This is a genomic window from Saccharopolyspora sp. SCSIO 74807 (genome assembly GCF_037023755.1).
Lineage (GTDB): Bacteria > Actinomycetota > Actinomycetes > Mycobacteriales > Pseudonocardiaceae > Saccharopolyspora_C > Saccharopolyspora_C galaxeae.
This window is the reverse complement of sequence record NZ_CP146100.1, coordinates 1132977-1247884: the sequence shown is the minus strand read 5'-3', so window position 1 is coordinate 1247884 and position 114908 is coordinate 1132977. Positions and strand designations below refer to the sequence as shown.

101 protein-coding genes (2 of these 101 cut by a window edge) are annotated in these 114908 nt (G+C 71.1%); 63 read left to right on the top strand and 38 right to left on the bottom strand.

Annotation, left to right across the window (positions count from 1 at the left end):
* From V1457_RS05510 to V1457_RS05500, 3 genes are all read left to right on the top strand, one after another.
* Positions 1-1464 carry the 3' portion of a xanthine dehydrogenase family protein molybdopterin-binding subunit gene (locus V1457_RS05510; protein ID WP_338601029.1) on the top strand. Its footprint begins 978 nt before the window's first position, so only the last 1464 of its 2442 coding nucleotides appear in the window; its start codon lies off the left edge, out of view; it ends in the stop codon at positions 1462-1464.
* Entirely contained in the window at positions 1461-2315 is an 855-nt protein-coding gene (locus V1457_RS05505; protein WP_200068360.1) for a xanthine dehydrogenase family protein subunit M, read from the top strand. Before V1457_RS05510 ends, V1457_RS05505 begins: the two co-directional genes overlap by 4 nt.
* 337 nt (positions 2316-2652) lie before the next feature.
* Positions 2653-3531 carry an SRPBCC family protein gene (locus tag V1457_RS05500; RefSeq protein WP_200068361.1) on the top strand — a complete coding sequence of 293 codons (879 nt, stop codon included), beginning with the start codon at positions 2653-2655 and terminating at the stop codon, positions 3529-3531.
* A 19-nt stretch (positions 3532-3550) separates the two neighbouring features.
* Here the strand turns inward: V1457_RS05500 and V1457_RS05495 are convergent, their stop codons facing one another.
* From V1457_RS05495 to V1457_RS05475, 5 genes are all read right to left on the bottom strand, one after another.
* Positions 3551-3934 (bottom strand): PIN domain-containing protein, encoded by a 384-nt coding sequence (locus V1457_RS05495; protein ID WP_295142561.1) that lies wholly within the window; start codon positions 3932-3934, stop codon positions 3551-3553.
* Complete coding sequence (locus tag V1457_RS05490; protein WP_338601025.1) at positions 3931-4239, bottom strand: AbrB/MazE/SpoVT family DNA-binding domain-containing protein; 309 nt, start codon at positions 4237-4239, stop codon at positions 3931-3933. Before V1457_RS05490 ends, V1457_RS05495 begins: the two co-directional genes overlap by 4 nt.
* 26 nt (positions 4240-4265) lie before the next feature.
* A complete protein-coding gene (locus V1457_RS05485; RefSeq protein ID WP_200068364.1) occupies positions 4266-5252 on the bottom strand; it encodes an o-succinylbenzoate synthase in 987 nt (328 codons plus the stop codon).
* Positions 5253-5515: 263 nt separating this feature from the next.
* Positions 5516-6109 carry a suppressor of fused domain protein gene (locus V1457_RS05480; RefSeq protein ID WP_200068365.1) on the bottom strand — a complete coding sequence of 198 codons (594 nt, stop codon included), beginning with the start codon at positions 6107-6109 and terminating at the stop codon, positions 5516-5518.
* Between the two features lie 127 nt (positions 6110-6236).
* On the bottom strand, positions 6237-7898 hold the full coding sequence (locus V1457_RS05475; protein WP_200068366.1) for a DNA repair helicase XPB: 1662 nt from the start codon (positions 7896-7898) through the stop codon (positions 6237-6239).
* A gap of 221 nt (positions 7899-8119) precedes the next feature.
* Between V1457_RS05475 and mdlC (V1457_RS05470) the strand changes: the two genes are divergently transcribed.
* Positions 8120-9703 carry a benzoylformate decarboxylase gene (gene mdlC, locus V1457_RS05470; RefSeq protein ID WP_338601016.1) on the top strand — a complete coding sequence of 528 codons (1584 nt, stop codon included), beginning with the start codon at positions 8120-8122 and terminating at the stop codon, positions 9701-9703.
* Between the two features lie 207 nt (positions 9704-9910).
* Here the strand turns inward: mdlC (V1457_RS05470) and V1457_RS05465 are convergent, their stop codons facing one another.
* The gene (locus V1457_RS05465; protein ID WP_338601014.1) at positions 9911-10900 is read right to left on the bottom strand and encodes an ABC transporter substrate-binding protein; all 990 of its coding nucleotides are present in this window, start codon (positions 10898-10900) and stop codon (positions 9911-9913) included.
* Positions 10901-11228: 328 nt separating this feature from the next.
* On the opposite strand from V1457_RS05465, the gene mdlC (V1457_RS05460) reads away from it, so the two are divergent.
* Positions 11229-12821 (top strand): benzoylformate decarboxylase, encoded by a 1593-nt coding sequence (gene mdlC / locus V1457_RS05460; protein WP_338601008.1) that lies wholly within the window; start codon positions 11229-11231, stop codon positions 12819-12821.
* A gap of 181 nt (positions 12822-13002) precedes the next feature.
* Here the strand turns inward: mdlC (V1457_RS05460) and V1457_RS05455 are convergent, their stop codons facing one another.
* The 3 genes from V1457_RS05455 to V1457_RS05445 are packed head-to-tail and all read right to left on the bottom strand — an operon-like array spanning position 13003 to position 15343.
* Positions 13003-13773 (bottom strand): ABC transporter ATP-binding protein, encoded by a 771-nt coding sequence (locus V1457_RS05455; protein ID WP_200068370.1) that lies wholly within the window; start codon positions 13771-13773, stop codon positions 13003-13005.
* 2 nt (positions 13774-13775) lie between these two features.
* Complete coding sequence (locus V1457_RS05450; protein WP_295148058.1) at positions 13776-14579, bottom strand: ABC transporter permease; 804 nt, start codon at positions 14577-14579, stop codon at positions 13776-13778.
* A complete protein-coding gene (locus tag V1457_RS05445) occupies positions 14576-15343 on the bottom strand; it encodes an ABC transporter permease (RefSeq protein ID WP_200068372.1) in 768 nt (255 codons plus the stop codon). Before V1457_RS05445 ends, V1457_RS05450 begins: the two co-directional genes overlap by 4 nt.
* Positions 15344-16162: 819 nt before the next feature.
* On the opposite strand from V1457_RS05445, the gene V1457_RS05440 reads away from it, so the two are divergent.
* From V1457_RS05440 to V1457_RS05420, 5 genes are all read left to right on the top strand, one after another.
* Positions 16163-19609: a nitrate- and nitrite sensing domain-containing protein gene (locus V1457_RS05440; RefSeq protein ID WP_338601000.1), complete on the top strand. Its 3447-nt coding sequence runs from the start codon at positions 16163-16165 to the stop codon at positions 19607-19609.
* 20 nt (positions 19610-19629) lie between these two features.
* The gene (locus tag V1457_RS05435) at positions 19630-20037 is read left to right on the top strand and encodes a roadblock/LC7 domain-containing protein (RefSeq protein WP_200068700.1); all 408 of its coding nucleotides are present in this window, start codon (positions 19630-19632) and stop codon (positions 20035-20037) included.
* A 40-nt stretch (positions 20038-20077) separates the two neighbouring features.
* On the top strand, positions 20078-20893 hold the full coding sequence (locus V1457_RS05430) for a DUF742 domain-containing protein (RefSeq protein ID WP_200068374.1): 816 nt from the start codon (positions 20078-20080) through the stop codon (positions 20891-20893).
* Positions 20874-21509, top strand: coding sequence for an ATP/GTP-binding protein (locus V1457_RS05425; RefSeq protein WP_200068375.1), 636 nt, complete (start codon positions 20874-20876; stop codon positions 21507-21509). The genes V1457_RS05430 and V1457_RS05425 overlap by 20 nt, the downstream gene beginning before the upstream one ends.
* A 272-nt stretch (positions 21510-21781) precedes the next feature.
* Positions 21782-22768 (top strand): methyltransferase, encoded by a 987-nt coding sequence (locus V1457_RS05420; protein ID WP_338600994.1) that lies wholly within the window; start codon positions 21782-21784, stop codon positions 22766-22768.
* A 169-nt stretch (positions 22769-22937) separates the two neighbouring features.
* On the opposite strand, the gene V1457_RS05415 is transcribed toward V1457_RS05420, so the two are convergent.
* A complete protein-coding gene (locus V1457_RS05415; protein ID WP_338600991.1) occupies positions 22938-25199 on the bottom strand; it encodes a helicase-associated domain-containing protein in 2262 nt (753 codons plus the stop codon).
* A 179-nt stretch (positions 25200-25378) separates the two neighbouring features.
* On the opposite strand from V1457_RS05415, the gene V1457_RS05410 reads away from it, so the two are divergent.
* The 4 genes from V1457_RS05410 (at position 25379) to V1457_RS05395 (ending at position 29203) form a co-directional block, all read left to right on the top strand.
* The gene (locus V1457_RS05410; protein ID WP_200068378.1) at positions 25379-25555 is read left to right on the top strand and encodes a hypothetical protein; all 177 of its coding nucleotides are present in this window, start codon (positions 25379-25381) and stop codon (positions 25553-25555) included.
* Positions 25556-25836: 281 nt separating this feature from the next.
* Complete coding sequence (locus tag V1457_RS05405) at positions 25837-27291, top strand: NAD-dependent malic enzyme (RefSeq protein WP_200068379.1); 1455 nt, start codon at positions 25837-25839, stop codon at positions 27289-27291.
* Between the two features lie 191 nt (positions 27292-27482).
* Complete coding sequence (moaC, locus tag V1457_RS05400) at positions 27483-27962, top strand: cyclic pyranopterin monophosphate synthase MoaC (protein ID WP_338600986.1); 480 nt, start codon at positions 27483-27485, stop codon at positions 27960-27962.
* A gap of 293 nt (positions 27963-28255) precedes the next feature.
* The gene (locus V1457_RS05395) at positions 28256-29203 is read left to right on the top strand and encodes a molybdenum cofactor biosynthesis protein MoaE (RefSeq protein WP_338600983.1); all 948 of its coding nucleotides are present in this window, start codon (positions 28256-28258) and stop codon (positions 29201-29203) included.
* Between the two features lie 145 nt (positions 29204-29348).
* Here V1457_RS05395 and V1457_RS05390 read toward each other — a convergent pair whose 3' ends face one another.
* The 3 genes from V1457_RS05390 to moaA all read right to left on the bottom strand — a co-directional run bounded on the left by V1457_RS05390 (position 29349) and on the right by moaA (position 32148).
* The gene (locus V1457_RS05390) at positions 29349-29990 is read right to left on the bottom strand and encodes a transglycosylase family protein (protein ID WP_200068382.1); all 642 of its coding nucleotides are present in this window, start codon (positions 29988-29990) and stop codon (positions 29349-29351) included.
* A gap of 787 nt (positions 29991-30777) precedes the next feature.
* Positions 30778-31083 (bottom strand): MoaD/ThiS family protein, encoded by a 306-nt coding sequence (locus V1457_RS05385; RefSeq protein WP_295140989.1) that lies wholly within the window; start codon positions 31081-31083, stop codon positions 30778-30780.
* Positions 31084-31089: 6 nt separating this feature from the next.
* Complete coding sequence (gene moaA, locus V1457_RS05380) at positions 31090-32148, bottom strand: GTP 3',8-cyclase MoaA (protein ID WP_407074749.1); 1059 nt, start codon at positions 32146-32148, stop codon at positions 31090-31092.
* A 161-nt stretch (positions 32149-32309) separates the two neighbouring features.
* Between moaA and V1457_RS05375 the strand changes: the two genes are divergently transcribed.
* Genes V1457_RS05375 through V1457_RS05355 form a run of 5 tightly spaced genes read left to right on the top strand, consistent with a single transcriptional unit; the run spans position 32310 to position 36169 of the window.
* Complete coding sequence (locus V1457_RS05375) at positions 32310-32708, top strand: TOBE domain-containing protein (RefSeq protein WP_338600977.1); 399 nt, start codon at positions 32310-32312, stop codon at positions 32706-32708.
* A 2-nt stretch (positions 32709-32710) separates the two neighbouring features.
* Positions 32711-33484: a molybdate ABC transporter substrate-binding protein gene (gene modA / locus V1457_RS05370; RefSeq protein ID WP_338600974.1), complete on the top strand. Its 774-nt coding sequence runs from the start codon at positions 32711-32713 to the stop codon at positions 33482-33484.
* Positions 33485-33513: 29 nt separating this feature from the next.
* Positions 33514-34284, top strand: coding sequence for an ABC transporter permease (locus tag V1457_RS05365; protein WP_338600971.1), 771 nt, complete (start codon positions 33514-33516; stop codon positions 34282-34284).
* Complete coding sequence (locus tag V1457_RS05360; protein WP_200068386.1) at positions 34281-35378, top strand: sulfate/molybdate ABC transporter ATP-binding protein; 1098 nt, start codon at positions 34281-34283, stop codon at positions 35376-35378. The genes V1457_RS05365 and V1457_RS05360 overlap by 4 nt, the downstream gene beginning before the upstream one ends.
* A gap of 26 nt (positions 35379-35404) precedes the next feature.
* On the top strand, positions 35405-36169 hold the full coding sequence (locus V1457_RS05355) for an HAD-IIA family hydrolase (protein ID WP_200068703.1): 765 nt from the start codon (positions 35405-35407) through the stop codon (positions 36167-36169).
* Between the two features lie 105 nt (positions 36170-36274).
* Here the strand turns inward: V1457_RS05355 and V1457_RS05350 are convergent, their stop codons facing one another.
* Both V1457_RS05350 and V1457_RS05345 read right to left on the bottom strand, forming a co-directional pair.
* The gene (locus V1457_RS05350) at positions 36275-36673 is read right to left on the bottom strand and encodes a YccF domain-containing protein (RefSeq protein ID WP_200068387.1); all 399 of its coding nucleotides are present in this window, start codon (positions 36671-36673) and stop codon (positions 36275-36277) included.
* Between the two features lie 92 nt (positions 36674-36765).
* Complete coding sequence (locus tag V1457_RS05345) at positions 36766-37539, bottom strand: PhzF family phenazine biosynthesis protein (RefSeq protein ID WP_200068388.1); 774 nt, start codon at positions 37537-37539, stop codon at positions 36766-36768.
* 211 nt (positions 37540-37750) lie between these two features.
* Between V1457_RS05345 and V1457_RS05340 the strand changes: the two genes are divergently transcribed.
* Positions 37751-39400, top strand: coding sequence for an AMP-binding protein (locus tag V1457_RS05340; RefSeq protein WP_338600963.1), 1650 nt, complete (start codon positions 37751-37753; stop codon positions 39398-39400).
* Between the two features lie 54 nt (positions 39401-39454).
* Here V1457_RS05340 and V1457_RS05335 read toward each other — a convergent pair whose 3' ends face one another.
* Entirely contained in the window at positions 39455-40417 is a 963-nt protein-coding gene (locus tag V1457_RS05335) for a R2-like ligand-binding oxidase (protein WP_200068390.1), read from the bottom strand.
* Positions 40418-40548: 131 nt separating this feature from the next.
* Between V1457_RS05335 and V1457_RS05330 the strand changes: the two genes are divergently transcribed.
* Positions 40549-41151, top strand: a complete 603-nt coding sequence (locus V1457_RS05330; RefSeq protein WP_200068391.1) for an HAD family hydrolase — start codon at positions 40549-40551, stop codon at positions 41149-41151.
* Between the two features lie 3 nt (positions 41152-41154).
* Here the strand turns inward: V1457_RS05330 and V1457_RS05325 are convergent, their stop codons facing one another.
* Entirely contained in the window at positions 41155-41358 is a 204-nt protein-coding gene (locus V1457_RS05325; RefSeq protein ID WP_200068392.1) for a hypothetical protein, read from the bottom strand.
* Between the two features lie 293 nt (positions 41359-41651).
* On the opposite strand from V1457_RS05325, the gene V1457_RS05320 reads away from it, so the two are divergent.
* Complete coding sequence (locus V1457_RS05320; protein WP_200068704.1) at positions 41652-42044, top strand: cold-shock protein; 393 nt, start codon at positions 41652-41654, stop codon at positions 42042-42044.
* A gap of 229 nt (positions 42045-42273) precedes the next feature.
* Here the strand turns inward: V1457_RS05320 and V1457_RS05315 are convergent, their stop codons facing one another.
* The gene (locus V1457_RS05315) at positions 42274-43170 is read right to left on the bottom strand and encodes a type II CAAX endopeptidase family protein (RefSeq protein WP_338600957.1); all 897 of its coding nucleotides are present in this window, start codon (positions 43168-43170) and stop codon (positions 42274-42276) included.
* Positions 43171-43232: 62 nt separating this feature from the next.
* Here V1457_RS05315 and V1457_RS05310 point away from each other — a divergent pair, with 62 nt between their 5' ends.
* The gene (locus V1457_RS05310) at positions 43233-43925 is read left to right on the top strand and encodes a TetR/AcrR family transcriptional regulator (protein WP_200068394.1); all 693 of its coding nucleotides are present in this window, start codon (positions 43233-43235) and stop codon (positions 43923-43925) included.
* A 293-nt stretch (positions 43926-44218) separates the two neighbouring features.
* On the opposite strand, the gene V1457_RS05305 is transcribed toward V1457_RS05310, so the two are convergent.
* The 3 genes from V1457_RS05305 to V1457_RS05295 all read right to left on the bottom strand — a co-directional run bounded on the left by V1457_RS05305 (position 44219) and on the right by V1457_RS05295 (position 47258).
* Positions 44219-44722 (bottom strand): DUF2771 family protein, encoded by a 504-nt coding sequence (locus V1457_RS05305; protein WP_200068395.1) that lies wholly within the window; start codon positions 44720-44722, stop codon positions 44219-44221.
* Between the two features lie 9 nt (positions 44723-44731).
* Entirely contained in the window at positions 44732-46126 is a 1395-nt protein-coding gene (locus V1457_RS05300; RefSeq protein WP_407074748.1) for an MFS transporter, read from the bottom strand.
* A gap of 325 nt (positions 46127-46451) precedes the next feature.
* Positions 46452-47258, bottom strand: coding sequence for a glutaminyl-peptide cyclotransferase (locus V1457_RS05295; RefSeq protein WP_374220909.1), 807 nt, complete (start codon positions 47256-47258; stop codon positions 46452-46454).
* On the opposite strand from V1457_RS05295, the gene V1457_RS05290 reads away from it, so the two are divergent.
* The 3 genes from V1457_RS05290 to V1457_RS05280 all read left to right on the top strand — a co-directional run bounded on the left by V1457_RS05290 (position 47154) and on the right by V1457_RS05280 (position 52368).
* Positions 47154-48263: a DUF3027 domain-containing protein gene (locus tag V1457_RS05290; RefSeq protein ID WP_338600943.1), complete on the top strand. Its 1110-nt coding sequence runs from the start codon at positions 47154-47156 to the stop codon at positions 48261-48263. The two genes, V1457_RS05295 and V1457_RS05290, sit on opposite strands and share 105 nt — an antisense overlap.
* Positions 48260-51238, top strand: coding sequence for a sacsin N-terminal ATP-binding-like domain-containing protein (locus V1457_RS05285; RefSeq protein ID WP_338600940.1), 2979 nt, complete (start codon positions 48260-48262; stop codon positions 51236-51238). The genes V1457_RS05290 and V1457_RS05285 overlap by 4 nt, the downstream gene beginning before the upstream one ends.
* A 128-nt stretch (positions 51239-51366) precedes the next feature.
* Positions 51367-52368 (top strand): IS481 family transposase, encoded by a 1002-nt coding sequence (locus V1457_RS05280; RefSeq protein WP_338604824.1) that lies wholly within the window; start codon positions 51367-51369, stop codon positions 52366-52368.
* Here V1457_RS05280 and V1457_RS05275 read toward each other — a convergent pair.
* Positions 52365-52670, bottom strand: coding sequence for a DUF2530 domain-containing protein (locus tag V1457_RS05275; protein WP_307849870.1), 306 nt, complete (start codon positions 52668-52670; stop codon positions 52365-52367). The genes V1457_RS05280 and V1457_RS05275 overlap by 4 nt on opposite strands.
* A 46-nt stretch (positions 52671-52716) precedes the next feature.
* On the opposite strand from V1457_RS05275, the gene V1457_RS05270 reads away from it, so the two are divergent.
* The 3 genes from V1457_RS05270 to V1457_RS05260 all read left to right on the top strand — a co-directional run bounded on the left by V1457_RS05270 (position 52717) and on the right by V1457_RS05260 (position 56194).
* Positions 52717-54264 carry an NCS2 family permease gene (locus V1457_RS05270; protein WP_338600936.1) on the top strand — a complete coding sequence of 516 codons (1548 nt, stop codon included), beginning with the start codon at positions 52717-52719 and terminating at the stop codon, positions 54262-54264.
* 126 nt (positions 54265-54390) lie between these two features.
* Positions 54391-54825, top strand: coding sequence for a MarR family winged helix-turn-helix transcriptional regulator (locus V1457_RS05265; protein ID WP_200068400.1), 435 nt, complete (start codon positions 54391-54393; stop codon positions 54823-54825).
* A gap of 139 nt (positions 54826-54964) precedes the next feature.
* Positions 54965-56194, top strand: coding sequence for an MFS transporter (locus V1457_RS05260; RefSeq protein ID WP_200068401.1), 1230 nt, complete (start codon positions 54965-54967; stop codon positions 56192-56194).
* Between the two features lie 250 nt (positions 56195-56444).
* On the opposite strand, the gene V1457_RS05255 is transcribed toward V1457_RS05260, so the two are convergent.
* The 4 genes from V1457_RS05255 to V1457_RS05240 form a co-directional block, all read right to left on the bottom strand.
* The gene (locus tag V1457_RS05255; RefSeq protein WP_200068402.1) at positions 56445-57074 is read right to left on the bottom strand and encodes a superoxide dismutase; all 630 of its coding nucleotides are present in this window, start codon (positions 57072-57074) and stop codon (positions 56445-56447) included.
* A gap of 122 nt (positions 57075-57196) precedes the next feature.
* On the bottom strand, positions 57197-58693 hold the full coding sequence (locus tag V1457_RS05250; RefSeq protein WP_338600930.1) for a glutamate-cysteine ligase family protein: 1497 nt from the start codon (positions 58691-58693) through the stop codon (positions 57197-57199).
* Between the two features lie 159 nt (positions 58694-58852).
* Complete coding sequence (locus V1457_RS05245; RefSeq protein ID WP_338600927.1) at positions 58853-59788, bottom strand: aldo/keto reductase; 936 nt, start codon at positions 59786-59788, stop codon at positions 58853-58855.
* A 54-nt stretch (positions 59789-59842) separates the two neighbouring features.
* The gene (locus V1457_RS05240) at positions 59843-61177 is read right to left on the bottom strand and encodes a multidrug effflux MFS transporter (protein ID WP_338600924.1); all 1335 of its coding nucleotides are present in this window, start codon (positions 61175-61177) and stop codon (positions 59843-59845) included.
* 182 nt (positions 61178-61359) lie between these two features.
* On the opposite strand from V1457_RS05240, the gene V1457_RS05235 reads away from it, so the two are divergent.
* Together V1457_RS05235 and V1457_RS05230 are read left to right on the top strand one after the other, a co-directional pair.
* Positions 61360-62166 carry an RNA methyltransferase gene (locus tag V1457_RS05235; protein WP_338600921.1) on the top strand — a complete coding sequence of 269 codons (807 nt, stop codon included), beginning with the start codon at positions 61360-61362 and terminating at the stop codon, positions 62164-62166.
* The gene (locus V1457_RS05230; RefSeq protein WP_338600919.1) at positions 62163-62786 is read left to right on the top strand and encodes a DUF2537 domain-containing protein; all 624 of its coding nucleotides are present in this window, start codon (positions 62163-62165) and stop codon (positions 62784-62786) included. Before V1457_RS05235 ends, V1457_RS05230 begins: the two co-directional genes overlap by 4 nt.
* 122 nt (positions 62787-62908) lie before the next feature.
* On the opposite strand, the gene sepH is transcribed toward V1457_RS05230, so the two are convergent.
* The 3 genes from sepH to V1457_RS05215 form a co-directional block, all read right to left on the bottom strand.
* Complete coding sequence (gene sepH / locus V1457_RS05225) at positions 62909-63871, bottom strand: septation protein SepH (RefSeq protein ID WP_338600917.1); 963 nt, start codon at positions 63869-63871, stop codon at positions 62909-62911.
* A 266-nt stretch (positions 63872-64137) separates the two neighbouring features.
* Positions 64138-65277, bottom strand: coding sequence for a phosphoserine transaminase (gene serC, locus V1457_RS05220; RefSeq protein ID WP_338600915.1), 1140 nt, complete (start codon positions 65275-65277; stop codon positions 64138-64140).
* Between the two features lie 698 nt (positions 65278-65975).
* Positions 65976-67106, bottom strand: coding sequence for a citrate synthase 2 (locus V1457_RS05215; protein WP_200068409.1), 1131 nt, complete (start codon positions 67104-67106; stop codon positions 65976-65978).
* 649 nt (positions 67107-67755) lie between these two features.
* On the opposite strand from V1457_RS05215, the gene pdxH reads away from it, so the two are divergent.
* From pdxH to V1457_RS05185, 6 genes are all read left to right on the top strand, one after another.
* A complete protein-coding gene (pdxH, locus tag V1457_RS05210) occupies positions 67756-68424 on the top strand; it encodes a pyridoxamine 5'-phosphate oxidase (protein WP_200068410.1) in 669 nt (222 codons plus the stop codon).
* A gap of 293 nt (positions 68425-68717) precedes the next feature.
* The gene (locus tag V1457_RS05205) at positions 68718-70019 is read left to right on the top strand and encodes an MFS transporter (RefSeq protein ID WP_338600912.1); all 1302 of its coding nucleotides are present in this window, start codon (positions 68718-68720) and stop codon (positions 70017-70019) included.
* Between the two features lie 224 nt (positions 70020-70243).
* Complete coding sequence (locus V1457_RS05200) at positions 70244-71638, top strand: APC family permease (RefSeq protein ID WP_200068411.1); 1395 nt, start codon at positions 70244-70246, stop codon at positions 71636-71638.
* Positions 71639-71740: 102 nt separating this feature from the next.
* The gene (locus tag V1457_RS05195; RefSeq protein WP_338600907.1) at positions 71741-72667 is read left to right on the top strand and encodes an aldose 1-epimerase family protein; all 927 of its coding nucleotides are present in this window, start codon (positions 71741-71743) and stop codon (positions 72665-72667) included.
* Between the two features lie 275 nt (positions 72668-72942).
* Positions 72943-73305 (top strand): hypothetical protein, encoded by a 363-nt coding sequence (locus V1457_RS05190; protein WP_200068413.1) that lies wholly within the window; start codon positions 72943-72945, stop codon positions 73303-73305.
* Between the two features lie 9 nt (positions 73306-73314).
* Positions 73315-73617, top strand: coding sequence for a hypothetical protein (locus V1457_RS05185; protein ID WP_200068414.1), 303 nt, complete (start codon positions 73315-73317; stop codon positions 73615-73617).
* A gap of 69 nt (positions 73618-73686) precedes the next feature.
* Here the strand turns inward: V1457_RS05185 and V1457_RS05180 are convergent, their stop codons facing one another.
* Positions 73687-74832: an acyl-CoA dehydrogenase family protein gene (locus V1457_RS05180; protein ID WP_200068415.1), complete on the bottom strand. Its 1146-nt coding sequence runs from the start codon at positions 74830-74832 to the stop codon at positions 73687-73689.
* 186 nt (positions 74833-75018) lie between these two features.
* Between V1457_RS05180 and V1457_RS05175 the strand changes: the two genes are divergently transcribed.
* The 4 genes from V1457_RS05175 (at position 75019) to V1457_RS05160 (ending at position 79911) form a co-directional block, all read left to right on the top strand.
* Positions 75019-75693 carry a TetR/AcrR family transcriptional regulator gene (locus tag V1457_RS05175; RefSeq protein ID WP_200068416.1) on the top strand — a complete coding sequence of 225 codons (675 nt, stop codon included), beginning with the start codon at positions 75019-75021 and terminating at the stop codon, positions 75691-75693.
* A gap of 133 nt (positions 75694-75826) precedes the next feature.
* Positions 75827-76762, top strand: coding sequence for a carbohydrate kinase (locus tag V1457_RS05170; RefSeq protein ID WP_338600900.1), 936 nt, complete (start codon positions 75827-75829; stop codon positions 76760-76762).
* 377 nt (positions 76763-77139) lie between these two features.
* Positions 77140-78441 carry a citrate synthase gene (locus tag V1457_RS05165; protein WP_200068418.1) on the top strand — a complete coding sequence of 434 codons (1302 nt, stop codon included), beginning with the start codon at positions 77140-77142 and terminating at the stop codon, positions 78439-78441.
* 87 nt (positions 78442-78528) lie between these two features.
* Positions 78529-79911, top strand: a complete 1383-nt coding sequence (locus V1457_RS05160; RefSeq protein ID WP_200068419.1) for a deoxyribodipyrimidine photo-lyase — start codon at positions 78529-78531, stop codon at positions 79909-79911.
* A gap of 249 nt (positions 79912-80160) precedes the next feature.
* Here V1457_RS05160 and V1457_RS05155 read toward each other — a convergent pair whose 3' ends face one another.
* The gene (locus V1457_RS05155) at positions 80161-80898 is read right to left on the bottom strand and encodes a hypothetical protein (protein ID WP_200068420.1); all 738 of its coding nucleotides are present in this window, start codon (positions 80896-80898) and stop codon (positions 80161-80163) included.
* Positions 80895-82193 carry a type VII secretion protein EccE gene (eccE, locus tag V1457_RS05150; RefSeq protein ID WP_200068421.1) on the bottom strand — a complete coding sequence of 433 codons (1299 nt, stop codon included), beginning with the start codon at positions 82191-82193 and terminating at the stop codon, positions 80895-80897. The genes V1457_RS05155 and eccE overlap by 4 nt, the downstream gene beginning before the upstream one ends.
* 73 nt (positions 82194-82266) lie before the next feature.
* Here eccE and eccB point away from each other — a divergent pair, with 73 nt between their 5' ends.
* A complete protein-coding gene (gene eccB, locus V1457_RS05145) occupies positions 82267-83937 on the top strand; it encodes a type VII secretion protein EccB (RefSeq protein ID WP_338600893.1) in 1671 nt (556 codons plus the stop codon).
* A gap of 349 nt (positions 83938-84286) precedes the next feature.
* On the opposite strand, the gene mycP is transcribed toward eccB, so the two are convergent.
* Positions 84287-85678, bottom strand: a complete 1392-nt coding sequence (gene mycP, locus V1457_RS05140) for a type VII secretion-associated serine protease mycosin (RefSeq protein WP_200068423.1) — start codon at positions 85676-85678, stop codon at positions 84287-84289.
* Positions 85678-87096, bottom strand: a complete 1419-nt coding sequence (eccD, locus tag V1457_RS05135) for a type VII secretion integral membrane protein EccD (protein WP_200068424.1) — start codon at positions 87094-87096, stop codon at positions 85678-85680. Before eccD ends, mycP begins: the two co-directional genes overlap by 1 nt.
* 303 nt (positions 87097-87399) lie before the next feature.
* Between eccD and eccCa the strand changes: the two genes are divergently transcribed.
* The 13 genes from eccCa (at position 87400) to V1457_RS05070 (ending at position 101299) form a co-directional block, all read left to right on the top strand.
* Positions 87400-91509, top strand: a complete 4110-nt coding sequence (eccCa, locus tag V1457_RS05130) for a type VII secretion protein EccCa (protein ID WP_338600885.1) — start codon at positions 87400-87402, stop codon at positions 91507-91509.
* 140 nt (positions 91510-91649) lie between these two features.
* Positions 91650-92540 carry a helix-turn-helix transcriptional regulator gene (locus V1457_RS05125; protein WP_338600883.1) on the top strand — a complete coding sequence of 297 codons (891 nt, stop codon included), beginning with the start codon at positions 91650-91652 and terminating at the stop codon, positions 92538-92540.
* Positions 92541-92568: 28 nt separating this feature from the next.
* A complete protein-coding gene (locus V1457_RS05120) occupies positions 92569-92775 on the top strand; it encodes a DUF397 domain-containing protein (RefSeq protein WP_307849875.1) in 207 nt (68 codons plus the stop codon).
* A 198-nt stretch (positions 92776-92973) separates the two neighbouring features.
* Positions 92974-94881, top strand: coding sequence for a type VII secretion-associated protein (locus tag V1457_RS05115; RefSeq protein WP_200068428.1), 1908 nt, complete (start codon positions 92974-92976; stop codon positions 94879-94881).
* 269 nt (positions 94882-95150) lie between these two features.
* A complete protein-coding gene (locus V1457_RS05110) occupies positions 95151-95462 on the top strand; it encodes a WXG100 family type VII secretion target (protein ID WP_338600876.1) in 312 nt (103 codons plus the stop codon).
* Between the two features lie 56 nt (positions 95463-95518).
* Positions 95519-95797 (top strand): WXG100 family type VII secretion target, encoded by a 279-nt coding sequence (locus tag V1457_RS05105; RefSeq protein WP_200068430.1) that lies wholly within the window; start codon positions 95519-95521, stop codon positions 95795-95797.
* 478 nt (positions 95798-96275) lie between these two features.
* Complete coding sequence (rplM, locus tag V1457_RS05100; RefSeq protein ID WP_200068431.1) at positions 96276-96722, top strand: 50S ribosomal protein L13; 447 nt, start codon at positions 96276-96278, stop codon at positions 96720-96722.
* Between the two features lie 86 nt (positions 96723-96808).
* The gene (rpsI, locus tag V1457_RS05095) at positions 96809-97243 is read left to right on the top strand and encodes a 30S ribosomal protein S9 (RefSeq protein WP_295140260.1); all 435 of its coding nucleotides are present in this window, start codon (positions 96809-96811) and stop codon (positions 97241-97243) included.
* A 123-nt stretch (positions 97244-97366) separates the two neighbouring features.
* Positions 97367-98701 (top strand): phosphoglucosamine mutase, encoded by a 1335-nt coding sequence (gene glmM / locus V1457_RS05090; RefSeq protein WP_338600871.1) that lies wholly within the window; start codon positions 97367-97369, stop codon positions 98699-98701.
* Between the two features lie 51 nt (positions 98702-98752).
* Positions 98753-98914, top strand: a complete 162-nt coding sequence (locus V1457_RS05085) for a hypothetical protein (protein ID WP_200068433.1) — start codon at positions 98753-98755, stop codon at positions 98912-98914.
* Between the two features lie 291 nt (positions 98915-99205).
* On the top strand, positions 99206-99511 hold the full coding sequence (locus V1457_RS05080) for a type VII secretion target (RefSeq protein WP_338600867.1): 306 nt from the start codon (positions 99206-99208) through the stop codon (positions 99509-99511).
* The gene (locus V1457_RS05075) at positions 99508-101001 is read left to right on the top strand and encodes a hypothetical protein (protein WP_338600864.1); all 1494 of its coding nucleotides are present in this window, start codon (positions 99508-99510) and stop codon (positions 100999-101001) included. The genes V1457_RS05080 and V1457_RS05075 overlap by 4 nt, the downstream gene beginning before the upstream one ends.
* Positions 101002-101008: 7 nt before the next feature.
* Entirely contained in the window at positions 101009-101299 is a 291-nt protein-coding gene (locus V1457_RS05070; RefSeq protein ID WP_338600862.1) for a hypothetical protein, read from the top strand.
* 33 nt (positions 101300-101332) lie between these two features.
* Here the strand turns inward: V1457_RS05070 and V1457_RS05065 are convergent, their stop codons facing one another.
* Entirely contained in the window at positions 101333-102160 is an 828-nt protein-coding gene (locus V1457_RS05065) for a dienelactone hydrolase family protein (protein WP_200068437.1), read from the bottom strand.
* A gap of 110 nt (positions 102161-102270) precedes the next feature.
* Between V1457_RS05065 and glmS the strand changes: the two genes are divergently transcribed.
* The 5 genes from glmS to tsaE all read left to right on the top strand — a co-directional run bounded on the left by glmS (position 102271) and on the right by tsaE (position 108918).
* Positions 102271-104133: a glutamine--fructose-6-phosphate transaminase (isomerizing) gene (gene glmS / locus V1457_RS05060; protein ID WP_338600859.1), complete on the top strand. Its 1863-nt coding sequence runs from the start codon at positions 102271-102273 to the stop codon at positions 104131-104133.
* Positions 104134-104399: 266 nt separating this feature from the next.
* Positions 104400-105914: an NAD(P)H-hydrate dehydratase gene (locus tag V1457_RS05055; RefSeq protein WP_338600857.1), complete on the top strand. Its 1515-nt coding sequence runs from the start codon at positions 104400-104402 to the stop codon at positions 105912-105914.
* A 291-nt stretch (positions 105915-106205) separates the two neighbouring features.
* Positions 106206-107354: an alanine racemase gene (alr, locus tag V1457_RS05050; protein ID WP_338600854.1), complete on the top strand. Its 1149-nt coding sequence runs from the start codon at positions 106206-106208 to the stop codon at positions 107352-107354.
* On the top strand, positions 107351-108445 hold the full coding sequence (locus V1457_RS05045; RefSeq protein ID WP_295144292.1) for an alpha/beta fold hydrolase: 1095 nt from the start codon (positions 107351-107353) through the stop codon (positions 108443-108445). Before alr ends, V1457_RS05045 begins: the two co-directional genes overlap by 4 nt.
* The gene (tsaE, locus tag V1457_RS05040) at positions 108442-108918 is read left to right on the top strand and encodes a tRNA (adenosine(37)-N6)-threonylcarbamoyltransferase complex ATPase subunit type 1 TsaE (protein ID WP_338600848.1); all 477 of its coding nucleotides are present in this window, start codon (positions 108442-108444) and stop codon (positions 108916-108918) included. The genes V1457_RS05045 and tsaE overlap by 4 nt, the downstream gene beginning before the upstream one ends.
* A 92-nt stretch (positions 108919-109010) precedes the next feature.
* Here tsaE and V1457_RS05035 read toward each other — a convergent pair whose 3' ends face one another.
* Positions 109011-109787 carry an IclR family transcriptional regulator gene (locus V1457_RS05035; protein ID WP_200068443.1) on the bottom strand — a complete coding sequence of 259 codons (777 nt, stop codon included), beginning with the start codon at positions 109785-109787 and terminating at the stop codon, positions 109011-109013.
* Between the two features lie 235 nt (positions 109788-110022).
* On the opposite strand from V1457_RS05035, the gene aceB reads away from it, so the two are divergent.
* Together aceB and V1457_RS05025 are read left to right on the top strand one after the other, a co-directional pair.
* A complete protein-coding gene (aceB, locus tag V1457_RS05030; protein WP_200068444.1) occupies positions 110023-111618 on the top strand; it encodes a malate synthase A in 1596 nt (531 codons plus the stop codon).
* A gap of 83 nt (positions 111619-111701) precedes the next feature.
* Complete coding sequence (locus tag V1457_RS05025) at positions 111702-112955, top strand: DUF6986 family protein (RefSeq protein WP_338600841.1); 1254 nt, start codon at positions 111702-111704, stop codon at positions 112953-112955.
* A gap of 89 nt (positions 112956-113044) precedes the next feature.
* Here V1457_RS05025 and V1457_RS05020 read toward each other — a convergent pair whose 3' ends face one another.
* Positions 113045-113434, bottom strand: a complete 390-nt coding sequence (locus V1457_RS05020; protein WP_200068445.1) for a hypothetical protein — start codon at positions 113432-113434, stop codon at positions 113045-113047.
* 521 nt (positions 113435-113955) lie between these two features.
* Here V1457_RS05020 and V1457_RS05015 point away from each other — a divergent pair.
* A complete protein-coding gene (locus V1457_RS05015; RefSeq protein WP_338600836.1) occupies positions 113956-114291 on the top strand; it encodes a hypothetical protein in 336 nt (111 codons plus the stop codon).
* A gap of 68 nt (positions 114292-114359) precedes the next feature.
* Here the strand turns inward: V1457_RS05015 and V1457_RS05010 are convergent, their stop codons facing one another.
* Positions 114360-114908, bottom strand: partial view of a serine hydrolase gene (locus V1457_RS05010; protein WP_338600833.1) — the 3' portion only. 351 nt of this gene lie beyond the right edge of the window; only the last 549 of its 900 coding nucleotides appear in the window; its start codon lies off the right edge, out of view; the stop codon is at positions 114360-114362.

Below are 114908 nucleotides of genomic sequence, written 5' to 3'. Positions count from 1 at the left end.
TACCTGCGGCTGGTCACGCCGGGCGTGCCGATCCTGGGCGCGTTCATGTTCAACGCGATCTACAAGTTCCCGGCGTACCACTTCAGCTGCACGAACGTGTTCACGAACAAGACCCCGACGGACGCCTACCGAGGTGCCGGGCGGCCGGAGGCCACCTTCGGCATCGAGCGGATGATGGACGAGCTCGCCGCCGAGCTGGGCATGGATCCGATGGAGGTCCGGCGCAAGAACTGGATCGGCCGCGACGAGTTCCCGTACGACACGGTCGCCGGGCTGACCTACGACTCGGGCGACTACGAGGCCGCGACCGACCGGGCGATGGAACTGCTGGGCTACGACTCGCTGCGGCAGGAGCAGGCCGAGCGCAGGCGGCGCGGGGACACCGTGCAGCTGGGCATCGGGATCTCCACGTTCACCGAGATGTGCGGGCTGGCGCCGTCGCGGGTGCTGGGTTCGCTGTCCTACGGCGCGGGCGGCTGGGAACACGCCGCGATCCGGGTGCTGCCCACCGGCAAGGTCGAGGTCGTCACCGGCGTCTCGCCGCACGGGCAGGGCCACGAGACGGCGTGGAGCCAGATCGTCGCCGACCGGCTGGGCGTGCCGTTCGAGGACGTGGAGATCCTGCACGGCGACACCCAGTCCTCGCCGAAGGGCCTGGACACCTACGGTTCGCGCTCGCTGGCGGTCGGCGGCATGGCGGTGGTCAGCGCCGCGGACAAGGTGATCGACAAGGCCCGCACGATCGCCGCGCACATGATGGAGTGCGCCGAGGACGACGTGGAGTTCACCGCGGGCAGCTTCGGCGTGCGCGGCACCGACCGGGCCACCGCGCTCGGCGAGGTGGCGCTGGCCGCGTTCGCCGCGCACGACCTGCCGGAAGGGGTGGAGCCGAGCCTGGACGCGGACGCCACGTTCGACCCGGAGAACTTCTCCTTCCCGCACGGCACGCACCTGTGCGCGACCGAAGTGGACACCGCGACCGGGCGGGTGCGCATCCGCGACTACGTCTGCGTGGACGACGTGGGCACCGTGGTCAACCCGCTGATCGTGGAAGGCCAGGTGCACGGCGGGCTCGCGCAGGGCATCGCGCAGGCGCTGTTCGAGGAGGCCGTGCACGACGAGTCCGGCACGCTGACCACGGCCACGCTGGCGGACTACCTGGTGCCGTCGGCTGCGGACCTGCCGGAGTACGTCACCGACCGCACCGAGACCCGCGCGACGTCGAACGCGCTGGGCGTGAAGGGCGTCGGGGAAGCAGGCACGATCGCCTCCACCCCGGCGGTGGTCAACGCGGTCGTGGACGCGATCCGGCACTTCGGCGTCGACGACGTGGAGATGCCGTGCTCGCCGCAGCGCGTGTGGCGGGCGATCACCGGGGCGCGAGCTTCCGGGCAGACCGCGCCGGAATCCGGTGGCGGCATGGGTTCGATGGAAGGTTCCGGCTCGCGAGGAGGTAACCGGTGATCCCCGCATCGTTCGACTACATCGCACCGTCCACAGTGGATGAGGCGGTGACCGCGCTGCAGCAGGCGGGCGACGAGGCCAAGGTGCTCGGCGGCGGGCAGAGCCTGCTGCCGGTGCTGCGGATGCGGCTGGCCGACCCGCGGGTGGTCGTCGACCTCGGCCGCATCCCGCAGCTGCGCGGCGTCCGCGAGGACGGCGACCGGCTGGTGATCGGCGCGATGACCACGCACCACGAGATCGCCCGCGACCCGCTCGTCCGCGAGCACGCCGAGCTGATCGCGCTGGCCACCCGCACCGTGGCGGACCCGCAGGTGCGCCACCGCGGCACGTTCGGCGGATCGCTGGCGCACGCCGACCCGGCCGGGGATCTGCCCGCTCCGGCACTCGTGCTGGACGCCGAGATGGTCATCGCCGGTCCGGGCGGGCAGCGGACGGTGCCCGCGGCGGAGTTCTTCGCGGACTTCTTCACCACCGCGCTGGAGGCCGACGAGGTGCTGGTCGAGATCCGGATGCCGAAGTGGACCGGCTGGTCGGCGCACTACGAGAAGTTCAACCGCGTCGCGCAGGCGTGGTCCATGGTCGGGGTGGCCGCCGCCGTGCTCGTGCGGGACGGCGCGATCGCCGAGGCCCGCGTGGGGCTGACGAACATGGGCGCCACGCCGATCCGGGCGCGCGGGGTGGAAGGGGCGCTGCTCGGCGCCCCGGCCACCGCTGAGGCGATCACCGCGGCGGCCCGGCACGCGGCGGAGGGCACCAGTGCCACCGCCGATGCCAGCGCCGATGTGGACTACCGGGAACATCTCGCCGAAGTGCTCACCGGCCGGGCGGTCGCCACGGCGGTCGGCGTGTAGTAATGGAGTGGTCGGCGCGTTCGCGCGCCGGAGTCGTCCGTTCGCCCCGGCCGGGCTCGGCTCGGCTGGTCGGCACCGCCGGGCTCGGCTCGGCTGGTCGGCACCGCCGGGCTCGGCTCGGCTGGTCGGCACAGTCGGGCTCGGCTCGGCCGGTGGCACAGTCCGGCCCGGTAGGGCTCGTCCGGCACCGCCGGGAGCTACCGCACGTCGGGGCGAACGGGCAGACTCGAACGGGGTGGTTCGCGCCGGGGCCGGGCCGCCCGCCCGGGCCGCACCCGCGGACCGGAACTCGCCCCGCGCCGAGCCCAAGCGGCGATGGACCAGGAGGATTTCTCCCGTGCAGATGCAACACCACTTCACCGTCCCGGTCCCGGTCGACGTGGCGTGGCCGGCGATGATCGACCCGGAGCAGGTGGCCCCCTGCATGCCCGGCGCGACGCTCAGCAGCGCCGACGGCAACGAGTTCGCCGGTTCGGTGAAGGTGAAGCTCGGCCCGATCTCCTTGCTGTACAAGGGGAAGGGCTCGTTCGAAGAGGTCGACGAAGCGGCTCGCAAGGTCGTCATCGACGCCAGCGGCAAGGACTCGCGGGGCAACGGCACCGCTGCCGCCACCGTCACGCTCACCCTCACGCCCGAAGGCGGCAGCACCTCCGCGCAGGTGGACACCGACCTGAAGGTCACCGGCAAGCCCGCGCAGCTCGGGCGGGGCCTGATGACCGAGGTCGGCAGCAAGATCCTGAACCAGTTCGCGGCGAACCTGGCCGAGAAGCTCGCCGGTGAGGCGGCCGCCGCCGAGGGCGCGGGCGCGGCTTCGGCGGGTGGCTCCGGCAAGACCGAGTCGGACAAGGTGGCCGAAGCCGCGCAGGCGGCCGAGGACTCCGCGGGCGAGCAGCGCACCACCGCCGCGGCGGCGGCTGCGCAGGGCGCGGAAGCAGCGCGCAGCCGCACCCCGGCGTGGCGGGTCACGCCACCGGCGGGGGAGCAGGCGGCAGGGGAGCAGCCGGACACCGTCGGCTCGTCGAGCGCCGCCAGGCACGCCCGGTCCGATCGCGCGGACACGGTCGTCACCGGCGGCCCGATGCCGACCGACGAGGCGATCGACCTGCTCGGCACCGCGGGCACGCCGGTGCTCAAGCGGGTGCTGCCCGCGGTGGCGGTGCTGGCCGCCGGTGCGCTGCTGTTCCGCTGGCTCCGCCGCCGCAAGCACCGCCGCTGACGCGGCAGCTCGAAGCCGCTCAGCGGATCAGCCGGATGTCCGCATCGGTGTCGAGCCGTTTCCAAGCTTGGTCCGAAGTGAGCACTGGCGCGGCGAGGCGCCGCGCCAGTGCCAGGCATGCTCGGTCCCCGAGCGACAGGCCGGCCTCCCGGGTCGTCGGCCAAAGCGCGGCCGTCGCTAGCGAGTCGTCTCGACCGAAAGCGATCACTTCCACGCCCAGAGCTTCGATCTGCAGGCCGAGAAGGTCGGCGTCGCCGCCATTCGCAGCGATCTTCTGCAAGACCTCTGACCAGTTCACCGCACTGATCAGCGCCCCGTCGAGATGCTCGGCGACCGCTTCTTGTCCCGATTCCGCATATACCCACGCCAGGACTGCCGAAGCGTCGAGGACGACCATGCTCATGACTCCGTCTCGGCGGTTTCGCGTGCTGCTGCGGCACGTCGGTCTGCGAGCAGCTCGTCGACTGGTGATCCAGCTGTCGCCCGGCTGTTGAGCGCCGTCTGCTGGATGCGCCGCATCAGGTGTTCCCGTTCTTCGAACACCACTCGTCCGTCTTCGACATAGCTGACCAGGTCGGTGTCCGGTGTGAGCCCCAGTTCATGCCGGAAAGGCGCCGGTATCGAGACCCGGCCCTGCGGATTCATCTTCACAGCAGCGCTTGTCATGCCTTCACTGTATATGTCACGAAAATACATGTCATGCACCAATTGTCCACCATTGTGCATGTGTGCGATCAAGCTGGCAGCAGCTGGTGGACGCGGGTGAGGCGGTCGAGCCAGCGGCGCTGGTCCTCGGCGGACGGGGTGGCGGCCGCGACGCGGGCCGGGTCCGGCAGCGGAGCGCTCCGCGGCACCGGGAGATGACCGCCGCGCGGCACGAACGACTCGGCCACCAGGTCGCCGTCCAGCAGCGACGTCGTGCCCAGCCCGCAGGCGAACGGCAGCTCCGGCAGCGCCCCGGCGAGCGCGAGCTGCGCGGCCAGGCCGACGCTGCTCTCCACCGCCGAGGACACCACGCACGGCAGCCCGCACGCTTCGGCGACCTGCAACGCCCGGCGCACCCCGCCCAGCGGCGCGGCCTTGAGCACCGCCACGTCCGCCGCTTCGGCGACCGCGACCCGCAGCGGGTCCTCGGCGCGGCGGATCGATTCGTCCGCCGCGATCCGGACCGCCACCTTGCGCCGCACGGCGGCGAGCTCTTCGACGCTCGGGCAGGGCTGCTCGACGTACTCCAGACCACCCGCGGCGCGGTCCAGCTCCGCGATCCGGGCGACCGCGGTGTCCACGTCCCAGGCCGCGTTCGCGTCCACCCGGATCGCGCCCGCCGGGCCGAGGGCGTCGCGCACCGCGGCCACCCGCTCGACGTCGTCGGCGGCGAACTGCGACGACTCGGCCACCTTCACCTTCGCCGTGCTGCAGCCCGAGGCGGACACGATCTCGTGCGCCTGCTCGCCGTCCACCGCCGGAACCGTGCAGTTCACCGGCACGGTGTCGCGCACCGCCGCAGGCCAATCCCCGGCGCACGCCTCCAAGGCCGCCAGCAGCCACGGCACGGACTGCGCGTCGTCGTAGTCCTCGAACGGGCAGAACTCGCCCCAGCCGCCGGGACCGCCGAGCAGCACCCCCTGCCTGCGGGTGATCCCGCGGAACCGGGTGCGCATCGGCAGGCCGTACACCCGCACGGAATCCAACTCGGCCAAGCTGATCGTCGCCCCGCTCATGATCCGTCCCTTCCAGCTCGCCCGGTCCGGCACCTGTCCCCGCGTCCGGAGGCACCATCCTCGCCCGAGCATCGGGCGCGCGTCAGCACGGCAGTTCGCGGAGAAACGTGCGTCGGCGCCCGGTGCACGGCGACGGGGCACACACCGGTGCCCGAGTGCGCCCCAAGGTCGATACGCGGGCGAGGCCCGTTCTGTTCCCGGGTGCGGAAGTGATCAGCCCGACGATCGGCCGCACCGCCGCGAGCGGTCAGGGCCGCGGAAGGTCAGGCCACGCTGGGGCGGCCCAGGTCGAACACGTCCACCTCGAACCGCGCCCACTGCTGGCGCAGCGCGGTTACCCCGCTGTCCAGGATGTAGTTCAGCTCCCCGAGGGTGACCGGCAGCAGCGTGAACACCTGCAGCTGCTCGGTGCCCTCCTGGTCGGTGAACCTGGTGAACTCGGGCGGGAACAGCGGATGCCCGCTGGCCAGCACGCCGAAGAACTCGGTGCCGGGCAGCAGCGGGCTCTCGTTCGGCACGATCTGGTCCGGCACCAGGTGCGTGCCGCTCTCCACCAGCAGCTCGCTGGTCACGTCCACCAGGTGCCGGGCCGCTTCGGCCTGCTCCTTGTACACCGTGCACGCGAGCTCCTGCGCCGGGTCGGCACCGAGCGGCTGGAACCGCAGGCCCGAGCTGATCACCGTGCTCAGGTGGTACTGGTCCAGGTGGAAGAACACCAGCCCGTACCCGCGGTTGTCGCCGCGGACGTTGGGCGGCTCGGCGGCAGTCGGCGTACCCGCGTGCCGTTCGAGGTTCTCCGCGAGCCCGATGAACCGGTGCGCACCACCCACCGCGGTGTTGTGCTTCTCGGTGTTCATCCGATCTCCACTGCTGCGTCTGTCTCGCAAACGGTAACCGGTGCCGTGCGTCGCACGGGCAGTTTCGCCAACGCCACCGAAAATACGACCCCGCCCGCAAGCCGCGGCGGCCGGGCGGCGGAACTGATCAACCCACGTCCGGCAACGCCGGTCCGAGCAGGTCATCGGCGTCCACGATGCGGTAGGCGTAGCCCTGTTCGGCCAGGAACCGCTGGCGGTGCGCGGCGTAGTCGGTGTCCAGGGTGTCCCGGGAGACCACCGAGTAGAAGTGCGCCTGCCTGCCCTCGGCCTTCGGGCGCAGCAACCGGCCGAGCCGCTGCGCCTCCTCCTGGCGGGAACCGAACGTGCCGGAGACCTGCACCGCCACCGAAGCCTCCGGCAAGTCGATGGAGAAGTTCGCCACTTTCGACACCACGAGCCGGTCGATCTCGCCGCGTCGGAACGCGTCGAAGAGCTTCTCCCGCTCCTTGTTCCGGGTGGAGCCCTCGACGATCGGCGCGTCCAGCGCCTCGCCGAGCTCGTGCAGCTGCTCCAGGTACGCGCCGATCACCAGCGCCGGCTCGCCCGGGTGCTGATCGAGGATCGCCCGCACGACCGGGGCCTTGGTGCGTGCCGTGGAGCAGACCTTGTAGCGCTCCTCGGCTTCCGAGGTGGCGTAGCGCAGCCGCTCGTCGTCGGTGAGGGTCACGCGCACTTCGACGCAGTCGGCCGGGGCGATCCAGCCCTGCGACTCGATGTCCTTCCACGGCGCGTCGAAGCGCTTCGGCCCGATCAGCGAGAACACGTCGCCTTCCCGGCCGTCCTCGCGCACCAGCGTCGCGGTCAGCCCGAGGCGCCGCCGCGACTGCAGGTCGGCGGTCATCCGGAACACCGGGGCGGGCAGCAGGTGCACCTCGTCGTAGACCACCAGTCCCCAGTCGCGGGAGTCGAACAGCTCCAGGTGCTTGTACTCGCCCTTCGACTTGCGGGTGATCACCTGGTAGGTGGCGATGGTGACCGGGCGGATCTCCTTCTTCTCGCCGGAGTACTCGCCGATCTCCTCCTCGGTCAGCGAGGTGCGCTCGACCAGCTCCCGCTTCCACTGCCTGCCCGCGACGGTGTTGGTGACCAGGATCAGCGTGGTCGCGCCCGCCTCGGCCATCGCGGCGGCGCCGACCAGCGTCTTGCCGGCGCCGCACGGCAGCACGACCACGCCGGAACCGCCCGACCAGAACGACTGCACCGCTTGGCGCTGGTAGTCCCGCAGGCTCCAGCCCTCTTCGCGGAGGCTGATCGGGTGCGCTTCGCCGTCGACGTAGCCCGCCAGGTCCTCGGCGGGCCAGCCGATCTTGAGCAGCAGCTGCTTGAGCCGCCCGCGCTCGCTGGGATGCACGGCCACGGTGTCGTCGTCGATGCGCTCGCCGAGCATCGGCTTGACCTTCTTGTGCCGCATCACCTCTTCCAGCACCGCGCGGTCCAGCGAGATCAGCACCAGCCCGTGCGCCGGGTCGTGCGCGAGCTGCAACCGGCCGAACCGGCCCATGGTCTCGGCGATGTCGACCAGCAGCGGCTGCGGAACGGGGTAGCGGGAGTACCGGACCAGGCCGTCGACCACCTGCTCCGCGTCGTGCCCCGCGGCGCGCGCGTTCCACAGCGCCAGCGGTGTGATCCGGTAGGTGTGCACGTGCTCGGGGGCGCGTTCCAGTTCCGCGAACGGGGCGATGGCGGTGCGCGCTTCGTCGGCCTGCTCGTGGTCGACTTCCAGCAGCAGGGTCTTGTCGGACTGGACGATCAGCGGTCCGTCGGTCACGGGTGCTGCTCCCTCGGCTGTTCGGGCGCTTTCGTGCGGGTGGGGGCTTTGCGCAGGTGATCGGCCACGCTGACAACGGCCGGACCGGTCTCCAGTATTCCACCGCCGCGACCGCGGCCGGGGTGCGCGGGGCCGAGGGCTTCCGCTCGCCGGATGGCGCGGTGTGCACTGAGCGGGTGCCGGTGTGCTGGGCTTGATCGGAGTCGTCGCGGGAGGCGGGCATGGGCGATCGGACGGTTCGGGACGTCACGCGGGATCTGCTGCGCAGGCTCGGGATGACCACCGTGTTCGGCAATCCGGGCACGACCGAGGTGCCGTTCCTGGCGGACTGGCCGGACGACTTCGGCTACGTGCTGGGCCTGCAGGAATCCGCGGTCGTCGCGATGGCCGACGGGTACGCCCAGGCGCGCCGGGCTCCGGCGCTGGTGAACCTGCATTCGGCGGGCGGCGTCGGGCACGGGCTCGGGTCGCTGTTCACCGCGTACCGCAACGGCACCCCGCTGGTCGTGACGGCCGGGCAGCAGACCCGGACGCTGCTGCTGGACGAGCCGTTCCTCGGCGCGACCGACGCGCCGCAGTTCCCCAAGCCGTACGTGAAGTTCAGCTGCGAACCGGTCAGTGCGGCCGACGTGCCCGCGGCGATCGCCCGCGCCCACCAGCTCGCGGTGACTCCGCCGCAGGGGCCGGTGTTCGTGTCGATCCCCGCCGACGACTGGGACCGGCCGGCCACCGAGGTCCCGGACCGGCCGGTCACGCCCGGCCCGGCCCCTGATCCGGCGGCGCTCGCGGGACTGGCGGAGGCGCTGGGCGGTGCCGAACGTCCCGCGTTCGTGGTCGGCCCGGCCGTCGATCACGAGGGAGTCGTGCCGGAGATGGTGGCGCTGGCCGAGCGCGCGAAGGCCGCGGTGTGGGCGAGCCCGCTGTCCCCGCGCTGCTCCTTCCCCGAGGACCACCCGCGGTTCGCGGGTTTCCTGCAGCCCGAGCGGAAGCTGCTGGCCGCCGAACTCGCCGCCTACGACCTGGTCGCGGTCTTCGGCGCTGCCGCGTTCACCTACCACGTCTACCGAGGTCCGGCGGCTGACGAGCTGCCGGAGCTGTTCCTCCTGCACGACGACCCGGACGTGCTCGCGCGCGCCCGCCGCGGCACCGGCCTGCTGGGGACGATGGCGCACTCGGTGCGCGGGCTCGGTGAGCTGGTGCGCGCGTCGGAGCGGCCGGAACCGGCGGCGTTGCAACGTCCGCCGCGTCCGCGGGCCGGGACGCCGATGAGCGCGAGCTACGTGCTCGCCGAGATCAATGCGGTGTTGCCCGCGGCGGCCGTCGTGGTCGAAGAAGCCCCGAGCCACCGCAACGACCTGCACGAGCACTTTCCGATCCGCTCGCGCGACGGCGGGTTCTTCGCGGCCGCCTCGGGCGCGCTCGGTTACGGCATCGGCGCCGCGGTGGGCGTGGCGATGGCCGACCCGCAGCGGCCGGTGCTGGCGCTGCTCGGCGACGGTTCCAGCATGTACGGGTTCCAGGCGGTGTGGACGGCGGTGCGCGAGCAGGCGCCGGTGACGTTCGTGATCCTGGACAACTCCCGGTACGCCGCGGTGGCCGTGCTCAGCGGTGGCGAGCAGAAGCTGCCCGGCGTCGAGCTGGGTGGCACGGACTTCGCGGGGCTGGCGCGCAGCCTCGGCTGTCCGGCGACGACGGTGCGCGAGCCCGGCGAGCTGGCCGCCGAACTCGCGGCCCTGCCCGGCCGCCCCTCCGGCCCGCGCCTGCTCCACGTGCACGTCGACCCGGCCCCGACACCCCTCTACTAGCCTCCGCGGGATGCACCAGTGAACGGACCGTTGGTCCCACTAGGTTGGTCAAACGGTCCGTTCGCTCATGATCGTCGGTGGGCCCGAGCCGGGATGCGCCGCGCTGATCGGGCGGACCGAGCCGAGTGAACGGACTGCTGGTCCCACTAGATTGGTCCAACAGGCCGTTCACTCGTGATCGTCGGTGGGACTCCGAGAGCGATCCGGTCAGCGGCCTGCGGGCTGGGCTTCCTCCAGCGGCGGCGGCTGCACCAGCATCTTGGACACGTCGACCTCCTTGCCGATCTGCCCGAAGCGCTTCATCAGCTCCGAGACCCGCTGCAACCGGGCGGCGTCCATCGAGGTCGGGATCTTGCCCAGCTCGACGATCGGCGCCAGCTCCGGGGTGATCTTGGCGAACTGCGGCAGCAGCGGCGTCACCTCGGCCCGGTTCTGCCCGGTCAACTGCGCCCGCTGGACCGCGCGCTGGAACGCCTGCAGCGTCTTCGGGTTCTCCTGCGCGAACTTCGCGGTGGTCGTCGCCCCGGCCACCGGGAAGTCCGAAGTGCCGCCGGAGAAGCAGTCCACCACCGTGGTCGCGCCCGCGTTCTTCGCGGCCTGGGTGATGAACGGCTCGGTCATCACCGCCGCGTCGACCTGCCCGTTCTGCAGCGCGGACAGCATGTCCGGGAAGCCGAACTTGACGAACTCGGCGTTGCGGATGTCCACTCCGCGTTCCTGCAGCGCGGCCTTGGCGCCGATGTCGGTGATCGCGCCCGGTGCGCTGATGGCGATCTTGGCGTTGGAGAGGTCCTCCGGCTTCTTCACCGAGGAGTTCGGCAACGTCATGATGTTCATGTTGTTCGGCACCGAGACCATCATCTCGCTGACGAACTTGAGGTCACCGGCGCCGGTGGCCTGCGCCTTGATCGGCGCGGTGTAGCTGCCCAGGCTGATGTCGTTCTGCCCGGACAGCAGCGAGGTCAGCGCGGCCGGTCCGTCGCCGACCGGCTGGACCTTGACGTTGAGGCCCTCGTCCTGGAAGTAGCCCTTCGCCTGCGCGAGCGCGACCGGGGCCTGGGACAGCGCGGGCAGCGAACCGATCACGATCGTCGGTTTCTCCAGCCCCGCGTCGCCGCCGGTGGCGTTGGAGCCGTCCGCGCCGCTGAGCAATCCGCACCCGCTCAGCGTGAAAGCGGTAGCGCCGATCGTGGCCACGGAAAGTAGTGCGCGGGTGAGGCGAAGCCGGGATCTGCGGCGTGCGGTCCCGATCGGTCTGCTCGGCATGTGGGGGGTGCCTCCTTGGGCGAGCGGTGCGGAAAGCGACACGGAGCTGGCCGTGCGGGGTGGCGCACCGGAAGCCCACGTCGTACCTGGCGTTACAGGCTGCAATAGGATTTGAATGCTATGTGCCCGAACGTGTCAAGATGATCTTCTTTTTGGTGACGAGGCGTGTCGAGTATTCGACATCGCGTAGCGTCGGCGGTTCGGGTGCCGGATTTTTCTCCCGCTGCGGGAAAAATGTGAATGGTTCGGGAGGAAGCTGATGGCCGACGCCGCCGTGCCGACCGTGCGCGACGTGACCCGCGGGTTGATGCGCGAGCTGGGACTCACCACGGTCTTCGGCAACCCGGGCACGACCGAGGTGCCGTTCCTGGACCAGTGGCCGGACGACTTCCGCTACGTGCTGGGGCTGCAGGAGTCGGTGGCCGCCGCGATGGCCGACGGCTACGCGCAGCAGACCGGCAACGCGGTGCTGGTCAACCTGCACTCCGCAGGTGGGGTGGGGCACGCGCTGGGCGCGGTGTTCGGCGCCTACCGCAACCGCACGCCGATGATCGTCCTCGCCGGTCAGCAGGTTCGGCGGTTGCTGCCGCACGATCCGTTCCTGGGCGCGACCGAGGCGCCGGAGTTCCCCAAGCCGTACGTGAAGTGGTCGCTGGAACCCGCCCGCGCCGCGGACGTTCCGCTGGCGCTGGCCCGCGCCTACCAGCTGGCGATGCAGGCGCCGCGCGGTCCGGTGTTCCTGTCCGTGCCCGCCGACGACTGGGACGAGCCCGGTGAGCCCGTCGAAGCACCCGCGCCGATCGCCCAGCCCGGCGCGGACCCGGCCGCGATCAGCGAGTTCGCCGACGCGCTGCGCTCGTGCCTGCGGCCCGCGCTCGTCGTCGGGCCCGCGGTGATCGAGGAGGGCGCGGTGCGCGAGATGGTCGAGCTGGCCGAGCGGACCCGCGCGGCGGTGTGGCTCTCGCCGATGGTCTCGCGCTCGTCGTTCCCGGAGACGCACCCGCAGTTCGCCGGATTCCTGCAACCCTCCGAGGCCGCGGTCGCCGCTGACCTTGCCGAGTACGACCTCGTCGGAGTCTTCGGGGCGCCCGCGTTCACCTACCACGTGTTCCGCGGCGCGGCCGAGCGCGAATGGCCGTCGAGCTTCTTGATCAGCGACGATCCGCAGATCCTCGCGCGTGCCCAGCACACCCGGGGCATCCGCGCGGCGCTGGGACCGGCGCTGCGCCAGCTGCTGCCGGAGCTGCCGCAATCCGAACGGCCGCTGCCCACCGGCAGGCAGCTTCCCGAACTGCCGCCGCTGACCAGCCCGCCACCGGCCGAGCACGTGCTCAGCGTGCTGCGCGAACAGCTGCCCGCGGACGCCGTGGTGGTCACCGAGGCGCCCACGCACAAGCAGACGATCCAGCGCTTCCTGCCGTTCGACTCCCCGGAGCAGGACTTCCACGCGGGTGCCAGCGGTGCGCTGGGCTACGGCATCTCCGCGGTGGTCGGGTCCGCGCTGGCCACCCGGCGCCCGGTGGTCGGCGTGCTCGGCGACGGCGCGAGCATGTACGGCATCCAGGCGTTGTGGACCGCGGCCCAGGAGCACGCGTCGCTGACGGTGCTGGTGCTGGACAACGAGGAGTACGCGGCGGTGCGGCTGCTCGGCGAGGTGGGCGAGGACGGCAAGATGCCCGGTGTGCGCCTCGGTGGCATCGACTTCGTGGCGCTGGCGCAGGGCATGGGCTGCGCGGCGCGGCGGGTGGACGACCTGACCGAATTCGATCGGGAACTGCGCGCGGCATTGGCCGAATCCGGCCCGACCGTGCTGCACGTTCCGGTCGCCCCGAGCGGGCGCCGGATGTATTGATCCGCGGTTCCGGGCGGCGCCGGGAAATGATCGGCGCGCCGGTCGGCGCATCGGGTCGAATGATTTCCCCAGAATTCGCGATTCGGCGCCCGCGCCGCCGCCCGGGTCATTCGCGGGCGAATGGCCCGAACTTCCCGGTATTTCCGGGAAGTGTGGGGAATTTCCCGGTTGCCGGGCTCGATCAGTTGGCTGCGGTCTCCGCGCGACCGGACTGCAACAGTTTCGCCACGTGACTACGGAGCGTGATGAACCCGTCGGATGCCCGGGTGCCGATCTGGTCGCGCTCGGAACCGAGGTCGACGTCCAGGTCGGCGACGACTTCCGCGGGCGAGCGGGACAGCACCAGCACCCGGTCGCCGAGGTAGACGCTCTCGTCGATGTCGTGCGTGACCAGCAGGATCGTGCTGCCGTACTGCTCGCGCACGGACAGCAGCAGGTCCTCCAGCTCGAACCGGGTCTGCGCGTCGACCGAGGCGAACGGTTCGTCCAGCAGCAGCAGCTCGGGCCGGGTCGCCAGCGCCCGCGCGATCGCCACCCGCTGCTGCATCCCGCCGGAGAGCTGCCACGGGTACTTCTTCGCCGCGTCGGCCAGACCCACCCAGGACAGCGCTTCCGCGGCCCGCTCGCGCCGCTTCACAGAGCGCGTGCGCAGCGGGAACTCCACGTTGCCGCGCACCGTCATCCACGGGAACAGCGAGCGGCCGTAGTCCTGGAAGACCACCGCGAGGTCCTCCGGCACGCCGTCGATCTGCTCGCCGCGCAGCGCCACGCGGCCGCTGGTGGGTCGTTGCAGGCCGCCGACCAGCCGCAGCAGCGTCGACTTGCCGCAGCCGGACGGACCGACGATGCAGGTCAGCTGCCCCTCCTCGACCGTGAAGCCCAGGTCGCGGATGGCGACGTGGCCGCCTTCGTAGGTGTGGCCGAGCCCGGCCACCTCCAGCATCGTGCGCACAGTCATCCTTTCGCTCGCGCGGGGTCGGCGGAGCCGTGTTGCCAGGTGAGCGCCCGCCGCTGCACCGCAAGCAGCGCGGTGTTGAGCAGGTAGCCCAGCAGGGCCAGCAGCACGATTCCCGCCCACAGGTCGGCGAACTCGAACTGCTGCTGGGCGTAGACGAGCTGGTAGCCGAGGCCGCTGCTGGCGCCGACCATCTCGGAGACCACCATCAGGATCAGCGCCTGCGACAGGCTGATCCGCAGCCCGGCGAAGATCTTCGGCGCGGCCGCGGGCAGCACGATCCGGCTCCACCAGTCCCACCGGCCGATCCGGAAAGCGCGGGCGGTGTGCTGCTTGACCGCGTCCACCGAGGCCGCGCCGTCGGCGGTGTTGAGCACCACGGTGAACACCGTGCCGAACACGATCGTCGCCAGCTGCATCGGCGTGCCCAGCGTGAACAGCACCAGGAACAGCGGCACCAGCGCCGGAGTGGGCACCGACCGGAAGAAGTCCAGCAGCGGCCCGAAGTAGTCGGTGGCCCGCCGGGAGCGGCCGAGCGCGACGCCGATGGCGACCCCGGCCGCACCGGAGATCAGCCAGCCGCCGAACAGCCTGCCCAGGCTCGGCAGCACGTCCCGGAACACCGCGTCGGTCAGCCACAGCTGCTCGGCGGGCCCGGTCAGCCACAGCTGCCATGCGTGCGCGGCGATCCGCGTCGGTGGCAGGAAGTACACGCTGCCCGCGGCGCGCGTGACGATCTCCCACGCCACCAGCAGGACCAGCAGCAGGCCCCACTTGCCCAGGAACTTCCGCAGCGACTTCACAGTTCCTCCCGGCTCGTGGCCCAGCCGAACAGCCTGCGCTGGAGCTGGTGCAGGCCGGTGTTGATCAGGTAGCCGAGCACGCCGACGATCACCGTGCCCGCCAGCACCAGGTCCATCCGCCCGCCGCCGGAGCTGGCCTCCAGGATGAAGGTGCCCACGCCGCGCGCCCCGCCCGCGATCAGCTCCACGACCACCACCACGACCAGCGCGATCGACGCGGAGACCCGGATGCCGGTGGCCACGAACGGCGCCGCGTGCGGCAGCGCGACCGTGCAGGCCGTGCGCAACCTGCTGAACCGGAAGGACCGGGCGATGTCGGTGTAGAGCGGGTCCATCTCGTCCAGCGCGTACATCGTGTTGAACAGGATCGGCCACACCGCCGCGTAGGTGGCCAGCGTGATCTTGGTTCCGGGTCCGCCGCCGAGCAGCAGCATCAGCAGCGGCAGCAGCGCCACCGCGGGCAGCGGGCGCAGGAATTCCACGACCGTCAGCATCGCCGTGCGCGCGGGCCGGACGCTGCCGAGCAGCAGTCCGAGCGGGATCGCGATCAGTGCGGCCAGTCCCACCGCGATCAGGAACGTCAGCACCGTCGCGACGCTGTCCAGCAGGAAGTCGGTGTCGCCGGCCAGCAGCTCGGCGGCTCGCGGCAGCACTGTCGACGGCGGCGGCAGGTAGCGGGCGTCGAGCAGGCCGATCGCGCAGGCCAGTTCCCAGACGGCGAGCAGGCCGGCCAGTCCGGCCAGGCCGCGGGCGAGCCGGGCCATGTCAGTCCCCACCCGGAAGCGCGGCGGCGCGGCGGCCGGGACTCGGTGCTGGGCTGCGCATCTCGGTCGTTTCTCCTCGGTCGGCGCGGGCTCCGCGGCGGTGCGGGCGCACTCGCAGCCGGTGCGGGGTCCGGCCGCCAGGGCGCGGGTGTTGATCTACTGTTGATCAACGTTCGGTTCGACGCTGATCACCTAGAGTGATAAGCGAGCCGTTTCGGGGAGCGTTGCGCTACCCGTTCGGCCGACCGGATCAGGTGTCGATGAACCGACGGCGAGGGGATCATGCCCGATGTTCATCGACTCGCCGAATCGACGGACACCTTAAGTGATAGGCCGAACGAGTGGCGGCATGGGCGTGACGAGCCAGAGCGACGGACTGAAAGCTACGCGTAGTGATCAGCGAGCCGAAGACGCACGTACACTCCTCTTTGGAGTGAACGTTATGCGGGTAGGTTACCTACCGTGTCCTTACCCACTTCCCCGTCGATGGTCCTCGCAAGTACCCTGTGCTGCGCTGGAACCCATGGCGTCCGGCGACCGTCCCAGACGGGAGCCGGTTCGCTGATCAGCCGAAGAAATGCCCGCTGAACTGCGGGTTCGTTCCTCGGTGTGATCGAAGTGTAGATTTTCGCAAGCGGTGCGAGCCTCCGCTGTTGTCGAAAGAGGAAGCCTGGAGTGGCCCGAGGAGACACAGGTCGCGAGCGCCTGAGCCGCACGGAACAGGCCGACGCCGATATCCACCACATGGGCGAGGCGCTCGGTACCGGAACTCAGTCGCTCGGCACCGGAGGTCGGAGCGATTCGCTCGGCCTCGGAACCGTGCAGCCGCGAACCGGTCAGGGGGACGGCGAGGGCGACTGGCGGCTGAGCAACTGGAGACTGCGCACCAAGCTGCTCGCGGTCCTGCTGATCCCGCTGCTCAGCGCAGTGGCGTTCGGCGGGCTGCACATCTGGGACGGGTTCGCGGAGTCCAACACCTACCAGCGCGCGCACGAGCAGGTGCGGCTGCAGAACGCCATGAACGGGCTGGTGCACCAGCTGCAGCGGGAACGCGACCTCTCGGTCTCCCGCGTCGCGGACGGCCGCTCGGCCGACCCGGCCGCGCTGAACCAGACCCGCTCGGCCGTCGATCAGGAACTCACCGGTCTGACCGGCCTGATCGACGCCTCCGACCCGGCGGTCAGCGACCAGTTCCGCACCGAAGCGCAGAACGTGCAGTCGCGGCTGAGCAGCCTGCGGCAGTCGGTCGACAGCACCAGCTACCCGGCCGAGGGGGTGCTGCGCAGCTACACCCAGAGCATCACCAGCCTGCTGAAGCTGAACCTGCAGGGCGTCACCGGCATCCGGGAACCGGAGCTGCAGCGGCTGGCCCTGGCCACGAACGCGATCGCGGACGCGCAGGAGGCCGCTTCGACGCGCGCCGCGCTGCTCAACGACGCGATCCGATCCGGGCAGTTCCGCACCGAGCAGGACCGCGAGCTGCTCTCGGCCGACGCCCGCTACGAGTCCGCGCTGAACTACTTCACCGCCGTGGCCAGCCCGGTCCAGGCGCAGCGCTACCAGGACACCGTGACCGGCGCCGAGGTCGACCGGGCGAACAGCATCGCGCAGACCGCGCTGGCGTACGACTCGGACAACCGCAACCTGCGTTCGCTGAACCCGCAGGAGTGGGACACCGTCGCGGACAAGCAGGTCAACCTGGTCAACCAGGTCGGCGACGAGCTGCGCGGCCAGCTGGAGCAGGCCAGCCAGCAAGCCGCGTCGAACGCGCAGCAGCGCACCATCCTCGCGACGGTCGCGACCCTGCTCGCGCTGATCGCCGCGCTGGTGGTGGCGTTCGTGGTGGCCCGCCAGCTGCTCGGTTCGCTGCGCACGCTGCGGCATTCCGCGTTGGACGTGGCCGACCGGCGGCTGCCGGACGCGGTCCAGTCGATCCTGAGCGAGGCGGGCCCCGGCGTCACGCACGTCGAGCCGATCCCGGTGCACAGCAACGAGGAGATCGGCAGGGTGGCCCGCTCGTTCGACGCGGTGCACTCGCAGGCGCTGCGGCTGGCCTCCGAGCAGGCGCTGCTGCGCAACAACGTCAACGACCTGTTCGTCAACCTGGCCCGCCGCAGTCAGACGCTGGTGCAGCGCCAGCTGTCCGTGATCGACCGGCTGGAGCAGGACGAGCAGGACCCGGACCAGCTCTCCAGCCTGTTCGAGCTGGACCACCTCGCGACCCGGATGCGCCGGAACAACGAGAACCTGCTGATCCTCGGCGGCACCGACCTGACCCGCCGGATGGTGCGGCCGGTGCCGCTGACCGAGGTCGTGGGTGCCGCGGTCTCCGAGGTGGAGCAGTACACCCGGGTCGCCGTCGCCGATTCGCCGGACCTGGCCATCCAGGGCCGGGTGGTCAACGACTTCGTGCACCTGGTGGCCGAGCTGCTGGAGAACGCGACGGTGTTCTCCAACCCGGACACCGAGGTCACCGTGCGCACCGCCTACCGCAGGCAGGAACTGGTGCTGGAGATCCGGGACCGCGGGGTGGGCATCGACTCCGCCGAGCTCAGCGAGATCAACGAGCGGCTGACCAGGCCGCCGGAGATCGACGTCGCGGTCTCCCGCCGGATGGGCCTGTACGTGGTCGGGCAGCTGGCCCAGCGCCACGACATCCGGGTGGACCTGCGCAACAACGGTGACCTGGAAGGCGGCGTGACCGCCAGCGTGCGGCTCTCCGGTGAGCTGGTCGTGCAGCTGACCCCGGACGGGCCGCGCCCGATGCCGGACGTGCAGCGGGTTTCCGCGGACGACCGGGAGACGGTGGACACCGGCTCGCACGCGGGCTTGGCCGCGGCGTTCGGCGGCGCCGCTTCCGGGCGCGACCCGGCGCAGCAGCTGCCGCCGGCCGAAGCGGAACCGCAGGCGAGCTTGTCCGGTGCCGCGCAGTTCGACCAATTCGATCAGCCCCGGACCGGCCCGGCGCCGTCGGCGCCCACCGGCAAGGGCGCGATCGAGAAGGTGTTCGTCTCGCCGGAGTGGGTCACCGAGGACGACGACCCCGCCGATCAGCTGGACTCCGCGCCGATCGAGCCGAGCCCGCAGGCCGCGCGGCAGGAACCCGCCGAGCGGGAATCCACGCGGCAGGAGCCCGTCCGCCGGGAGCCCGAACCGGAGCGGTCCGAAACCTCGCAGCCCGAGCAGCCGGCCGCCGAACCGAGCACCGACTACTCGGTCCGGCTCGCCGCCCGGAACGACTACGGAGTCAGCGACGTGCCTCGCTGGGACACCGCCGAGCGGCCCGCGATCCGGGACGAACCGCCGGAGCAGGCGACCACGGAACAGCCCGCGGCCGACGCGTGGCCCGCCGAGCAGGCCGCCGCCGACTTCGACGGCCAGTGCGGCACGCCGCCCGGCCTGGACGGCGTGCCCGAGCACGGCGGCCTGGACGACGAGACGACCACGTTCAGCCGCGTCGACGATGCGCGGGAAGACCTGTTCAACAGCCCGTTCGAGGCCGAGAAGACCCAGCAGTTCGCCCGCCCGTCGGCCGACTGGGAACCGGCTTGGCAGCCGGCCGACCCACCGGCGCCGAACGGTGCGGGCACCGAGCCACCGCCGCTGGGCATGGCTCACCAGCACCGCGAGGCCGACGACGCGCCGACCGAGCGGTTGCCGATCTACGAGGCGGTGCTCTCGCAGTGGTTCCGGGAGGAAGCCGCCGAAGCTCCCTCCTCGGGCTCCCCGGAGACGACCGGTTCGCAGTCGTTGAGCCGCGACCCGCTGGGCGGGTTGGCGAACGGCCGCAGCCGGTCGCGCACCGAACCGGACTCGTCCGCCGAATCCGATTCGCGGGCCGCCCAGCCCGCGGCCGGGCAGGCCGAGCAGCCGGTCGGCCCGGACCCGACGGCCGGCGCCGACGCGCTGGAAGCCCCGAGCGGGTTCACGGCCACGCAGTCGGCCAGCGCCGATTCCGCGGACCCCGGCTGGGGCTCGGCGGACGTCGGCTGGCAGGCGGCCGAGGCGCTGGTGGAACACGCCAGGGGAGAGCAGGAGACCACCTCGGCCGGGCTGCCCAAGCGGGTTCCGAAGTCGAACCTGGTGCCCGGTTCCGCAGCGCCGCGGTCCCAGTCCCCGAGCCCCGCCAAGCCTGCGGCGCCGCGTTCGGCCGAAGCCGTTCGCGGACGAATGTCCAACTTCCAGAGCGGCGTCCGCCGTGGTAGGCACGCCAAGGCAGAACCAGTCTCGACCGAACCGCCCCGCCGTCCCGAGGAGCAGGAGTGACCGGGTCCGTGCAGCAACCCATGAGCCAGAACAGCTTCAGTTGGCTGATCACCGATTTCGTGCGCCGGGTACCCGGCGTCGCGCACTCCGTGGTGGTCTCCGCGGACGGCCTGCTGCTGGCCGGTTCGCAGGGCCTGCCGCGGGATCGCGCCGAGCAGCTGTCCGCGGTCGCGTCCGGTCTGGTCAGCCTGACGCAGGGCGCGGCGCGCTGCTTCGAGGCCGGTGACGTCACGCAGACCGTGGTGGAGATGGAGCAGGGCTACCTGTTCCTGATGTCGATCAGCGACGGCTCCTGCCTGGCCGTGCTGGCCGCGCCGAACGCGGACATCGGACTGGTCGCCTACGAGATGACCTTGCTGGTGGAGCGCGTCGGCAAGCAGCTCACCCCGGAACTGCGAGCGCAGCTGCAGGGCATGAGCAGGCGATGAGCTTCGCCTGGGAACCGGCGTTGATCGAGGGGGACTCGGCATGACCTCCGGGGCCGATCCGAACTGGGACGGCGACCTGTTCCGCAACTACCACCGGCGTGGCGGTGCCGACTCCTGGCAGGACGACTTCGTGGACGATCCGCGCGGCGGGCAGCCGGACAACTGGCCGGGCACGACCGGCGGTTCGGATTACGGGCGCGCGTTGTTCGGCGGGCCGGGAGCCGACCTGTTCGGTTCGGGAGCGTCGTCCTCGTCGATGCCTTCGGTTTCCGGTTCGGTGCCCGGCACGTCCGGGCACGGGCCCTCGTTCGACATGCCGCACGCCCAGGGCGCGCATTCCCGGGACGGCAGGCAGCGCCCGGATCCGCAGAACTGGGGTGACGGCGGGCCGCCGTCGGGCTCGATGCCGTCGTTGTCGCAGTCGTTGCCGCCGGTGTCGCAGTCGTTGCCGTCGGTGTCGTCGGGTTCGCTGCCCGCGATGCCGAACGGAGCGCCGGACCACGGGGAAATGCAGGACACCGGCTCGCTCGTGCGACCCTATGCCCGGACGCGGGGCCGCACGCGCACCGATTATGATCTTGCTATCGAGACGTTGGTCTCCACCAGCGACCGGGGCCGATCGCAGGCCAATCCGGCCACGCCGGAGCACCGCTCGATCTGCGGGCTGTGCCTGGAGGCGCGCTCGGTCGCCGAGGTCTCGGCCCACCTGCGGCTTCCGTTGGGTGTGGTGCGGGTGTTGATCGGTGACATGGCCGGTCTCGGCCTGGTCTTGATTCACGACAGCGGTTTGGTCGTGGGTGACCGTCCGTCGATGGAATTCTTGGAGAGGGTGCTCAGTGGGCTACGAAAGCTCTGATCCTCGGGCGATCGTGAACAACCAAAGCAGCGGCAAGACCTCGACCAAGATCGTCGTCGCGGGTGGCTTCGGGGTCGGCAAGACGACCTTCGTGGGCTCGGTGTCCGAGATCATGCCGCTGACCACCGAGGCGGTGATGACCGAGGCGAGCGTGGGGGTCGACGACCTGACCGCGACGCCGGGCAAGGTCACCACCACGGTGGCGATGGACTTCGGTCGCGTTTCGCTGGACGAGGACTTGATCCTGTACCTGTTCGGCACGCCCGGCCAGCACCGGTTCTGGTTCATGTGGGACGACCTGGTGCGCGGCGCGATCGGCGCGATCGTGCTGGTCGACACCAGGCGGCTGGCGGACGCTTTCGCGTCGATCGACTTCTTCGACGACCGGCAGCTGCCGTACATCATCGCGGTGAACACCTTCGACGGGGTGCTGCACCACGAGATGGAGGACGTGCGCGAGGCGCTGACGATCGACAAGTCGGTGCCGATGATCTCCTGCGACGCCCGCAACCGGGAGTCCACCAAGCACGCCTTGATCACGCTGGTCCAGCACGCCATGCGCCGCCGCCTGGCGGAGCCCGCGCAGTCGTCGGCGTCCTCGCAGACCAACAGCTGACCGGTTTCCCGTCGCCCGTACGGTGCGGTACTTCGGCACGAGCGAGCGATTCTTCCTGCACGTGCAGAAGCATTCCGAGTTCGAGGCCGACGGCCGCGCCGGTGCGGAATCGGACGGGATCATTCCATTCGCTGGGGCGAGCTGACCGCGTTCTACATCTCCGGGCACTCGTCCATCTGGTCCTGGTGCGCAGCAATCGGGCCAGGCGTTCCGGTTCGTGCGGATAACCTCCGGCAATGGATCAACGGGCGGCAGCACCTTCGATTCGTGCCATGGCCGATCTGGCCACTCCGATGGCGATACGGGTGGCGGCGACGCTGAGCCTGGTGGAACGGGCGGGCGGCGCGGGAGCGACGGCGGAACGACTGGCCGCCGAGACCGGGACCTCCGAGCCTGCGCTGTGCCGGTTGCTCGACCACCTGGTCGCGATCGGCGTATTCGATTTCGACGCGGAGTCCGGCCGTTTCCGGCCCACGGACCTCGGTGCCGGGATGAGCGGCGAGACGGCGGACGGGGTCAAGCCGTTGCTCGACATCAACGCCTCGGGCGGCCGTGCCGACCTCGCCTTCGTCGAACTGCTCGGGACGGTCACCACCGGTGCTCCGGCCTACCAGAGCCGGTACGGGCGCGATTTCTGGACGGATCTCGACGCGCATCCGCAGCTGCGGCGCTCGTTCGACGCCCAGATGAATTGGCGGTTCCAGGTGCAGCCCGCGCAGATCGCCGAACACTTCGACTGGACCCGTTTCGGCGAGGTGCTCGACGTCGGTGGCGGCAACGGGGTCGTGCTCGCGGCCGTCCTGCGAGCTCATCCCGGCTTGCGCGGGCAGGTCCTGGAGCTGCCGCCGACCGCAGCCGCTGCTGCCGCGAGGTTCGCTGCGGCCGGGCTCGATGACCGAGCGGGCGCCGTCTCCGGCAGCTTCTTCGACCCGCTGCCCGCGAGCGCCGACGCCTACCTGCTGTCCGACGTCCTGCACGACTGGGACGACGAGCACGCCCGCAAGATCCTGGCCGGGTGCCGCCGGGCCGCCGCACCCGGCGGCACCGTGGTGGTGATCGAGCGGGTGCCCGACCGCGGAGTCGACACCGCGATGAACCTGTTCATGCTGATGTGCTTCGGCGGCCGCGAACGAACGATCACCGAGCTGGCCGAACTCGCCGCCGGCTGCGGACTCGTGCTGCGCAACCGGGCCCCAGTGGCCGAAGGACGAACGGCACTCGAGTTCGGAGTCGCACCGGCGCCCGATGCCTCGGAGTGAACGGACCGTTGGTCCCACTGGATTTGCCCAACGTAGGAGCATCGAACGGTCCGTTCGCTCATCGCGCTACCGCTCGTGAGCCCTGCTCGAAGCGCGCCGGCGCCTGTGATCGAGCAAGAACCGGGCCTGGACCCATCGCCTAACCGGCATCGCCTGGCGAACCACCGGCTCATTCCTCCACCACGGCCACCGAAGTGATCCGGTGCAGCGGGTAGCGGCCGGGTTCGCCGGTGCCGCGGTCGACGCCTTGCAGGACTCCGCCGCCGACGCTGACCGGCTGCACCACCACCTGGCTGGCCACGCCGTTGGAGCTGACGAAACCGAGCCACACGCTGCGGTCCTGGACCGCCGCGTCGCGCAGGAGTTGCAGCGTGGCCTCCGCGCTCGGCCTGCCGCGCTCCGGGTGCATCGCGCTGCCGCGCCGGGCGGTGCCCGCGCGGTCGCCGGAGCGCAGTTGCGCGACGAGTTCGGTCAGCTGCTCCTCGTCCGGTGCCGACGGGCCCGGGGACGGCGCGGGAGCGGTCCTGCCGCGACCGCGCACGCGATGGCCCTCGGAGCGCAGGTCCAGGACTTGGCCGTCCGGGCCTTCGGCGGCGGGCGCGAACCCGGCGGAACGCAGCGCGTCCACCACTTCCGCCAGCGGCAGCGGGCTCACCAGCACGGTCGGGGCGATGCGGCGCAGCTGCAGCTCACCGATGCTCGGATGCGCCAGCACTTCCTCGAGCAGCACGGAATCGTCGCAGCGCAGGAAGGCCGATGCGGTCCCTGCGCGGAGCCTGCCGTGCCTGCGGGCCACGTCGTCGATCAAGTACGTCAACGACTGCGGCAACGGCGTGCGGGAGCGGTCGCGGAACAGGGCGTGCAGCTCGTCGGCGGTACGGCCGGAGTCCAGGGCGCGGCGCACGCTGCTGTCGCTGACGCGGTAGACGGTGGCGCTGCCCGCGGATTCCACGTCGGCGACGAGTTCCATGTCCGCGGCCAGATCCGGCTCCAGCCGCCCCGGCGCCACCACGGTCAGGTCGGCCTGCACGAGCACGTGGTCCAGCGGTTCCGGCAGCGCTTCGCCGAGCAGCTTCGCGGCTTGCGAGGTGTCGCCGAACAGCGCGGCGCGGCCCGCGGTGGACAGCGCACCGAGCGCGACGACGCCCAGCGCGGTCGCCTCGGACAACGTCCAGCGCACCAGGTCGTCGCGCATCCGCCCGCCGCGGCGGGGAGCCCGCCAGGCCAGCACCGCGGCGGCGTCGTCGGGTTTGCGCACGCCGTGGCCGCCGGGGAGTTCGTCCAGCAGGCTCAGGATCCGCATCCGGTCGCGCGGCGCCAGCGGCCTGCGCAGGTCCTCGGAAAGCGGGCCGAGCAGCCGGTCCTTCTCGTCGCGGGCGCCGATCAGGCCGGGCAGCCGCGGCATGTCCAACCAGGTGCTGGCCAGCGGAGCCCAGCGTTGCTCCGGGCCCGCGGCCAGCCAGGTGTCCGCGCCGTAGGTGAGCATCCACTGCGGCTCGTTGCCTTCCGAGGACGCGATCAGGTTCGCCGCCACCGCCAGCTCGACAAGCAGCGAAACCCGCGACTCGTCGACCTCCAGGGCCTTGGCGGCGCGGCGGATCTCGCGGACGCCGACACCGCCGGAACGCAGTACGTCGGGCGGTTCCTCGCTCCACAGGTGCAGCAGCGATTCCAAGTGCCGCAGCAGTTCCAGCACCTCACCGGCCGCCGTGGAGTCCACAGTGGATTGGCCGAGGTCGGCGAGGTCGAGCAGCGGCTCCTCCGGCTCGACCGCGCCCATCGGGTGCGCACCGCGCACCGCGAAGGCGAGCTGGCGGGGCAGCTCCACGGTCGCCGCGTCCCGGCGCAGCAGCAGGCCCTTCGCCAGCAGCCGCTGCACCGGGGTCTGGGCATCGGCGAGGGTGAAGTTGCGGCCCGCGTCCTTCGTGCTGCCCACCGGCTGATCGCCCGCGAGCTTGCCGACCAGGTCCCGCTCCTGCTGGTCCAGTGCGGCCAGCGCGGTGTGCGCCGCCGCTTCGGTCATGTCCTCGGCCGGTCGGCCCAGCCCCGCCGGGAACGTCGGCAACGACTCCCGCACCGCGGGCACCACCGACAGCTCTTCGTCCGCGCCCCAGGCCAGCGCGCGCAGCCGCAGGTCGGCGACGGATCGGCGGGTCCGCTGCGGAGTGACCTCGGCGCCCAGCAACTCCGCGACCGCGTCCAGCGGCACCGGGGCCGCATCCGCGTCCAGCAGCACCAGTGCTTCCAGCGTGGACAACGTGAACGAGTCCAGGTCCTCGCACGCCCGCGCCACCGAAGAGCGCACGCCGGCCCGCGTCGCCAGCACCGACGTGTCCGCGGGCGGGGGAGTGGCCAGGTCCGGCCGGGCGCGCAGCAGCGCGACCAGTTCCTCGTCGCCGCGTGCGCGCAGCGAGTCCGCGAGTGCAGCCATCCCGGCCACGATACCGAGCCGGATGCGCGTGCCCACGCGGTTCGTCCGGTGTGACGCGTGCGGGGTGGGGTTCGCTCGGGCGGCCCGGTCGGGCAGACTTGCATGGGAAGGCCGGATGACCTGGCCAGCAGACCCCGGCAAGACGACCCCGGCAAGACGACACAGCGCGGAGGGTGACCGTGGCAGGCAAGGCGAAGAAGGACCGCATCGACCCCGCGTGGCCGCAGGATCCGCACGCGGTCAGCGAGCTGGTCGCCGACAAGCAGGGCGCGTTGTCCCCGTTCGGCGGCACCACGTTCCCGCTGGACGAGGAGACCGTCCCGTACGAGCACCCGGTCACCGAGATCAACAAGTAGGCTCTCGCCGGAGCCTCCGGGCCGCGCCCTGCACGGGCGCGGCCCGTTTTCGTGTCGCACCCTGTCCCCGTCCGCATCGCGCGCGGATCCCGTTCGTCCCGATTCCATCCGGAGGCAAGGGGGTTCCGGCGGAAAAGGTGTTGGTCGTTGGTCACAAAGCGGAAAGTTCTGGAGATTTTCTTTGTAGGGTGAAGCCCGACCGCTTTGGCGGCACGCAGGGCTTGCCCTCCGGCGAGTTCTGTGCAAGAGCTCGAAGCTTCTCGCGTAACAGGGGTGTGACCATGCCGGTTCCAGGTCCGGGGTACTCGATCACGGTCCGGGTGGAGGCGCCGCCGTCGGCCAGCGCCGCCGGTGACCTCACCACCGCCATCGGCCGGGCAGGCGGGGTGCTCACCGCCTTCGACGTGGTCGAGTCGCACGCCGACCGCATCGTCGTGGACATCACCTGCAACGCGCTGTCGGCCGATCACGCCAACGACATCACCGACCGGCTCGGCGAACTGCCCGGCGTGCAGGTGCGCAAGATCTCCGACCGGACCTTCCTGGTGCACCTCGGCGGGAAGATCGAGGTGAACTCCCGGGTCGCGTTGGCCAACCGCGATGACCTCTCGCGCGCCTACACGCCCGGTGTCGCGCGGGTGTGCACCGCCATCGCGGCGAACCCGGAGGACGCCCGCAGGCTGACCGTCAAGCGCAACTCGGTCGCCGTGGTCACCGACGGTTCCGCGGTGCTGGGGCTGGGCAACATCGGCCCGGCTGCGGCGCTTCCGGTGATGGAGGGCAAGGCCGCGCTGTTCAAGAAGTTCTCCGGCGTGAACGCCTGGCCGGTGTGCCTGGACACCCAGGACACCGAGGAGCTGATCCGCACGATCGAACTGCTCGCCCCGGTCTACGGCGGCATCAACCTGGAGGACATCGCCGCACCCCGGTGCTTCGAGATCGAGGCCCGGCTGCGCGAGAAGCTGGACATCCCGGTGTTCCACGACGACCAGCACGGCACCGCGATCGTGGTGCTCGGCGCGCTGCGCAACGCGCTGCGAGTCGTCGGCAAGAACATCGAGGACTGCCGCATCGTGGTCTGCGGAGTGGGCGCCGCCGGTTCGGCGATCATCCGGTTGCTGCAGCACAAGAAGCCGCGCGACATCATCGCGGCGGACATCGACGGCATCGTGCACAGCGGGCGCGGCGACACCGACCCCAACCTGCGATCGATCGCCGCGAGCACCAACGCCGACGGTCGCACCGGCACGCTCTCGGACGCGATGCCCGACGCGGACGTGTTCATCGGGGTGTCCGCGCCGAACCTGCTCGGCGAGTCCGACGTGGCCGCGATGAACTCCGATTCGATCGTGTTCGCGCTGGCCAACCCGGATCCGGAGATCGACCCGCTGGAAGCGCGCAAGCACGCGGCGGTGGTGGCCACCGGCCGCAGCGACTACCCGAACCAGATCAACAACGTGCTGGCCTTCCCCGGGTTCTTCCGCGGGCTGCTGGACGCGCACGCGCACGAGATCACCGACGACATGATGATCGCGGCGTCGAACGCGATCGCCGACGTCGTCGACGGGGAGGAGCGGGTGAACGCTTCGTTCATCGTGCCCAGCGTGTTCGACTCCAACGTGGCTCCCGCCGTGGCGGAGGCCGTCCGCAAGGCCGTGATCGCCGGCCGCTCCGAGCCGCCTTCCCCCGGCGGCACCTCCCTGCCCTGGTCCATGGCCGAGGACTTCGACTACTGACCCGCCCGACACGCCCGCCCAAGCCCGTGTCCGCCGGTAAGTGAACGGCCTGTTCGCCCGGCTAGATTGGTCGAACGGTCCGTTCGCTCACGTCGTTGTTGGTCGGAGCAAGTGATGTGCGGGCGTGTCGGCCATTGCCGCGGCATCCCGGCAGCCGTCGCTCGTTCGGCGCCGCGCTCTAAGGTGCGGGCATGGGGCACAACGAACTCACGCACACCGACGAGTCGGGCGCGGCACGCATGGTCGACGTCTCGGAGAAGCAGGCGAGTGCGCGCACCGCCGTGGCCACCGGCGTCGTGCGCACCACCGAGGAAGTCGTCGCGCTGGTGCACAGCAATGGCCTGCCGAAGGGCGACGCGCTGGCCACCGCCCGCATCGCGGGGATCATGGCCGCCAAGCGCACCCCGGACCTCGTGCCGCTGTGCCATCCCATCGCCTTGTCCGGCGTCGAGGTCCAGCTCGAGCCCGCCGACGCGGAAGTGCGGATCACCGCGACCGTGCGCACCACCGACCGCACCGGTGTGGAGATGGAAGCGCTGACCGCCGTGACCGGCGCGGGCCTGGCGCTGCACGACATGATCAAGGCGGTGGATCCCGCGGCGGTCTTGGACGGCGTGTGCGTGCAGCGCAAGGAAGGCGGCAAGACCGGGACCTGGACCCGCGAGGGCTGACGCGCCCCGGCAACCGGGCCGCACGATCGGAAACCGGGCCGCACGACCGGGATTCGGCGGCGGGACGGAAATCGGGCCGCGCCGCGCGATCGGGCTTCGGACGCACGACGGAACCTCCGCCACGACGGAACCCGGGGCTCCACGACGGATCGCGGCGCCGCCGCCCGCGGCCGGTGGCGAAGACTTCGCCGTCGAGATGGACACCGGGAATCAGCACGGCTCGCGAACCGCACCGCCGCCGCGCTCGTAGGCTGGAACCACCGCCGACCTCCCCGTCGCAAGGAGACCCGCAGATGCCTGCCCGCACCGCCCGCGTCGTGGCCGCCTCGAACCGCGCCGCCGCCGGGGTGTACGAGGACCGCACCGGCCCGGTGATCGTCGAATGGCTGCGCGCCCGCGGCTACGAGGTGCCCGAGCCGCTGGTAGTGCCGGACGGCGAGCCGGTCGGCAACGCGCTGCGCGGCGCGGTCGCCGACGAGGTCGCGGTGGTGCTCACGACCGGCGGCACCGGTATCAACCCGAACGACCGCACTCCCGAGGTCACCGCGGAGGTGCTGGACCACCCGGTCCCGGGCCTGGCGGACGCGATCCGCGCGGCGGGGCTTCCGCAGGTGCCGACCGCGGTGCTCTCCCGCGGCCTGGCCGGGGTGAGCGGGCGGACCTTGATCGTGAACCTGCCGGGCTCGCGCGGCGGAGTCGCGGACGGGCTCGGCGTGCTCGACGGGGTGCTCGAGCACGCGGTGGACCAGCTGCACGGCGGCGATCACGTCCAGGCGCCGGAAGCGCACGCACATCACCACGAGCCGGAGATCGTGCCCACCGATGTGCTGCAGGCCGAGGTGACCGCGGAGCCGCTGCGCGTCGAAGACCTGGCCGCACGGGTCGAGCACCGAGCCGCAGGTGCGGTCGTGACGTTCAGCGGTGTGGTGCGCGATCACGACGGCGGCCGCGGCGTCACCGAACTCGAATACGTCGGCCACCCCTCTGCCAACGACGTGATCCGCGAGGTCGCCGACGAACTGGCCGCGGGCCGCGCGGGCGTTCGCGCGCTGGCAGTGGCGCACCGCGTCGGCAGGCTCGGCATCGGGGACGTCGCGCTGGCCTGCGCGGTCTCCGCAGACCACCGCAAGGAGGCGTTCGAGGTGTGCGCCGAACTGGTCGACGAGGTCAAGCGCCGGCTGCCGATCTGGAAGCGCCAGGTGTTCCACGACGGCGCCGAGGAATGGGTCAACTGCCCCTGATTCTTTTCAGTTGGTGCGGGAACGAAACGGGACCCTGCCGCTGGGGGATGGCGGCAGGGTCCCGAGTGGAGGGGCCTGCCGGTCCGCACGGGGGAGCGGAGCCGGCCGACCTGCTCCGGATCGCCGGGCCGGGCCCGGCGGGTGATCACTTGATGTCGAGCTGCTGACCCGGGAAGATCATGTTCGGGTCCTGCAGCACGTTGCCGTTGCGCTCGAAGATGTCCTGGTAGTTCACGCCGTACTGCTTGGCGATCTTGCCCAGGGTGTCCCCGGTCTGCACGGTGTAGTCCGAGCCGCCGGACTTCACCGCGGACTTCTTGCTGCTCTTCGAGGAGCTGCTCTCGGACTTCTTGCTGCTCTTCGAGGAGCTGTCGTCCGAGGAGCTGCTGGCCTTGCTGGAGCTGCCACTGGTGCTGCCGCTGGTCCAGCTGGTCTTGGAAGTGCAGCCCGGCCAGGCGCCGGGGCCCTGCGCCTGCAGGACCTTCTCGGCCACCTGGATCTGCTCTTCGCGGCTGGCGTCCTTGGCGTTCGAGGCGTACTGCGAACCGCCGTAGGCCTTCCAGGTCGACGGAGTGAACTGCAGACCACCGGAGAACCCGTTGCCGGTGTTGGCGCTCCAGTTCCCGCTGCTCTCGCACTGCGCGAGCTTGTCCCAGTCGGCCGCGTTGGCGGGCGCTGCGATCGCGATCGGGGCTGCGACCACGGCGCCTGCGACGGCGATCCGGGCGGCGTTGCGGGTGACGCTGGAGGTCGAAGGTTTCCGGTGCTTACCTGCGTTGCGAGCCATGTCCCTCTCCTGCCGCGCCTGCGAGTTGAGCCATGTCGGGTTCGGGCTGCTGGCAGCCCGTCCCGGCTCGGGGAGCATCCGCACTCGTGGGCGTTCGGGGCGCCCGTGGTGCTTTCCCGCCCCTGTCCGGTGTGTTCGGTTTCGGGGGTTGGAAGCCCGCCGGACAGGGTTCGGCGCTGCGGACTTCCGGGTCCTTGCTGATCGGTTCGGGGCCGACCGGGGAGCGACACTACGTAACTGTTGGACGAAGCGGAAATCAGAGTTCACGTGACGGTCGTCACAGTAACGAGCGTTCGGGGCCTGTCGATCCCGATCATTTTCGCTGATCAGGGGGCCGTTATCGTCCCGTTTCCGGCCCGATATCGATCACCGTCAGTGAGGCGTGGCTCACCCCTTTAGCGGGCGGGAAACCTGCCCGTCGACGACTCGCAACCTTCCCCGGGCGCCTCGATCACGGTCCTGGCGCGCGTGGATCCGGCTCGCGACGCGATCACGCAGTGATCAACCTAGATTACGCAAAGTAGCAGCGGTTGCTCGGTGGTGTGATCAAATCAGGGAAGATCGGCGAGCTCCATCAAGTCGCAGCACGGGTCGGCCGAGAGCCGTCCGGAGCCGACGCGGAGAGGCGCAGCGGGGCCGCTCGATCGCACACCGCAACATCACTCGTTAGAGCGTGTCAGACACGCGGGGCCATGTTGTATTCGCGCACACGCGCCTGCGCGGGCGGATAAATAAGGAGTAGCCGCGAACCCTGGAGTAGCCGCGAACGCCGCGGCGGGGCGGCGGTTCAGCCACCCGCGAACGGCGGCAGCACGTCCAGCTCATCGCCCTCGGCGACCTCGGCCCCGCGGTCCCGCACCGCGACGCCGTTGAGCAGGAAGCTGCACGCGGCGACCACCTGGGCCAGCCGCCTGCCGTGCGAGCTCAGCACGGCATCCACCACGTCAGAAGCCAGCACCGCGTCGTTCGGGAGAGCGGGCGCCACTTGCACCGTCTCTTCGGCCACACCGGCGGCCTCCCGCGCGCCCGCGAAGTAGCGCACGCGCACCGCCACCGCTCGGCGTTCGGGCTGCTCCGTGGATCGCGTGGTCATCAGCGCTCAACCCCCGATCGCGCTCATCGGCCGGGACGGCTGGGCGAAACCGGAGGAGTCCATCCCGTGCCCGGCCGCCTTCGCCCACATCGTGTCCCGCCACAGCCGGGCCAGTTCCGCGTCGTCCGCGCCGGACCGCAGCGGCCCGCGCAGGTCGGTTTCCGTGGTGGAGAAAAGGCAGGACCGCAATTGCCCGTCCGCGGTGAGCCGGGTGCGGTCGCAGGCCGCGCAGAACGGCCGGGTCACCGAGCCGATCACGCCGACCGTGCCGGGCCCGCCGTCGACCAGCCAGCGCTCGGCGGGTGCCGAGCCGCGCTCGGCCGCGTGCGGGGTCAGGCTGAATTCGGCGGCGAGCTGCTCCAGGATCTCGTCCGCGGTGACCATCTGCGCGCGGTCCCAGCCGTGCTGCGGGTCCAGCGGCATCTGCTCGATGAACCGCAGTTGGTAGCCCTGCTCCAGGCAGAACCGCAGCAGGTCGCCCGCTTCGTCGTCGTTCTGCCCGCGCAGCAGCACCGCGTTGACCTTGACCGGTTCCAGCCCGGTGGACTTGGCCGCGGCCAGCCCGGCGAGCACGTCGTCGAAGCGGTCCCGGCGGGTCAGCTCGCGGAAGGTGTCCGGGCGCAGCGTGTCCAGCGAGACGTTGACCCGGTCCAGGCCCGCATCGACCAGCGCGTCGGCGTAGCGGCCGAGGTTGATTCCGTTGGTGGTCAGCGAGGTCTTCGGGTTCCCGGGAAGTGCGCTGGTGGCGGCGATGACGTCGACGAGGTCCTGCCGAAGCAGCGGTTCCCCGCCAGTGAACCGCACGTTGGTGATGCCCAGTTCGCGCACCGCGAGCGAGATCACCCGGATCATCTCGTCGGTGTCGAGCATTTCCTGGCGCTTCATCCAGGGCAGGCCTTCGGCGGGCATGCAGTAGGTGCAGCGCAGGTTGCACTTGTCGATCAGCGACACCCGCAGGTCGGTGGCCACCCGCCCGAAGCGGTCGATCAGCGCCGGGGTGTCCGGGCGCGCCGAGGTGTCGGTCTCGGCGCGCACCGCCGGGATTCCCAGGTCCACTGCGTTCACAGTTCGACCCTAACCCCGCACGCAGCGGTATTTCGAGCTTCTGCCGATCATGCTTGCACCGGCGGTGAACTGCGCAGACATCCGCGGGAGCGGAGCGATTCCGCGGTTGCGTGGGAAATGGCACTGTTTCAGCCGCAACTGCGGAAGTATTCTGCCCGACTGTGCCGCACTACCGGATATCGGAGGCCGCCGGCCTGCTCGGGGTCAGCGATGACACCGTCCGCCGCTGGATCGACGCGCGCCAGCTGGCCGCGCAGCGGGACGACGCGGGCAGGCTCGTCGTGGACGGCGCGGAACTCGCCGGGTTCGCGCGTGCGCAGGCCCGAGCCGTGCCGGATCCCTCGGGCGTGGGCCGCTCGGCGCGCAACCGGCTCGTCGGGCTGGTCACCGAGATCGTCTCGGACCGGGTGATGTCCCAGGTGGAGCTGCAGTGCGGCCCGCACCGGGTGGTGTCGCTGATGAGCACCGAAGCCGTGCAGGAGCTGGGGCTGCAACCGGGAGTGCTGGCGGTGGCGGTGGTCAAGTCGACCACCGTCGTGGTGGAGACACCGGGAGGCTGATCGTGGGCAAGGGCAAGATCGTCGGCAGGGGCGTCGCCGGGCTGGCCGGATTGGCGCTGCTGGCGGGGTGTTCGGCGGCGGGGCAGGAGCAGCCGCAGGGCGAGCGGACGGTGACGGTGCTCGCGGCGGCTTCGCTGACCGAGTCGTTCGACCAGCTCGGGCAGCGGTTCAGCGCCGAGAACCCCGGGGTGCGCGTGCAGTTCGACTACGCCGGTTCGTCCACGTTGGCCGAACAGCTCGAGCAGGGGCGGCAGGCCGACCTGTTCGCCTCCGCGGACACCAAGAACATGACCAAGGCGACCAGCGCCGGAGTCGCCGCGGGCGAGCCGCAGACCTTCGCCACGAACAAGCTGACCATCGCGGTGCCGAAGGGGAACCCGGGCAACATCCGTTCGCTGGCCGACCTGAACGCGCCCGGCCGGGACGTGGTGCAGTGCGCGCCGCAGGTCCCGTGCGGGGCGGCGGCGCAGACCGCGGAGCGGGCCGCCGGCGTGCAGGTGCGCGCGGCCAGCGAGGAGAACGACGTGAAGTCGGTGCTGCGCAAGGTCACCGCGGGTGAGGCGGACGCCGGGCTGGTGTACGTCTCGGACGCGAAGGCCGCGGCCGGGCAGGTCGACTCGGTCGAGTTCCCCGCGGCCGACACGGCGATCAACGACTACCCGATCGTGCCGGTCAAGGGCGCCGCGGAACCGGAGTTGGCCGCCAGGTTCCTGGAGTTCGTGCGCGGCCCGGCCGGTGCGGAAGTGCTCGGGCAGCACGGGTTCGGGACTCCTTGAGGGCACGACGTCCGTTGCGGGCTGTGGCCGTGCCGGGAGTCCTGTGGCTGCCCGCGGTGCTCGCGCTGGCCCTGATCGTCCTGCCCGTGCTCGGGCTGCTGACCCGCGTCGACGCGGCCCGGTTGCCCGCGCTGCTGAGCAGTCCGGCCGCGCTGGACGCGTTGAACCTGTCGGTGCGCACCTCGTTCGTCGCGACCGCGTTGTCGCTGGTGCTGGGCGGGCCGCTCGCGGTCGTGCTGGCGCGCGCCCGGCTGCGCGGGCTGCGGGTGCTGCGTGCCGTGGTGCTGCTGCCGCTGGTGCTGCCGCCGGTCGTGGGCGGGCTGGCGCTGCTGTACCTGCTCGGGCGGACCGGTCCGGTCGGCGGCCTGATCGACCTGGCGGGGCTGCGGTTGCCCTACACCACGGCCGCCGTGGTGCTGGCGCAGACGTTCGTGGCGATGCCGTTCCTGGTGGTCGGGCTGGAAGGCGCGCTGCGCTCGGCCGATGCCCGGTACGAGCAGGTCGCGGCCACGCTCGGCGCCGGACCGTGGCTGACCTTCCGGCGGGTCACGGTGCCGCTGCTGCTGCCCGCGCTGGGCTCCAGCGTGGTGCTCACGTTCGCCCGCGCGCTGGGCGAGTTCGGCGCGACGATCACGTTCGCGGGCAGCCTGCAGGGCACCACCCGAACCCTGCCGCTGGCCATCTACACCACCGCGCAGTCCGATGTGGACGCCGCGGTGGCGATGTCGCTGCTGCTGGTGGTGCTGGCGCTGCTGGTGATCGGCCTGGCGGGCACGAAAGCCGTGGAGGGACGCGGGTGAGCGGGCTGCACGCCGAGATCGAGTTCCACCGCGCCGAGTTCGCGCTGCACGCGGAACTGGACGTGCCGCCGGGCGAGGTGCTCGCGGTGCTCGGACCGAACGGGGCGGGCAAGTCGACGCTGCTGTCGGTGCTGTCCGGGCTGCTCGATCCGGACCGCGGGCGGGTGCAGCTGCAGCAGCAGGTGTGGTGCGACGCCGAGCGCCAGATCCACGTGCCCACGCACCGCCGGGGCGTCGGGCTGCTCGCGCAGAACGCGCTGCTGTTCCCGAACCTGACCGCGCTGGAGAACGTCGCGTTCGGACCGCGTGCCGCGGGCGACCGCAAGGCGGCCGCCCGGCAGACCGCGCGGCACTGGCTGGCCGAGGTGGACGCCGCCGAGCTCGCCGACCGCAAACCCGCCCAGCTCTCCGGCGGCCAGGCCCAGCGGGTCGCGCTCGCCCGCGCGCTGGCGGCCGCGCCCGAGCTGCTGCTGCTCGACGAGCCGCTCGCCGCCCTGGACGTGGACGCGGCACCGGCGATCCGCGGCCTGCTGCACCGCGTGCTGCGCGCGCAGCAGCAGCCGACCGTGCTGGTCACGCACGACGTGCTGGACGCGGTGGTGCTCGCCGACCGGGTCGCGGTGCTGGTGGACGGGCGGATCATCGAGCAGGGCCCGACGCGCGACGTGCTCGCCCGGCCGCGGGCGTCGTTCACCGCCCGCATCGCCGGGTTGAACCTGCTCACCGGGCCGGGTGCGGACGGCGGGCTCACCTTCGACGAGATCGCGGTGACCGGTCGGGAGGCCGAGGCGGTCGCTGCGGGGGAGTCCGCGGCGGCGGTGTTCGCTCCGGCGGCCGTGGCGGTGCACCGCGAACGCCCGCACGCCAGCCCGCGCAACGCCGTGCCGGTGCGCCTCACCGGCCTCGAACCGCGCGGGGACGTGGTGCGGCTGCGCGCCGAAACCCGCACCGCAGGGCGGGTGGCGCTGGCCGCCGACGTGACTCCGGCGGCCGTTGCCGATCTGGGGCTCGCGCTCGAAGACCAGGTTTTCTTCGTGGTCAAGGCCACCGAAGTAGCCATCCACCCCCTTTCCGATGGATCATCGGTCCCGTGACTGAGGTAGCGCCCTGGACGTACTTGATGGACATGGACGGCGTGCTCGTGCACGAGGAGCACATGGTGCCCGGAGCGGACCGGTTCCTAGCCGAGCTGCGCGAGCAGGGACTGCCGTTCCTGGTGTTCACGAACAACTCGATCTACACCCCGCGGGACTTGCGGGCGCGGCTGCTGCGCAGCGGGCTGGACGTGCCGGAATCGGCGATCTGGACCTCCGCGCTGGCCACCGCGCAGTTCCTGGAGCAGCAGCGGCCCGGCGGTTCCGCGTTCGTCGTCGGTGAATCGGGGCTGACCACGGCCCTGCACAACATCGGCTACGTGCTCACCGACCGGGACCCCGACTACGTGATCCTCGGGGAGACCCGCACCTACAGCTTCGAAGCGATCACCAAGGCGATCCGGCTGGTCGAGGGCGGTTCGCGGTTCATCGCGACGAACCCGGACGAGAAGGGGCCGAGCCGGGAGGGCACGCTGCCCGCGACCGGTGCGGTGGCCGCGCTGATCGAGCGGGTGACCGGGCGCGGGCCGTACTACGTCGGCAAGCCGAACCCGCTGATGATGCGCTCGGCGCTGCGGGCGTTGGGCGCGCACTCCGAGAACACGCTGATGATCGGCGACCGGATGGACACCGACGTGCGCTCCGGTCTGGAGTCGGGCTTGCAGACGATCCTGGTGCTGTCGGGCATCTCCGGCGAAAGCACCGCGGAGCTGTTCCCGTACCGCCCGACGAAGGTGATCGGCTCGGTCGCCGACCTGGTCGGGAACACCAGCAACCCGTTCGCCATCTGAGCCCGGCCGCGGCCGATTCGCCGGTGGTGGACCCGTCCACCGGCCTATCGGTCCGGAGTGGGGGCCCGTTCGCGAACAGGTCCCTCACTCCTGGTGCGACCGGGGTCAGCGGCCCGGGAGGGCGCGCGGGTCGTCGGAGTCGACGATCTGCTTGCCCATCGGCAGCAGCGAAACCGGGATGAGCTTGAAGTGCCCGACGCCCAGCGGGATGCCGATGATCGTGACGCACAGCGCGACGCCGGTGAGCAAGTGCCCGAGCGCGAGCCACCAACCGGCCAGCACCAGCCAGAGCACGTTGCCGAGCCCGGACATCGCGCCCGCGCCCGGTTCGTCCACGAGCCTGCGGCCGAACGGCAGCAACGCGTAGTTGGCCATCCGGACCGACGCGATGGCGAACGGGATCCCGATGATCGTGATGCACAGGATCAGCCCGGCGAGCAGGTAGCCGAGCGACATCCAGAGCCCGCCGAAGATCAACCAGACCACGTTCAGCAACAAGCGCATGATCACCATCGTGTCAGGCGTGCTGCGGCCGGGCTTCCGGCGGTGACCCCGAGTCGTCCCGGAGGGCGACCCCGAGGCACCGGGCCGGGGAGTCAGACCCGGAGGTCGCCTTCCAGCACGGTGACCGCCCGCCCGCGCAGCGCCACCCGGTCGCCGCGTGGCGTCGCCCGCACGAACCCGCCGCGCGGCGACGCCTGCTCGCCCACCAGCTCGCCGTCGCGTCCCAGCTCGGCTGCCCAGTAGGGCGCCAGCAGGCAGTGCGCCGAGCCGGTCACGGGATCTTCCGGGATGCCCGCGCCGGGCGCGAAGAAGCGGCTGACGAAGTCCACCCCCGGTCGATCACCGGGCGCGGTGACCACGACGGCGCGGAACGGCAGCTGCGCCACCGCGGCCAGGTCAGGCGCGACGTCCCGCACCTCACCGGCGGTCGCCAACCGCACGAGCAGGTCGGAGCGGCTCGGCGCGGTCTCGGTGACCGTGACGCCGGGGAGCGCGGCGATCAGCCCATCGGGCGGCTCGGCCCGGTCGGCCGGGTTCGCGGGGAAGTCCATCCCGATCCAGCCGCCACCCTCGTCGGTGCAGGTCAGCTCCCCGCTGCGGGTGCTGAACCGCTGGGTCCCGCCGAGCACGTGGGCACTGGCGAGCGTCGCGTGCCCGCACAGGTCGACCTCGGTGGCGGGGGTGAACCAGCGCAGCGGTTTCGGTTCGGTGCCGTCGAGCACGACGAACGCGGTCTCGGCGTGCTTCATCTCCGCGGCGACGGACTGCATCCAGGCGTCCGGAGCGGGTGCGTCCAGCAGCACCACGCCTGCCGGATTGCCGCTGAACGGTGTCTCGGTGAAGGAATCCACAACAGCTATGCGCACGCGGGTGAGCGTAGGACGCCGGTCCCGCCGCGGTCGCGATCATTTTCCGCCGCCATCGCAGCGACTCCGCCCCGTGCAGCAGCCGGACCCGGCGCTGAATCGGTCCCGCGCGGACGCCGCAGTCCACCGAGGACACTCCGGCCCTCGATTTTTTGCGGGACAGACGTAATCATGAGTGCCTTGCGTCACGCCCAGCGTTGGGGAGGTCACTGTGGACACCGCCGGACATGCCGCGATCAGCTACGACTCCGGGATTTCGGACGTCCCGCTGCTCGGCGAGACGATCGGCGCGAACCTGGACCGGATCGCCGCCCGCTTCCCGGACCGCGATGCGCTGGTCGAGTACGAGCGGGGCCGCCGCTGGACGTACCGGGAACTCGTCACCGACGTGGACACGCTGGCCATCGGCCTGCTGGAGGCCGGCATCGGCAAGGGCGACCGGGTCGGCATCTGGTCGCCGAACCGCGCGGAGTGGACGCTGACCCAGTACGCCACCGCCAAGATCGGGGCGATCCTGGTCAACATCAACCCCGCGTACCGGCTGCACGAGCTGGAGTTCGTGCTCGACCAGGCCGGGATCCGGATGCTGGTGTCCGCGCAGCGGTTCAAAAGCTTCGACTACGCAGCGATGATCACCGAGGCCCGCCCGAAGTGCCCGGCGCTCGAACAGGTCGTGCTGTTCGGCGACGCCACCTGGGACGGGCTGTTCGAGCGCGGGCGGGCAGCCGACCCGGGCGGACTCGCCGCCGCGCAGGCCGGGCTCAGCGCGGACGACCCGATCAACATCCAGTACACCTCCGGGACCACCGGGTTCCCGAAGGGCGCGACGCTGTCGCACCACAACATCCTGAACAACGGCTACTTCGTCGGTGAGCTGTGCGGCTACACCGAGGCCGACCGGGTCGCGATCGTGCCGCCGTTCTACCACTGCTTCGGGATGGTGATGGGCAACCTGGCCTGCACCAGCCACGGCTCGGCGATGATCATTCCGGCGGAGGGCTTCGATCCCGGCACCACCCTGTCCGCGGTCGCCGCGGAGCGCTGCACCTCGCTGTACGGGGTGCCGACGATGTTCATCGCCGAGCTGGACCACCCGGACTTCGCGAGCTTCGATCTCGGTTCGCTGCGCACCGGGATCATGGCAGGCTCGCCCTGCCCCGCGGAGGTGATGAAGCAGGTCATCGAGCGGATGGGGATGGCGGAGGTGGCCATCTGCTACGGCATGACCGAAACCAGCCCGGTCAGCGTCCAGACCCGCGCGGACGACTCGCTGGACCGCCGGGTCTCCACCGTCGGCCGCGTCGGCCCGCACCTCGAGGTCAAGATCGTCGACCCGGTCACCGGGCTGACCGTGCCGCGCGGCGAGCCGGGCGAGCTGTGCACCCGCGGCTACTCGGTGATGCTCGGCTACTGGGAGCAGCCCGACAAGACCGCCGAAGTGATCGACCGGGCGCGCTGGATGCACACCGGCGATCTGGCCGTGATGGACGAGGCCGGATACGTCAGCATCACCGGGCGGATCAAGGACATGGTCATCCGCGGCGGCGAGAACGTGTACCCGCGGGAGATCGAGGAATTCCTCTACACCCACCCGGACATCCTGGACGCGCAGGTCATCGGCGTTCCGGACCAGCGGTACGGGGAAGAGCTGATGGTGTGGGTGCGGCTGCGCGACGGCGCGGCGGAGCTGACCGCCGAGGCGCTGCGGGAGTTCTGCAGCGGCAAGCTCGCGCACTACAAGATCCCGCGCTACGTGCACGTCGTGGACGACTTCCCGATGACCGTCACCGGCAAGGTCCGCAAGGTCGAGATGCGCGAGCAGGCCAAGACCCTGCTGGACCTGCCCGCGCCGGCCGAGTGAACGGACCGCTCGTCCCAATGGGCCGGGCGATCCGTTCGGTCCGCGGGAAACCGCTCAGGTGGCGGCGAGTTCGGCGGCGTCCTCGGCGCCGAACTGCTCCTCCAGCTGCTCCGGCGAGGCGTCCACGTCGATCTTCGCCAGCGACACCCCGCGGGCCGAGGAGATCGCCCCGAGCCGCCGACCGGCGCGGTCCGATGCGTAGGCGCTGAGCTCCTCGGTCTTGAGCTCGAACGGCCGCACCTCCGGCGCGTCCGCGGGCTGCCACTCGATCAGCGTCATCGCGTGCGGCAGCAGCTCCTGCATCATCTCCTCGACGGCGTCCCAGTTGCGCTCGTCGGCGGCGACGTGCCTGCGGCAGGTGAAGGTGCCCCACGCCATGTGCCTGCGCTCGTCGTCGCCGATGTGCCCGATCAGCTGCTGCATCCCGGGGAACAGCCCGCGGCTGCGGCAGATCTTGTTCCAGGCGTAGTAGCCGGTCAGCGCCAGCGAGCCCTCCACGACGTGGTTGTAGGTGACCGAGGCGCGGATCTGGTTGCGCGGGCTCGGGTCGGCGTCGAGCGTGTGCAGCACGCTCGGCAGCACCTCGTAGAAGATCGTGCGGTAGCCGGGGTTGTCCTCGACGTACTCGTTGAGGTTCTCGGTCAGGCCCACGGCGTCCATCCACAGCCGGAACGCCTGGGTGTGCTTGGCTTCCTCGTACATGAACTGGGTCAGGTACATCTCGTCGCCGAACCGGCCTTCGGCGGCCATCGCGGAAAGGAACGGCTGCAGGTCCTGCGTGACGGCTTCCTCGCCCGCGATGAACTCGGCGCACAGCCCGGCGACGCTGCGCCGCTCCTCGTCGGTGAGCCCGGCCATGTCCCGCGCGTCCTGCTCGAAGTCCAGCTCGGCGGGGTTCCAGAACTTCGCGTTGCCCTTGGTGAACAGCCGCAGCGGCAGCGAATCCCAATTCAGGCCGCCCGGCCGCAGGGAGTGGAAGTCGTCGCGGTGCTTGCTGTCGTTCGTGGTGGTCGTCATCGGCCTGCTCCAGCTCGCACGGGGAAATGTGTGAGTCACATTACAGGGGCGATTTTCGGTACTAAACGGTTTCGCGTCAAGCTCGATCGGTTCCGCGCCGAGCCGGTCGCTCGCTTGCGTAGCCTGCGTTCGTGACCACCGTCGGCTTCGACCTCGACCTGACCCTGATCGACCCGCGACCCGGCATGATCGACGTGTTCGACCGGCTCCGCGCGGAGTTCGGCGTAGCGCTGGACGGCGAGCACTTCGCCGCGAACCTCGGCCCGCCGCTGCCGGACGTGCTGCGCGGCTACGGCTTCGACGAGCCGCTGGTGCAGCGGCTGGTGCACCGGTTCCGGGAGCTGTATCCGGACCTCGTCGTCCCCGCGACCCGCGCGATGCCCGGCGCGGACGAAGCGCTGCGGGCCGTGCGCGCACGCGGCGGGCGCACGCTGGTGATCACCGGGAAGTACGAGCCGAACGCGGCGTTGCACCTGAAAGCGCTGGACTGGTCCGTCGACCGGCTCGCAGGCGAGGTCTTCGCCGCGGCCAAGGGCGAGGCGCTGCTCGCGGAGCGGGCCGGGATCTACGTCGGCGACCACCTCGGCGACATCGTCGGCGCGAAAACCGCCGGAGCCGTCGCGGTCGGCGTCGCCACCGGCCCATACGACGCGGCGGCCCTGGCCGAAGCGGGCGCGGACGTCGTGCTCGGCGACCTCACCGAATTCCCGCGGGTGCTGGCCGAAGCCGCGTAGGGGTCAACGCCGGGCGCGCAGCACCGCGCCGAGGACGCCGACGATCAACCCGGCCGGAGCCAGCAGCGTCGCCAGGTTCAGCCACAGCGGCAGGTCCGTGCGGCCGGTCGCGTAGAGCCCGAACACCACCAGCACCGCCAGTACGCCCAGCGCGAACAAACCCACCGCGACGGGAAGAACGACCGGCCGGGACGTCGAAGCACTCATGCCGCCAGCGTATGCCGCCGCACCCGGCGACCTGCCGGTGACCGCAAGGTGAAAGACCCGGAGCCGTCTTGTTTCGGACAGGTACCCTTAAACTGGCGCGTCCCGGGCACGCCTTGCTGTTGCACCAGCATCTCCACGGCGAAACCGGGGCGCGTTCGTCGTGCCGGGGCCGGTACCGCCCGCGGTTGGAACCCGGGCGACGTGCAGTGACGAGCAGACAGACCCGCTCGCTTCCGGCCCGCCCGGTTCGCGGAGGAGTGCGGGCCGGGCAGCGACAGGGAACGGTGAGGACAGTGCCGACCGGCAGGGTCAAGTGGTTCGACGCGGACAAGGGCTTCGGCTTCGTGACCCAGGACGGCGGGGAGGACGTCTACGTCCGTTCTTCGGCGCTGCCGGAGGGTGTCGAGACCTTGAAGTCCGGTCAGCGGGTGGACTTCGACATGGCGCAGGGGCGCCGTGGCCCGCAGGCACTGCGGGTGCAGCTGCTGGACCCGCCGCCGTCGGTGGTCGAGGCGCGCCGCCGCCCCGCGGACGAACTGCACGGCATGGTCGACGACATGATCAAGCTGCTGGAGTCGAAGGTACTGCCGGACCTGCGCCGCGGCCGCTACCCGGACCGCAAGGAAGCCAAGCAGATCGGCAAGGTCGTGCGCGCCGTCGCTCGTGAACTGGACCCGGGCGCTTAGTGCTGCAACGGCACGCATAGCGGGTTTCTCGCGCGAGGTCACCGAGCGCTCAACCTTCGACGGCTGAACGTGAGCGCAAGCAGGCCCACCCGGGACGTTCGGCCGGGTGGGCCTGCTGGTTCTCGTGGACTGGCGGTGCCGGCTCCGGAATCGCGGCGTGGGTTCCGCCGTCGTGGGATGCGGCTGCCGTGGTCGGCCGGTGCGGGCTCGGTTGCCGGGACCTGCCGGATCAGGACTCCTGCTGCGCGGAAACCTTCCGGCGGGGCATTCCCAGCCGTCCCTTGGTGACGGCCAGCATGATCAGGCACAGGACGGTCATCGCGATCACCGCGTCGCCCATGCCTTCCGAGCCGAATGCCGCGACCTTGAGTCCGGAGGCGGTGTTGACGCCGGCGTGGGCGATGACCACGGTGAGCAGGCCGCCCCGCGAGAAGTTGTAGATGTTGCCGAAGGCGACGCAGAAGGTGACCACGAGCAGGACGTAGATCGGCATGGACGTGCCGGCCTGCGAGGTTGCCTGGATCTCCCACAGCGGGGCGTGCCACACGGCCCAGATGATGCCGAGCACGACGTTCGAGGCGAACGGCGGGAGCGCGGACTGCAGCCGGGGGAGGGCGAAACCGCGCCAGCCGAGTTCCTCGTTGCCACCGCCGGCCAGTGCGATGAACAGGAAGGTCGCGGGCGCGCTCAGCAGCGCGGCGTGCAATGCGGCTTCGTTGATCTGCTCGCCGCGGAGCAGCAGCGGGATCAGCCCGGACGCCGCGATGAACACGCCCGGAGCCAGCGCGAGCAGGTAGGGCAGGAACCAGCGTCGTCGGCGTGGCGAGTACCGCCGGAACAGGGCGCCCACTCCGGCCTTGCCCTGCGTCGCGGCGGTGACGGCCACTGACGCGAGCGCTGGGCCGAAGCTGCCGGTGAGGACGAAGACCATCGGGTTCACGCCGGAGATCAGGGTGCTCGCGTACCAGAGGCTCCAGGAGAAGCCGAACGCGATCAGGAAGAACGCGGCGAGTCCGCGGGGCGGGAGGGTCCTCGTGCGGGCCAGGTCGACGGTGTCCGCGGGGAGCTGTTGCGCGTGCTTGTCGGTGTCGGCGGGGAGCTGTTGCGTGTGCTCGTTGGTGATCATGTGGAGAAACATACACTGTAGGTCGATTCTCCTACAACGTATGTCTCGGTTACCCTTGTTCCATGTCCGAAACACCCTCTGACCAGCAATGGGACAGCGTCTTCCACCGGCCGCAACGGCAGCGCCGCTCGGAATCAACCCTCAGTCGTGACCGAATAGTTACCGCCAGCGTCGCGCTGCTCGACCGGGACGGGGCGAGCGCGTTGACCATGCGGAAGGTCGCGGCGGAATTGGGCGTGCACGCGACGAGCCTGTACTGGTACGTGCAGCGCCGGGAAGATCTCATCGACCTGGCGGTGGACCACGTGCTTTCGGAGGCCGCGGGGAACCTCCCCGGCGACGACGTGCCATGGGACGTCGTCGTCTTCCGGGTCGCCAAGCAGTACTACGCCTCGTTCGCCGACCATCCCTGGGTCGCCGGGTTCGCGGGGACGCGACCGCTGATCGGGCCGAACGCGATGGCGCTGTCCAACCGGATCGTCACCGCGTTGCGCGAGTCCGGGGGCGTCGAGAAGGACCAGATGATCGCCGCCACCGCGATCTCGCAGCAGGTCCTCGGTGCGGCCACGACCGCCGTCGTCCTGCGCGGGTTGAAGCTGGGGAATTCGGCCGAAGCCGCGGACGAACTCGCCGCCGCGGTGGGCACACCGGAGACGCTCGGCATCTGGATCCCGCCGTTCGACGACGTGCTGGAGCTGCTGGTCGACGCCATCCGGGCCAGGCTCGGTGCCGCGAGTCCGGAGAAGAACGCTTGACGCGCGCCGCTGACCATCGATCAACCTCAGCGCCCGAGCACGTCACCCGCCGAGCGCGTGTGGTCGTGCTGGACGGCGCCGACACCAAGCAGCCCCACGGCCACTACCGAAGACGCGGCCGGAAGGGTCCTGACGTTTTCAAGAAGTGATGTGCGCAGGTGGTGGGCCGGAACTTCAGGCGCTCGGCCCCCACCCGGTGCGACGGCCCTTCCCGATGCAGCGAGCCGCCGGGCGTAGTCCGGTCGAGTCGATGCCGGGAAACGGGCGGATTCCGCCCTGATATCGGCAAGTGCTCAAGCCGTGGGCGGCGCCGGCGCACCGCGCGTGTCGAGGACCCACGTGCCGGAGATGCCGAAGTCCACGCCGCCCTCTGCCGCGGCGCTGAGCACCGCCGAGTACTGCTGCACCTCCACGTGCTCCAGCCGCGCCGCGTCCGGCGGCAGCCGCAACGTGTAGGAGTGCCGCTCGTCCGGCCCGAACACCGGTGCGCGCCCGCCGACCTCTTGGCCCTTGTCGTCGCGGTAGATGTAGACGACCTGCCACGGCGTCGCGGACACGTCGCCCGGCACCGAGATCTGCAACGGGGCGCCCTCCGGCACGCGCAGTTCACCGACCGGGTCCGGCGCGGGCGGGGAGCAGCCTTCGCCGGTCGGTTCGCAGTAGCGGGCGGGCGCGACCTCGACGGACTCGCCGTGCGAGTAGAAGGTGACCTGCGGGTCGGCGGGCGCCGAGCAGCCCGCGAGCGCGGCGGCCACCACCGGGCTCGCGGTGAGCAGCGCCTTCAGTCCTCGTTGCACGCCGCGAGCTTACGACCCGGCCACGTGGCCGGCGGGGCCCGGTTCCTGCGATCTCGGCAACAGTCCCGCGCCGCGGCCGGCGAGCACGGTCTGCGCCAGGAGCAGACCAAGCAACGCTGCGAGCACCGTGAACCCGATCCACCACACCGCGGGCAGCAGCACGCCGAGCGCGCCGCCGAAGACCCAGCTCAGCTGCAGCACCGTTTCGGAACGGCCGAACGCCGAAGCCCTCGCCCGCTCGACGACGTCCCGCTGCACCACCGCATCCAGGCACACCTTGGCCAGCGCGCTCGCGGTGGCTCCGACGAGCGCGGCCAGCACGGCCATCGGCAGCCCGGCGAGCACGGCCGCGACCACCGCCACCGCGAACGCGGCGCCGAGGCAGCTCACGATCAACCGGTCCGGCTTGCCGAACCGCATCCGGGAACCGGCGGCATTGCCTGCGAAGCCGCCGAGCCCGGCGGCGCCGCCGACCGCGCCGAGCAGCACCAGCTGCAAGAACGGGTCCTGCCGAGTGCCTTCCTTGATCACGAAGGCGGCGAACAAGGTGAGGAAGCCGGTCAGCAACCGGATGCCGCCGTTGCCCCACAGCGCGACGACCACGTGCCGCCCGAGCGGAGCCCGCCGCCGGTTACCGGCAGGTACTTCGCCGCGCGAGCTCTCCACCCGGTCCGAGATCCGCAGACCTGCGAAGATCCCGGCGACGGCCAGCGCGGCCATGAACCACAACGCCCCCTGCGAGCCCAGCAGCCAGGCGACTCCCGAGGCGATCGCGCCGACCACTCCGCCGGCGGCCATGCCGAAGGTCGTCAGCCGCGAATTCGCCGTGGTCAGGCTGATCGCGTCCGGCAGCACGCGCGGCGTCATGGCGGCCTTGAGCACGCCGAACGACTTCGACAGCACCATGCAGCCCAGTGCGGCCGGATACAGCGCCCAGCCGTCGAAGTTCAGCGCCATCACCGCCGCGAGCAGCACCCGCACGCCGAACGAGACGGCCAGCGCGGTGCGGCGGCCGTGCCGCAGCCGGTCCAGCGCGGGGCCGATGACGGGCGCGATCACCGCGAACGGAGCCATCGTGATCAGCAGGTACAGCGCCACCTTGTCCTTGCTCTCCGCGGTCGCGGCGGAGAAGAACAGGGTGTTCGCCAGCGCCACGGCCATCGCGGCGTCCACTGCGTAGTTGACCATCACCGCGTAGGTGAACCTGGCCAGGCCGGACTCGGCGGCGCCGTCCGCGTGCGCGGCGGAGAAGAACAGGCGCATCAGCCGCCGCGTCAGCTGGCGGCCGCGCCAGGCCGCCACCCGCGTGACGGTGATCTTCCGGGGCGGTGCGTCCGCCCCGGCGGACTCGTCGCGATCCTGCTGGTCCGCAGCGCCGGGATGGTCGTCCGGCAGCGGGGGCAACGTCCGCGAGTGCGGCTCGGCGCGGTACTCCGGGTCCTCCTGCCAGGGATAACGACGCTCCGTGCGCCCGGCCCGATCCGCTGTGCGCGACTGCTGCTCGGCGGACGAAGCTCGATCCTCCGGGCGCGAGGGCGGAGCCTGATCGCCTGCCCGTGAAACCCGTTGCCCGGCGGATGCCCGTCCGTCAGCGGAGACCCGGCCGCGCCTGCCGCGCCGCCCGGCACCCCACCCCGGTCGACCGCTCGCCGAGCCCTGTTGATCACCGCGCCTGAACCCCACGACTTCATCGTCCCCCAAACCGCCGCGCACAGCGCCGACCCGCGTGTCACTCCGGGACGAACCGGACGCGGTAGACGTGCGGCCAGAGCTTGCCGGTCAGCAGGAACTCGTCGGTGCCGGGCACCGCCGCGATCCCGTTGAGCACGTCGGTGCCCGCGCGCTCCGGGCCCCGCAACAGCCCCGAAGCGTCCACAACCGCGGTGACCTGCCCGGATGCCGGGTCGATGCGCAGGATCTCGTCGCTGCCCCAGACGTTCGCGAACACCTGCCCGCCGACGCACTCCAGCTCGTTGAGCTCGTCGACCGGCTCCCCGCCGGAGCGCACGGTGACCGAGCCGAGCTCGGCGAAGCTCGCCGGGTCGCGGAAGGTCAGCTGCGAGCCGCCGTCGCTCATCACCAGCCGCGAACCGTCCGCGCACAGCCCCCAGCCCTCGCCGGAATACCGCACCCGCCGCAGCTCGCGCAGGCTCTGCCGGTCCCGCTCCAGCGCGACCCCTTCCTGCCAGGTGATCTGCCAGATACGGTCACCGGCGACGGTGATGCCTTCGCCGAAGAGCGCCGACGGGAGTCGTTCTTCCCGGAGCACGCGCCCGGTGTCCGGGTCCAACGCCCGCAGCGCCGACCGCCCGTGCTGCCCGGTGCCCTCGTAGAGGGTGCCATCGGACAGTTCCAGGCCCTGGGTGAACGAGGAGCGGTCGTGCGGGAGCACGCGAGTCACCATCGCTCGCAGGTGTGGCACGCTCGCCGCGTGCCCCAAGCCTTGATCGGACTGCTCGCGCTCGTGCTGGCCCTCGTGCTGCGCTGGTACGTGCGCCGTGCACGCGCCAACGCCCGCCAGCAACGTCAAGATCACACCGGCCAGGTTGCCGCGCAGCGCAGCGCGGCGGGGGAGAACTCCGGTTCGCACCCCGAAAGCCTGACACGGGCAGCGGGCACCCCGAGCGCGTACGGCACAATCGAGCATGTGACGCCTATGCCTGCTCCGACCACTGACCCGGATCCGCTCGGATTCCGCGGGGAGCCGAGCGGCGAGCCAGCGGCGGACCGGCTCGATCCGGCCCCGCTCGACCCGGCCCCGCTCGACCCGGCGCTGGCCGCGGCCGTGGACACCGCCCGCGCCGCCGCCGAAGAAGAGGCGGCACCGGCGACCGGCCCGATCGGTTCGCCGGTGCTGACGGTGGATGATGCCGAGGACGCGCCGGTCGGCGCGCACGTCGGCGTGGAGCCGGAGGGCGACGGCGTCGCCACGCACTACTTCGAGTCGAACTACCCGGGTTACGTGGGCTGGCGCTGGGCCGTGACGGTCGCGCTCGCCGCCCCGGACGAGCCGGTCACGGTCAGCGAGGTCGTGCTGCTGCCCGGCCAGGACGCGCTGACCGCTCCGGCATGGGTGCCGTGGCACGACCGGGTCCGGCCCGGCGATCTGGGCGCCGGTGACCTGATGCCCAGCTCCCCGGAAGATCCGCGGCTGGCGCCGGGCTACCTCTCCGGCGGGGACCAGGCGGTGCAGGACCTCGCGCACGAGGTGGGCCTCGGGCGCACGCGGGTGCTCAGCGACGAGGGCAGGCTCGCCGCCGCGGAGCGCTGGCTCGCAGGCGATTTCGGTCCCGGCAGCGAGACCGCGAAGATGGCGCCCGGCGCATGCGGGACCTGCGGGTTCTTCCTGTCGCTGGCCGGACCGCTGCAGGCCGCGTTCGGCGTGTGCGGCAACGAGATCGCGCCCGCCGACGGCCGCGTGGTGCACGTGGAGTTCGGCTGCGGTGCGCATTCCGAGGCCGAGGTGGACACCTCATCGACGGTGCCGGTGGCCGAGGTCGTCTACGACGACACCACGCTGGACTTCGAGTCGCGCGGGTGAACGGTCCCGACGTGTTCGGCACGGCCGCGCTGCGGCGGGCCGTGCTCGGGTCCTGGGAGTCTTCCCCGACGAGGTTCCGCGAGGACGCCAACGCCGAGGAAGACCTCCGGCTCGGTGGTTACCGCGACCGGCTGCTGGTGGAGCTGGCGCAGAACGCGGCGGACGCGGCCGGTTCCGACGGTGTGCTCTGGGTCCGGCTGGAGTCCGGTGAGCTGCGGATCGCGAACACCGGAGCTGCGCTGAGCGCTGCAGGTGTGGAGGCGCTGGCTTCGCTGCGTGCCTCGGCCAAGCGCGACGGCGCGACGGTCGGCCGGTTCGGCGTGGGGTTCGCCGCCGTGCTGGCGATCACCGACGAGCCCCGCGTGGCGTCGGTTTCCGGATCGATCGGCTTCTCCGCGCAGCGCACCAGGCAGGAGGCGGCGCAGCTGCCCGGACCGGCCGAGGAGCTCGAAGCCCGGGAGGGCTCGGTCCCGGTGCTGCGGCTGGTGTGGCCGACGCAGGAGCAGCCGCCGGAGGGGTTCGACACCGAGGTCCGGCTGCCACTCCGGTCCGATGTGGACGGTGATGCGCTGCTGGCCGGGTTCGCCGAGCACGCCTCGGACCTGCTGCTTGCGCTGCCCGCGCTGCGCGAGGTGCGGGTCGGCGCGCAGTCCTGGCGCCGCGCGGACGAGGGCGCTTCGCGGGTGGTCGTGCGCAGCCCGCACAGCATCGACCGCTGGTTGCTGCACCGCGTTTCCGGACGGCTGGGGGAGTCCGCGCTGGAAGGTCTCGGCGCGGAAGCCCGGCGCGGCGCGGACTGGTGGGCCTGCTGGGCGGTGCCGCTGGACCCCGACGACGTGCCGAACCCGCTGGCCGAGGACGTGCTGCACGCCCCGACGCCCACCGAGGAGCGGCTGTCGCTGCCCGCCCGGCTGCTGGCAGGCGTGCCGCTGGAGGCCGACCGGCGCCGTGCCGCGGCAGCGCACGCGACGGACTCGGTGCTGACGTTCGCCGCGGAGAGCTATCCGGACCTGGTGCTGAAGATCGCCGCGCAGCACCGCCCCGCACTGGTGCCGCTGCCCGGCTTCCCGCTGTCCGATGTGGACGACAAGCTGCGGCAGGGCGTGCTGGACCGGTTGCGGGTGACCGAATGGCTGCCCGGCGGGGCCGGTGGCGCGGTGGCTCCGCACGGGGCCGTGGTGCTGGACTACTACTCGCCGGAACTGGTGCGGCTGCTCTCCGACGTCGTGCCCGGCCTGCTCGCCTCCGAGCTCTCCGATGCTTCGCAGCGCCGCGCGCTGAGCACGCTGGAGGTGCCGCGGCTGGGTGCGGCCGACGTCGTGGAGGCGGTTCGCGGGCTGGAACGCCCCGCCTCCTGGTGGTACCGGCTCTACGAAGCGCTCGCTCCGATACAGCGCACCGACCTCAATGCGCGGGAGGAGTTCGCGGCGCTGCCGGTCCCGCTGGCCGACGGCCGCACCGTCACCGGCGTCCGGGACGTGCTGCTCAGCGAAGGCGACTCGGACACCGGCCCCGCCGCCGTGCTGTCCACTCTGGACATAACGGGGCTGCGCATCGCGCATCCGGACGCGGCCCACCCGCTGCTGGAGCAGCTCGGCGCGCACCGGGCCGGGCCTGCGGAATTGCTCAGCTCCGCCCCGCTGGCCGAGGCGGTGCGCGGCAGCGTCGCCGAAGCCCAGGCGGGCGCGGACGTGCTGCCGCTGACCGAATCGGTGCTCGGGCTGGTGCGCGATTCGCATCCGCACGACTGGCTGGCCGCGCTGGCGCTGCCGGACCGCGACGGCGACTTCCGCCGCGCCGACGAACTCCTGCTGCCCGATGCCGCGCTGCTCGACGTGCTGGATCCCGACGAGATCGGGCCGGACGCGCCGCTGTCGGTGCTGGATTCGGCGTTCGCCGGGCGCTGGCCGCGCGAGCTGCTGCGTTCGGTCGGGGTGCTGGACGGCTTCGCGCTGCACGTGGAAGAGGACCCGGTGGAACCCGACGAGCGGTTCGCCGACAGCGCGCAGTGGTGGCGCGAGCAGGAAGTGGCCTCGGCAGGCGCGTGGCCGCCCGCCCGGTTCACCACGGTCCGGGACCTCGACCTGGTCGCCGACGACGCTTGGCCAGCGGCGATCCGGATGCTGTCCGGCTCCGCCGACGTGCAGCGCATCCTGCAGGACCCGCACAGCCATCCGACGTGGTGGCTGTCCCGGTTCGCGCTGCTCGGCGGCGCGCCGCCGCGGCACTGGCGGCTGCCGGAATCCGAAGAACTCGCCGGGATCTACGACCCGGTTCCCGGCGTGGGCCTGGACTCCCGCCAGTTGCGGCTGGCCGGGGTGCGCGGCGAACTCCGCATCGACGACCCGGGCGACGCGGCCGATCTGGTGGCACGTCTGGGAGATCCCGAGCGCACCATCCGCGCGGGCACCGCGCTGCGCGCGCACCGGGAACTGGCGAACGCGCTCGCGGACGGAGTGCTCGAGGCCGGTTTCACCGAGCCGCCGGAATCCGTGCGGTCGATCTCCGGTGCCGTGGTCAGCGCCGAGCGAGCGGTGGTGCTGGACGAGCCGTGGATGCTCGGCGTGCTGGAGGCGCCGCTGGTCGTCGCGGGCGGCGGAACCGACCAGTTCGACGCCGAAGCGCTCGCCGAACTGCTGGACCTCCCGCTGGCCTCCGAGGAGAGCACCATGCAGGTGCTCGGCGAAGGCCGCGTGCAGCCGTGGCGGGAAGTCGGCCGGGTGCCGACCGCCTGCGAACTCCTCGGCATCGTGGTGCCCGCCGGCTCGGTCGCGCTGCACGACGGCCTGCGGGTGAGCACGCGCGCGGGCGAGCAGCGGGTGCACTGGTGGGTCGACTCCGCAGGAGCCGTGCACGCCGAACGCGCTCCCGACGGGCTCTCCCGCGCCTTGGCCTGGGCCGCGGGGGCCTGGCAAAGCCGGTTCGCCCTCGCCGCGCTGCTGGCGGATCCGGAAGGCGTCACGTTGCTGCGGTGAGGCGGGCTGCTAGCTGTTGCGGGTCGTGACGTTGGTGTCGGCTGGCGGGGTCTGAGGAGGGGGACGGGTCTTTCGGCGGCAGGATGAGAAGTGCGACCAACTCGTCCGCCGGACAGAAAGACCCGTCCATGCATCACCGTAATGCCCCACTGTCTGTCGAGGGCCGCCGTCGGCTCGTGCAGCGGTGCCAGACCCGCCCGATCGCCCACGTCGCCGCCGAGATGGGCCTCTCCCGCCAATGCGCCAGCAAGTGGGTCAACCGCTGGCGCCGCCACGGCGAGGCAGGGCTGCTCGATCGCCCGAGCGTTCCGCACCACCAGCCCACCGCCACACCTGCCGAGGCCATCACCCGGATCGAGCAGCTGCGCCGGCAGCGGAAGTATTCAGCGCGCCGGATCGCCACCGAACTTTCCGCCGAGGGTGTGATGATCTCGGTGCGGACCGTTGGTCGGCAGCTGCTGCATCTCGGGCTGAACCGGCGCAGGTTCCTCGACCCCACCGGCGCCGGCAACCGCCAGCCGCGGCGGATCCTCGCTCGCTGGCCAGGGCACATGGTCCACCTGGACGTGAAAAAGACCGGCGAGATCCCCGACGGTGGTGGCTGGCGCGTCCACGGCAAAGGCAGCGACCAGGACAAACGGGTTGCCTGCGGCAAGACCCGCGGCGAGCGGGCCCGCTACATCTACCTGCACTCCGCGATCGACGGCTACTCCCGCCTGGCCTACACCGAAGCTCTCCCCGATGAGAAGGCTCGGACCGCGATCGGATTCGTCCACCGCGCCCGCGCGTTCTTCGCCCGTCACGGCATCGCCCACATTCATCGCCTGGTCACCGACAACGGCGCCTGCTACCGCGCGAAGGACTTCGCCGTCGTCCTGCGCGGAGCCCGCCACCAGCGGATCACGCCCTACACCCCACGCCACAACGGGAAAGTCGAACGCTACAACCGAATCCTGGCCGAAGAATTCCTCTACGCCCGCGTCTGGACCAGCGAACACCACCGCACCGCGGCTCTGGCGGTCTGGAACGTGCACTACAACTACCATCGGCCACACACTGCCGCCGGAGATCAGCCACCAGCATCCCGGCTCTCCACCGGCGTCACCAACGTCATGGCCTCATACAGCTAGCCGTCGAGTCCGGCGAGTCCCTTCCACGCGCCGCGGGAGCCGCGGCGGGACGCGGAGCGCTGCCAGCGGAACACTCCGTAACCGATGACTCCCAGCACGAACCCGGCGGTGCAGGTCCAGAACTGCACGCTCTGCGGTGCGACCACGGCGAACAGCACCGCAGCGGCCAGCCACAGCAGCGTCCCGGCCAGCACCACGGGCGTCGGCTCGGCCAGCCTGCGTGGCAGCGCGGGCACGGTGTGTGCACGGGCTGGCGGTGTCGCCGCTGGTGAGGCGGGGGCGGATGCACTGTCGTCGGCCACGTCGGGCAGGCTACCCCGGTAGTCGGCAGCAGGGTGAGGGTCAGTGATGGCGGAGGACACTCCCGGGCAACCGCTCCCGGAGGCGGGCGCCGAAGGCGTCGCCGAGCAGGGCGTAGACCCGGGCGGGCGAACCGCGCGGCGGCGCGGCGGCATCGGCGCGCTGGACCGCTACTTCAAGATCACCGAGCGCGGTTCCACGCTGAACCGGGAACTGCGCGGCGGCCTGGTCACGTTCGTGACCATCGCCTACATCATCGTGCTCAACCCGCTGATCCTCGGCAGCTCGTCGCCCGACTCGCCCACCGCGAAGCGGGACGTGCTCGGCGACATCCTCACCGTGCCGCAGGTGGCCGCGAGCACCGCGCTGGTCGCTGGCGTGATGACGCTGCTGTTCGGCCTGATCGCGAACTACCCGTTCGCCATCGCCGCCGGGCTGGGCATCAACACCCTGCTGGCGGTGACCATCGCCGCGCAGGTGAGCTGGCCGGAGGCGATGGGCCTGGTGGTCGTCGACGGCATCATCATCCTGATCCTGGTCGCCACCGGGTTCCGCACCGCGGTGTTCAACGCGGTGCCGCCGCCGTTGAAGGCGGCGATCGCGGTCGGCATCGGCCTGTTCATCAGCTTCGTCGGGCTGGTCGACGCCGGGTTCGTGCGCCGCCTGCCGGACTCGGCGAACACGACCGTGCCGGTGGGGCTGGGCATCGACGGGTCGATCGCGTCCTGGCCGACCGCGGTGTTCGCGTTCGGCCTGCTGCTGACCGCGGTCCTGGTCGCGCGCAAGATCCGCGGCGGCATCCTGATCGCCATCGCGACCAACACGGTGGTCGCGATCGTCGTCGAGTCGCTGGTGCACTCGGGGTCTTCGGAGGACACCGGCAGCACTGGCTGGAACCTGGGCTATCCGGCGCTGCCCGATCAGATCGCCGGGCTGCCGGACCTGTCGCTGGTAGGGGAGATCTCGTTCGGCGCGTGGACGCGGCTGCCCGCGCTGGCCGCGGCGATGCTGGTGTTCACGCTGGTGCTGGCGAACTTCTTCGACGCGATGGGCACGATGACCGGGCTCGGCAAGGAGGCCGGGTTGGCCGATCGGGAAGGCAACCTGCCGGGCATCGGCAAGGCGCTGGCCGTCGAGGGCGTCGGGGCGGTCGCCGGGGGCGCGGGCTCGGCCAGCTCCAACACCGTGTTCGTCGAGTCGGCCTCGGGCATCGCCGAGGGCGCGCGCACCGGGCTGGCGAACGTGGTCACCGGCCTGCTGTTCCTGGCCGCGATGTTCTTCACGCCGCTCTACCAGGTCATCCCGGTGGAGGCGGCCGCGCCCGCGCTGGTCGTGGTGGGCGCGATGATGCTGGCGCAGATCCGGGACATCGACCTGTCCGACTTCACCATCGCGCTGCCCGCGTTCCTGACGATCGTGGTCATGCCGTTCACCTACTCCATCGCGAACGGCATCGGCGTCGGCTTCATCAGCTACGTGCTGCTGCAGTCGGCGACCGGGCGGGTGCGCGCGGTGCACCCGCTGATGTGGGTCGTGTCCGCGGCATTCGTGCTGTACTTCGTCGCCGATCCGGTGAGCGCGCTGTTCGGCGCGTGACCTCCGGGCCGCGTTCTGCCACCTTGGGTGCCTCGCTGCGGCAGCCGTGTTCTATGCTCCGCCGCACCCGCGCCGGAAGGCGGGGTTTGTCCGAATTGCCGCCAGATAGTTTGGTAGACTAACGACGTGTCCGAGATCGCCGAACGCGAGCGCACGCTGGCAGGCAGCCTGCGGATCGCCTCCGTTCGCCTCAACCGCAGGTTGCGGGCGCAGAGCACCGACTCCGTGGTGACGCTGACCCAGCTGTCCGCGCTGTCCACGCTGCACAAGACGGGTGCGATGACACCGGGCGAGCTGGCCGCCAAAGAAGGCGTGCAGCCGCCGTCGATGACGCGCGTGATCGCCGCGCTGGAAGACCTCGGCCTGGTGGTGCGCCGGGCGCACCCGACCGATGGGCGGCAGGCGATCGTCGAGCTGACCGAGGCCGGTCGGCACCGGATCGAAGAAGAGGTCTCCGCCCGCGAACGCTGGCTCGACCAGCAGCTAGCGGACCTCAGCGACGAAGATCGCGCAGCATTGGGCCGCGCGGCCGAAATAATGGAACGGATCGCCGAACGCTAGGAAGGGGCTGAGCACGTCGCCCGGGCCAGGGAGAGCTCCGAAGCCGCCGGGTCACGACCCGGACGACGTCGCAACCGGCTCCGAACCAGGAGCCTCCGGTACCCCACCGGGCCGCTCGCGCACCGATACCGGCGGTGGCATGTTCGCGTCGCTGCGCGAGCGGAACTACCGCCTCTACGCCTCCGGCCAGGTCGTGTCGCTGACCGGCACCTGGATGCAGCGGGCCGCGCAGGACTGGCTCGTGCTCGAACTCTCCGGCGGTAGCGCGGGATCGCTCGGCGTGGCCGTGGCGCTGCAGTTCCTGCCCACGCTGCTGCTGACGCTGTGGGCGGGCATGATCGCCGACCGCTTCGACAAGCGGTGGCTGCTGGTCGGCACGCAGGCCGCGCTCGGCGCGTGCGGGTTGTTGCTTGGGATGCTGGACGTGTCCGGGCTCGCGCAGCTCTGGCACGTTTACGCGCTGTGCTTCGTGCTGGGCTGCTTCGCCGCGATCGACGCGCCGGTGCGCCAATCGTTCGTCGTCGAGATGGTCGGCCCGGCGCAGCTGACCAACGCGGTCGCGTTGAACTCGATGACGTTCAACCTGGCCCGCATCGTCGGTCCGGCCATCGCCGGGCTGCTGATCACCGCGATCGGCACCGGCTGGGTCTTCCTGCTCAACGGGGGCAGTTCGGCGGCCGTGGTGGGCGGGCTGCTGCTGATGAGCTCGGCGCAGCTGTACCGCGGCAAGCCCGCGCCCAAAGAACGCGGCCAGCTGCGCGCCGGGCTGCAGTACGTGCGGCGGCGGCCGGACCTGGTCGTGGTGCTGGTGCTGGTGTTCTGCATCGGCACGTTCGGGATGAACTTCGAGAACCTGTTCGCGGTCATCGCGCGCAACGTGTTCGGCCGCGACGCCGACGGCTACGGCCTGCTGATCACGATGCTGGCGATCGGCACGCTGTCCGGGGCGACGCTCGCGGCGCGCCGCAGCGGACGCGGAGGCCCGCGGCTGCGGCTGATGCTGATCGGGGCTGCGGCGTTCGGCCTGCTGGAGGCGCTGGCCGCGGTGATGCCCACCTACTGGTCGTTCGGAGCCGCGCTGATCCCGGTCGGGATCGCGGTCATGACGTTCACGACCAGCGCGAACGCGACCGTGCAGTTGGCGGTGGAGCCGACCATGCGAGGCCGCGTGATGGGCCTGTACATGCTGCTGTTCCTGGGCGGGAAACCGTTGGGCGGGCTGGCTTCCGGCTGGCTGGCCGAAATCCTGGGCGCGCGGGCTCCGCTGTTGCTCGGCGGCGTGCTCGCGTTGCTCGCGGCGACGGCCGGTGCGCTGGTGCTCAGACGAGTTCGCGGCGCGGGGGTTGTGCAGCCTGGCAGGTTAGGCTAACCTAATACATGTCCGCTTCGTGGTGGGAGCGGCAGTCAGTTCGGGAACGGACGGCCCTCGTCTCCTCCGGGAGGCGGGGGCCGTTCCCGTATCGCGGGCCGTTTGAGCATCGCGTGGCTTGCTCGGCACCGCCCCCGGACAGCACTTCGGGGCCTCCCCGGAGGAAGGCCCCGAAGTGTCGGCAGCGTCGCTTGTCGGAGCATTCACTGCCGAGCCTGGAGCGCCTGAGCGGATCAGGCGGCCGGCCGGATCAAGCGGTGGGCAGCCGCAGCCCGTTGTAACCGGCACGGGCGTCGGCGAAGCGCTTGCCGACCTCGTCCCAGTTGACGACGTTCCACAGCTGCTTGACGTAGTCCGCCTTCACGTTCTTGTACTGCAGGTAGTAGGCGTGCTCCCAGATGTCGAACACCAGCAGCGGAGTGGTGGCGATCGACAGGTTGGAGTGGTGGTCCCGCAGCTGCTGGGTGATCAGCCGCTGGCCGACCGGGTCCCAGGCCAGCACGCCCCAGCCGTTGCCCTGGATGGTCGTGGACACGGCCTCCATCTGCGCCCGGAACTTGTCGAACGAGCCGAAGTCCTGGTCGATGGCCGCGGCCAGCTCGCCGGTGGGCTTGTCGCCGCCGTTCGGGGACAGGATCTTCCACCACACCAGGTGCAGCGAGTGCCCGGCCAGGTTGAACGCCAGGGTGGTCTCCAGGCCCACGATCGAGCCGAAGTCGCCCTTGTCGCGGGCCTCGGCGATCTTCTCGACCGTGTCGTTCGCGCCCTTGACGTAGGTCGCGTGGTGCTTGCTGTGGTGCAGCTCGTTGATCTCCCCCGAGATCGCGGGCTCCAGCGCCGCGTAGTCGTAGTCCAACTCGGGCAGCACGTACTGAGCCATGGAGCGTCTCCCTGTGCCGTATCGCTGTAAGCAGTCTCTAGCAATCGCAATCTAGTAGCAACAGCGAGACAAGTGCATTCCGGGCCGACTTGATCTGGATCACCAGGTGGTTGCGCTGGGGATCAGTCGACGGGCCAGGTGTGCACGGGTTCGGCGGAGTCGGTCAGCGCGACGTAGCGGCGCAGCATCTCGGCCAGCGCGGACTGCCGGTCGTGGCCCGCGCGCTGCAAACCGCCGACGACTTCCCGCTGCCACGACGAACCGGTCTGCCTGCGCAGGCAGCGGGCCTCGATGATGCCGAGGTGGTGCTCGCGCGCCGCGTCCGAAACCCCGCACGCGCGCAGGCCCTCGTGCGCCATCGGCAGCAGTTTCCGCAGCACCAGCTCTTCCGGCGCGATCCAGCCCAAGCCGGGCCAGTACAGGTGCCCGTCCATGCCGTGCCGGGCGCCGGTGTAGAAGTTCTCCTCGGCCGCCGCGAACGACATCTGCGTCCACACCGGGCGGTCGTGCTCGGTCAGCGCGCGCTGCGCGCCGTAGAAGAACGCCGCGTTGGCCAGCACGTCCACCACGCTCGGGCCGGAGGGCAGCACCCGGTTCTCCACCCGCAGGTGCGGCACTCCGTCCACGAGGTCGTAGACCGGGCGGTTCCACCGCCAGATGGTGCCGTTGTGCAGCCGCAGCTCGGCCAGCGTCGGCGCCCGCCCGGAGTGCAGCGCCGCCACCGGGTCCTCGTCCTCCGGTTCGGGCAGCAGCGCTGGGAAGTAGCGCACGTTCTCCTCGAACAGGTCGAAGATCGAGGTGATCCAGCGTTCCCCGAACCACACCCGGGGCCGCACGCCCTGGTTCTTCAACTCCTGCGGGCGGGTGTCGGTGGCCTGCTGGAACAGCGGCACCCTGGTCTCGTGCCAGAGCGCCTTGCCGAGCAGGAACGGTGAGTTCGCGCCGATCGCCAGCTGCACCCCGGCCAGGCACTGCGCGGCGTTCCAGTGCGCGGCGAAATCCTCCGGTGCGATCTGCAGGTGCAGCTGCACGGAGGTGCAACCGGACTCCGGCAAGATCGAATCGGCGTAGCACAGCAGCCGTTCCGGGCCGCCGTCGGACAGCGGCGCGCCCTCCATGTCCAGCCGCATCTCCTCGCCCTTGGCGGCGAAGATCTGGTCGTTGAGCTGCGAGTAGCGCGGCGCGCGGGACAGCCAGTTCGGATCGAAGTGGTTGCGCCGCAACGTCGGCAGCGTGCCGATCATGACCAGCTTCGCGTCCGCGTCCCGCGCTTTGCCGTCCGCGTCCAGCAGCGCCTCGCGCAGCTCCTGCTCCAGCTCCAGCGCGCCGTCCCCGGCCAGCGCGCGCGGCCGGACGTTCAGCTCGATGTTGTGCTGGCCGAGTTCGGTGGTGAACGCCGGGTCGCTGATCTTCTCCAGCACCACGGAGTTCGACATGGACGGTTCCATCCGCTCGTCGACCAGGCTCAGCTCCATCTCCAGCCCCATTTGCTGGTGCGGGAAGGAGAAGTTGCCGTCGGCGAGCATCCGGGCCAGCGCGTCCAGGCCCCGCTGCATCTTGTCCCGGTAGCGTTGCCGGTCGACGGGCTTGAACGCCCGGTTGGTCACGTGCTTACCCATGCCGTCTCCCCGCTCGGTCGGCCAGCACGCTGCTCGGCGGACAACCACGGTGGCACATCGGTACCCGGCGGACCAGCGTCCAAAACGGTGTTCGATCCGCGGCCCGGCGCACCCCGCGTGACCAGCGGGAAGACGGCGATGGGAAGAACGGTTCGGCGGTCAGCCGGATGCGGTGGTGAGCCGGTCCAGCTCGTCAGCGGTCAGCTCCAGCTCGGCCGCGCTCAGCAGTGCGCCGAGCTGGCCGGTGTTGCGGGCGCTGGCGATCGGCGCGGCCACGTTCGGCCGAGCGCGCAGCCACGCCAACGCCACCGCAGCCTCCGGAACGCCACGCAGCGTCGCCACTTCCTCCAGCGCGGTGAGCACCTTGACGCCGCGCTCGTCCAGGTAGTCGCGGGCACCTTCGGCGCGCGGGCTGTCCGAACTCGTGTCGCCCGGCCGGTACTTGCCGGTCAGGAAGCCCTTGGCCAGCGCGAAGTAGGGCAGCACCGGCAGCTTCTCGCGCTCGGCCAGCGGTGCGAGGTCGTCCTCGTACCCGGCGCGCTCGACGAGGTTGTAGTGCGGCTGCAGCGCTTGGTAGCGGGCGAGCCCGTGCTGGTCCGAGATGGCCAGCGCGCTCTCGAGCCGCTGCGCGCTGAAGTTCGACGCCGCCAGGTGCCGCACCTTGCCGCTGCGCACCAGCTCGTCGAACGCGGCCATCGTTTCCTCCTGCGGCACGGACTCGTCGTCCCGGTGCGCGTAGTAGAGGTCGAGGTGGTCGACGCCCAGGCGGCGCAGCGAATCCTCCGCGGCCGCGCGGATGTTCTGCGCCGAGAGGCCGGGGCGGTCCGGCAGCATCCCGACCTTGGTCGCGATGACCACCTGGTCGCGGGTGCCGCGGCTGCGCAGCCACTCGCCGATCAGCGCCTCGGACTCACCGCCGGAGTTGCCTGGCGCGTTGGCCATGTACAGATCCGCGGTGTCCAGGAAGTTGCCGCCCGCGGCCAGGTAGGCGTCGAGCACCGCGAAGGTGTCGTCGCGGTCGGCGGTCCAGCCGAACACGTTCGTGCCGAGGCAGATCGGGAAGACGTCGAGGTCGGTAGCTCCGAGCTTGGCCATGGTTGCCTTTCTGGGTGATGGTTGCGCAGACACCTGATCATCGGCGCCGGATGATCACTGCTCGACTGCGGGATCGCGCTCGGAGTCCGCGGCGGCCGCGCGATCGTTGCGCGCCGACCCGGCGACCACCTCCGTACCCGTGGCCCCGTGCCTGCCGAGCGTCACGAACACCACCAGCGCGGCGAGCACCACGCAGCACATCACTGTCGCCATCGGCAGCGCCGTCCCGGTTCCGCCGAGGCCGACCAGCGGCGCGGCCAGCGCGCCCACGATGAACTGGCTGACGCCCAGCAGCGCGGAGGCGCTGCCGGAGACGTCGCGGTTGTCGGCCAGCGCGAGCATCGTCGTGTTCGGCATCACGAAGCCCAGCGACGCCACCATCACGAACAGCGCCGCGAGCAGGAACGGCAGCGGCAGGTTCAGCAGCGCAACGCCCAGCAGCACCACGCCCGCGACCGCGGCCGCGGACAACGCCACCAGCAGCAGCTGCACCTCGTTCGCCACCCGGCCGACCAGCCGCGCGTTGATCTGACCGGCGAGCACGATCCCGACCGCGTTCGCGCCGAAGGCCAAGCTGAACATCTGCGGCGACATGCCGTAGACGCCCTGCAGCACGAACGACGAACCGGAGATGTAGGCGAACATCGCCGACATGCCCAATCCGGCGGTCAGCGCGTTGCCCAGGAACGAACGCCGGGCCAGCAGGGTGCCGAAGGTGCGGAAGGTCGAACCGAGGTGCGCGGGCTGGCGCCACTCCTGGCGCTTCGTTTCCGGCAGCAGGAACGTGGACACCAGCAGCAGGAGGGTGCCGAACCCGGTCAGCACCACGAAAACGCCGCGCCAGGTGGTGTGCGTGAGGATCTGCCCGCCGATGACCGGCGCCAAGATCGGTGCCAGTCCGGTGACCAGCATCAGCGAGGAGAAGAACCGCGCGGCTTCGCGCCCCGAGTACAGGTCGCGGACCGTCGCGCGGGCGATGACCACGCCCGCCGCGGCGCCCAAGCCCTGCAACCCGCGCAGCGCGGCCAGCGCGTACACCGAGCCGGACAGCGCGCACAGCACGGACGCCGTGATGTAGACGGCCAGCCCGATCAGCAGCGGGCGCCTGCGGCCGACCGAGTCGCTGATCGGCCCGGCGACGAGCTGGCCGAGCGCGAGCCCGAGCAGCACTGCGGTCAGCGTGAGCTGCGACTGCGCAGCGGACGCCCCGAGCTCGTTGCTCAGCGCGGGCAGCGCGGGCAGGTACATGTCGATCGACAGCGGCCCGAACGCCGTCAGCCCGCCCAGGATGAGCGCGAAGCGGACCTTGCTCGGGGCCTTCCGGCGCGGCCGGTCGGCGGTGCGGTTGGTTTCGGGGTCGTCGTGGCTGGCTTGCTGGGCCGGGGACATGCGACTCCTCTGGCTCGGCCGGACCTTCGAGTTGCTAATTGCCCGCTACAACCAACAAGATCGTCGGCCGGGTTATGCCCGCCCTGCGTTCGATTTCTGCTGTGAACTGAGTCATCGGCCCCTCGGCCGAGCCGATCACGAGGCCGTGCGGGCGACGACCCGCCCAATGACAAAATGACCGGGTGGCGCGCGTGTTCGAGGTGACCGAGGTCGACGACCCACGGGTCGACGACTTCCGGGACCTGTCCACCGCCGACCGCCGCCCGGACCGCCCGGGCGGGCGCGGCCTGGTGATCGCTGAAGGCGTGGTGGTCGTCGAGCGGCTACTCGCCTCGCCGTACCCGGTGCGCGCGCTGCTCGGCGTGCGGCGGCGCATCGACGCGCTCGCCGACCAGCTCGCGGGGATCGACGTGCCCGCCTACGTCGCGGACGCCGACGTGATGGCGCGCGTGGTCGGATTCCACCTCAATCGCGGAGTGCTCGCCGTCGCCGACCGCGCGGAGCCGGTCGACCCGGACGCGCTGATCGCCCGCGCACGACGGCTCGCGGTGCTCGAAGGCGTCGGTGACCACGAGAACCTGGGTGCGCTGTTCCGCAACGCCGCCGCGCTCGGCGTCGACGGGGTGTTGCTCGGGGCCGGATGCTCCGACCCCCTCTACCGGCGCAGCATCCGCGTCTCGATGGGGCACGTGCTGCGTGTGCCGTTCGCCCCGTTGGACCCCTGGCCCGCCGGGTTGGAACGGCTGGCCAACGGCCACCGGGTCGCCGCGCTGACTCCGCGCGCGGACGCGATGCCGCTGAGCAGGGCCGGGCTCGACAGCGGACCGGTGGCGATCGTGCTCGGCTCGGAAGGCCCCGGCCTGACCGAGGAGGCCATCACCGCAGCGGACGTCGCGGTGCGCATCCCGATGCACCAGGACGTCGATTCCCTCAACGTCGCGACCGCCGGGGCGATCGCGTTCCACGCGATGAGCGGTGCGGCCGGATGAGCGGCGCGACGATGCAGCGTTCCAGGTGGGAACTGCGCGTGCGGCAGGGACGTGCTGTGCTGATCGGGCGCGGAGACGGCGGAGATCGCTCCACCCGAGGCGTGCGCGAGTACGACCCGGCGAAGCTTCCGCTGCCGCCCGCGCTGGCCGCGGCCATGCACGAGTGGGCGCAAGTGGTGCACGGCGTCGCCGCTGATCAGCAGGTCGCAGGCGAAACCTCGGCGACGCTGATGTCCCGCCGCGGGCGCCAGCTCGCCGCCCGGCTGGCGGCCGAGACCGGCGCCGAAGTCTGCTACTGGGATCCGGCTCGCGGCCGGGTCAGCAGGATCGGCCGGGTGAGCCGTGCGCCCGGCGCCCAGGAACCCACGCCGTGGGGCACCGGGCTCACCGTCACCGCCTTCGTCGCAGCACTCGTCGTGGTCGCGCTGGTGGTGGTCAGCCTGGGGCTGGCCGAGGTGAGCGTGCTGCTGGCGGTGATCGTCAACCTGGTCGTGGCCGGCGGGTTCGCGCCGTCGATCTGGCTGGGCAGGCGGGTGCCGGTGTGGCGGTGGGTGGCGTTCGGCACCGCGATCGGCGTCGTGCTCGCGTGGATCGGCTTGGCGCTGTCCGCGCTCGGTTGAGTCCGGATCGCGCGGCGAAGACAGCCGCGTCGACGCCCGGCTGAAGCGCCGCTCGTCCCTATCACCGCACGGCAGACCGCGAACGCGGAGTCCGGCCGGCCCGTCGGCACGCGCGAAGCGGTTCAGCGATGGGAACGGACCCCGAGCAGCACGTCCTCCCAGGACGGAACGATCGGGTGGTTCTTGCGCCGCCGCGCAGGCTCGGCGTTGCGGGCCGCCTCGTCCTCGATCGCTTCCACGTCGTCCTCGTCGGCCTGCTCGACCAGCCCGGCGGGCGGCTCTTCTTCCTGCTCGGACGTGGCCTGCGGCTGCGGTCCGGTGTCCAGGTCCAGCGCCGGAACCGTCGGAGTCGGCTCGGCGACCGCGGTCGGCTCTGCGACCGGAGCGGGCGTGCTGACCGGCTCCTCCGGCTCCTCCGCGAGTTCTTCCGCGCCTTCCTGCTGCTCCAGCTCCAGCGCCTCGCGGGCCAGCGCGGTCACCGGGCGCACCGTGCGCAACGGCCGGTTCGGCGACGGATCCAGCAGGTCGGTGGCGTGGTCGTCGATCGCGGCGACGGTGCCGCCGTGCGCACCGGGGTGGAAGACCCAGTGCGCCCGGTTCTCCGAACGACCCGCCTGCCACTGCAGCCGCACGACCCATTTGCCGTCGTCCCCGCGCCAGGCGTCCCAGTCGGCGTCGCTGAAGTCGTGCCCGCGCATCCCGAAGGTGTGCGCGACGACCTCGCCGAGGGTCTGGACGTCCGGGCCGTCCTCGCGCACCGGGTGCGCGCGCTGCGAACGCTCCGCGATCTGGGCGCGTTCCAGCAGCACCGGATAGGCGTAGCGCTCGACCCGCTGCTCCGGCACGCCGGAAGAAGCCGCGACGTCCTCGACGGAGGCGCCCGCCCGGATGCGGGCCTGGATCTCGCGGGGGCGCAGTTGCGCCTCCATCTCGATCTGCACCTGGCCCAACCGGGTCAGATCACCGCGCGCGGCCGCGCGCAGTCGCTCGTCGGCGGGCACCGAAAAACGGTCGCCGTTCTCCGGGTCCTCGCAGATGACGGTCTCACCGTCCTCGTCAAGCCCGACCACCCGCAGCGCGCGCATACGCCAGCCTCCCCGGTCACTGTCGTCACCAAGCTGTGACCGTAACCCGGCGTGCCCGCTTGACGGAGGGGGCGCGCCGGGTTCGGTGTCGCTTCGTGACCATCCTCTCCGTCCCCGATCTTGCCTGAATGGCGGTCGACTTGCGAACTCGTGGCCGAGCCCGGCCGCCGTGTTGATCACTGCAAGTGATCGATCTCAGTTCGGGAACACGGACGTGTCGGCCGCTATGGTGCGCCGACGACCTCGGGAGACCGGCTGCGCCGCGCTCAGGAGAGCTGCGAAACCACCCAGTCGATGGACCTCGTCAGCGCGGTCACGTCGTCCGGCTCGATCGCCGGGAAGGTGCCGATCCGGAGCTGGTTGCGCCCCAGCTTGCGGTACGGCTCGGTGTCCAGGATCCCGTTCGCCCGCAGCGCCTTGGCGATCGCGGCCGCGTCGATCGACTCGTCGAAGTCGATGGTGCCGACCACCTGCGAACGCTTCGCCGGGTCCTGCACGAACGGCGTCGCGTGCTTCGACGCCTCCGCCCACTGGTACAGCCGCTGCGAGGACTCGCGGGTGCGCGCGACGCACCAGTCCAGCCCGCCGTTGGAGTTCATCCAGTCGATCTGGTCGGCCAGCAGGAACAGCGTGGCGACCGCCGGGGTGTTGTAGGTCTGGTCCTTGCGGGAGTTGTCCAGCGCCGTGGTCAGCGACAGGAACTCCGGCACCCAGCGGTCCGAGGAACCGATCTCGCCGATCCGCTCCAGCGCGGCCGGGCTCATCGCGGCCAGCCACAGCCCGCCGTCCGAGGCGAACGACTTCTGCGGGGCGAAGTAGTAGACGTCCACGTCGGCCGGGTCGACCGGAAGGCCGCCCGCGCCCGAGGTCGCGTCCACCGCGATCAGCGCGTTTTCCGAACCGGCGGGACGGGTCGGCGGCAGCATCACGCCGGTGGAGGTCTCGTTGTGCGCCCAGGCGATCAGGTCCACGCTCGGGTCGGACACCGGTGCGGGGGCGTCGCCGGGCTCGGCGGAGACGACCACCGGGTCGCCGAGGAACGGCGCGTCCTTGGTGGCCTTGGCGAACTTCTGCGAGAACTCGCCGTAGGTCAGGTGCAGCGCGCGCTCCCGCACCAGCCCGAACGCCGCGGCGTCCCAGAACGCGGTGGTGCCGCCGACGCCGAGCACGATCTCGTAGCCCGCGGGCAGCGAGAACAGCTGGGACAGGCCCTCGCGAACCCTTCCGACCAGCGACTTCACCGGCTTCTGCCGGTGCGAGGTGCCCATCACCCAGGCGCCTTCGTCGGCGAGCCGGGCGAGCTGCTCGGTGCGCACCTTGGACGGGCCGCAGCCGAAGCGGCCGTCGGAGGGCGTGAGCTCGCTGGGCAGTTTCAGGGTCGTCGGGTCGGTCTCGGCCTGCGTCATTCCGGCGCCTCCGGTGGTCGTTCGGGTCGGCTTGGCTCGCGGTTACCCCGATGTCGGGGTGCGGCGCGTCCGGGTGCGGCGGATCGGGGTTCGGGTGGAACCCGGATCGCCCGGGATGACCGGCGGCGTTGCCGGTTCCTGTGGCGGCGCGTTGCGGCGGCGTGTCCGGAAGGTGAACGCCGGCCGCGGCGCCCGAGCCGGTGGGCAACTTACTGCCCGGGGCGCGCTTTGGCCAGCATGCGGAGTGCGCGAGGAGCCTGTTCGGATGCTGTGACCAGGGGTTTCAGCGGTAGGTTCGCGGTCCGGAGGGCTGGCGCGCAGGAGCTCAGGACGGTGTTGCGAGCGGTTCGCCCGCGCCTTGGCCGGGTTCGGCCGGGAGGCTGCTGATCCACCCGATCAAGCTATGGCGAACGGATGTTCGGGTCCGGATACTCGAAAACATGAGCGAACACGCGGTCTTCCGGCGAGCAGCCCACTGGCGATCGATCCACTGCCGATCCGTCAAGCGATCAAGCGAGCAAACCCGCCAACGGGCCCGGCGCCCAGCGATCCTGGCCGCGGCGGCCCTGACTGCAGCGGTCCTGACTGCAGCAACGCTGGCTGCTGCAGCGGCGCCGCGTCCTCCGAGTCCGCGTCGTGGGAGAAGGAGCTGCCACGGGAGCGGTGGCGGGCCGCCGGCCGGCCCGCCACTCCCGGTCTCATGCCACCGCGACCGGCAACGGCGAGACGGAGTCCCAGCCGTCGACCTGCTGCGGCGAGCGGGCCTCCGGGCCGACGTAGTGCGCCGACGGCCGCACGAGCCGCCCGGTGCGCTTCTGCTCCAGCACGTGCGCGGACCAGCCCGCGGTGCGGGCGCAGGTGAACATCGCGGGCATCATCTCGGTCGGAACCTGCGCGAAGTCCAGGATCACCGCGGCCCAGAACTCCACGTTCGTCTCGATCGGGCGGTCCGGGCGGCGCTCCCGCAGCACCTCGAGAGCGGCGCGCTCCAGTTCGGCGGCCGCTTCGAAGCGGGGCGCGCCGAGCTGCTCGCAGGTGTTGCGCAGTACCCGGGCTCGCGGGTCCTGCGCGCGGTAGACGCGGTGACCGAATCCCATCAGCCGGTCGCCGCGGTCCAGGATGGACTCGACGACCTTGCGCGCATCGCCGGTGCGCTCGGCTTCAGCCAGCATCGGCAGCACTCGCGCGGGAGCGCCGCCGTGCAGCGGACCGGACATCGCACCGACCGCGCCGGAGATCGTGGCCGCGACGTCGGCGCCGGTGGAGGCGATGACGCGGGCGGTGAACGTGGAGGCGTTCATGCCGTGCTCGGCGGCGGAGACCCAGTAGGCGTCGAGCGCCTGCACGTGCGCCGGGTCCGGCTCGCCGCGCCAGCGGGTCAGGAACCGCTCGGTCACCGTGGCGCACTCGTCGACGCGGTTCTCCGGTACCCGCGGCAGGTCCTCGCCGCGGGCGGACTGCGCCACGTAGGAGAGCCCGAGGGTGGTGGTCCGGGCGAGCTGGTCGCGGGCCTGCTCGTCGGTGATGTCCAGCAGCGGCTCGAACCCGTAGGCGGGTGCCAGCATCGCGATCGCCGCTTGCGCATCCACCCGCACGTTGCCGGTGCGCACCGGCAGCAGTGCCGGGCCGGTGGCGGGCAGGCCGCCGCCGAACCGGCCGTCGACCAGCAGCTGCCACACGTCGCCGAAGGACACCCGACCGGCCAGGTCCTCGACGTCCACGCCTCGGTAGCGCAGCGCACCGCCGTCCTTGTCCGGTTCGGCGATCTCGGTCTGGAATGCGACCACGCCTTCCAGGCCGGGGCGGAAGTCGGTGGGTTCGTTGCTCATGGTGGCCTCGTCTCCTCGTCGAGTCGTTCCGGGCGGCCGCGCGCGGGACGCGCGGCGGGACGTGGCGGGGTGCATGAGCACGAGGACTTCAGCGGTCGCGGTCGCAGCCTGTGCTGTGCCGGTAACAGTGCACCCGCCGGAGGCGGCGAGGCAATCGCCGCGAAGTCGCCGACGACCCCGGAATGGCGAAGATCACACGGCTTGCGGTGCCCGGTGGATATGACATTTCGAAGAATGGCCCGCAATGCCGGATCAATTCCTGTTTCGCACTGCCACTACGCAGCGGTGGCGGCGTCGCAGCGGCATTGTGCGCCCCGGTCGGCAGAACGCCCGGTCCGCGGCCCTCCGCGATGTGGCCGGTGATCGCTGCAGGGCCCGGCGGGTGATCACTGCACGACCAGGTCGGTGACCGGCGAACCCGGTGTTGACCAGGGCGCACGACTCTGCCGTCCGGGTGTGCGTGCGGTCACTGCATCGTTTGCGGAATCGATCGTGACCTTCGGCTCGGTTCGGCCTAGGTTCGGAGTCCGTTTACCGTCATAGCGGGTGCCGTGGCGCACCGCGACCGTCTCCGGGGACGGCGCGGCTCGTAACCTCCGGCGCTGCCGGTCGTCGGGCGCACACCAGTCGGGTCAGGGAGGAAGTTCGGATGTCGGAAAGCACCACGAGCACCGCCAACGGCACGTTGTCCGCCATGCGGGTGTCCTACGAGGCCGGCTCCCTGCAGGAGCACCTGCTCGCGCCCACCTGGCACGAGCAGCTGCGGGTGTGGTTCGACGAGGCGGTGCAGGAGCAGGTACCGGAACCGAACGCGATGGTGCTCGCGACCGCGGATGCCGACGGGTTCCCGTCCTCCCGGACCGTGCTGTGCAAGGGCTTCGACGAGCGCGGCCTGGTGTTCTTCACGAACTACACCTCCTCGAAGAGCCACGACCTGTTCGCCACCCGCGTCGCCGCCGCCACCTTCCCCTGGCTGACCTTGCAGCGGCAGGTGAACGTGCGCGGCGAGGTGGAGAAGGTCCGGCCGGAGGAGACCGCCGAGTACTGGGCGGTCCGGCCCCGCGGGTCGCAGCTCGGTGCCTGGGCCTCGCCGCAGTCCCGGGTGGTCAACGGACGCGACTCGCTGCAGTCGGCGCTCAACGGCATGGAACGGCGCTTCGCCGAGGCCGAGAAGGTGCCGGTGCCGCCGCACTGGGGCGGCTGGCGGATCCGGCCGGAGGCGGTCGAGTTCTGGCAGGGCCGTCCGGACCGGCTGCACGACCGGCTCCGCTTCCGGCGCGACGACGACAACTGGAGCGTGGAGCGGTTGGCTCCGTGATTCTGCGCCCTCGGGCAGCGCTGCGGACCGCTGACGGCGGGCGGCTCTGAAAGACCGGTCCGCAGTGCCGAGACCCAGCAGCACTGAAGACCTGCAGCACTGGAGGAGGCGGCGCTAAAACCAGCAGCGCTGACGCCTCGCAGCACTGACCCCGCGGGGTGCAAGATCGTCGGGATCACGTGTCCCATCGGTCGTTTTTGCCTTGCTGGGGCGGATTTCGACGCGATGCGGCCGGTCGGGTGCATCACAAATCGCGGTGTCCGCGATGCGTGCGATGGCTAGGCTGGCCGCTCGTGACTCAGCGCAGCGGTGGCACGGCGCAAACATCCGGAGGGTCCCGGCGGACGTTGCGGGGACTGCTCGGCAAGATCGTGCTGGACACCCGGCCGCTGCGGTATCCCGCCTACCGGCGGTTGTGGATCTCCAGCATCGTGACCTCGGTGGGCGCCCAGTTCAGCGCGGTCGCGGTGCCCAAGCAGCTCTACGACCTCACCGGGAACTCGGCCTACGTCGGATTGGCCGGGGTGTTCGGTCTCGTCCCGCTGCTGGTGTTCGGGCTCTGGGGCGGCGCGGTCGCCGACACCGTGGACCGGCGCAAGCTGTTGCTGTTGACCAACTCCGGGTTGGCTTTCACCTCGATCCTGCTGTGGCTGGTGGCCGCCTCCGGGGTGGGTTCGGTGTGGCTGGTGCTGGTGCTGTTCGCCGCGCAACAGACGTGCTTCGCGGTGAACATGCCGACCCGCAGCGCCGCCATCGCCCGGTTGATCCCGGCGCCGCTGCTGCCGTCGGCGCAGGCGCTGGGCTCGACGATCTTCCAGCTCGGTTCGATCGTGGGTCCGTTGCTGGCGGGGGCGTTGTTGCCGTTGCTGGGCTTGTCGGTGCTCTACCTCGTGGACGCGTTGGCGCTGACCGTGGCGGTATGGGCGGTGTTCCAGCTGCCCGCGCTGCCGCCGCTGGACGGGGCGCCGACCTCGGCCGGGCTGCGGTCGGTGCTCGACGGGTTCCGCTACCTGGGCGGGCACGCGGTGCTGCTGGCGTCGTTCCTGATGGACATCATCGCGATGGTCTTCGGGATGCCGCGGGCGCTGTACCCGGAGCTGGCCGAGCGAGTGTTCGGCGACCCGCCCGGCGGCGGTGCGGCGCTGGGTGCGTTGTACGCGGCGATCCCGCTGGGCGCGTTCGCGGCCGGCGTGCTGTCCGGTTGGCTGCACCGGATCCAGCGGCACGGGGTCGGAGTGACGACCGCCGTGGTCGCCTGGGGTGTGGCGATCGTGGGCTTCGGGCTCGCGGACTCGCTGTGGCTGGCCGCGTTGTTCCTGGCCGTCGGCGGCGCGGCCGACCTGGTGAGCATGGTCTACCGCAGCGCGATGTTGCAGGCCGCGGCCACCGACGAGATGCGCGGACGCATCCAAGGCGTGTTCACCGTGGTGGTGGCGGGCGGTCCACGGCTGGCCGACGTGCTGCACGGCGCCGGCGGCTCGGCCGCGGGTGCGCAGGCCGCGAGCGCGGTGGGCGGCGTACTCGTCGTGGTGTTCGCGGTGCTGGCGGCGGTGTGCCTGCCCGCGTTCTGGCGCTACCGCGCGCCGACCGAATAACCACCGGAACGGAGCAGTACCTGCCTCCAGCGGTGACGGAACGGACTCGGTTTCGCCCGGTGACTCTTCCGATCGCGTTGCTTCCGGGTGCCCGCGAGACGGCGGGAAACCCGGATTCGCGGAGTCCGCTGCGCCGTTCGCACCAGCCCGGCGCCGCGCGGTGGCAGCGCGTTCCGCAGGGCCGCCACAAGATCGCCTGGACGCGGCGGGCACACTCTCCTGCCATGGCGAACGACACGACCGAGCAAGGCGAGGCTCCGGACGGTGCGCAGCCCGGCCTGAAACGGGTCATGGGGCCGAAACTGCTGCTGTTCTTCGTGGTGGGCGACATCCTCGGCACCACCGTGTACTCCCTGACCGGCAAGGTCGCAGGCAAGGTCGGCGGGGCGTTGTGGGTCCCGTTCGTGGTGGCTTTCGTGGTCGCCTTCCTGACCGCGTGCAGCTACCTGGAACTGGTCGGCAAGTACCCGAAGGCCGGTGGCGCTCCGCTGTACGTGCACCGCGCGTTCGGCGTCCACTTCATCACCTTCCTGATCGCGTTCGCGGTGATGTGCTCCGGCATCACTTCGGCCTCGTCGGCCGCGCAGGCGTTCAGCGGTGACTACCTGGAAGAGATCTTCCCGGTCAGCAGTCCCGTCGCGCTGATCATCGGGCTGTTGTTCCTGATCGTGCTCGCCCTGATCAACTTCCGGGGCGTGGGCGAGTCGGTGAAGATGAACGTGGTGCTGACGTTCATCGAGCTGTCCGGGCTGGTGATCGTGATCGGCTTCGGCGCCTACGCGCTGCTGGCGGGCAGCTCCGACCCGAACGTGCAGCCCGACCCGAGCAGGCTCACCCAGTTCTCCACGGATTCCTCGCCGCTGTTCGCCGTCACGTCGGCGACCGCGCTGGCGTTCTTCGCGATGGTCGGTTTCGAGGACTCGGTGAACATGGCCGAGGAGACCCGCGACCCCGTCAAGACGTTCCCGCGCGCGCTGCTGTTGGGCCTGGGCATCACGGCCGCGATCTACCTGGCGATCGCCGTGATCACGTCCACGCTGGTGCCGACCGATGAGCTCGCCGCGTCCTCCGCGCCGCTGCTGCTCGTGGTCGAGGCCGCGGCGCCGTGGTTCCCGGGCATCCTGTTCTCCGTCATCGCGCTGTTCGCGGTCACCAACACCGCCTTGATGAACATGCTGATGGCCAGCCGGCTCGTGTACGGCATGTCGAACGAGCGGATCATCCCTTCGGCGTTCGGCCGGGTGCACCGCAGCAGGCAGACGCCGTGGGTGGCGATCCTGTTCACCAGCTTGCTCGCGGTGGTGCTGGTGAGCACGTTGAACATCGAGGACTTGGGCAGCACCACCTCGCTGCTGCTGCTCGCGGTGTTCGCGGTGGTCAACATCGCGGTCTTGGTGCTGCGCCGGGAGAAGGTCGAGCACGAGCACTTCAAGGCACCCACCTGGGTTCCGGTGCTCGGCGCGATCCTGTGCGCGTTCTTCGCCAGCCCGCTGTCCGGCCGCCCGGTCGACGAATATCTGATCGGCGGACTGCTGCTGCTGGTCGGCGTGGTGTTCTGGGTGGTCAACCGGCTGATCGTGGGACGGGTCGAGTTCGACCCGGAGGCGTTGAACAAGTAGCCCGCAGCCTTCGCGAAGCCCCGTTCCCGCCGCGGGAATCCGCGCGGGAACGGGGCTTTCGTTCGGCCACGCCGCGGCGCCGGAAGCTCTAGAGTGGTCGGCGTGAATGATCCAGTTCCCGCGACCGGCCGCCAGTTCGAGATCGCGCACGGCGCGGCCCGCGCGGTGGTTACCGAGGTCGGGGCGGCGCTGCGCGCGTTCGAGGTGGACGGGGTGGCGTACTCCGAGAGCTACCACCCGGACCGGCTGCCGCCGGGCGCGGCGGGTGGGGTGCTGTTGCCGTGGCCGAACCGCGTCGCCGACGGCCGCTGGGTGCTGGAGCGCGAGCCGCAGCAGCTCGCGCTGACCGAGCCGGACCGGCACAACGCCATCCACGGCCTGCTGCGGCACACGGTGTGGACGGTCGTGGAGCACGCGGAGTCGACGATCGTGCTGCACGCGATGGTCCCGGTGCAGCCGGGCTGGCCGGTGCCGCTGCTGACCTCGATCGGCTACGCGCTGGACGAGTCGGGGCTGACCGTCACGCACACCGTGGAGAACCTGGGCGCCCGCGCCGTCCCGTTCGGCGTCGGGGTGCATCCGTACCCGCGGGCCGGTTCGGCCGAGACCGACGACTGCACGTTGAAACTGGCCGCGGCGACGGTGCTGCCGGTGGATCCGGAGCGGCTGCTGCCGGTGCGCCCACCGCGTTCGCTGGAGGGGGACGAGCAGGAGTTCCGCCGCGGCCGCAGGCTCGCCGGGGTGCTGCTGGACACCGCGTTCGGCGGTGCGGAGCCGCTGCCGGACGATCCGGATGAGCTGGTGCGGCACTCGCTCACCGCGCCTTCCGGGCACGGTGTCGAGCTGTGGGCCGATCCGGTGTTCAAGTGGGTGCAGGTCTACACGGCCGACGAGTTCCCCGGCCGCGGCCGCGCGGTCGCGATCGAGCCGATGACCTGCCCGCCGGACGCGTTGAACTCCGGCATCGACCTGATCGCGCTGCCACCGGGGGAGAACTGGATCGCCCAGTGGGGCCTGCGCCCGTTCTGACGGCCGCCGGGTGCCGTGCCCGGTAAGACTAGTTGGGCCATTCGGGTGTCATCGCCGAATTCGCGCCCCTCCTGGTGCGCGCGTCGTTAAGTTGCGGCAGGTCTCAGGATCGGCGCAATGATGATGGGAATGTGCTCTTGCTGAAAAGAATCGCCGTCTTCGGCGCGGCTGTTGCCCTTACGATGTCGTTTCCCGGCTTAGCGCAGGCGGATACTGAGCCTGCGGGCCCAGCGGCTCGGACGACCGTCCTCAAGTACAGCGGCGGCGAGTGCGAGATGAAGTCCGACAACCCGCACTGGTCGCGAGGAGCCCAGTCGGTGATCTTCAAAACTCGGGTCGAGTGCGCTGGTACCGAGGCGCCGACCGTGCGGATCACCGGCGACATGTTCTACGTGGAGGGCGGTCTTCCCGGTCTTCCGTCGGATGCCCCGACGCGCCCGGTCGGGCATTCCGAGCTCCAGCAGGTGGTCCCGATCGGCGATACGGTCACCTATTACACGCCGCTTGAGGACGACCCCAGCAAACTGACTGCGTTGGGTACTTACCAAGGGACTGCTGTCGGAGAGATCGTGGCGCCTGTGCACAGCAATCTCAACCCCTTCACGACGGCGCGGGCATATGTCGTCCCGCGGCTATAGGATCGACCGATGTCGAATCGACAGGAGCCATCCGATAGGTGGGTACCGGACGCCAGGACGATTCACTGGGCGTTCGGGCGTTCCCACGAGGACCGGATCAAAGACGCCATTCGACTCGATGTCCGTGAACGCGGGCGCGACCTCGACCCGGATAGCGATGACTACTGGAAGCTCCTCGCGGAGGTCGCCATCGAGGCCGTTCTCTATGACCTCGTGGACATGGCGAAGGAGGAGGGCACGGCTTTCACCAGTGACACGTACCGGATCGTCGACGAACCAGGGCCTCGGTCATCGACCTGGCGCATGAAGTGAGCCGCGCGCTTCGGACGGGGCAGGGCGGCCGGTCGCGTCACTGAAGGGCAGCACCGCTGCACATGAGCATCAGGCGTCGGCGAGGTGCCGGGCGATGAGCATCCGCTGGATCTGGTTGGTGCCCTCGAAGATCTGCAGGACCTTCGCCTCCCGCATGTAGCGCTCGGCGGCGAAGTCCGTGGTGTAGCCGGCGCCGCCGAGCACCTGCACCGCGTCGGTGGTCACTCGCATCGCCGCATCGGTGGCGAGCAGCTTGGCCATCGATGACTGCATCCCGAACGGTTTGCCTGCGTCGCGCCGCCGCGCCCCGTCCAGGTAGGCCGAGCGGGCGGAGTGCACGGCGGCGGCCATGTCGGCGAGCAGGAACTCCACGCCTTGGAAATCGATGATCGGCTTGCCGAACTGCTGCCGCTGCCCGGCGTAGTCCACGGCCAGGTCCAGCGCCGCCTGCGCGAGCCCGACCGCGCAGGCGGCGATGCCGAGCCGCCCGGAGTCCAGCGCGTCCAGCGCGATCGCGAGCCCTTGCCCCTCGGCGCCGATCCGCCGCTCGGCGGGCACCCGCGCGCCCTCGAACCGCAGCTCGGTGGTGGGCGATCCGGTCAGCCCCATCTTGTGCTCCGGCGGGGCGGCGGAAAGTCCTTCGGTGCGCCCGTCGACCAGCAGGCACGTGATGCCGCGCGGTCCTTCGTCGGAGGTGCGCGCCATCAGCGCGTAGTAGTCCGCGACGCCGCCGTGGGTGATCCACGTCTTGGTGCCGGTGACGGTGTAGTCGTCGCCGTCGCGTTCGGCGCGGGTGCTGAGCGCGGCCGCGTCCGAGCCGGCGTGCGCCTCGGACAGCGCGTAGCCACCCAGCAGCTCGCCGCCGAGCATTTTCGGTAGCCACCGTTCGCGCTGCGCATCGGTGCCGTAGCGGGCCAGCGGGTAGCAGGACATGGTGTGCACCGACAGCCCGACGCCGACGGTCATCCAGGCGCTGCTGAGTTCTTCGAGCACCTGGAGGTAGACCTCGTACGGCTGGCCGCCTCCGCCGTGTTCTTCGGCGTAGGGCAGCCCCAACAGCCCGGAGGAGCCGAGCAGCCGGAACGCTTTGCGCGGGAAGTCCGCGCGCTGCTCGGCTCCGGCCGCGGCGGGCGCGAGTTCGTCCCGGGCGATGTCGCGGGTGAGCGCGATGAGGTCGGCGGCTTCGGTGCTGGGCAGCAGGCGGTCGACGGGCATGGCGCAGCTCCTGGTGCTCGGCGGAGCACGCGGTCCGAGCCCTGGCTCGAAAAATCTTCAGGTACTCCGCTGGGTACTATAGGATCAATCAGAGTACTGATGCCGTCGTGCGCGCACCAGCCCGCGGCACAGCTGGAAATTGCCCCTCCAACCGGGCTTGCGGCCCGGCTGTGGCAGTCTCGGCGCATGACCACCTCCGATCCGGGCGTGCGCAGCCCCGGCGGGACGCGCACGTCCGGCGTCGCGCGGTCCGGATCGCGAGCGCAACGCCGTGCGCAGCTGTTGGACCGGCTCTGCGAGCTGTTCCTCGCGGAGGGGTTCGCGCACTTCACCCTCGACGACCTGGCCGCGCACCTGCACTGCTCGAAGTCGACGCTGTACACGCTCGCGGGCAGCAAGGAGCAGCTGGCGGTGCGGGTCGTGGGGCACTTCTTCAAGACCGCCACCGCGGGAATCGAACGCGCCGTGGCCGACGCCGCCGACGTGCGCAGCAGGATGCGCACCTACCTCGACGCCGCGGCGGAACGGCTGCGCCCGGCTTCGCGCCAGTTCATGGCGGACATGGCCGCCAACCCGGCGACGCGCGCCAGCTACGAGGCCAACGCGCGAGCCGCCGCCGAGCACGTGCGCGGCTACATCCGCGACGGCGTGCGCGAAGGCGTGTTCCGCGAGGTGCACGCCGCGTTCGTCGCGGAGCTGGTCGGCAGCACCATCGGAGCGATTCAGCGCGGCGAGATCGCCGAGCGGACCGGCCTGTCCGACGCGGAGGCGTTCGCGGAGCTGTCCCGCTTCCTGCTCGGCGGCCTGTCCGAACCCGGTGCGGCGAACCCGCGGATCGACCCGCCCGAAGCGGGTGCCTGAACGTCCCGGGGATCTCCCGGTTCGGCGCAAGCCAGACTGGCCGGTAGCGCAGCAGCGCGGCCCGCGGCGGACAACCCACAGCGAAGCAGCCCGAAAGCAAGCCAGCCCAGAGCAACGGCAGCACGGAGGAAACGTGATCGTCATCGGCGGAGAAGCCCTCGTCGACCTCGTCCCGGACGCAGGCACTCCCGGCGGCGAGCTGGGGCCGCTGCACCCGCGGCTCGGCGGCGGGCCGTACAACGTCGCGATCGCGCTCGGTCGCCTCCAGGTGCCCACCGCCTTCTACGCGAAGCTCTCCACCGACCAGTTCGGCGAGAAGCTGGTGGACCGGCTGGTCGAGTCCGGCGTGCGCACCGACCTGGTGCAGCGCGGGCCGGAGCCGACGACGCTGGCGGTGGTGGGGCTGAGCGAGGACGGCTCGGCGCGCTACGTCTTCCACACCGCCGAGACCGCAGCGCGGCTGGTGGCCGACAGCGGGCCGCTCCCGGACGAGGTCACCGCCGTCTCGTTCGGCACGCTCGGCATGGTGCTGGAGCCCTCCGCGACGGTCTACGAGCAGGCGCTGTTCCGGGAGGTCGCCCGCGGCCGGTTCGTGGCACTGGACCCGAACATCCGCGCCGACCTGATCACCGACCCGGACGCCTACCGCGAGCGGTTCGAGAGCTGGCTGCCCTCGGTGCACCTGCTGAAGCTGTCGGTGGAGGACGCCGAGTGGCTGGCCGGCGGGCAGGACCTGGACGCGGCGCTGCGCCGCTGGCAGCAGGCCGGACCCGCGGGAGTGGTGCTGACCCGTGGTGCGGACGGGATTTCCGTGCTGGTCGGTGACGGTGCGCCGGTCGAGGTCGCGGGCGTGCGGGCCGAAGTCGCCGACACGATCGGCGCCGGTGACACGGTGCACGCGGCGTTGCTCGCGTGGCTGCACCGCAACGGTGCGTTGAGTCCGGAGGCGCTGCGCGAGCTCACTCCCGAGCAGTGGCGGGAGGGGCTCGGGTTCGCTGCCCGCGCCGCCGCGATCACCGTCTCGCGTCCGGGGGCCGAGCCGCCGACGGCCGCCGAACTGGACCGCTGACGATCTTGGTCGGGAGCTTTCCGACGCGTTGGGTGCACACCGGCGCGGGCGCCGGTTCCGGACGGTGATCAGGCTGGTTCGCCCCGCCCGGTCCGTCCGGATCGGCCGCTGCGTCAACCGGCCGAAGGGGGTGGCAGCATCCGGCCCGATCAACGATGTGATCGTGGTCCCACCTGCCCAAAAGGGCTAACACGATTGCTGCGCGAGGGGCCTGCAGCGGTCTAGCGTGACAACTGACAGGACCCCAACGGGGTGGTGCTGCGGCGGTCCGGAAGACCCCGGCCGACGCTTCGCCCGACCACGCTGCCGCGCCGGGGAGGTGCGCGCGTCGCCGCGGATGGCTCACCACCCCATTCACGAGCGCGAGAGGTTCCCGAATGCCCGACGAGACCGCCAAACGTACCGTCGCGCTGCGCTACGACGGTGGCGAGCACGAAATGCAGGTGACGCAGCCCACCGAAGGCTCGCCCGGTGTGGATCTCGGGAAGCTGCTGTCCCAGACCGGTTTGGTGACGCTGGACCCGGGTTTCGTCAACACCGCGTCCTGCGAGTCCAACATCACCTACATCGACGGGGACGCGGGTGTCCTGCGCTACCGCGGCTACCCGATCGAGGAGCTGGCCGCCAAGTCGAACTTCATCGAGGTCAGCTACCTGCTGATCTACGGTGAGCTGCCCACCCAGGCGCAGTACGACGAGTTCAACGACCGGGTCCAGCGGCACACCCTGCTGCACGAGGACCTCAAGCAGTTCTTCGACGGCTTCCCGCGCGACGCGCACCCGATGCCGGTGCTGTCCTCGGCGGTGTCCGCGCTGTCCACCTTCTACCAGGACAGCCTCGACCCGTTCGACGAGAACCAGGTGGAGCTGTCCACCGTGCGGCTGCTGGCGAAGCTGCCCACGATCGCCGCCTACGCCTACAAGAAGTCCGTCGGCCAGCCGTTCCTGTACCCGGACAACTCGCTGGGGCTGGTGGAGAACTTCCTGCGGATGACCTTCGGGTTCCCCGCCGAGCCCTACGAGGTCGACCCCGCGCTGACCCGCGCGCTGGACCTGCTGTTCATCCTGCACGCCGACCACGAGCAGAACTGCTCGACCTCCACGGTGCGGATGGTCGGCTCCTCGGAGGCGAACCTGTTCGCCAGCACCTCGGCGGGCATCAACGCGCTGTTCGGGCCGCTGCACGGCGGGGCGAACAGCGCGGTGCTGGAGATGCTGGAAGGCATCCACAACAACGGCGACGACGTGGATTCGTTCGTCAACCGGGTCAAGAACAAGGAGCCCGGTGTGAAGCTGATGGGCTTCGGGCACCGGGTGTACAAGAACTACGACCCGCGCGCGGCGATCGTGAAGAAGACCGCCGACGAGGTGCTGAGCAAGCTCGGCGCGAACGACCCGCTGCTGGACATCGCGATGCGGCTGGAGGAGCGGGCGCTGGCCGACGACTACTTCGTCGAGCGCAAGCTGTACCCGAACGTCGACTTCTACACCGGCCTGATCTACAAGGCGATGGGGTTCCCGACGAAGTACTTCACCGTGCTGTTCGCGCTCGGCCGGCTGCCCGGCTGGATCGCGCACTGGCGGGAGATGCTGGTCGACCCGGCCCGCAAGATCAGCCGTCCGCGCCAGGTCTACACCGGCGCGGCCGAGCGCTCCTACCAGCCCATCGGCGAGCGCTGAATCGAGCTCTGAATCGTCGGGCAGGCCCCGGACCGGCCATCGGCCGGTGACGGGGCCGTTTCGCGTTCGCGGCCGTATGGTCCGGGCATGAGCGCACCCGCGATTCTGTGGTTCCGCCGCGACCTACGCCTCGGTGATCACCCGGCGTTGCAGGAAGCGGCCCGCCGCGGCCCGGTGATCGGGTTGTTCGTGCTGGACGAGGCGCTGCTCGGGCCGTCAGGGCCTGCGCGCCGCACGTTCCTGTACCGGTGCCTGCGGGAACTCGACGAGCAGCTCGGCGGGAAGTTGCTGGTGCTGCGCGGTGAGCCGGAGCGGGTGGTGCCGGAACTGGCCGAGCGGACGGGCGCGAGCAGCGTGCACGTCTCCGCCGACACCGGGCCGTACGGACGCCGCCGCGATGAGCGGGTCCGGGAAGCGCTGCGGGGCCGGGAAGCGCTGGGAGCCGATGTCGAGTGGGTGCCGACCGGTTCGCCGTACGCGGTCACCCCTGGCCGGATCACCAAGCGGGACGGCGCGCCGTACAAGGTGTTCACGCCGTTCCGCCGCGCATGGGACGAGCACGGCCGCCCGAAGCCCGCCCGCACGAGCGCGTCCGCTGCGGACTGGACGCTGCCGCGCCGGGTAGGTGCGGTGCCGATCCCGGACGACGAGGAACTCGGCGAACTGGTGCTGCCGCCTGCGGGGGAGTCCGCGGCGAAGAAGCGCTGGCGGGAATTCCTCAAGTCCACTGTGCACGAATACGAGCGGGACCGGGACCGCCCGGACCACGCCGGGACGAGCCGGATGTCGCCGTACCTGCGCTGGGGGTGCGTGCACCCGCGGACGCTGCTGGCTGATCTGGACGGGCGCGGCGGCGAAGGCGTCGACAGCTACCGCAACGAGCTGGCGTTCCGCGAGTTCTACGCCGATGTGCTGTGGCACTGGCCGGAAAGCGCGCGGCGCAACTTCGACGCGCGGTTCGATCGGATGCGGCTGGACACCGGCGCCGACGCCTGGGAGCGGTTCGAGGCGTGGTGCGCCGGACGCACCGGATTCCCCGTGGTCGACGCCGGGATGCGGCAGCTGCTCGCGGTCGGGTGGATGCACAACCGGATTCGCATGGTGGTGGCGAGTTTCCTGGTCAAAGACCTGCACCTGCCGTGGTGGTGGGGCGCCCGGCACTTCATGCGGCACCTGGTCGACGGGGACCTGGCCTCGAACCAGCACGGCTGGCAGTGGGCGGCCGGGACGGGCACCGACGCGGCGCCGTACTTCCGGATCTTCAACCCGATCACCCAGGGCACGAGGTTCGACCCGGACGGCGCCTACGTGCGCGAGTTCGTCCCGGAACTGCGCGGGCTCAGCGCCAAGTCGACGCACGAGCCGTGGAAACTGCCCGACGGGCCGCCGAACGGCTATCCCGGCCCGATCGTCGAGCACCACCACGAACGCCAGGAGTCCCTGGCCCGCTACGGCGAGATCAAGACCTGACCGGCGCGCCCGACGCGCCCGCCCGAGCTCCCCCGAACTCTGCATTCGCAGCGAGCGAACGGACTGTTCGCCCGGTCTAGCCGGACCAACGGTCCGTTCGCTCCTGGAAGGACTGGGCGGAACGGGTGGCGTGCGGGCGTGTCGGCCCGGCACTCGCCCACCCGGAGCGCGCGAGCGAACGGACCGTTTGACCAATCTATTCGGACGAACAGGCCGTTCACTCCGGGAGCGCGAACGGTGTGCGCGGGGTCAGTCGCCGCGGCGGATGGGGCCGAGGATGTCCTGCTCCTTGGGGTTCGTGACCAGCGTGATCGGGGCCCACATGTTGTTGCCGAGGGCGATCACTCCGTCGTCGGGGAGTTGGGTCAGCTGCTGGACGCGCGTCGAGGGATCGAAGTACCAGAAGCGGGCCGCCAGCTGCGCCTGCTGCAACGGCAACCGCTGCAGCAGCACCAGATCCGCGGTGTTCGTGGCCGTACCGCTGCCCGCCTGCGGGTGCAGGTAGGGCAGCACGTACATCGTGGTCTGCCACGGGGCGCGCGGCGGGAACAGCTCCTGCGGCACCGCACCGCCGTCGTGGATCATCAGCAGCGGCGCGTCCTCGGTGGGCCGCGGAAGGTCGTAGGGCTGCAGCTTGCGCAGCTGAACCAGCGGTACCTGGCTGCCGTCCGCGAGCTTGCCCGCCGCGTGCTCCACCGTCTTCCACGCCGCGGGCCTGCCGGTGGCGATGGTGACCCACGCGCCGGTGGCGATGGCGCGCAGCGCGATCTGCCGGGCCAGGTACAGCCCGCCGACGGTGACCACGCGGGTGGGGTCCGGGCGCAGGATCGAGGCGGTTACCGACTCGCCACGCGCGCCCTTGCCGATGACCATGCCGCCGCGGTCACCCGGCGGGCTCACCACGTCCAGCATCTCCGGGCGCACCAGGAACTCCGGTGCGGTGCCGTTGACGTTGCCCGGGGTGTCCAAGGTCCGGGTTCGGCTCATGCCGCACCTCCCAGCGGCAGCGTTCCGGTCAGCCCGGCCAGCTGCATCCCGCGCAGCGGGGTGAGGGTCAGGTTGAGCCGGTTGCTGATCTCGCGCAGTCGTTCGTCCGAAGCGTTCAGGGCCGAAGGGGTCCGGGCGCTGACCCGGACCAGGCCGCGCAGCCCGACCTCACCGTCCTCACCGGACGGTGCGATGGACATCGCGATGCTGGTGGACAGCGCCCGCACGCCGGTCAGTGCGTTGATGCTGTCGCTCATGTGGTTCGGCCAGCCGGTGATCGCGTAGCTGGAGTGCCCGACGCTGCCCGCGGTGACGCTGTTCCACCGCTCGGTCAGCCCGACCGGGCGCTGTTCGCGCAGCGAGTCGTTCAGCTCGGCCGAGGAGATGCCCGCCTGCAGCAGCTCGTCCGGGTCCAGCGGACGGGTTGGGATGCCGCATCCGCTGAGCGCGTTGCGCACCCGGGAGAGCGCGCCGATCAGCGCCCGGTGCGCACCGACCACGCCACCGCCGCGTTCGCCGACGGCCTTCGCGCAGCGCTGCGGGTCCAGCCGGACCGCCACCCACGTGCTGCGGCGCGCGGCCGCCGCGGTCGGCCCCACCATCTCCAGGTACGAGTTCAGCGCGGGGGAATCCGCGGGCAGCGACGAACTGCCGGGGTAGCAGTGCCAGATGACCTGGATCGCGTCCAGCACCACGCCGCGGTCCTCCAGGCAGGGCGCGAGCACGCCCAGCGGCAGGTTCAACGCGGTCTCGGTGGGCTTGAGCAGCGGCGGGGTCGGGTCGACCATCAGCACCGCGGTCCATTTGCCGTCGTGCCAGGCCAAACCGACGGGATTGCGGTCGTGGTCCCGGCCGCGCGCGACGACCAGGTCCTCGACGGCGATCCGCAGCAGCGCCACGCGGTGGTTCTCGTCCGGGCCGATGATGCCGTCGCCGTTGATGTCCTCGGCGAGTTCGCTGACGTCCGCGGACGGCGGTTCGGACCGGCGGGTGTGGCTGCGGGTGCGGTACTGCAGCACCAGTCCGAACCACTGGGTGAACCACCGCCCGCGCCTGCGCAGCAGCGCGATGATCAACGCGAGTCCGGCAACGCCCGCGGCCACCGGCCACAGCAGCTCGTTGAGCCACACCAGGATCAAGCCGATCGCCAGGCCGACCTCGATGACGACGATGTTGGCCACCGGCATCGCCCCGAGGCTCGCGCCGATGGTGCGCCGCCGCGCGCGGATGCGCGTGCGGGCGCCGCCGGGAGCGGAGGCGTTCGGCTGGGCCGGATGTTGCGTGCTGACGGACATCCGTTCGGTCTCTTCCCCTCGCAGGTAGTGCGCGCGGCGCGCTAACCAGGTCGTTCGGCGGCCGCGCGAAAGAATGCCCACGGACTCGGCGGATCGGACCCGTTCGCGGACTCTCGGCGGCTATCCTGCGGAACCGTACCTCGGACGGGAGAGCTGTAGGCGAAGAATGGCATCAACACCCACAACGAAGTCACAGGTCCAGGCGTACCGGTTCGTCCTTCGCCGCATGGAATCGGCACTGGTCCGCAAAGACGCCGTGATGCTGCACGATCCGATGGGTTCGCATAAGCGCGCGACCGTCGCGGGCGCGATCCTCGCCTGCATCGGCATCATCGGATTCCTGGTGTGGGGACTGTTCGGCGGCAAGGGTTCGGTGCCGCAGCCGGGCTCGATCGTGATCGGCAAGGACAGCGGCAGCGTATACGTCGTCACCGCCGACCAGCAGGCGCAGAAGCGGCTGATCCCGATGCTGAACATGGCATCGGCGAAGCTGCTGGTGATGGCCCAGGGTGGTGGCCAGGGCGGGCAGGCGGTGCAGGCCACCACCGTAAAGGAGGCCGCGCTGGGCGAATTCCCGCGCGGGCCGCGCACCGGGATGGTCAACGCGCCGAACTACCTGCCGGACCCGAACAACATCGCCGATCCGTCCTGGGCGATCTGCGACGTGGGCCAGGTCGCCGACGACCTCAACGTCTCCGGCTCGGCGCGCCCGGCGAACGTGGAGACCACCGTCATCGGCGGGGATCCCAACCACGGCACCGAGTTGGCCGAGAACCAGTCGCTGTTCGTGCGGGACCAGGCGTCCGGGCAGGAATACCTGATGTACCGGGTGGACGGTGCGCCGGGCAACCCGAACACCCGCACGGTGAAGGCGAAGGTGGACCGCTCCGAGCGGGCCGTGATGGACATCTACGGGCTGAACGGGCAGACCCCGCGCACCATCAGCACGAAGATGCTCAACGCCGTCCCGGAGGTGCCGGAGCTGCGGATCCCGGAGGCGCCCAGCGGCACGGTCGACTACATGCAGAACTCCTACGACTCCGGTGACGTGGTCCGCCAGACCGTCGCGGGCAACCCGGACAAGTTCTACGTGCTGCTGCCCAGCGGGAAGCAGGAGATCAGCGCCGGTGCGGCCGCCGTGCTGCACGCGGACAAGCCGCGCTCGGAAGGCATTCCGAACGCCACCGGCACGATCACCGACGCGCAGTCCGCACCGGACGGGCAGCAGATGGCGCTGGAGACCTTCCCGACCGTGGTGCCGAAGCCGGTGCCGTTCCAGCAGGCCGACACGTCCTGCCTGAGCTGGCGCAACATCAACGGCGGGCAGCACATCACGGTCACCACGAACAAGGGCAGCCCGGCGAAGGCCGCGCCGGTGAAGCTGGCCCAGTTCGACGGGACCGGCCCGAACGTGGACTACTTCTACATGCCCGCTGGCAAGGCCGGGGTGGTGCGCGCGGCGTTCAACGAGCCGGGTGCCGAGTCCGGGCCGATCTACCTGGTGTCCGACCAGGGCGTGGTCTACGGCGTGAAGGACGGGAAGACGGCGCAGGGGCTGGGCGTGACCAACAACCCCGGGTCGATCAAGGCGGGGCCGGCGCGGATTCTTGGCACGTTGCCGCGCGGTGACTTCCTCGATCCGGCGCAGGCGAGCTTCGTCTACGACTCCATCCCGGTGCCGCCGGGCGGGGTGAACCGGCCGCCGCCGCAGGCGCAGCAGCAATCCGGCACTGCCGGGAGCTGACCGGAACGCTCTGGTCGTCCGCAGAATCCGCCCGCCGGCCCATCGGGTCGCGGGCGGATTTTTGCGCGGTGACCGCGATATGGGATCCGTGGTTTTCGGTGCATTGTTCGCGGCCGGGTCATCGTCAACGGCCGGGCGACATCCGATGCGTAACGAAAATGTGAACGCCGATTTTGCGCCGGGGCGTGAAGGCGTTTTGACACGCTCCGTCCGGAGCATTTCCACGAGGCGTGATGATTCGGCACCGAATCCCGGAGGAGTGCGGTCGGGGGTTGCACTGCGCAGAACAAACGGCCCGAACCATCCGCGCCAGGACGATTCCGGGCCGTTCGCCGGCCGTTCCGCGCCGCTACTCCGCGTCCTGCCCTGCTTCCCGCGCCCGCACGGCGCGCCGCGCGCGCACCAGGAACGCCGTGAACAGCACCGCCCCGATGCCGCCGAGCGAGCCGCCGAAGGCGATCGTCAGCGCGAGCCAGTTCGGCTGCGGGATCACGTCCGCACCGAGCCGGGCGGGCTTGACCGGCGCTGGCCGCTGCCCGTGCTCGGCGGGGATCACGTTGTCCAGTGCGGCCATCGGGTCGATCAGGCCGTAGCCGACGATGTCGTTGCGGCCGTTCGGCCCGCCGGGGCTCAGCGCGGTCTTCTCGATCCGGTCCATCACTTCGCCCGCGGACAGCTCGGGGTGCTTCTGCTTGATCAGCACCGCCAGCCCGGAGACGTAGGGCGCGGCGAAGCTGGTGCCCTGGATCGGGCCCGGCTGGCCGCCCTGCCCGGTCGCGAGCTGGTTGACGACCGTGGTGCCGCCCTTGCCCGGGTCGAGCCCGGTGAGGTTCTCGCCGGGCGCTGCGACGTCCACCCACGGGCCGGGGACGGTGAACTCCGACGGCTGGCCCTGCTGTCCGACCGACCCGACCGTGAGCACGTACTTGTCGAACCAGGCGGGCAGCACCGCGGTGGTCGGGGAACCGGACGGGTTCTTCTGGCAGCTGTCCTGCGTGTTGCCCGCAGCAGCGACGACGACGATGCCCTTGTCGTAGGCGTTCTTGACCGCGTTGCCCAGTCGGTTGTTGTGGTCGCCGAGGTCCGCCATCGCTTGCGCCATCGGCTGGCAGGACGACTGCGAGATGTTGATGACGCTGACGTTCTGGTCGACGGCGTGCTGCACGGCCTGCGCCATCGACTGCGTGTCGCCGACCGTCTTGTTCTGCTGCTTGTCCTGGAACAGCTGGGAGGACTGGCGGATCGACATGATCGTCGAATCGGGCGCCACTCCGGTGAATCCCGTCTCGGGGGAGTCGGAGGCCCCGATGATCCCGGCGACCACGGTGCCGTGGCCGTCGCAGTCGGAGTTCGCCCCGCCGTCCGGCACGGCGCTACCTCCGCCGCCGTTCAGCTGCAGCCGCGGATGCGGGTTCACGCCGGTGTCGATCACCGCGACCGTCGCGCCGGAGCCGGTGTAGCCCTGCTCGTGCGCCCGCTCGAAACCGAGCGTGCGCTGGCTCCACGGCTTCTCCTGAACCGAGGTGCCGCCGCTGTTGGGCTGCATGCAGCCCTGCGCGGCTTCGTAGTTCCCGGTAACCCCGAGCGGCCCGCTGGGCGGGGTGGCGGGAGTCAGCTCCGGCGGCTGGAAGTCCAAGGGGTCCTCGGCGGAGGCGGGCATCGCAGGGCCGAACACCGTCACGCCCACTACCGCCGACAGCGCCAGCGCGCGCCGCAACGACCGGTTGGTGCGGCTGGTCATCAGAACGAGAGGTTCAGGTCGCGGACCGCCATGTACAGGTCCATGACGCCGAGTGCGAGCGGCAGCACCAGCGCGATCAGCACCGCCTCCAGGATGTCCACCGTCCGCCGCTGCACCGGCGAGAACCGCCGGTTCGGGAACACCACGCCGAACACCAGCGCCAGCACGCCGAGCAGCAGCAGCGGCGGGAACACCCCGGCCACCCAGACCGGCTGCTGCGCGACCATCACCAGCAACCCGGCGGTGACGCCGAGCGCCGCGAGCAGACCGGTCAGCAGCAGCGCCACCGCTTGGCTGCCGTTGGCGTAGTTGCGGCCGCGCAGCAGCAGCACCGCGGACACGACCACGGCCAGCAGCGGGCCGAAGACGCCGTGCTCGGACGTCACGGCCGCGAGGATCGCGCCGAGCGCCGCGGTCAGCCCGCAGCCGATGATCAGCCCGGTCATGTACTGGTGCGCCAGCCCGGTGCGGCGCTCGATCATCCGGTAGTCCGGGAAGCCCGCGTCCTCCTTGAGGTCTTCGGCGTTGCCCGGCACGTGCGGCAGCGGCAGCTTGGCGAGCTGGATGGTCAGCCGCGGCAGCAGCGAGATCCCGGCGAGCCCGACCGCGGCGGCGCCCGCGGCGACTCCGGCAGCAGTGGCTTCCCGCGGCAGCAGCGTCGCGACGATGAACGCCAGCACGCCGAACGAGGACACGGTGGCCGCGGCGATGAACGTGACCACGCCGGTGCCGATCACCATCAGCGAGATCGACGCGAAGATCAGCACCAGCGCGCTGGCCAGCAGCAGGCCCGGCCGCAGGCTGTCGCCGAACGGAATGGCGTTGAGCCCGGCCACGAACGCCATCGGCAGCCCGCCCGCCCCGGCGATCACCGTGCCGGTGGTGGGGGCGCCGTAGGCGCGGGCGACGATCGAGCCGATGCCGGTGGCGAACACCGCAACGAACAGCGCCACGACGGCCGTGACGATGTGGAACAGCAGCCCGCCGGTGACGCTGGTCAACCCCAGCGCCGCGGCCGCGCCGACCATCGCCAGCGCGCCCGCGGTGTGCCCGATCTTGTTCGCGGTCTCCTTGGTCCACGGCCGGTAGCTGCCCGGCTCGGCCTCGGCGAGCGCGTCGACCACGTCGTCGTACAGCGGCGGGGGCGGATTGTCCGAACGACGCCGCAGTTGCAGCAGGTCACCGTCCACAATGCCCAGCGAGGCCAGCGTCTGGCTGTTGTCCAGCGGCTCGTCGCCGAGCTTGGCCAGGCACCACCCGCCGTGCCGCGAACCGCCGTCGGGTGCGGTCTCTCGGGACATGTCCAGCAGCATCGGCAGCAGATCCGCCACCGCGACATCGGCGGGCAGCGCCAAGTCGATGCGAGTGTTCGGCGCCACCACTGTCACGCGGCTGAACACCGTGGTCCCGGTAGCCACTCCAGGCCCCCTACTTCCTAGGTCCGTGCATTCCGCTCGCTCCACGAAGGACGGTCGGTTTCTCGCCGAAAGCGGCCCGCCCGGCCGCGAAGCGCCCCTAGTATGGCCGCACCGACCGCGAGCGGGTGAAGGGTTTGGTCCAACTCGTGCCAACACGTTGATATCCGGTTGGTCACGAGCACGGTCGAGTCCCGGGGTTCCGCGGACGGCGCCGCCGCGGGCAGTGCAGAATGCCGCCCGCGGTCCGCGGCCGCCGCGCCCGGCCGCACGCATTGCCACGAGAAGGAAAGGTTGTCGCCTCCGGTGAGCACGCTGCAGTTCAAGCGAATGCCGCGACTGGCCGCTCCGAGGCCACCGGGTGGGGAGGTGCACCTCGAACCACCGCCGGAGATTCCGCGGGTGATCCCGGGCAACATCGTCCAGAAGGTGCTTCCGGGCGTCATGATCGTGGCATCGCTCGGGATGATGGCGTTCATGCTTCAGCGGGCCAAGGACAACCCGATGATGATGATGATGCCGATGATGATGCTGGTCAGCACCGTCGGCATGATGGCTGGTGGCGGCCGGGAAGGCGGCCAGAAGAAGGCCGAGATGAACGAGGACCGCAAGGACTACCTGCGCTACCTCGGCCAGATGCGGGAACGCGCCAGGGAAGCCGCCGACGAGCAGCGGCTGGCTCGCGAGTGGGTGCACCCGGACCCGCAGACGCTCTGGTCCATTGCGGACGGTTCCCGCCGGATGTGGGAGCGGCGCCCGAACGACAACGACTTCTGCCAGGTGCGCGTGGGCCGCGGTTCGCAGCGGCTGGAGACCCGCCTGGTGCCGCCGCAGACCGGCCCGGTCGAGGAGCTGGAGCCGATCACCACGCTGGCGCTGCGCCGGTTCGTGCGCGCGCACTCGCTGGTGTCCGGCCTGCCGATCGCCACCTCGCTGCGCGGGTTCGCCGCGGTCGGGCTGCAGGGCGAGCGCGAGCTGGCGCGCGGGCTGGCGCGGGCGATGCTGACCCAGCTCGCCACCTTCCACACCCCCGACGACGTGATCATCGCGGTCGCCTCCAGCGGCCGCTCGCGCAGCGAGTGGGACTGGGTGAAGTGGCTGCCGCACGCCCAGCACCCCACCGAGACCGACGGCATCGGCCCGATGCGGCTGATGGCCGGTTCGCTGCGCGCCATCGAGGAGATGCTCGGCGAGGAACTCGCCGACCGCCCGCGGTTCCAGCGCAACGCGGCTCCGCCGGAGGGCCGCCCGCACGTCGTGATCCTGCTCGACGACGCCGAGATCAGCCGCGAGGAGCAGATCGTCGTCGAAGGCGGCATGGCAGGCGTGACGCTGATCGACCTCACCGACGTGCTCGGCCAGCTCACCGCGCGCCGCGGGATGCGGATCGTGGTGGAGCCGGACCGGATCGGCGCCCGCGGGCAGAACAGCGTGGAGTGGTTCGGCGAACCGGACTCGCTGACCATGGCGGAGGCCACCTCGGTGGCCCGGATGATGTCGCCGTACCGGGTCCCGAGCGGAGCCGCGGCAGTGGAGGACGACGGCGCGTTCGAGCCGCTGAAGACCCCGCTGAACTACATCGAGCAGCTGGGGCTGGCGGGCGACCCGGTCACCTTCGACCTGAACGAGGCGTGGCGGCCGCGTCCGCGCGAGGACCTCTACCGGGTCGCGATCGGACCCGGTGAGCAGGGCGAGATCGTGCACCTGGACATCAAGGAGACCGCCTACGGCGGCATGGGCCCGCACGGGCTGTGCATCGGTGCGACCGGCTCCGGCAAGTCGGAGTTCCTGCGCACGATCGTGCTCGGGCTGCTGGCGACGCACTCCTCGGCGGCGTTGAACTTCGTGCTGGTCGACTTCAAGGGCGGTGCGACGTTCAACGGTTTCGAGACCGCGCCGCACGTCTCGGCCAGCGTCTCCAACCTGGGCGACGACGCCACGCTGGTGGACCGGATGCAGGCCGCGCTGGACGGCGAGATGAACCGCCGCCAGGAAGTGCTGAACAAGGCGGGCGCGCGCAACGTCTGGGACTACCGCAAGCTCTACGAAGCCGGTGACGACAACGCGCAGGAGCCGATGCCCGCGCTGTTCGTGGTGATCGACGAGTTCAGCGAGCTGCTCTCGCAGAAGCCGGACTTCGCCGAGCTGTTCACCATGATCGGCCGGCTGGGCCGGTCGCTGCAGGTCCACTTGCTGCTGGCCTCGCAGCGGGTGGACGAGGGCAAGCTGCGCGGTCTGCAGGCGCACCTGTCCTACCGGGTCGGGCTCAAGACCTTCGACGCTTCGGAATCCCGTGCGGCGATCGGGATGCCGGACGCCGCGGACCTGCCCGCCGACGGTGGGCACGGCTACCTCAAGCATCCCGAGGGCATGGACCGCTTCCGCGCCGCCTACGTCTCCGAGCACGACCACCAGACCAGCGGCCGGCGTCCGATGGGCATCGCGGCCTCGCCGGTCACCGGCGAGAAGCGGCCGCGGGAGTTCACCCCGGAATACGTGGAGAAGCCCCCGGAACCGGAGACCTCGGTGGTCGAGGAGCCCAAGGAGACCAAGGACGACACCGCAGCACCGACCGACTTCCAGCTGGTGATCCGCAAGGTCGAGGGCGCGGGCCCGCCCGCGCACACGGTGTGGCTGCCGCCGCTGGACGCACCGCCCACTTTGGACGGTCTGCTGCCGCCGCTGCAGGCGACCGACGACCGCGGCTACACCGCAGCCGGTTCGTTCAACAGCGGGCGGTTGCAGGTGCCGGTCGGGCTGATCGACGTGCCGTACCACCAGCGCCAGGACTCGCTGACGCTGGACCTGGCGGGTGCCCAGGGGCACGGCGCGGTCGTCGGCGGCCCGCAGGCGGGCAAGTCCAACCTGCTGCGCACCATGATCACTTCGATGGCGCTCACGCACACCCCGCAGGAGGTGCAGTTCTACTGCATCGACCTCGGTGGCGGTGCGCTCTCGGCGCTGCGGAACCTGCCGCACGTCGGCGCGTTCGGCAGCCGCCGCGATCCGGACACGGTGCGCCGCACGATCGCCGAGATCAAGGCGCTGATGACGGCGCGGGAGGCCCGGTTCCAGGAGACCGGCCTCGACTCGATGAGCGATTTCCGCGCCCGCAAGCAGCGCGGCGAGCTCACCGACGACCCGTACGGCGACGTGTTCCTGATCATCGACGGCTGGGAGGCGTTCCGCGCCGAGGCGGAGTTCGAGCCGCTGGAAGCCGAGATCAACAACCTCGCGCAGCAGGGCCTGGCGTTCGGCATCCACGTGTTCCTGTCCGCGAACCGGTGGTCGGGCATCCGCCCGGTGCTCAAGGACAACCTCGGCACCCGGCTGGAGCTGCGGCTCGGCGATCCGGGCGAGTCGGAGGTGAACCGCAAGGTCGCGGTGACCGTCCCGGAAGGACGGCCCGGGCGCGGTCTGCACGTGTCCCAGCTGCACTTCCTGACCGCGCTGCCGCGGGTGGACAGCGAGAAGCTGGGCGACCGCATCCCGGTGGAGCGCAAGCGCGCGGAGGAGGCCAGGAAGCGCGGTGCCGACGAGGCCGAGCGCACGCCGCGCCCCGGCTGGCAGCTCTACAACGACGACCTCGCCGACGGGGTCGCCGACCTGGTGAACCGGGTGAAGAGTTCGTGGAAGGGCCGTCCGGCGCCGCAGGTCAGGCTGCTGCCGGAGCTGCTGCCGTACGAGCAGCTGCCGACGCTGGAGCAGCAGCCCCGGCCGCACCTGGTGCCGATCGGCATCAACGAGGACGGGCTCAACCCGGTCTACCTGGACTTCAAGGCGGAGCCGCACTTCTACGCCTTCGCCGAGCGGGAATCGGGCAAGACTTCGCTGCTGCGCACGATCGTCCGCGGGATCACAACGCGCTACACGCCGCAGGAGGCGCTGATCCTGCTGGTCGACGTGCGCCGCACGATGCTCGGGTTCATCGACTCGCCGCACCTGATGGAGTACACCGTCACGACCGAGCAGCTCAAGAACAACGTCCGCGACGTGGCCGCGGCGCTGAAGAAGCGGATGCCGGGTCCGGACGTGACCCAGCAGCAGCTGCGGGACCGGTCCTGGTGGACGGGTCCGGAGCTGTTCGTCGTGATCGACGACTACGAGCTGGTCTCGCCGCAGGGCAACAATCCGCTGACGCCGTTGCAGGAGTACGTCGCCCAGGCCACCGACGTGGGTCTGCACATGATCATCGCGCGGAACTCCGGCAACGCGGGTCGCGCGCTGTTCGAGCCGATCATCGGCAAGATGCGGGAGGTCTCCACGCCGGGTCTGGCGATGAGCGCCAACAAGGACGACGGGCAGCTGGTCGGCAACATCAAGTCGCGGCAGCTGCCGCCGGGCCGGGGCACCTTGGTCAGCAGGCGGCTGCGGACGCCGCAACAGATCCAGACCGCGATGATCCGCCCGGAGTGATCGCCGGACCGGATCGGGCAATACCACGGACCTCCCTCGCCGATCGGTGGGGGAGGTCCGTCGTTCCAGGCGCGCGGAACGCGAAATCATGACACGATCGAGCGAAGATCTTGCTCCGATGTAACACTTAAACTGTGTCCATGTCGGACACACCGCGAGCTCGTGCTCTGGGAAAGGAATTGCGCTCCGCACGGGCGGAGTCCGGGTTGACGATGCGCCAGGTCGGCAGCTTGATCGGCTGTTCGGAAGCAAAGGTCAGCCGGCTGGAGACCGCCCGGCGCAGACTGTCCCCGCCCACCGTGCGCGCGTTCCTGGACGCGCTCGACGTGCGCGGCGGGGAACGGGACCGGCTGCTGCGGATGGCGCACGACATCGATCGCACCGCCTGGTGGGAATCCGGCGGCGGGCTGCCCGCCCAGCTCACCGAACTCGCCGACGCGGAAAGCCGCGCGGTGCGCATCACCGAACTGTCCGAAGTGCTCATTCCAGGGCTGCTGCAGATCCCGGAGTACTCCCGCGCGCTGTTCGCCGCGACCGAAGTGGAACCGCAGCACCGCGACCGGCTCGTCGCGGCCCGGCTGGCGCGCCAGCAGATCTTGAACGAGCCGGATCCGGTGCGCTACCTGGTGCTGCTGGACGAGGCGGCGCTGTGCCGGGCGGTCGGCGGCAGGTTGGTGATGGCCGACCAGTTGCGCGCGGTGCTCAAAACGGCCCGGCTGCCGAACGTGACGCTGCAGGTGATGCCGTTCTCGCTCGGCGGGCACACCGGGCTGGACGGCCCGTTCCTGCTGCTGGAGTTCGAGCGGAGCAAGCCGCTGGTGCACTTGGAGCAGCGGCGCTGCGGCGCATTCCTCGATGCTCCGGAAGATGTCACCCCGTTCCAGCGCGCTCGCTCTACGCTGTGCCGGACCGCGATGAGCCCGGCGCGTTCGGCCGACCTCGTCGCGGCCTATGCCGATGCGTACGAGCGTGAGGAGGACACCGGTGATGGGCGGCGGGAAGCGCTGGCGGAAGTCGAGCTACAGCGGTAGCCAGTCGGCTTGCGTGGAGGTCGGCGGCGTGGCGGCGGTGGTCCGCGTCCGGGATTCCAAGGACCGTTCCGCGGTGTTGCGCTTCCGCCGCGAGCAGTGGCGCAGCTTCGTCGCCGACCTCAAGCGGCGCGAATCGCCGTTTCCCGCGCGGCGCATTGCCGCAGTTCTGCGCGCGAATGCGCCCGCACCGTTTTGCAGCGGCACACCGGGAGCGGACGTCAAGCGATCTGTGTGAATGCCACCCGATCGAGGGCAGATTGTTGAAGTGAGCGCACCCTCGGCACCTAGGCTGCTTCGGTGAATTCTGATCGGGGGGGGGAGTTCAACTCGGGCAAAGTTCCGTTCCCGTCGGCAAGCCTGCCTGCCGCCGAAGACACCGCCGCTGCAGCGTCCGGGTCGGAGGTTCGGCCGGTGGCGCGTGAAGGAGTTGTTGGTGTCCCTGCACGTCTCGGTCGACTTCGGCACCTCCAGCACTTGCACCGTGGTCTCCGCGGGCGGCGGTGAGCCGCAGGTCGTGGCCATCGACGGCCGCCCGCTGGTGCCCTCCGCGGTGTTCGCGGCGGCCGACGGCACGCTGTTCGTCGGCAACGAGGCGGAACGGCAGGCCGCGGTCGACCCGTCCCGCTTCGAACCGCATCCCAAGCGGCGCGTGGACGAGGGCGAACTGCTGCTGGGCAGCACCGTGCTGCGGGTCGGCGACGTGGTCCGGTCGGTACTGCAGCGCGCTGTCGGCGAAGCCCGCAGGTACGCGGGCGGTGCGGCGGTGGAGCTGCTGGTGCTGACGCATCCGGCCGATTGGGGTTCGGTGCGCGCGGGCGTGCTGCGCCAAGCCGCGGCAGGGCTGGCGCAGCAGCTCGTGCTGGTGCCGGAGCCGGTGGCCGCGGCGGTGTTCCACTCCTCCGGCTGCGGTCGGACCGGTTACGGGCAGGCCGGTTGCGGCGGCGCCGGCTACGGCCTGCCGGACGGCGGTGCGCTGGCGGTGCTCGACTTCGGCGGCGGCACCGTCGACGCCAGCGTGGTGTGCAAGCAGGGCCGGTCGTTCCGGGTGCTGGCGACCAAGGGCGACCCGAACTACGGCGGCGCCGACATCGATCAGGCGCTGCTGGAGCACATCGGCGGTGTCGTGTCCGGAATGGACCCGGCGGCCTGGCAGCAGCTGGTGGCGGGCCGCGAAATGGCCGACCGCCGCCGCAGGCGGGTGTTGCGCCAGGACGTGCGGGGTGCGAAGGAGACGCTGTCCCGGCACACCTACACCGACGTGCCGATGCCGCCGCCGTTCTCCGACGCGCACCTCACCCGCGCCGATCTGGAGCGGCTGGTCGCCGCGGCGCTGGCCAAGGCGGTCGACCTGGTTCCGGCGACGCTGCGCGAGGGCCGGGTCCCGCGTTCCCGGCTGGCCGGGGTCTTCCTGGTCGGCGGGTCCAGCCGGATTCCGCTGGTGTCGCGGCTGATCCACGAGCGAACCGGCGTGCTGCCGACCACTTTGGACCAGCCCGAGACCGTGGTCGCGCGCGGTGCGCTGCGCGCGGTGCGGCTCGATCCGGAACGAGCCGGCGGCCTGGCGCCCGCCGGGGCGCATCGCGGATCCAACGCCCCGACGGTGCGCAAGTACCCGAACTCGCCCGCGGGCGTTGCGCAGACCGCTGCGCAGGTGGCCGCGCCCGCGCCACCGCCGGTGCAGCCGGACGACTCGCTCAGCCGAGCGTCCACAGTGGTCATCGGCGGCAGCGATCAGACCCGCCCGGTGCTGCGGTGGCCCGCGGCGCAGCAGCGCAGGCGCGCCGTGCAGTGGCGGGGAAAGGCGCTGCCCCGGGTGCTCGGCGGCGGCGCCGCGTTGCTGGGCGTCGCCGCGATCGTGGCGGCCGCGCTGCTCTCGCCGGGTTCCGGCGGACGGGCCCAGCAGCCTCCGGCGGAGCACATCGCGCAGTACGAGTACTCCTTCGACTACCCGGCGCAGTGGCAGCAGACCGGCGGAGACCCGAACCTCTGGCAGACGATCGTCGCCCCGGGCCCAGGTCGCGACGACCGGATCGTGGTGCAGGAAGGCGACCTCGGCTACGACACCGGGGCGGATCGGGCGCGGGCGGTGCGGGACCTGCGCGCGCAGTACGACCGGTTCGTCGCGCAGGGCAAGCCGTTCTCCGCTTTCGACGGCGATGTTTCGTTCGCCGGGCGCAACGCGGTGTACTACCGCGAAGACCTCGCGGGCACGACAGCGGAATGGTTCGTGCTGCACCAGGGCCGGTTCCAGGTCAGCGTCGGCTGCCGCTACACCGCCGCGGCCGAACAGGAGGTGCGGCGCGGCTGCGAGCAGGTCGTCTCCTCGCTGCGGGTGCCCTGATCGTCTGCCGGCGAGTACGCGGCCGTTGCGCAGAGGTTTCCGAGCGTTCGGTTCACCATCGCGAATCACTCCTGCAAATAGCGTCCGTGAATCCGTTGTGCGCGGCACCTTTCCCGTTCGCGAATGCCTTGGTGGCCCGCGGAAATCGGCGATGGCGTTCACAGCCGCAACTGTTTGGGCACAAGCGGGGACAACGCGGAACCGGGCATGGCAACCTCTCCGTCGTAGATGCATCGATCTTCGGGCGACGTTTGAAGGAGACCTGCGGTATGAGCGGATTTGAAGCCGACGCACAGCAGATGGAGACGGCTGCGAGCCAAATCGAAGAGGTCCGCAGCAACGTCGACCACGCGGTGAAAACGCTGCACGGCCAGATCGAGCCGGTGATGGCGGGCTGGGAAGGGCAGCCGGCGATCGTCTTCCGCAGGCTGATGGACCGTTTCCAGCAGAACGCGGACACGATCAACCGGAAGCTCGGTGAAATCGGGGAGGCCGTGCAGATCTCCGGCAAGGAGTACGACAAGAACGAGCAGGAGCAGGCCGACCAGATGTCCCGGATCGAGGGCTTGCTCGAAGGTTGAGGGGCTTCGAACTTCCTGGTCCGATTCACCGACGACGTAACGTGCGAGGATAACTCATGATCAAGGTCAATTTCGCGCAGCTCAGCCAGGCATCGGACGACCTGGGCGCGGTGTCCCGCAAGATCCAGGCGGAGCTGGACGAGCTGGAGCAAAAGCTCAAGCCGCTGGTCGAAACCTGGAGCGGTGGTGCTATGGAGGCGTACAAGGGTGCGCAGCAGGAGTGGGACCAAGCCGCCAGGGAGATGGTCGAGACCGCCGCGAAGATGGGCGTGGCCGTCAACACCGCCAACGAGGCGTACCAGGCCGGCGAGCGGAAGAACGTGGGCAGGTTCTGAGAATTTCCGGGGACGTCGGCCACCGGCGGTAGCCGATGTCCCACCGCACGCCGACCCCGCGGGCAGGATGCCCCGGGGTCGGCGGCGTCCGGTAGGCGGGTGTCCGCTCGTCGCGTGGTGCCGGGTAGCATCTCGGTCGGCGACGAGGCGGGCGTTCCGATGTGGTCGGCGAGCCCGGACTGGCGCGGCAGTGCGATCCAGGCCAAGCGACCCCGTTCGATCCGGCTTCGCGCCACCGAGTACCCTGATTGTTTGTTGTGCGGTGCGCGACTGCGGTGTTGGAGCGGTGACCGGACCCAGCGGAACGCCAGGCGTTGGCCGAGGCGGCGCCGGGGGAGCAGGTCTCCGGTGAACACCCAGGACGTGCCGGTTCCCCGGCCCGGCCGGGGCATCCGACCCGGCACGGTTCCGATGGGCTTCCCGGAGGAACACGGGGTCCGCACCGAGATTCCGACGCGAACGACGACGAGGTAGATCCGTGCGCACGTACAGCCCGAAGGCCGGTGAGGTGACCCGCGCCTGGCATGTCATCGACGCCGAGGACGTGGTGCTCGGCCGGCTGGCCACCCAGGCCGCCCTCCTGCTGCGGGGCAAGCACAAGCCGATTTACGCCCCCCACATGGACACCGGCGACTTCGTCGTCATCGTGAACGCCGAGAAGGTGGCGCTGACCGGGAACAAGCGGGAGCAGGCGTTCCAGTACCGGCACAGCGGCTACCCGGGCGGGTTGCGCAAGCAGTCCTTCGGCCAGGTGCTCGAGTCGCACCCGGAGCGGCTGCTGGAGAAGGCCATCAAGGGGATGCTGCCGAAGAACAAGCTCGGCCGGGCGATGAGCAAGAAGCTCAAGGTCTACGCCGGACCGGAGCACCCGCACGCGGCCCAGAACCCGCAGCCGTACCAGATCAACGCGAAGGTCGAGAAGTGACTGAGGGACCCGAGGACCAGCCCGTGACCACGCCCGCCGCGGAGGAGACTCCGCTGTCCGAGACCGTCGGCGACAGCGTCGGCGAGATCTTCGCCGAGGAGGAGGCCCCGCGCGAGGTCGCGCCGATTCCGGCCGGCCGCCCGGTGCAGACCGTCGGTCGCCGCAAGCAGGCCATCGTGCGCGTGCGCCTGGCGCCGGGCAGCGGCGGTTTCAAGCTGAACGGCAAGGCGCTCGAGGACTACTTCCCGAACAAGGTGCACCAGCAGATCATCAAGGAACCGCTGACGCTGGTGGACCGCGCCGAGGGCTTCGACGTGACCGCGAACCTGCGCGGCGGCGGCCCCTCCGGGCAGGCCGGCGCGCTGCGCATGGCGATCGCCCGCGCGCTGTCGCAGCTGGACGGCGATGACCGTCCCGCGCTGAAGAAGGCCGGGATGCTCACCCGCGACTCGCGGGCCAAGGAGCGCAAGAAGTACGGCCTCAAGAAGGCGCGCAAGGCTCCGCAGTACAGCAAGCGCTGACCTTTCGTACGATCCACGGGAGCAGTCGCGGCGTCGCACCCGGCGCCGAGGCTGCTCCCGTGGTGTTTGTGCCCGGCCGGTGCCGGGCTCGGCCTGCCGTCGACCCAGGAGGTTTCGCTGCCCATGTCCCGGCTGTTCGGCACCGACGGGGTCCGCGGTCTGGCGAACGCGGATCTGACGCCGGAATTGGCGCTGGCGGTCTCGGCGGCCGCCGCCCGCGTGCTCTACGACCGGGACGACTCCCGCCGCCGGGTCGCGGTGGTCGGCCGGGATCCGCGGGCGAGCGGGGAGATGCTGGAGGCCGCCGTCACGGCCGGGCTGGCCTCGGAGGGCATGGACGTGCTGCGGGTGGGCGTGCTGCCCACGCCCGCGGTGGCCTACCTGGTCGGTGAGCTGGGTGCGGACATCGGCGTGATGATCTCCGCTTCGCACAACCCGATGCCGGACAACGGGATCAAGCTGTTCGCCGCAGGCGGGCACAAGCTGCCGGACCTGGTCGAGGACGAGATCGCCGACCGGCTCTACGAGCAGGTGCAGCGTCCTACCGGACAGCACGTCGGCAGGGTGCGCGACGTGCCGGACGCGGTGCAGCGCTACGTGGACCACCTGCTGATCGCGACGCCGCAGCGGCTGGACGGCATCAAGGTCGTGGTGGACTGCGCGAACGGCGCCGCTTCGGTCCCCGCGCCGGAGGCGTACAGCAGGGCGGGCGCCGAGGTCGTGGCGCTGCACGCCGAGCCGGACGGCCTGAACATCAACGACGGTGTGGGCTCGACGCACCTGGACGCGGTGCGCGCCGCCGTCGTGGAGCACGGCGCCGACCTGGGCATTGCGCACGACGGGGACGCGGACCGCTGCCTGGCGGTGGACGCGGCGGGCACCGTCGTGGACGGCGACCAGATCCTGGCGATCTTGGCCGTGGCGATGAAGGAGGCCGGCGAACTCGCCGACGACACCTTGGTCGCCACCGTGATGAGCAACCTCGGCCTGCACCTGGCGATGCGGGAGCACGGCATCAAGCTGCGCACCACCGCGGTCGGCGACCGCTACGTGCTGGAGGAGCTGCGCGCGGGCGGGTTCTCGCTGGGCGGTGAGCAGTCCGGGCACGTGGTGCTGCCGGGCCACGCGACCACCGGCGACGGGCTGCTCACCGCGCTGCGCGTGATGGGCCGGATGGCGGCCACCGGCGGCACGCTCACTTCGCTGGGCACCACGATGCACCGGTTGCCGCAGGTGCTGGAGAACGTGCGGGTCGTGGACAAGTCGGTGGCGGTGTCCGCGCCGACGGTGGCGCAGGCCGTCGCGGACGCCGAGGCCGAGCTGGGTGAGCAGGGCCGGGTGCTGCTGCGCCCCTCCGGCACCGAGCAGCTGGTGCGGGTGATGGTGGAGGCGCCGAGCGAGGAGATCGCGGACGCGACGGCGCGGCGGATCGCCGAGGTCGTTGCTGCCATCCGGTGATCTTGTGATTTAGGTCTCCGTTGCGCGGCGCAAGTGTGAGATGCTGCTCACATGGGTGCCATCGTCGTCGCCATAGTCGCAGTCGCGGCCGTCCTGCTGGTCGGGGCAATCATCGTGCTCGGCACGTTCGCGATCTTCGGGTCCAAAGCCATCAACGCAGTGCACGATGGCGGTCAGTGGTGGGTGAACCGCCGTCAGCGCCGCAGGCATTGAGCGGGGTGCGGTGATGCGCGGAGGAGCCTTCGGCGACCTGCTCATCGTGGTCGTGCTTCCGCTGGCAGCGATGCTGCTGTCGGTGCTGCTGACCTACTTCCTGACTGTGGGCTGAGCCGCTGCGCGCGGAAGGCCGCGAGCCGGTTGGCTCGGCGGCCGATTCTTGTTGTGCCCATCGACCGGGCCGCGTTCGCGATTGCAAGTGTTCTGCCCGACTCGCCTCCATCGCCGGCGCACCGCTGCCAGGATGCGTCGATCGAATTCGCCGCGACCGGCCGGTGGAGGGCAGCCGTGACGACGGGAACGGGCACTTCGGGCCAGGACGTCCAGCGCGCGGCGCAGGCGTTCGCGGACGCGGCTGGGCGAATTCGCGCGCAGGCCGAGCAGATCGATGCGTGCGGGGCCGAGCCGGATCCGGCGGGCCGCCAATTCGGGCCGGAAGGTTCCGCGTACCGGGAGGCGATGCGCCGGCTCGGCGCGAACGTCCGAGCGTTCGCGGAGTGGAGCGACGAGTTCGCCGCGGCTTTCCGGACGGTCGCGCGCCGGTATTCCGAAATCGACCGGGCCGGGGCGGACGAGCTCGGGAAGGTGCGATGACCGAGCCGATGCGCGGGTTCGACGCAGCCGGGCGGCGGTTGAACGAGGCCGGGGTCGTGCACACTTCCGACGAACTGCTCGACGATGGCGCGCACGGTCTCCGGTTCTTCCGGGAATTCTTGCCGCTGCTGGCGGAGTGGACCGGGCAAGAGCTTGGATTCGACCGCCATGTCCTGGAAAGGTACGACCGGCTGCGCGGTATCGACTTCGGCGCGTTCCGGGAGGACGCGCGGCTGCTCGATGCGGTGCACCGGGCGTTGCTGGCGGACGACGAGTTGATCAACGGTGAGTTCCGCGCTGCGTTGCGGACCTGGGAGGGTGAGGCGGCGGAGTCCGCGGCGGCGAGCATCGATGAGCACACCGGCGCGGGCAGTGCCGTGCTGGACGAGCTCGCGGCGTTCGGCGGGGCGATCCCGCCGGTGATCGACGGCATCGAGCGGGCCGTGCGCGAGTACGCGAGGTTCGTGCTGGACCTCGCCGCGGACATGGAGTGCGCGGGCAGAACGCCGGACGGGACCAGGGCCGAGATCCGCAAGGCGCGCGGAGATCTGCAGGTCGCCGATCTGGCGCGGGTGGACGACGTGTTCACCGGTGCATTCTCCGGCTACGCGCCGAGCGCGAAGGACTTCATCGCCGGGAAAGGCCCGGTGCCCGGGATCCCGGGAGCGAAGAAGGCGTGCGACGAGCTGCGGCGGAATGTGGTCGAAGAAGCCGCGAAATGGCTCGACACCGCTTTCGAACCGGAGTTGCAGGCGAAGTTGCGGCAGTTCGAGCAGCAGAGCGGCAGCACGCAGGAGTGCGTGCAACGGGCGTACGACCAGTTGCTGAGTGCTGTGGAGATCAGCGAGAACCCATTTCGCCGGGTCGGCGTCCGACCGGCCGAGCACACCGCCGATTCCGCTGCTGCGGGAGGTGAGGACCGGCCTGCTGGAACGACACCGCAGTCGGCGGAATCGAGCCCGGATGGCGAGCCGGTGCGGGCTGGGGACGGTCCGGTCGCCGGCACGGGTGAGCCGGGTCCGGCCTCGACCGCTCCGCAATCCGCGGGCTCGGACTCGATGAGCGACGTGGGAGGCAGCGTGCAGAGCACGTTCGCCGACCTGTCGCAGCGCCTGTTCGCCGGCGGTCTCGCGCCGGAGCAGGGCCTTCCTGAGCAGAGGCATTCCGTCCCGTTCGGCGGCCCGCCGCCGCACAGCGGCGCGATCGGGCTCGCCACCGCGGACCAGTCCGGGACCGGCGGTTCGCGAGGGGCGACGGGGTTCGCCTCGATCTCCGAACCGGAGGAGGCGCGCAGCGAGCAGCAGTCCGCGGGCTCCTCCGCCGGAACGATGGGCGCCGGAACGATGGGCGCCGGAATGCTGGGCTTGGGGACCATGGCCGATGACCAGGCAGGCGACCAGGAACGCCCTGCCGGTGATCGGCGTGCGGAGGCGTGGTTCGACGTCGCCGGTCCGGGAACGACGCCGGTCTTCGGCGAAGATCGGGAGTGACGCGAGCGTGGTGTTGCTGAACCAGCGGGTCGCCGACGAGATCACCAGCTTGGTCGCCAGGCACCGCTACGGCATCGAGGACGGCCGGGACGCGGTGCGCTCGGCCGAGCAAGCCGCGGCCGAGCGGAACGCGCAGCTGCGCGCGGAAGCCGCCGAGCGGCGCGCGGGCCTTCCCGAGCTGGGCGCGCGGGCTCACGAGCAGCGGGACCGCCAGTACGTCGAGCGCCCCGCAGCAACGCCCCGGCGACCGGTGTTCGAGGACGACGAAGACTTCTCGGCCGGGTCCTGGCTGCGCTGACCCGCCCGTAGGGCACGAGCCGCCGGAAAGCCTTCAGGCCGCGCCCGCGCGGGTGCCGGACGTCCGGCTGCGGACCTGGTCGATCGCGGTCCCGGAGACGTCGTTGTCCAGCAACACGTCCCCGCGCTTGTCCCCGGTCAAGGTTCGCAGCAGGAACGCGGTGAGCAACGCCCGGGACAACCGCCGCGTGCCCCACTCGGACTTGCCGTGCAGCAGCAGCTCGCTCCAGTGCCGCCCGTCGGTGTAGCCGAGGTGGCTGGCCTTCTTCAGCTCGCGCAACTGCACCGGCCCGCCCCAGGTGGCGGCGATCGGCTGGGCGTTCGCGACCGCGGGCGCCAGCAGGTCGTTGCCGCCGGTCAGGTGCAGGCCGGGCACGGTCACCCCGGACGCGGCCGCTACCGCGGACGGCGCGGTCTCGGTGACCGCGAACGTGCCGACCGCGCGGACCCGGCTGTCCTCGGCGGCGGCGAGCACGGCGCTGCCGCCGCCCATCGCGTGCCCCGCGACGGCGAGCCGGTCGGCGTCGACGCTGATCCCGCCTTCACCGAGCCGCACGCCGACGCAGATGTCCAGCGCGGTCCGCAGGTCCGCGGCGAACAGCCGGTGCGAGGCCAGCGGCCCGCGCTGGGTGCCGGGAGCGGCGGCGACGATGCCCCACGAGGCGAGGTGCCGCAGCAGCGACCCGTACCGGCGGGGTGATTGCAGCCACCCGTGCCCGAACGCGACGGCGGGCAGCCCGCGGCCGCTGCGCGGGGTGCACACCACGCCGGGCATTCCGACCAGCGCGAGGTCGCCGTGCAGCACCTCGTGCGGTCCGCGATGGGCCAGTTCTTCCAACGCCTTCTTGGCATTCCGCGCCATGGTCGGTCACGGTAGCCGACGAGCCCCCCGCACCGCCGCAGCCACGGTCCGGCCCGCGCGGGCGCCCGCCCGTTCTGAGCGGTTCCAGCGCGGTGGCTACGCTGGCTCGAGTGTGCGGGATCGTGGGTTACGCAGGACATCGGCAAGCACTGGACGTCGTGCTGGACGGGCTCAGACGGCTGGAATACCGCGGGTACGACTCCGCGGGAGTAGCGATGCTCGACGGCGCGGGAGGGCTCGCGGTCGAACGCGCCGCCGGTGCGCTGTCCAATCTGGAGAGCAAGCTGGCCGGGCTGGACGGCGCCCGGTTCACCGCCACCAGCGGCATGGGCCACACCCGGTGGGCCACGCACGGTGCGCCGACCGACCGCAATGCGCATCCGCACCAGGACACCGCGGGCAAGGTCGCGGTGGTGCACAACGGCATCATCGAGAACTTCGCCGTGCTGCGCGCCGAGCTGGAGGCCGCCGGTGTCGAGATGACCAGCGAGACCGACACCGAGACGACTGCGCACCTGGTCGCCGCCGCCTACTCGGCAGGCCCCGGCGCCGGTGACCTCAGCGCGGCGGTGCGCGCGGTGGCCGCTCGGCTGGAGGGCGCGTTCACGCTGGTCGTCACGCACGCCGACGAGCCGGGCAAGATCGTCGCGGCGCGCCGTTCGTCACCGCTGGTGGTGGGCGTCGGCTCCGGGGAGAACTTCGTGGCCTCGGACGTCGCGGCGTTCATCGAGCACACCCGGGACGCGGTGGAGCTCGGCCAGGACCAGGTGGTGACGATCACCCCGGACGGCTACCGGGTGACCGACTTCGCGGGCGAAGGGGTGCCTGCCAAGCCGTTCACCGTGGACTGGGACCTGTCGGCCGCCGAGAAGGGCGGGCACGACTACTTCATGCTCAAGGAGATCGAGGAGCAGCCGGAGGCGCTGCAGAACACGCTGCGCGGGCACTTCGCCCGCGGCGGGGTGGTCCTCGACGAGCAGCGGATGACCGAGCAGGACCTGCGCGACATCGACAAGGTCTTCGTGGTGGCCTGCGGCACCGCGTACCACTCGGGCCTGCTGGCGAAGTACGCGATCGAGCACTGGTGCCGGATCCCGGTGGAAGTGGAGCTGGCCAGCGAGTTCCGCTACCGCGACCCGGTGCTGGGCCGCGACACGCTGGTGGTCGCGATCTCGCAGTCCGGCGAGACCGCGGACACCTTGGAGGCGGTGCGGCACGCGCGCACCCAGCGCGCCCGCGTGCTGGCGATCTGCAACACCAACGGCGCGCAGATCCCGCGCGAGTCCGATGCGGTGCTCTACACCCACGCGGGTCCGGAGATCGGGGTTGCGGCGACGAAGACGTTCCTGGCGCAGATCACCGCGAACTACCTGGTGGGCTTGGCGTTGGCGCAGGCTCGGGGCACGAAGTACTCCGACGAGGTGGCCCGCGAGTTCGACGAGCTGGCCGCGATGCCGGAGGCGGTGCGCCGCGCGCTGTCCACTGTGGAGCAGATGCGCGAGCTGGGGCGTGCGCTGGCGAACTCCAAGGCGGTGCTGTTCCTCGGGCGGCACGTCGGCTATCCGGTGGCGCTGGAAGGCGCGTTGAAGCTCAAGGAGCTCGCCTACATGCACGCCGAGGGCTTCGCCGCCGGGGAGCTCAAGCACGGCCCGATCGCGTTGATCGAGGACGGCCTGCCGGTGGTGGTGGTGATGCCTTCGGCGAAGGGCCGGGCGCTGCTGCACTCGAAGATGCTGTCCAACATCCGCGAGATCCAGGCGCGCGGGGCGCGCACCATCGTGATCGCGGAGGAGGGCGACGAGGCGGTGCGCCCGTTCGCCGACGAGCTGGTGGAGATCCCGGCGGTGGCGACGCTGTTGCAGCCGCTGGTCTCGACGGTTCCGCTGCAGGTGCTGGCCGCCGAGATCGCGCGTGCCCGCGGCTACGACGTGGACAAGCCCCGCAACCTCGCCAAGTCCGTCACCGTCGAGTGAGCTAGCCGAGGCGTTCGGCGTGCGTCGCGCCCGACGCACCGCGACGTCACTTGATCGATGTGATCGGTTGGGAGTGAACGACTCGTCGGTCCGGCTAGATTGGTCGATCGGTCGCTCCGATCAACTCGGCCGGATCGAGCGATGTGCGGGGCGTGTCGGCACGGCTCCGGCGCTCGCCGTTGATCAGCGGGGCCGGGGGTGCCGGTGGTAGCTCCGGGAAATCCGGTCGGACGGTCCGTTCACCGGCGAACCTCGGGAGGTCGTGCGTGCAGGGAGTGTGGACCCCGGAACAGATCCGGGCGGCCGAAGCCGAGCTGTTCGGCGAGGTCCCGGAACCGGTGGTGATGCGCCGGGCGGCCTACGCGGTCGCGCTGCACGGCTCGCGGCTGCTGGCCGAGTCGTGCGGGACGACATCGGGCAGGCACGTGACGCTGCTCGTCGGCGGCGGCAACAACGGCGGTGACGCGCTGTGGGCCGGGGTTTACCTGCGGCGCCGCGGCGCCGGGGTCACCGCGGTACTGCTGTCTCCGGACAAGGCTCACCCGGAGGGCCTGGCTGCGCTGCGCCGCGCGGGCGGCCGGGTCGTCGAAGCGGAAGGTCCGGGTGCGGACACCGCCGGTATCGGCGCCGGCGCGGCGGACGCGGTGCAGCGCGCGGACCTGGTGGTCGACGGCATCGTCGGGCTCGCCGCGCACGGCGGCCTGCGCCCGGTGGCGGCCGAGCTGGTCGAGCGGGTCACCGTCCCGATCGTGTCCGTCGACCTGCCCAGCGGCGTCGACCCGATCACCGGTGCGGTCGACGGGCCCGCGGTGCCGGCGGAGCTGACGGTGACCTTCGGCGGCCGCAAGCCGTGCCACGTGCTCAGCGGCGGTGCGGTCCGGTCCGGTTCGGTCGCCGTCGCCGGGATCGGCGTGGACGAGCACCTGCCCGCGCCGGAGCTGTACGTGCTCGAGCGCGCGGACGTGGGCGCCTACTGGCCGATCCCGTCGCCGGCGGACGACAAGTACTCCCAGGGCGTGGTGGGCGTCGCGGCGGGTTCGGCGACCTTCCCGGGTGCCGCGGTGCTGGCGACCGGATCGGCGGTGCAGGCGACCTCGGGCATGGTGCGCTACGCCGGTCCGGCCGCGGACGTGGTGCGTTCGCACTGGCCGGAGGTGGTGGCGACCGGCTCGGTCACCGATGCGGGCCGGGTGCAGTCGTGGGCGGTCGGACCGGGCGTCGGCACCGGCGGTAGCGGCCGCGAGGTGATGCGGTACGTGCTGGAGTCCGGCAGGCCGGTGTGCGCGGACGCGGACGCGATCACGCTGCTGGCGGAGGACTCGACGCTGTGGGACTCCCGCGACCCGGAGACCCCGCTGGTGCTGACACCGCACGACGGTGAGTTCGCGCGGCTGGCAGGCGACGTGGGCGCGGACCGGGTCGCCGCCGCGCGCGACGCCGCGCAGCGCTTCGACGCGGTGCTGCTGCTGAAGGGCAACACGACGGTGATCGCGGCGCCGGACGGGCGGGTGCTGGTGAACGCTTCGGCGCACGCTTGGCCCGCGACGGCCGGTTCGGGCGACGTGCTGACCGGGTTGATCGGCGCGCTGCTGGCTTCCGGGATGGATCCGTGGCTGGCGTGCGGTTGCGCTGCGCACCTGCATTCGGCGGCTGCCGAGCTGGCCGCGTTCGGCGGCGCGGGGCAGGCCGCGCCTTCCGCGGAGGGCGCCGCGCCCATCGGTGCCTCCGCGCTGCTGTCCGCGGTGCCCGCCGCCATCCGCGAGGTCCGCGCCGCCGCCTGATCGGGCTCGGTCCGCAGCGAACCGTTCGGCCCGACACGCCCGGACGCCACCTGTTCAGCGGCGGATCTTGCCGAGTGAACGGACCGCTGGTCCGAATAGATCGGGCGAACGGTCCGCTCGCTCGGACCTGGCCGGGGGTGCCGACACGCGCGGGCGCCACCCGTTGAGCGCGGTCTTTCGTGGAGTGAACGAACCGCCGGTCCCAGTGGATGGGCGAGCGGGCGGCGAAGAGCCCGGGGACGCGCCTTGCCGGCGGGGCTGCTGCGGACGGTGTGCGACGATGTCGGCGCCATGACCGAGGAGCCCGTGCACCGCGCCGACCTGCGCATTGACGTCGGCGTGCTTCGCCACAACGTCGCGCTGCTGGCCGAACGCGCCCAACGGTCGGGCGCCCGCACGATGGTCGTGGTGAAGTCCGACGGCTACGGCCACGGCGCGCTCACGATGGCGCGGGCCGCGTTGGACGCGGGCGCTTCCGCGCTGGGCGTCGCGGCGATCGATGAGGCGCTGCAGCTGCGCCGCGCGGGCATCACGGCTCCGCTGCTGTGCTGGCTGTACCCCCCGGGTGACGATTTCGCCGCGGCCGTGGCCGCCGACGTGGACCTGTCCGCCTCCTCGCGCGCCGAGCTGGACGCGATTATCGAGGCGGCCCGGTCGGCAGGCCGCACGGCACGGGTGCACCTCAAGATCGACACCGGGCTGAACCGCAACGGCTGCCCGCACGAGCTGTGGCCGGATCTGCTGGACCGCGCGGCGGCGGCGCAGGCCGACGGCGCGCTGGAAGTCGTGGCGGTGTGGTCGCACCTGGCTTGCGCGGACGAGATCGGCCACCCGTCGATCGACGCGCAGGCCGAGCGCTTCCACCGCGCGTACGAGCAGGCCCTGCGGGCGGGCCTGCGCCCGATCCGGCACCTGGCGAACTCGGCGGCGCTGCTGACCCGCCCTGACCTGCACTTCGAGCTGGTGCGCCCGGGCATCGCGGCTTACGGCCTGGACCCGGTTCCGCAGCACGGCGACCACGGGTTGTGCCCTGCGATGACCTTCCGCTCGACGGTGGTGCAGGCCAAGCGGGTGCAGGCGGGCGAAAGCGTCTCCTACGGGCATCTGTGGACCGCCGAGCGGGAATGCACGCTCGCCCTGATCCCGGTCGGGTACGCCGACGGCGTGCCGCGGTCGCTGTCCGGCCGGATGCAGGTGTGGCTGGCGGGTCGTCGCAGGCCGGTCGTGGGCCGGGTGTGCATGGACCAGCTGGTCGTGTTCTGCGGCGATGACCCGGTCGGCGAGGGTGACGAGGTCGTGCTGTTCGGCACCGGCGAGCTGGGCGAGCCGACCGCCGCCGAGTGGGCCGACGAGCTGGGCACGATCCACTACGAGATCGTCACCGGCATGTACCGGCCCCGCGTGACCCGGACCGTGGTGCGGACGGAGGTCCCGACGTGAAGCCTTGGCAGACCGTGGCCTGGGCCGGCGGGGTGCTCGGCGCCGCGGTCACCGGCGCAGCAGTGGGCGTGGTCGCGCACAGCACCCGCATCGCGACCCAGCGCAAGGACCCGGACGACCCGCTCGCCGAGGAGAACCTGGGCAAGCTCAAGCCCGACCGGCATTCCACGGTGGCCGCCGATGACGGCGTCCCGCTGGCGGTGCAGGAGGTCAAACCGGCCGACGGCGGGCACGCGGAGCTGACCGTCGTGCTGGTGCACGGCTACGCGCTGGACTCGCGGTGCTGGCACTTCCAGCGGCGGGACTTGCCGCTGCTGACCGATCCGCGGGTGCGGGTGGTGCTCTACGACCAGCGCAGCCACGGCCGTTCCGGGCATTCTTCGCGGCCCAACAGCACGATCGAACAGCTCGGCAAGGACCTGGACGCGGTGCTGCGGGCGACCGCGCGGCGCGGGCCGGTGGTGCTGGTGGGGCATTCGATGGGCGGCATGGCGATCATGGCGCTGGCCGAGCAGCGGCCGAAGCTGTTCCGCGACCGGGTGTGCGCGGTGGCGCTGCTGAGCACCTCCGCCGGTGAGGTCGGTGCCTCCGGACTGCCGAAGCCGTGGCTGTCCAAGAACAACCCGGTGACCCGCGGGCTCGGCGTGCTGGCCGGGATGCAGCCCGCGCTGGTGGAGCGGGTGCGCCGCGCGGGCGGTCAGCTGAGCTGGAGCATCGTGCGTTCGCTGGCGTTCGGCGGCAGGCAGGTCAGCCCGGTGATGGTGGACCTGATGAACGACATGATCGGCGCGACGACGGTCGAGGTGGTCACCGACTTCCTGGAGACGCTCGGTTCGCACGACCGCAAGGCGGCGCTGGCCGGGTTGCGGCACTGCGAGGTGCTGGTGCTCAGCGGCGACGCGGACCGGATGACGCCGTTCACGCACTCCGAGGTGATCGCCGGGGAGCTCCCGGACGCCGAGCTGGTGCGGGTTCCGGAGGCCGGGCACATGGCGATGCTGGAGCGGCACGAACTGGTCACCGAGTACCTGGCGGCGCTGGTGCGGCGGGCTGCGGCGCGCGCCGAGGCCGAGCAGAAGGCGAGCTCATGAACACGGTGTCCACTGTGGAACTTCCTGCGGAGTCCGACGCGCTGGAGCTCGGGCGTTCGCTGGGCGCCCGGCTGCGCGCCGGCGACCTGGTGCTGCTCACCGGCCCGCTGGGGGCGGGCAAAACGGTGCTGGCCAAGGGGATCGCGGCCGGGATGGGGGTCACCGGCCAGGTCACCTCGCCGACGTTCGTGATCGCGCGGGTGCACCACCCGGCGGCCGGGTCCGGTCCGGCGCTGGTGCACGTGGACGCCTACCGGCTCGGCGGGCTGGCGGACATCGACGACCTCGACCTGGACACGGACCTCACCGAGGCGGCGGTGGTGGTCGAGTGGGGCGAGGGCTTGGCGGAGCGGTTGGCCGACGAATACCTGCTCGTCCGGCTCGACCGCCGCGAGGACGACGTGCGCGAGGCGACGCTGGAGCCGCACGGGCAGCGCTGGCGCGACTGCGGTGGTGAGCCGGGAAAACCCTGACCCGGAAAGCCCTGACACCGCCGCGTGTCCTGGCCGCGTCCGCCTGCCGCCGCATGCTCCGGTGATCATTTGGGCGGGCGTGCCGCGTGCCGTTACGCCGGGTTGGAGACCACCGATTTCAGCTCGGCCGAGAGTTCCCGCGAGAGCCGTTGCATCAGCGGCACCAGCGTCTCCGGCGAGATCCGCGTCATGCGCCCTTCCGGCCCGCTCACGGAGATCGCGGCGCCCGCGGGTGCGCCCGGGACCGCCACCGCGTAGCAGCGCACGCCGACTTCCTGCTCGCCGTCGTCCACGGCGAAGCCCTGCGAGCGGACCCGCGCCAGTTCTTCCTGCATGGCGGCCACGCTGGTGATGGTGCGCTCGGTCTGCGGCCGCATCCCGGCGCGGCCGAGCATCTGCGACACGGTGCCCTCGCCGAGGGTGGCCATCACGGCCTTGCCGACGGCGGTGGCGTGCGCGTCGACCCGTCGCCCGACTTCGGTGAACATCCGCATCGAGTGCTGCGACGGGACCTGCGCGACGTAGACGACCTGGTCGCCGTCGAGCACCGCCATGTTCGAGGTCTCGCCGATGGCTTCGGTCAGCTCCGCCAGGTACGGCCGCGCCCACGAGCCGAGCGCGCGGCTGGCCGTCTCGCCCAGCCGGATCAGCCGCGGCCCGAGCGAGTAGCGCCGCGACGGCTGCTGGCGCGCGTAGCCGCTGCTCACGAGCGTGCGCATGATGCGGTGGATGGTCGGCAGCGGCAGCCCGGAGGCTTCGGCGAGGTCGGACAGCGCGACCTCGCCACCCGCGTCGGCCATCAGTTCCAGGATGTCGAAGGCGCGCTCGATCGACTGCACTCCTCCGCCTTGGTTGGCGCGGCCGGTCATCGCAGCGGTCCTTTCGTCGGCCGAGGTTGCTGGCCCGGTGGCGCTCGATCCGAAGATCGAGTCGGGGATCGATTCTAGGCGGCGGGGTCGGTGCCGGACGTCATGTTGCTTACCGCCGTTCGTGGAAACTAACATCCACGATGCAGAAAAAATACCGCAGTGTTGGCGGGCGTGGCGGTCGCGGCGGTCACGCGAACGGCGAACACCCCAGGTACCCGAGAGAGGTGGCCTTCCCATGTCCGAAACGACCCCGGCGAGCGTGCAAGTGCTCGGCGGACCGGTGGAGCGCGGCGCGGAGATCCTCACCGGCGAAGCGCTCGACTTCATCGCCGGCTTGCAGCGCAAGTTCGGCGCCCGTCGCGACGAGCTGCTGGCCCGCCGCAAGCAGCGCCGCGACGAGGCCGCCCGCAACGGCAGGCTGGACTTCCTGGAGGAGACCCGGGAGGTCCGCGAGTCCGACTGGCAGGTCGCCACCCCGCCCGCGGACATCGCCGACCGGCGCGTGGAGATCACCGGGCCGACCGACCGCAAGATGTCGGTGAACGCGCTCAACTCCGGCGCCCGGGTGTGGCTGGCCGACCTGGAGGACGCCAACACCCCGCACTGGGAGAACGTGGTCAGCGGCCAGGTCAACCTCTACGACGTGGTCCGCAAGCAGGTGGAGCTGTCCACGCCGGAGGGCAAGCAGTACAAGCTGCGCGACGACGTGCAGCACGCGGTGCCGCTGGTGCGCCCGCGCGGCTGGCACTTCGACGAGAAGCACCTGCTGGTGGACGGCAAGCCGGTGGTGGGCGCGCTGGTCGACTTCGGGCTGTACTTCTTCCACAACGCCCGCGAGCTGGTGAACCGCGGCAGCGGCCCGTACTTCTACCTGCCGAAGATGGAAAGCCACCTGGAAGCGCGGCTGTGGAACGAGGTGTTCACGCACGCGCAGCAGGAGCTCGGCATCCCGCACGGCACGATCCGCGGCACCGTGCTGATCGAGACCTTCCCGGCGGCGTTCGAGATGGAGGAGATCCTCTACGAGCTGCGCGACCACTCGGCCGGGCTGAACGCGGGCCGCTGGGACTACCTGTTCAGCGTCATCAAGACGTTCCGCGAGTCGGACCGCTACATCCTGCCGGACCGCAACACCGTCGGGATGACCGCGCCGTTCATGCGCGCCTACACCGAGCTGCTGGTGCGCACCTGCCACAAGCGCGGCGCGTTCGCGATCGGCGGCATGGCCGCGTTCATCCCGAACAAGAAGGACCCCGAGGCCAACGAGAAGGCCATGAACAAGGTCCACGAGGACAAGAAGCGCGAGGCCGGTGACGGCTTCGACGGCTCCTGGGTCGCGCACCCGGGCCTGGTGGAGATCTGCTACGAGGAGTTCGACGCGGTCCTGGGCGACAAGCCGAACCAGATCGACCGCAAGCGCGAGGACGTCGCGATCACCGCGGACGACCTGCTCGCCGTGGACCAGACGCCGGGCCAGAAGACCATCGAGGGCCTGCGCGCGGCGGTGGACGTGGGCGTGCGCTACATCGCCTCCTGGCTCGGCGGCAACGGTGCGGCGGCGATCCACAACCTGATGGAGGACGCGGCGACCGCGGAGATCTCCCGTTCGCAGATCTGGCAGTGGCTGCACAACGACGTCGTGCTCGCCGGTGGCGAGCAGGTCACGGCGGATCTGGTGCGCCAGGTGCTCGCCGACACCGAGAAGTCGCTGCGCGCCGAGGAAGGATTCCCGAACGACAACCTCGGCCGGGCGATCGAGCTGTTCGAGCAGGTCGCGGTGGCCGACGAGTTCGTCGACTTCCTGACGCTGCCCGCTTACGAAGCGCTCTGAGGCGGTTGGCGCGGAGGGAGCGGCGCGCCCGCTCCCTCCGTTGCCGAGGTACGACAGCAGAAGATCGGAAAGGGGTGCACCAGTTGGCCAAGACTTCGCTGGACGCGCAGGAGGTTCGGCAGCGGCTGGATCGGTTGTCGGCCGTGGACGAGCACATGGCGCGGCGATATCCGGGAGTCGGCGCCGGCCGCCAGCCGGTGCACACCTGCTACGTCCCCGCGCACGCCGTGGCCGCGGGGACCTTGCTGCGCTGGTCGGATGATGCGCTGGCCGCGTTCGGCGCACATCTGTCCACATCGGACGAACTCGCCGCGGTGCTTGGCATGGACGGCGATGTGGCCGCGGGCGTGCATCCGCGGGTGCGGGAGAAGCTTTCCGGCGCGGCGGTCGAGGACCTGCGCATCGACTTCGAGGACGGCTACGGCGCGCCGGGCGACGAAGCCGAGGACGACGACGCCGAGCGCACCGCCGGTGTCGTCGCGGACTGGCTGCGCGACGGCGTGCAGCCGTCGTGGTTCGGGCTGCGCGTGAAGTCGTTCGACACCTCCGAGCTGCGCGGCCGTTCGGTGCGCACGCTGGACGTGTTCCTGACTTCGCTGCTGCAGCAGTGGGGGAGCCTGCCGGACGGGTTCGTGCTGACGTTCCCGAAGGTCGTCGACGTCGCGCAGGTCGAGGTGTTCGTGCAGCTGCTGGAGCTGTTGGAGCAGCAGCTCGGGCTGGCCGAGGGCGCGCTGCGGTTCGAGATCCAGGTGGAGACCACTCAGTCCATAGTGGACTCATCGGGCCGGTTCGCGCTGCCGCGGTTCATCGAGGCGGGCGCCGGGCGGGTCACCGGCCTGCACTTCGGCACCTACGACTACACCGCGAGCTGCGGGCTCACCGCGGCGCACCAGCACTTGGCGCACCGCGCCTGCGACTTCGCGCGGCACGCCATGCAGGTTTCCGCCGCGGGCACGGGGATTTTCCTGTCCGACGGTTCGACGAACGTGCTGCCGGTCGGTGACCAGGTCCGGCACGGTTGGCGCACGCACTACGACCTGGTGCGGCGGTCCCTCGCGCACGGCTTCTACCAGAGCTGGGACCTGCATCCGGCGCAGCTGGTGAGCCGGTACGCGGCGGTGTTCGCGGAATTCCGGGAAGCAGCCCCGGCGCAGGGTGAACGGCTCGCGGCCTACGCATCGGCCCGCGGCGGGGCGGTGCTCGACGAGCCCGCGACCGCGCGGGCGCTGGCGGCGTCGTTCGTGCGCGCGCTGGCCAACGGCGCCACCGATGCGGCCGAAGCCGAGGCGATGACCGGCCTGGACGAATCGAATTTGCGGCAACTCGCGCGGATGTGAACCGCTGAGCCCGGTGCCTGCCGGTGTGCGGGGGCGGCGATCGCGCCCCGCGCACCGGCAGGTCCGCCGTCCTCGGCGAGGGGTACCGATCAGATCCGCGGGGTCATTACCTTCGGGTCGTCCAGGGTGCCGCTGGTGACGACGTTACCGCCTTCGCTCGGGCGGAAACTGCCCTCGCCGATCTCCTTGCCCTTGTCGTCGCTGCCCGCGTAGCCGTGCACCTTGATCTGCTCGACCTGGTCGTCGGAGCCCAGGGAGCCGAGGTTCGCGCAGTCGCCTGCCGGCACGATGACGCTGCTCAGGCCGCCCCGGTCGGGGAACTCGACGGAGGTCGCGTAGTCGCCCTTCGAGCACACGCTGATCTCGCCGGGCGTCGCGGCCGAGGCGGGGGCGGCGACGGCCAGCGCGGCGCCCGAGGTGAGGATGCCGACGACGGCGGCCGACGAGCCGATCCGCTTGATCGTGTTCGAGATGCGCATTCTTCGCTCCATTCTGATTGCTGGTTCCGGCTTTTCTCGCCAGGTCCGATCGCTATTCGCCCCGAAGTTATCCGGGTCGCTCAGGTGTTGCAATTAAATGCCGCAGAAATGCACCATCGGGCATGTGGCGTGCCCGCGAGCGGCCGATCTCGCAAATTATCCGGGTAGGTGTTTCGGGGTCCTGTCGAAAATCTTAAAACAGGCTTGCTGGTTCGTTTTGGCTGTTCGCCTGGGCTTGGCCCCGGTTTCTCCGGTGTGCGGTGACGCGGTTCCGAGCCGGAGATCGCGGGGTTTCCCGATTCTTCGCGCGCGGCCGCGGCGAGTGCTTGCGAATCAGCCCGCCGTGCGGCTCCGGATTTCGTCCGCCGGGCAGTGCGAAACCGTTTTTCGCGATCGGCGGTAGTTCCGGAGCCGATCGCCGGCGAGGCCGCCGCCACCCGTCGGCCTGGACGAATCCGGTTCGCGGGAACTCGCGCGGATGTGCGGCGCTATGGTCGGGGCCGACCTTCCGAGGAGGCGCGATGACCGAGGACGAGCGATCCCGAGACGAGCTGCCGCTCGCCGACCTGGCCCGCGACCTGGGCCCGAACCAGGTGTTCGGGCCGGTCGCGCAGCAGGGCGGCACGACACTGGTGCCGGTCGCGCAGGTCCGCGCGAGCGGCGGGTTCGGCGGCAGGAAGAAGCCGGTCGGCGGCGGTGGCAACATCGTCGCGCGGCCGGTCGGGGCGTGGTCGGTGACCGCGGACGGAGTCGAGTGGCACCCGGCGGTGAGCGTCAACCGCATCGTGCTCGGCGGGCAGCTCGCGGCGGCCGCAGCGCTGGTCGCGGGGTTCATCGCGTTCCGCCGGAAGCGCTGAATCGTCGGCAAAAGTCCGCATCGTCAGGGAAAGTCCGCGACGACTCGGCCTCGGCGGGCGGGATTCGCTCACCGCCGCAAGTGGTCCCGCAACGTCCGGGCGACCCGCGCCATGAGCACTTCAGCTTCGGGTTGAGTCGCCGCGGGCACGCTGGACTCGGTGAGCGCTGCGATCGCGAACGCGCGCCCATCGGCGTGCTCGACGACACCGGCTTCGTGCCGCAGGTTCAGCAACGTCCCCGTTTTCGACGACCACGTGGCGGCGTCGGAGATGAAGTCCGGCGCCAGCCGTTGCCGGATCAGGTTGCTGCCCATCAGCTCCCGCACCCGCGCGGCGACCTGCTCGTCGATCTGCGACGGCGTCCACAGCGCTTGCAGCAGGTCGGCGAACGCGCGCGCCGTCCCGGAGTTCGCGCGCGTGACGTCCAGCTGCGCGATCTCGTGCCCGCGCCCTTCGGTCCAGGCGCCGATGGCCAGCGAGTGCGCGAGGTGCGCCCGTGCCGGGTCGAACCGTTCCGCAGGCGTGTCCGCGAGATCGCCGATCCGGTGCCGGGCGGTGATCCCGCGCAGCCCCCACGCCCGCACGGCCCGCGTGACCTCGGCGGGCGGGGTGAGGTC

Bases quoted from the DNA above. Each gene is read 5' to 3' on its own strand.
- V1457_RS05495 (WP_295142561.1), bottom strand. From the start codon at position 3,934: ATGAGCATGGTCGTCCTCGACGCTTCGGCAGTCCTGGCGTGGGTATAT.
- V1457_RS05485 (WP_200068364.1), bottom strand. From the start codon at position 5,252: ATGAGCGGGGCGACGATCAGCTTGGCCGAGTTGGATTCCGTGCGGGTG.
- V1457_RS05480 (WP_200068365.1), bottom strand. From the start codon at position 6,109: ATGAACACCGAGAAGCACAACACCGCGGTGGGTGGTGCGCACCGGTTC.
- mdlC (WP_338601016.1), top strand. From the start codon at position 8,120: ATGGGCGATCGGACGGTTCGGGACGTCACGCGGGATCTGCTGCGCAGG.
- mdlC (WP_338601008.1), top strand. From the start codon at position 11,229: ATGGCCGACGCCGCCGTGCCGACCGTGCGCGACGTGACCCGCGGGTTG.
- V1457_RS05445 (WP_200068372.1), bottom strand. From the start codon at position 15,343: ATGGCCCGGCTCGCCCGCGGCCTGGCCGGACTGGCCGGCCTGCTCGCC.
- V1457_RS05435 (WP_200068700.1), top strand. From the start codon at position 19,630: ATGAGCCAGAACAGCTTCAGTTGGCTGATCACCGATTTCGTGCGCCGG.
- V1457_RS05430 (WP_200068374.1), top strand. From the start codon at position 20,078: ATGACCTCCGGGGCCGATCCGAACTGGGACGGCGACCTGTTCCGCAAC.
- V1457_RS05420 (WP_338600994.1), top strand. From the start codon at position 21,782: ATGGCCGATCTGGCCACTCCGATGGCGATACGGGTGGCGGCGACGCTG.
- V1457_RS05415 (WP_338600991.1), bottom strand. From the start codon at position 25,199: ATGGCTGCACTCGCGGACTCGCTGCGCGCACGCGGCGACGAGGAACTG.
- V1457_RS05405 (WP_200068379.1), top strand. From the start codon at position 25,837: ATGCCGGTTCCAGGTCCGGGGTACTCGATCACGGTCCGGGTGGAGGCG.
- moaC (WP_338600986.1), top strand. From the start codon at position 27,483: ATGGGGCACAACGAACTCACGCACACCGACGAGTCGGGCGCGGCACGC.
- V1457_RS05395 (WP_338600983.1), top strand. From the start codon at position 28,256: ATGCCTGCCCGCACCGCCCGCGTCGTGGCCGCCTCGAACCGCGCCGCC.
- V1457_RS05390 (WP_200068382.1), bottom strand. From the start codon at position 29,990: ATGGCTCGCAACGCAGGTAAGCACCGGAAACCTTCGACCTCCAGCGTC.
- V1457_RS05385 (WP_295140989.1), bottom strand. From the start codon at position 31,083: ATGACCACGCGATCCACGGAGCAGCCCGAACGCCGAGCGGTGGCGGTG.
- V1457_RS05355 (WP_200068703.1), top strand. From the start codon at position 35,405: ATGGACATGGACGGCGTGCTCGTGCACGAGGAGCACATGGTGCCCGGA.
- V1457_RS05350 (WP_200068387.1), bottom strand. From the start codon at position 36,673: ATGCGCTTGTTGCTGAACGTGGTCTGGTTGATCTTCGGCGGGCTCTGG.
- V1457_RS05335 (WP_200068390.1), bottom strand. From the start codon at position 40,417: ATGACGACCACCACGAACGACAGCAAGCACCGCGACGACTTCCACTCC.
- V1457_RS05325 (WP_200068392.1), bottom strand. From the start codon at position 41,358: ATGAGTGCTTCGACGTCCCGGCCGGTCGTTCTTCCCGTCGCGGTGGGT.
- V1457_RS05315 (WP_338600957.1), bottom strand. From the start codon at position 43,170: ATGATCACCAACGAGCACACGCAACAGCTCCCCGCCGACACCGACAAG.
- V1457_RS05310 (WP_200068394.1), top strand. From the start codon at position 43,233: ATGTCCGAAACACCCTCTGACCAGCAATGGGACAGCGTCTTCCACCGG.
- V1457_RS05280 (WP_338604824.1), top strand. From the start codon at position 51,367: ATGCATCACCGTAATGCCCCACTGTCTGTCGAGGGCCGCCGTCGGCTC.
- V1457_RS05270 (WP_338600936.1), top strand. From the start codon at position 52,717: ATGGCGGAGGACACTCCCGGGCAACCGCTCCCGGAGGCGGGCGCCGAA.
- V1457_RS05260 (WP_200068401.1), top strand. From the start codon at position 54,965: ATGTTCGCGTCGCTGCGCGAGCGGAACTACCGCCTCTACGCCTCCGGC.
- V1457_RS05255 (WP_200068402.1), bottom strand. From the start codon at position 57,074: ATGGCTCAGTACGTGCTGCCCGAGTTGGACTACGACTACGCGGCGCTG.
- V1457_RS05250 (WP_338600930.1), bottom strand. From the start codon at position 58,693: ATGGGTAAGCACGTGACCAACCGGGCGTTCAAGCCCGTCGACCGGCAA.
- V1457_RS05245 (WP_338600927.1), bottom strand. From the start codon at position 59,788: ATGGCCAAGCTCGGAGCTACCGACCTCGACGTCTTCCCGATCTGCCTC.
- V1457_RS05240 (WP_338600924.1), bottom strand. From the start codon at position 61,177: ATGTCCCCGGCCCAGCAAGCCAGCCACGACGACCCCGAAACCAACCGC.
- V1457_RS05230 (WP_338600919.1), top strand. From the start codon at position 62,163: ATGAGCGGCGCGACGATGCAGCGTTCCAGGTGGGAACTGCGCGTGCGG.
- sepH (WP_338600917.1), bottom strand. From the start codon at position 63,871: ATGCGCGCGCTGCGGGTGGTCGGGCTTGACGAGGACGGTGAGACCGTC.
- serC (WP_338600915.1), bottom strand. From the start codon at position 65,277: ATGACGCAGGCCGAGACCGACCCGACGACCCTGAAACTGCCCAGCGAG.
- V1457_RS05215 (WP_200068409.1), bottom strand. From the start codon at position 67,106: ATGAGCAACGAACCCACCGACTTCCGCCCCGGCCTGGAAGGCGTGGTC.
- pdxH (WP_200068410.1), top strand. From the start codon at position 67,756: ATGTCGGAAAGCACCACGAGCACCGCCAACGGCACGTTGTCCGCCATG.
- V1457_RS05200 (WP_200068411.1), top strand. From the start codon at position 70,244: ATGGCGAACGACACGACCGAGCAAGGCGAGGCTCCGGACGGTGCGCAG.
- V1457_RS05190 (WP_200068413.1), top strand. From the start codon at position 72,943: ATGAAGTCCGACAACCCGCACTGGTCGCGAGGAGCCCAGTCGGTGATC.
- V1457_RS05185 (WP_200068414.1), top strand. From the start codon at position 73,315: ATGTCGAATCGACAGGAGCCATCCGATAGGTGGGTACCGGACGCCAGG.
- V1457_RS05180 (WP_200068415.1), bottom strand. From the start codon at position 74,832: ATGCCCGTCGACCGCCTGCTGCCCAGCACCGAAGCCGCCGACCTCATC.
- V1457_RS05175 (WP_200068416.1), top strand. From the start codon at position 75,019: ATGACCACCTCCGATCCGGGCGTGCGCAGCCCCGGCGGGACGCGCACG.
- V1457_RS05165 (WP_200068418.1), top strand. From the start codon at position 77,140: ATGCCCGACGAGACCGCCAAACGTACCGTCGCGCTGCGCTACGACGGT.
- V1457_RS05160 (WP_200068419.1), top strand. From the start codon at position 78,529: ATGAGCGCACCCGCGATTCTGTGGTTCCGCCGCGACCTACGCCTCGGT.
- V1457_RS05155 (WP_200068420.1), bottom strand. From the start codon at position 80,898: ATGAGCCGAACCCGGACCTTGGACACCCCGGGCAACGTCAACGGCACC.
- eccE (WP_200068421.1), bottom strand. From the start codon at position 82,193: ATGTCCGTCAGCACGCAACATCCGGCCCAGCCGAACGCCTCCGCTCCC.
- eccB (WP_338600893.1), top strand. From the start codon at position 82,267: ATGCCCACGGACTCGGCGGATCGGACCCGTTCGCGGACTCTCGGCGGC.
- mycP (WP_200068423.1), bottom strand. From the start codon at position 85,678: ATGACCAGCCGCACCAACCGGTCGTTGCGGCGCGCGCTGGCGCTGTCG.
- V1457_RS05125 (WP_338600883.1), top strand. From the start codon at position 91,650: ATGTCGGACACACCGCGAGCTCGTGCTCTGGGAAAGGAATTGCGCTCC.
- V1457_RS05110 (WP_338600876.1), top strand. From the start codon at position 95,151: ATGAGCGGATTTGAAGCCGACGCACAGCAGATGGAGACGGCTGCGAGC.
- V1457_RS05105 (WP_200068430.1), top strand. From the start codon at position 95,519: ATGATCAAGGTCAATTTCGCGCAGCTCAGCCAGGCATCGGACGACCTG.
- glmM (WP_338600871.1), top strand. From the start codon at position 97,367: ATGTCCCGGCTGTTCGGCACCGACGGGGTCCGCGGTCTGGCGAACGCG.
- V1457_RS05085 (WP_200068433.1), top strand. From the start codon at position 98,753: ATGGGTGCCATCGTCGTCGCCATAGTCGCAGTCGCGGCCGTCCTGCTG.
- V1457_RS05075 (WP_338600864.1), top strand. From the start codon at position 99,508: ATGACCGAGCCGATGCGCGGGTTCGACGCAGCCGGGCGGCGGTTGAAC.
- V1457_RS05065 (WP_200068437.1), bottom strand. From the start codon at position 102,160: ATGGCGCGGAATGCCAAGAAGGCGTTGGAAGAACTGGCCCATCGCGGA.
- alr (WP_338600854.1), top strand. From the start codon at position 106,206: ATGACCGAGGAGCCCGTGCACCGCGCCGACCTGCGCATTGACGTCGGC.
- tsaE (WP_338600848.1), top strand. From the start codon at position 108,442: ATGAACACGGTGTCCACTGTGGAACTTCCTGCGGAGTCCGACGCGCTG.
- V1457_RS05035 (WP_200068443.1), bottom strand. From the start codon at position 109,787: ATGACCGGCCGCGCCAACCAAGGCGGAGGAGTGCAGTCGATCGAGCGC.
- aceB (WP_200068444.1), top strand. From the start codon at position 110,023: ATGTCCGAAACGACCCCGGCGAGCGTGCAAGTGCTCGGCGGACCGGTG.
- V1457_RS05020 (WP_200068445.1), bottom strand. From the start codon at position 113,434: ATGCGCATCTCGAACACGATCAAGCGGATCGGCTCGTCGGCCGCCGTC.
- V1457_RS05015 (WP_338600836.1), top strand. From the start codon at position 113,956: ATGACCGAGGACGAGCGATCCCGAGACGAGCTGCCGCTCGCCGACCTG.